At 53.9% G+C, this 115343-nt stretch carries 94 protein-coding genes and 2 pseudogenes (1 of these 96 cut by a window edge); 58 read left to right on the top strand and 38 right to left on the bottom strand.

Annotated elements, in window-relative coordinates; all coding sequences use genetic code 11:
- On the bottom strand, positions 1-136 hold the 5' end (the start) of the coding sequence (gene asnB / locus PLIM_RS13440) for an asparagine synthase (glutamine-hydrolyzing) (RefSeq protein WP_013110870.1). 1778 nt of this gene lie to the left of the window's left edge; only the first 136 of its 1914 coding nucleotides appear in the window; its start codon is at positions 134-136; the stop codon falls past the left edge of the window.
- 464 nt (positions 137-600) lie between these two features.
- On the opposite strand from asnB, the gene PLIM_RS13435 reads away from it, so the two are divergent.
- From PLIM_RS13435 to PLIM_RS13415, 5 genes are all read left to right on the top strand, one after another.
- A complete protein-coding gene (locus tag PLIM_RS13435; protein WP_013110869.1) occupies positions 601-1371 on the top strand; it encodes a glutamine amidotransferase in 771 nt (256 codons plus the stop codon).
- A gap of 64 nt (positions 1372-1435) precedes the next feature.
- Positions 1436-2647, top strand: a complete 1212-nt coding sequence (locus tag PLIM_RS13430) for a diphosphate--fructose-6-phosphate 1-phosphotransferase (protein WP_013110868.1) — start codon at positions 1436-1438, stop codon at positions 2645-2647.
- 107 nt (positions 2648-2754) lie between these two features.
- Complete coding sequence (locus tag PLIM_RS13425) at positions 2755-3777, top strand: SIS domain-containing protein (RefSeq protein ID WP_013110867.1); 1023 nt, start codon at positions 2755-2757, stop codon at positions 3775-3777.
- A 46-nt stretch (positions 3778-3823) separates the two neighbouring features.
- Positions 3824-4585: a lipoate--protein ligase family protein gene (locus PLIM_RS13420; protein ID WP_013110866.1), complete on the top strand. Its 762-nt coding sequence runs from the start codon at positions 3824-3826 to the stop codon at positions 4583-4585.
- A gap of 255 nt (positions 4586-4840) precedes the next feature.
- On the top strand, positions 4841-5602 hold the full coding sequence (locus PLIM_RS13415; RefSeq protein ID WP_013110865.1) for an LssY C-terminal domain-containing protein: 762 nt from the start codon (positions 4841-4843) through the stop codon (positions 5600-5602).
- Here the strand turns inward: PLIM_RS13415 and PLIM_RS24570 are convergent.
- The gene (locus PLIM_RS24570; protein WP_041401744.1) at positions 5569-5820 is read right to left on the bottom strand and encodes a hypothetical protein; all 252 of its coding nucleotides are present in this window, start codon (positions 5818-5820) and stop codon (positions 5569-5571) included. The two genes, PLIM_RS13415 and PLIM_RS24570, sit on opposite strands and share 34 nt — an antisense overlap.
- A gap of 2 nt (positions 5821-5822) precedes the next feature.
- Here PLIM_RS24570 and PLIM_RS13405 point away from each other — a divergent pair, with 2 nt between their 5' ends.
- Positions 5823-6713, top strand: a complete 891-nt coding sequence (locus PLIM_RS13405; protein ID WP_041403649.1) for a cation diffusion facilitator family transporter — start codon at positions 5823-5825, stop codon at positions 6711-6713.
- Positions 6714-7449: 736 nt separating this feature from the next.
- Here the strand turns inward: PLIM_RS13405 and PLIM_RS13400 are convergent.
- The 3 genes from PLIM_RS13400 to PLIM_RS13390 form a co-directional block, all read right to left on the bottom strand.
- A complete protein-coding gene (locus tag PLIM_RS13400; RefSeq protein ID WP_013110862.1) occupies positions 7450-8010 on the bottom strand; it encodes an REP-associated tyrosine transposase in 561 nt (186 codons plus the stop codon).
- Positions 8011-8303: 293 nt separating this feature from the next.
- Positions 8304-11456: an ATP-binding protein gene (locus PLIM_RS13395; protein WP_013110861.1), complete on the bottom strand. Its 3153-nt coding sequence runs from the start codon at positions 11454-11456 to the stop codon at positions 8304-8306.
- 60 nt (positions 11457-11516) lie between these two features.
- Positions 11517-12494, bottom strand: a complete 978-nt coding sequence (locus PLIM_RS13390; protein WP_013110860.1) for a hypothetical protein — start codon at positions 12492-12494, stop codon at positions 11517-11519.
- Between the two features lie 509 nt (positions 12495-13003).
- Between PLIM_RS13390 and PLIM_RS13385 the strand changes: the two genes are divergently transcribed.
- Positions 13004-14077, top strand: a complete 1074-nt coding sequence (locus PLIM_RS13385) for a prenyltransferase/squalene oxidase repeat-containing protein (RefSeq protein ID WP_230849310.1) — start codon at positions 13004-13006, stop codon at positions 14075-14077.
- A gap of 192 nt (positions 14078-14269) precedes the next feature.
- Here the strand turns inward: PLIM_RS13385 and eno are convergent, their stop codons facing one another.
- Positions 14270-15547 carry a phosphopyruvate hydratase gene (gene eno / locus PLIM_RS13380; RefSeq protein ID WP_013110858.1) on the bottom strand — a complete coding sequence of 426 codons (1278 nt, stop codon included), beginning with the start codon at positions 15545-15547 and terminating at the stop codon, positions 14270-14272.
- A gap of 168 nt (positions 15548-15715) precedes the next feature.
- Here eno and PLIM_RS13375 point away from each other — a divergent pair, with 168 nt between their 5' ends.
- Positions 15716-16363 carry a riboflavin synthase gene (locus PLIM_RS13375; RefSeq protein WP_230849309.1) on the top strand — a complete coding sequence of 216 codons (648 nt, stop codon included), beginning with the start codon at positions 15716-15718 and terminating at the stop codon, positions 16361-16363.
- Positions 16364-16409: 46 nt separating this feature from the next.
- Here the strand turns inward: PLIM_RS13375 and PLIM_RS13370 are convergent, their stop codons facing one another.
- The 10 genes from PLIM_RS13370 to PLIM_RS22945 all read right to left on the bottom strand — a co-directional run bounded on the left by PLIM_RS13370 (position 16410) and on the right by PLIM_RS22945 (position 26640).
- Positions 16410-17381: a hypothetical protein gene (locus PLIM_RS13370; RefSeq protein ID WP_013110856.1), complete on the bottom strand. Its 972-nt coding sequence runs from the start codon at positions 17379-17381 to the stop codon at positions 16410-16412.
- 68 nt (positions 17382-17449) lie between these two features.
- Positions 17450-18019 (bottom strand): RNA polymerase sigma factor, encoded by a 570-nt coding sequence (locus PLIM_RS13365; protein ID WP_041403648.1) that lies wholly within the window; start codon positions 18017-18019, stop codon positions 17450-17452.
- 96 nt (positions 18020-18115) lie between these two features.
- The gene (locus PLIM_RS13360; RefSeq protein ID WP_013110854.1) at positions 18116-18325 is read right to left on the bottom strand and encodes a hypothetical protein; all 210 of its coding nucleotides are present in this window, start codon (positions 18323-18325) and stop codon (positions 18116-18118) included.
- A 229-nt stretch (positions 18326-18554) separates the two neighbouring features.
- Complete coding sequence (locus PLIM_RS22950; protein ID WP_013110853.1) at positions 18555-19607, bottom strand: FHA domain-containing protein; 1053 nt, start codon at positions 19605-19607, stop codon at positions 18555-18557.
- 489 nt (positions 19608-20096) lie between these two features.
- Positions 20097-20828 carry a lipoate--protein ligase family protein gene (locus PLIM_RS13350; protein ID WP_052301579.1) on the bottom strand — a complete coding sequence of 244 codons (732 nt, stop codon included), beginning with the start codon at positions 20826-20828 and terminating at the stop codon, positions 20097-20099.
- A gap of 207 nt (positions 20829-21035) precedes the next feature.
- Positions 21036-22511: an aminomethyl-transferring glycine dehydrogenase subunit GcvPB gene (gene gcvPB / locus PLIM_RS13345; RefSeq protein WP_013110851.1), complete on the bottom strand. Its 1476-nt coding sequence runs from the start codon at positions 22509-22511 to the stop codon at positions 21036-21038.
- Between the two features lie 145 nt (positions 22512-22656).
- Positions 22657-24012: an aminomethyl-transferring glycine dehydrogenase subunit GcvPA gene (gene gcvPA, locus PLIM_RS13340; protein WP_013110850.1), complete on the bottom strand. Its 1356-nt coding sequence runs from the start codon at positions 24010-24012 to the stop codon at positions 22657-22659.
- Between the two features lie 208 nt (positions 24013-24220).
- Positions 24221-24607, bottom strand: coding sequence for a glycine cleavage system protein GcvH (gcvH, locus tag PLIM_RS13335; RefSeq protein WP_013110849.1), 387 nt, complete (start codon positions 24605-24607; stop codon positions 24221-24223).
- Between the two features lie 423 nt (positions 24608-25030).
- Entirely contained in the window at positions 25031-25489 is a 459-nt protein-coding gene (rpiB, locus tag PLIM_RS13330) for a ribose 5-phosphate isomerase B (RefSeq protein ID WP_041403645.1), read from the bottom strand.
- Entirely contained in the window at positions 25489-26640 is a 1152-nt protein-coding gene (locus tag PLIM_RS22945; protein WP_013110847.1) for an arsenate reductase/protein-tyrosine-phosphatase family protein, read from the bottom strand. Before PLIM_RS22945 ends, rpiB begins: the two co-directional genes overlap by 1 nt.
- 441 nt (positions 26641-27081) lie before the next feature.
- Here PLIM_RS22945 and PLIM_RS13320 point away from each other — a divergent pair, with 441 nt between their 5' ends.
- Entirely contained in the window at positions 27082-28161 is a 1080-nt protein-coding gene (locus PLIM_RS13320; protein WP_013110846.1) for an FAD-dependent oxidoreductase, read from the top strand.
- 16 nt (positions 28162-28177) lie between these two features.
- Here PLIM_RS13320 and PLIM_RS24760 read toward each other — a convergent pair.
- From PLIM_RS24760 to PLIM_RS13305, 3 genes and pseudogenes are all read right to left on the bottom strand, one after another.
- Positions 28178-28468: pseudogene (locus PLIM_RS24760) on the bottom strand (chemotaxis protein CheX); the annotation flags it as partial.
- A 379-nt stretch (positions 28469-28847) separates the two neighbouring features.
- The gene (locus tag PLIM_RS13310; protein ID WP_230849308.1) at positions 28848-29672 is read right to left on the bottom strand and encodes an alpha/beta hydrolase; all 825 of its coding nucleotides are present in this window, start codon (positions 29670-29672) and stop codon (positions 28848-28850) included.
- A gap of 596 nt (positions 29673-30268) precedes the next feature.
- Positions 30269-31246: an RluA family pseudouridine synthase gene (locus PLIM_RS13305; RefSeq protein ID WP_013110844.1), complete on the bottom strand. Its 978-nt coding sequence runs from the start codon at positions 31244-31246 to the stop codon at positions 30269-30271.
- A 319-nt stretch (positions 31247-31565) separates the two neighbouring features.
- Between PLIM_RS13305 and PLIM_RS13300 the strand changes: the two genes are divergently transcribed.
- The 6 genes from PLIM_RS13300 (at position 31566) to PLIM_RS13275 (ending at position 37588) form a co-directional block, all read left to right on the top strand.
- The gene (locus tag PLIM_RS13300) at positions 31566-32315 is read left to right on the top strand and encodes a Bax inhibitor-1/YccA family protein (RefSeq protein ID WP_013110843.1); all 750 of its coding nucleotides are present in this window, start codon (positions 31566-31568) and stop codon (positions 32313-32315) included.
- A 223-nt stretch (positions 32316-32538) separates the two neighbouring features.
- Positions 32539-33498 (top strand): methenyltetrahydromethanopterin cyclohydrolase, encoded by a 960-nt coding sequence (gene mch / locus PLIM_RS13295; protein WP_013110842.1) that lies wholly within the window; start codon positions 32539-32541, stop codon positions 33496-33498.
- The gene (locus tag PLIM_RS13290) at positions 33495-34469 is read left to right on the top strand and encodes an ATP-grasp domain-containing protein (protein ID WP_013110841.1); all 975 of its coding nucleotides are present in this window, start codon (positions 33495-33497) and stop codon (positions 34467-34469) included. Before mch ends, PLIM_RS13290 begins: the two co-directional genes overlap by 4 nt.
- A gap of 76 nt (positions 34470-34545) precedes the next feature.
- Positions 34546-35484, top strand: a complete 939-nt coding sequence (locus tag PLIM_RS13285; RefSeq protein ID WP_013110840.1) for an inositol monophosphatase family protein — start codon at positions 34546-34548, stop codon at positions 35482-35484.
- A 312-nt stretch (positions 35485-35796) separates the two neighbouring features.
- The gene (gene motA, locus PLIM_RS13280) at positions 35797-36660 is read left to right on the top strand and encodes a flagellar motor stator protein MotA (protein WP_013110839.1); all 864 of its coding nucleotides are present in this window, start codon (positions 35797-35799) and stop codon (positions 36658-36660) included.
- A gap of 37 nt (positions 36661-36697) precedes the next feature.
- Positions 36698-37588 carry an OmpA/MotB family protein gene (locus PLIM_RS13275; RefSeq protein WP_013110838.1) on the top strand — a complete coding sequence of 297 codons (891 nt, stop codon included), beginning with the start codon at positions 36698-36700 and terminating at the stop codon, positions 37586-37588.
- 188 nt (positions 37589-37776) lie between these two features.
- On the opposite strand, the gene PLIM_RS13270 is transcribed toward PLIM_RS13275, so the two are convergent.
- From PLIM_RS13270 to trmB, 5 genes are all read right to left on the bottom strand, one after another.
- Complete coding sequence (locus tag PLIM_RS13270) at positions 37777-38742, bottom strand: endonuclease/exonuclease/phosphatase family protein (RefSeq protein ID WP_013110837.1); 966 nt, start codon at positions 38740-38742, stop codon at positions 37777-37779.
- A gap of 289 nt (positions 38743-39031) precedes the next feature.
- Positions 39032-40705, bottom strand: a complete 1674-nt coding sequence (locus PLIM_RS22940; RefSeq protein WP_013110836.1) for a kelch repeat-containing protein — start codon at positions 40703-40705, stop codon at positions 39032-39034.
- A gap of 145 nt (positions 40706-40850) precedes the next feature.
- The gene (locus tag PLIM_RS24190) at positions 40851-41207 is read right to left on the bottom strand and encodes a hypothetical protein (protein ID WP_148227101.1); all 357 of its coding nucleotides are present in this window, start codon (positions 41205-41207) and stop codon (positions 40851-40853) included.
- Positions 41208-41460: 253 nt separating this feature from the next.
- A complete protein-coding gene (locus tag PLIM_RS13255) occupies positions 41461-42339 on the bottom strand; it encodes a DUF1559 domain-containing protein (protein WP_013110834.1) in 879 nt (292 codons plus the stop codon).
- 240 nt (positions 42340-42579) lie between these two features.
- The gene (trmB, locus tag PLIM_RS13250) at positions 42580-43497 is read right to left on the bottom strand and encodes a tRNA (guanine(46)-N(7))-methyltransferase TrmB (protein ID WP_013110832.1); all 918 of its coding nucleotides are present in this window, start codon (positions 43495-43497) and stop codon (positions 42580-42582) included.
- A gap of 213 nt (positions 43498-43710) precedes the next feature.
- Between trmB and PLIM_RS13245 the strand changes: the two genes are divergently transcribed.
- The 4 genes from PLIM_RS13245 to PLIM_RS13225 all read left to right on the top strand — a co-directional run bounded on the left by PLIM_RS13245 (position 43711) and on the right by PLIM_RS13225 (position 46989).
- The gene (locus PLIM_RS13245; protein WP_052301576.1) at positions 43711-44493 is read left to right on the top strand and encodes a GDSL-type esterase/lipase family protein; all 783 of its coding nucleotides are present in this window, start codon (positions 43711-43713) and stop codon (positions 44491-44493) included.
- 625 nt (positions 44494-45118) lie between these two features.
- The gene (locus PLIM_RS13235) at positions 45119-45685 is read left to right on the top strand and encodes a hypothetical protein (protein WP_013110828.1); all 567 of its coding nucleotides are present in this window, start codon (positions 45119-45121) and stop codon (positions 45683-45685) included.
- Positions 45686-45836: 151 nt separating this feature from the next.
- A complete protein-coding gene (locus PLIM_RS13230) occupies positions 45837-46547 on the top strand; it encodes a carbonic anhydrase (protein ID WP_013110827.1) in 711 nt (236 codons plus the stop codon).
- A gap of 10 nt (positions 46548-46557) precedes the next feature.
- On the top strand, positions 46558-46989 hold the full coding sequence (locus tag PLIM_RS13225; RefSeq protein WP_013110826.1) for a hypothetical protein: 432 nt from the start codon (positions 46558-46560) through the stop codon (positions 46987-46989).
- Between the two features lie 35 nt (positions 46990-47024).
- On the opposite strand, the gene PLIM_RS13220 is transcribed toward PLIM_RS13225, so the two are convergent.
- Positions 47025-51173: an oxoprolinase family protein gene (locus PLIM_RS13220; RefSeq protein WP_013110825.1), complete on the bottom strand. Its 4149-nt coding sequence runs from the start codon at positions 51171-51173 to the stop codon at positions 47025-47027.
- Between the two features lie 329 nt (positions 51174-51502).
- Here PLIM_RS13220 and rpmF point away from each other — a divergent pair, with 329 nt between their 5' ends.
- The 7 genes from rpmF (at position 51503) to PLIM_RS13190 (ending at position 57844) form a co-directional block, all read left to right on the top strand.
- Positions 51503-51691: a 50S ribosomal protein L32 gene (gene rpmF, locus PLIM_RS23705; RefSeq protein ID WP_013110824.1), complete on the top strand. Its 189-nt coding sequence runs from the start codon at positions 51503-51505 to the stop codon at positions 51689-51691.
- A gap of 62 nt (positions 51692-51753) precedes the next feature.
- Positions 51754-52776 carry a phosphate acyltransferase PlsX gene (gene plsX / locus PLIM_RS13215; RefSeq protein WP_013110823.1) on the top strand — a complete coding sequence of 341 codons (1023 nt, stop codon included), beginning with the start codon at positions 51754-51756 and terminating at the stop codon, positions 52774-52776.
- 262 nt (positions 52777-53038) lie between these two features.
- A complete protein-coding gene (gene fabD, locus PLIM_RS13210) occupies positions 53039-53953 on the top strand; it encodes an ACP S-malonyltransferase (protein ID WP_013110822.1) in 915 nt (304 codons plus the stop codon).
- A gap of 214 nt (positions 53954-54167) precedes the next feature.
- Positions 54168-54404: an acyl carrier protein gene (acpP, locus tag PLIM_RS13205; RefSeq protein ID WP_013110821.1), complete on the top strand. Its 237-nt coding sequence runs from the start codon at positions 54168-54170 to the stop codon at positions 54402-54404.
- 3 nt (positions 54405-54407) lie between these two features.
- On the top strand, positions 54408-55646 hold the full coding sequence (gene fabF / locus PLIM_RS13200; protein ID WP_013110820.1) for a beta-ketoacyl-ACP synthase II: 1239 nt from the start codon (positions 54408-54410) through the stop codon (positions 55644-55646).
- 271 nt (positions 55647-55917) lie between these two features.
- Complete coding sequence (locus tag PLIM_RS13195; RefSeq protein ID WP_230849307.1) at positions 55918-56331, top strand: hypothetical protein; 414 nt, start codon at positions 55918-55920, stop codon at positions 56329-56331.
- Between the two features lie 205 nt (positions 56332-56536).
- Entirely contained in the window at positions 56537-57844 is a 1308-nt protein-coding gene (locus PLIM_RS13190) for a beta-ketoacyl-[acyl-carrier-protein] synthase family protein (protein ID WP_013110818.1), read from the top strand.
- Positions 57845-58162: 318 nt separating this feature from the next.
- Here the strand turns inward: PLIM_RS13190 and PLIM_RS13185 are convergent, their stop codons facing one another.
- The gene (locus PLIM_RS13185; RefSeq protein WP_013110817.1) at positions 58163-59806 is read right to left on the bottom strand and encodes a tetratricopeptide repeat protein; all 1644 of its coding nucleotides are present in this window, start codon (positions 59804-59806) and stop codon (positions 58163-58165) included.
- Between PLIM_RS13185 and PLIM_RS13180 the strand changes: the two genes are divergently transcribed.
- The 12 genes from PLIM_RS13180 to PLIM_RS13130 all read left to right on the top strand — a co-directional run bounded on the left by PLIM_RS13180 (position 59805) and on the right by PLIM_RS13130 (position 77991).
- Positions 59805-60125 carry a hypothetical protein gene (locus PLIM_RS13180; RefSeq protein ID WP_041401735.1) on the top strand — a complete coding sequence of 107 codons (321 nt, stop codon included), beginning with the start codon at positions 59805-59807 and terminating at the stop codon, positions 60123-60125. The genes PLIM_RS13185 and PLIM_RS13180 overlap by 2 nt on opposite strands.
- 204 nt (positions 60126-60329) lie before the next feature.
- Positions 60330-60485, top strand: a complete 156-nt coding sequence (locus PLIM_RS24425) for a hypothetical protein (RefSeq protein WP_155523249.1) — start codon at positions 60330-60332, stop codon at positions 60483-60485.
- Between the two features lie 347 nt (positions 60486-60832).
- Positions 60833-62161, top strand: a complete 1329-nt coding sequence (gene nusA, locus PLIM_RS13175; protein WP_013110815.1) for a transcription termination factor NusA — start codon at positions 60833-60835, stop codon at positions 62159-62161.
- Positions 62162-62381: 220 nt separating this feature from the next.
- Positions 62382-65477 (top strand): translation initiation factor IF-2, encoded by a 3096-nt coding sequence (infB, locus tag PLIM_RS13170; RefSeq protein ID WP_013110814.1) that lies wholly within the window; start codon positions 62382-62384, stop codon positions 65475-65477.
- Between the two features lie 82 nt (positions 65478-65559).
- Positions 65560-66156: a 30S ribosome-binding factor RbfA gene (gene rbfA / locus PLIM_RS13165; protein WP_013110813.1), complete on the top strand. Its 597-nt coding sequence runs from the start codon at positions 65560-65562 to the stop codon at positions 66154-66156.
- Between the two features lie 232 nt (positions 66157-66388).
- The gene (locus PLIM_RS22935; RefSeq protein ID WP_013110812.1) at positions 66389-67525 is read left to right on the top strand and encodes a hypothetical protein; all 1137 of its coding nucleotides are present in this window, start codon (positions 66389-66391) and stop codon (positions 67523-67525) included.
- A gap of 347 nt (positions 67526-67872) precedes the next feature.
- Positions 67873-70287: a tetratricopeptide repeat protein gene (locus PLIM_RS13155; protein WP_013110811.1), complete on the top strand. Its 2415-nt coding sequence runs from the start codon at positions 67873-67875 to the stop codon at positions 70285-70287.
- Between the two features lie 159 nt (positions 70288-70446).
- Complete coding sequence (locus tag PLIM_RS13150) at positions 70447-71193, top strand: YebC/PmpR family DNA-binding transcriptional regulator (protein ID WP_013110810.1); 747 nt, start codon at positions 70447-70449, stop codon at positions 71191-71193.
- Between the two features lie 131 nt (positions 71194-71324).
- Positions 71325-72383, top strand: a complete 1059-nt coding sequence (gene recA / locus PLIM_RS13145; RefSeq protein ID WP_013110809.1) for a recombinase RecA — start codon at positions 71325-71327, stop codon at positions 72381-72383.
- A gap of 77 nt (positions 72384-72460) precedes the next feature.
- Positions 72461-74020: a trypsin-like peptidase domain-containing protein gene (locus PLIM_RS13140; RefSeq protein ID WP_013110808.1), complete on the top strand. Its 1560-nt coding sequence runs from the start codon at positions 72461-72463 to the stop codon at positions 74018-74020.
- Between the two features lie 157 nt (positions 74021-74177).
- Positions 74178-76790, top strand: coding sequence for an alanine--tRNA ligase (gene alaS, locus PLIM_RS13135; RefSeq protein WP_013110807.1), 2613 nt, complete (start codon positions 74178-74180; stop codon positions 76788-76790).
- Positions 76791-77025: 235 nt separating this feature from the next.
- A complete protein-coding gene (locus PLIM_RS13130) occupies positions 77026-77991 on the top strand; it encodes an alkaline phosphatase family protein (RefSeq protein WP_013110806.1) in 966 nt (321 codons plus the stop codon).
- A gap of 163 nt (positions 77992-78154) precedes the next feature.
- Here PLIM_RS13130 and PLIM_RS13125 read toward each other — a convergent pair whose 3' ends face one another.
- Both PLIM_RS13125 and PLIM_RS13115 read right to left on the bottom strand, forming a co-directional pair.
- On the bottom strand, positions 78155-79225 hold the full coding sequence (locus PLIM_RS13125) for a DUF1559 domain-containing protein (RefSeq protein ID WP_013110805.1): 1071 nt from the start codon (positions 79223-79225) through the stop codon (positions 78155-78157).
- A 637-nt stretch (positions 79226-79862) separates the two neighbouring features.
- On the bottom strand, positions 79863-80978 hold the full coding sequence (locus PLIM_RS13115) for a dihydrodipicolinate synthase family protein (protein WP_013110804.1): 1116 nt from the start codon (positions 80976-80978) through the stop codon (positions 79863-79865).
- 663 nt (positions 80979-81641) lie between these two features.
- Here PLIM_RS13115 and PLIM_RS13110 point away from each other — a divergent pair.
- Both PLIM_RS13110 and PLIM_RS13105 read left to right on the top strand, forming a co-directional pair.
- Positions 81642-82652, top strand: coding sequence for a DUF1559 domain-containing protein (locus PLIM_RS13110; protein WP_013110803.1), 1011 nt, complete (start codon positions 81642-81644; stop codon positions 82650-82652).
- A gap of 212 nt (positions 82653-82864) precedes the next feature.
- Positions 82865-83227 carry a carboxypeptidase-like regulatory domain-containing protein gene (locus tag PLIM_RS13105; RefSeq protein WP_148227100.1) on the top strand — a complete coding sequence of 121 codons (363 nt, stop codon included), beginning with the start codon at positions 82865-82867 and terminating at the stop codon, positions 83225-83227.
- A 45-nt stretch (positions 83228-83272) separates the two neighbouring features.
- Here PLIM_RS13105 and PLIM_RS13100 read toward each other — a convergent pair whose 3' ends face one another.
- Positions 83273-84082 carry a sensor histidine kinase gene (locus PLIM_RS13100; protein ID WP_196349449.1) on the bottom strand — a complete coding sequence of 270 codons (810 nt, stop codon included), beginning with the start codon at positions 84080-84082 and terminating at the stop codon, positions 83273-83275.
- A 330-nt stretch (positions 84083-84412) separates the two neighbouring features.
- Positions 84413-84991: a response regulator gene (locus PLIM_RS13095; protein ID WP_041403630.1), complete on the bottom strand. Its 579-nt coding sequence runs from the start codon at positions 84989-84991 to the stop codon at positions 84413-84415.
- A gap of 545 nt (positions 84992-85536) precedes the next feature.
- Here PLIM_RS13095 and PLIM_RS13090 point away from each other — a divergent pair.
- From PLIM_RS13090 to PLIM_RS13060, 7 genes are all read left to right on the top strand, one after another.
- The gene (locus tag PLIM_RS13090; RefSeq protein ID WP_013110799.1) at positions 85537-86280 is read left to right on the top strand and encodes a hypothetical protein; all 744 of its coding nucleotides are present in this window, start codon (positions 85537-85539) and stop codon (positions 86278-86280) included.
- Positions 86281-86486: 206 nt separating this feature from the next.
- On the top strand, positions 86487-87482 hold the full coding sequence (locus PLIM_RS13085; RefSeq protein ID WP_013110798.1) for a DUF1559 domain-containing protein: 996 nt from the start codon (positions 86487-86489) through the stop codon (positions 87480-87482).
- A gap of 118 nt (positions 87483-87600) precedes the next feature.
- On the top strand, positions 87601-88053 hold the full coding sequence (locus tag PLIM_RS13080) for a hypothetical protein (protein ID WP_148227099.1): 453 nt from the start codon (positions 87601-87603) through the stop codon (positions 88051-88053).
- 50 nt (positions 88054-88103) lie between these two features.
- Positions 88104-88826 (top strand): alpha/beta fold hydrolase, encoded by a 723-nt coding sequence (locus PLIM_RS13075; protein ID WP_013110796.1) that lies wholly within the window; start codon positions 88104-88106, stop codon positions 88824-88826.
- A gap of 107 nt (positions 88827-88933) precedes the next feature.
- Positions 88934-90037, top strand: a complete 1104-nt coding sequence (locus PLIM_RS13070) for a cis-3-hydroxy-L-proline dehydratase (protein WP_013110795.1) — start codon at positions 88934-88936, stop codon at positions 90035-90037.
- A gap of 118 nt (positions 90038-90155) precedes the next feature.
- Complete coding sequence (locus PLIM_RS13065) at positions 90156-93176, top strand: DPP IV N-terminal domain-containing protein (RefSeq protein WP_013110794.1); 3021 nt, start codon at positions 90156-90158, stop codon at positions 93174-93176.
- Positions 93177-93344: 168 nt separating this feature from the next.
- Complete coding sequence (locus PLIM_RS13060; protein WP_013110793.1) at positions 93345-94091, top strand: hypothetical protein; 747 nt, start codon at positions 93345-93347, stop codon at positions 94089-94091.
- A gap of 27 nt (positions 94092-94118) precedes the next feature.
- Here the strand turns inward: PLIM_RS13060 and mnmG are convergent, their stop codons facing one another.
- Together mnmG and PLIM_RS13050 are read right to left on the bottom strand one after the other, a co-directional pair.
- The gene (gene mnmG, locus PLIM_RS13055; RefSeq protein WP_041401727.1) at positions 94119-95960 is read right to left on the bottom strand and encodes a tRNA uridine-5-carboxymethylaminomethyl(34) synthesis enzyme MnmG; all 1842 of its coding nucleotides are present in this window, start codon (positions 95958-95960) and stop codon (positions 94119-94121) included.
- A gap of 72 nt (positions 95961-96032) precedes the next feature.
- Positions 96033-96548 carry a hypothetical protein gene (locus tag PLIM_RS13050; protein ID WP_013110791.1) on the bottom strand — a complete coding sequence of 172 codons (516 nt, stop codon included), beginning with the start codon at positions 96546-96548 and terminating at the stop codon, positions 96033-96035.
- 144 nt (positions 96549-96692) lie between these two features.
- Here PLIM_RS13050 and tpx point away from each other — a divergent pair, with 144 nt between their 5' ends.
- The 5 genes from tpx to PLIM_RS13025 all read left to right on the top strand — a co-directional run bounded on the left by tpx (position 96693) and on the right by PLIM_RS13025 (position 101396).
- Positions 96693-97196, top strand: coding sequence for a thiol peroxidase (gene tpx, locus PLIM_RS13045; RefSeq protein WP_013110790.1), 504 nt, complete (start codon positions 96693-96695; stop codon positions 97194-97196).
- A 193-nt stretch (positions 97197-97389) separates the two neighbouring features.
- Positions 97390-98325, top strand: a complete 936-nt coding sequence (locus PLIM_RS13040; protein ID WP_013110789.1) for a YihY/virulence factor BrkB family protein — start codon at positions 97390-97392, stop codon at positions 98323-98325.
- Between the two features lie 200 nt (positions 98326-98525).
- Positions 98526-99404, top strand: coding sequence for an alpha/beta hydrolase (locus PLIM_RS13035; RefSeq protein ID WP_013110788.1), 879 nt, complete (start codon positions 98526-98528; stop codon positions 99402-99404).
- A gap of 60 nt (positions 99405-99464) precedes the next feature.
- Positions 99465-100013, top strand: coding sequence for an REP-associated tyrosine transposase (locus PLIM_RS13030; RefSeq protein ID WP_041401725.1), 549 nt, complete (start codon positions 99465-99467; stop codon positions 100011-100013).
- 201 nt (positions 100014-100214) lie between these two features.
- A complete protein-coding gene (locus PLIM_RS13025; RefSeq protein ID WP_052301574.1) occupies positions 100215-101396 on the top strand; it encodes an ankyrin repeat domain-containing protein in 1182 nt (393 codons plus the stop codon).
- Between the two features lie 399 nt (positions 101397-101795).
- Here the strand turns inward: PLIM_RS13025 and PLIM_RS13015 are convergent, their stop codons facing one another.
- A complete protein-coding gene (locus PLIM_RS13015; protein WP_041401722.1) occupies positions 101796-102152 on the bottom strand; it encodes an addiction module protein in 357 nt (118 codons plus the stop codon).
- A 271-nt stretch (positions 102153-102423) separates the two neighbouring features.
- Here PLIM_RS13015 and PLIM_RS22930 point away from each other — a divergent pair, with 271 nt between their 5' ends.
- From PLIM_RS22930 to PLIM_RS13000, 3 genes and pseudogenes are all read left to right on the top strand, one after another.
- Positions 102424-103608, top strand: coding sequence for a prolyl oligopeptidase family serine peptidase (locus PLIM_RS22930; protein ID WP_013110783.1), 1185 nt, complete (start codon positions 102424-102426; stop codon positions 103606-103608).
- A gap of 81 nt (positions 103609-103689) precedes the next feature.
- Positions 103690-104235 (top strand): annotated as a pseudogene (locus tag PLIM_RS25030) (REP-associated tyrosine transposase).
- A gap of 370 nt (positions 104236-104605) precedes the next feature.
- Positions 104606-105334 (top strand): hypothetical protein, encoded by a 729-nt coding sequence (locus PLIM_RS13000; RefSeq protein ID WP_013110782.1) that lies wholly within the window; start codon positions 104606-104608, stop codon positions 105332-105334.
- 424 nt (positions 105335-105758) lie between these two features.
- Here PLIM_RS13000 and groL read toward each other — a convergent pair whose 3' ends face one another.
- The 3 genes from groL to PLIM_RS12985 all read right to left on the bottom strand — a co-directional run bounded on the left by groL (position 105759) and on the right by PLIM_RS12985 (position 109191).
- Complete coding sequence (gene groL, locus PLIM_RS12995; protein ID WP_013110781.1) at positions 105759-107378, bottom strand: chaperonin GroEL; 1620 nt, start codon at positions 107376-107378, stop codon at positions 105759-105761.
- A 158-nt stretch (positions 107379-107536) separates the two neighbouring features.
- On the bottom strand, positions 107537-107851 hold the full coding sequence (gene groES / locus PLIM_RS12990; RefSeq protein ID WP_013110780.1) for a co-chaperone GroES: 315 nt from the start codon (positions 107849-107851) through the stop codon (positions 107537-107539).
- 320 nt (positions 107852-108171) lie between these two features.
- Complete coding sequence (locus PLIM_RS12985) at positions 108172-109191, bottom strand: glycosyltransferase (RefSeq protein WP_013110779.1); 1020 nt, start codon at positions 109189-109191, stop codon at positions 108172-108174.
- 323 nt (positions 109192-109514) lie between these two features.
- On the opposite strand from PLIM_RS12985, the gene PLIM_RS12980 reads away from it, so the two are divergent.
- Positions 109515-110126, top strand: a complete 612-nt coding sequence (locus PLIM_RS12980; RefSeq protein WP_013110777.1) for a peroxiredoxin family protein — start codon at positions 109515-109517, stop codon at positions 110124-110126.
- 136 nt (positions 110127-110262) lie between these two features.
- On the opposite strand, the gene PLIM_RS12975 is transcribed toward PLIM_RS12980, so the two are convergent.
- Positions 110263-111543: an AAA family ATPase gene (locus PLIM_RS12975; protein WP_013110776.1), complete on the bottom strand. Its 1281-nt coding sequence runs from the start codon at positions 111541-111543 to the stop codon at positions 110263-110265.
- Between the two features lie 400 nt (positions 111544-111943).
- On the opposite strand from PLIM_RS12975, the gene PLIM_RS12970 reads away from it, so the two are divergent.
- On the top strand, positions 111944-113494 hold the full coding sequence (locus PLIM_RS12970) for an ABC transporter permease (RefSeq protein ID WP_013110775.1): 1551 nt from the start codon (positions 111944-111946) through the stop codon (positions 113492-113494).
- A 70-nt stretch (positions 113495-113564) separates the two neighbouring features.
- Positions 113565-114332, top strand: coding sequence for an ABC transporter ATP-binding protein (locus tag PLIM_RS12965; RefSeq protein WP_013110774.1), 768 nt, complete (start codon positions 113565-113567; stop codon positions 114330-114332).
- 96 nt (positions 114333-114428) lie between these two features.
- Here the strand turns inward: PLIM_RS12965 and PLIM_RS12960 are convergent, their stop codons facing one another.
- The gene (locus PLIM_RS12960) at positions 114429-114851 is read right to left on the bottom strand and encodes a hypothetical protein (protein ID WP_013110773.1); all 423 of its coding nucleotides are present in this window, start codon (positions 114849-114851) and stop codon (positions 114429-114431) included.
- Positions 114852-115343: the final 492 nt, after the last annotated feature.

Here is a 115343-nt window from a genome sequence, read left to right as displayed (position 1 = left end):
ATTGCGCATCGATCCAGCAACCGGCGTCATCCGGGCCGCGATGCTCGAGGCGGTTGGTCATCTGACGGAGAACATGCTCTGCCTCATGGAGCGGCATCGGGGCCTGAGGAGCGTAAAAACCAACGACACCACACATACCAACTCCGAACTCGAAGAAGATCCACCGGGAGAATCTCTGGATTCTGTCGTTACAGTTCTACTCCAGTTCTGCTGAACTTGAGTAGTTCAATGGTGCTGAGGTCTGGAATTTCCTGGGGGATCATGCTGATCGGTGGAAGAACTCCAGCGGAATTCATGGATTTGTCTTCGTGGAACATATCGGCCACTTGGAAAACTGGGGTCATTTTGACCGGAATCGAGAACTCAAGACAAATGACGAACCAAAGAGTCGGAAAAACGTCTTCCTGGGCGTGATCTCTGGAAGATTTATTGTGCGAAAAGTCATGTTGATAGACCCTGTGCGGTTGCTTGGTTGCGATGCGCGGCTCTGGTGAATTAGACTTCCGGGCTGTTTGAAAAGTGTGGTGGAAGTGCAGTTTTCTGTGGTCAAGTTTTCCACATGATCGATGCCGGCCCTGTTGAGATGAGGAGTAGTAGCCAGTGACCAGAGTCCTTTACTGCGGCGATACTTCGCTGGAGACGGCGGCTGGTTATCTGGCGGGCCTGATGACCTCGTGGCAATGGGAGTTTGACTATATCCCCAGTCATGTCGGGCTGGATGTTGGTGAACTGCTGGCAAAGCAAGATCTGGTCATTCTGAGTGATTATCCTGCGGAACGAATGACCGCACAGGCCATCGATCAACTGGTGACGATGGTCAAGGCGGGCTGCGGATTGGTGATGCTGGGTGGCTGGGAAAGCTACCATGGTCTGGGTGGGAACTGGGACCAGACCTTATTGGCTGAAGTCTTGCCGGTGGACATCAAATCTGCTGATGACCGGATCAATTTTGACCAGCCGACGTTGGCAATTCCAGCAGCGATCAACAGTGTATCTCATCCGATTCTGCAGAATCTTCCTTGGGAAGATCGTCCGCCGACCATTGGGGGCCTCAATCGCATCGCGGCTAAAGCTAAGGCTCAAACCTTGCTGATGGCCCGCGTCTGGCGGCCGACTTTCAGCTTGGAGCATGGGAAAACGACCTGGGAACACGCAGATCATCACCCACTTCTGGTGGTTGGAGAAGCGGGTACAGGGCGAGTGGCTGCATTTGCCAGTGACGTGGCACCTCACTGGGTGGGTGGACTGGTGGATTGGGGCGACGAGCGTGTGACGTCACAGGCTCCGGGAGCCGGAGCGATCGAAGTGGGAAATCTCTATTCGCAGTTTTTCCGGCAGATGCTGGAGTGGGTCGCCAAATCAACGCGATGATCGCATCGAATTGATGGGTCGGAATTCAGGGTCTTAACGAAGTTTCTGGAAGGTTTGGAACGAAATGCTCGCAGGCAATGCACTGATTGGACAATCGGGTGGGCCGACATCTGTGATTAATACATCGCTTCTGGGAGTGCTGGAGACAGCCCGGAAGAGCAAGCCCATTCAGCGTGTGTTTGGCATGCGATTTGGCATTGAAGGTGTCCTGGGTGACCACCTCGTTGATTTTTCCAATGAAGACGCGGCAGTCTTGAAGGGATTGCGAGGAACTCCAGGTTCGGCACTCGGTTCGAGCCGCCTGAAGCTGAAGGATGAGCATTTTCCGGCAGTGCTCAAGCAACTGAAAAAGTACAACATCCGCTATTACTTCATGATTGGTGGTAACGACACGATGGATACGATCCACCGTGTCGTGAAATATGCAGGGGAAAACGGCCATGAGATGATTGGCGTGGGTGTGCCTAAGACGGTCGACAATGATCTGTTTGGTACTGATCATACGCCTGGCTTTCCGAGTGCGGCCCGTTATGTGGCCATGAGTGTGCTGCAGGGTGGGCTTCTGGCGAAAGACATGCAGCGCGTCGATCAGTTTGTCGTGTTCCAGACGGTTGGACGCAGTGCGGGTTGGCTGCCAGCAGCGGCGGCATGTGCCCGAGGAAACGGTCTGACAGCACCGCACGTGATTCTCTTCCCGGAGCGCCCTTTTGTTCGCGATGCATTTTTGAGTGTGGTCAAGAAAGCTCAAGAGAAGCACGGGTTTGTTTCGATTGTCTGCGGTGAAGGGATCCGTGATGCCGACGGACAGCCGGTCAGTGCTTCACAGACTCGTGACAAGTTTAACAATGTCGAGTTTGGTGCGATGGGCGGAACCAGTGCGGCCATGATGCTCCATCGGATGATTTCGGATGAGTTCGGCTGGCGTGGTGAATTCCAGGTGACGGAATCGTTGCAGATGTGTGCGGCAGACCGTGGGCTGAAGCTTGATCTCGATGAAGCCTATGCGTGCGGTAAAGAGGCTGTTCGATTGGCTCTCGCGGGAACCAGCGGCGTGATGGTGACGATGCAGCGTGTCGGGAAGAAGACCGACGCGTACCAGATTGGTTTTGGTACGATTCCTTTGGGAGAAGTTGCCAATCATGAGCGTCCGATGCCGGACAACTTTATCTCCAAAGATGGCTTTGATGTGACGAAGGCCTTTTTGGACTATGCGAAGCCTTTGGTGGGCGAATTGCCGACTTACAGCGTGCTGGCAGCGAAGAAGGGGAAGGCGTAGGGTCCGCTGTGCGGACCATAATCATCGCCGTTTACCAATGACATTTTTTCAACTTTGGTGATATCTAACACGGTCCGCACAGCGGACCCTACTTTGACAGGTGTTTCATGTTTGCTGATCGTGAGCCGTATGCCGGGTTTGGACTTGTGGCCGATATGCTGGCTGTGCCCCAGGTGATTCGTGATTTTGATCCTCAAGTGGTGAGTGGGACTGCCCAGGAAGTGCGCTCGGCTGGTCGATTGCTGCTGACAGGCGAAGGATCGAGCCGACTCTTCCCGGGGAAAAATGCCATCATGTATTCCCGCCAGCAGGGTTGGCCATGTGTGCTGCATACAGAAGCTGGTCGGCAGTCGCAGGATTATGCCTTGAACGAATGGGCAGTCCTGGCGGCTTCGAATAGTGGCAAGACAGCAGAAGTCATCCGGCTGTTTACGCAGCTCAAAGGGGCCGGGCATCCCGCGCTCTACAGTTTGACGGCGATGGCTGCTTCGCCATTAGAAGCTCTTGCCAAACGCGGGCATGTCCTGAAGTGTGGTAAAGAAGGTGCAGTCGCAGCCACCAAGAGTGTGATTGAACAGGCTCTGGTGGTGCGGGCACTGGTCGAAGCTGTGGCGGGTGAGTCGAATCTCAAGAGCCAGTTGCCGACACTCGCCGATCAGGTACAGAAGGTGCTGACTCAGCCGATCGATCGCGAGATCATCGAGAAACTGGCCAAGGCCAGGACGATCTACTTCGCAGGACGGAATGATGGTGTCGCCGAAGAGCTGACACTCAAGACCAATGAAATCACGCGTAAGCCCAGCGATTTCCTGGAAGGGACGTATGCTGTCCATGGGATTGAAGAGATCATGCAGGCCGACGATGTAGTGGTGTGGATCAATCCATATGCTGAGTCGGAACAGAAGTTCATGGATGTGCTGGTGAAGGGCGTGGGCTTGACCGTCGTGACCATTTCGCCACGCGAGACGATGTTCCCGAACATTCAGATTCCGGATGGGGGAAGTCTGGCGGGGTTTGTCGAACTGTGTGCAGGCTGGAACCTGCTGGTGGAGATCGGCATGGCGCTGGGTGTGAATGTGGATAAGCCTCAAAGAGCCCGCAAAGTGGGCAACGAGTTCGTGGCGGGCTAAACTTGCTACGTGAGAAAGATGATTTCCCTCGTGAGAGACCAGCCACATGGCGGAGGATATTTGCACGCGACTGCTGGATCTCTGGCCGGCAGAAGTGGATCGGATTGATTATTCGTTGCCGACAGCTCCGGACAATCTGGCCTTTGACGAAGCACTGCTGCTGACAGTGAACGATGAGCCGGAAGCGGCCTGTATGCGGTTCTGGGAACTGCGCCGGTACGCCGTCATTCTGGGGCGTTCCAACTCGCGTGAGAAAGAGGTTAATGCCGAAGCCTGTGCTGCTGATGGGGTGGAGATCTTTCGGCGCTGCAGTGGAGGTGGGACTGTTGTGGCTGGCCCGGGCTGCCTGATGTTCACGGTCGTGGTGCCACTTACGGCAGAGATCTCCAAGCTGGGAGTACCGGCGACAACCTGTCAGTTATTGGGAAGAATCGTCAAGCAATTACGGCCCATGGTGGGTGATGTGCAGATCAAAGGGACGAGTGATCTGGTCATTGGTGAGCGGAAGTTTTCCGGGAACGCCCAGAAGTACAGTCGGCATGCGCTGTTGCACCATGGTTCGATTTTGTATGGATTTGATCTGCCAAGAATCAGTCGCTATCTGAACATGCCCTCTCGGCAGCCCGACTATCGAGTCGGTCGCAGCCATGATGAGTTTGTCATGAACTTGGCGGCGACGCGCGAACAGCTCACTGCTGCAATTGCCACTGCCTGGAATGCTCATGAAGATGAGCACTTTGTGCCCCCTTATGATCTGACGGCCCAGTTGGCGCGAGACAGATATCGCACTCCCGAGTGGAATGCCTGAGACAGTGCGACGAAGACGTTTCCAGGGGCCAGTTTGGGTCGTGAACGCGACTGAAGAATAACGAGACTTCGGTCGATGCGGGATTTGCGGCCCTGAAGATCGAAAAATTAAGTCACTGCACGGCTTTTTCCAGTCAATTGACTCCTAGAGTAGGACATGCTGTCCTCAATGTTGGGCAACGATGCGGCTCGTGTGATGAAATTGAGCTGTTCGATATGTCGTAGAGCGAGTTCCGGACGATTTGAAAGGTGGGCCATGGTCAGCCAGGAAGTGGGTCATCCTGTCGATTCTGAGAAACTCAGGCACCCCGCTGGTGGCCGACGGGAGTGGCTTTCGACGTTGCGCTACGGGCTGATTGTCGTGCTCGTGGGTTATCTGGCTGTGGCTTACGTCATTTTGCCCATGGGGTGGCGGCGGTATGAGAAGCGGCATCCGGCTTTGACGAATGCCCCCACGCTCACACACACCAAGCTCGGAATTCCCGGTGATCCGTTGAATGTGGGTTTTGTGGGGAGTGAAGAGCAGTTAATCAAAGCTTTTCATGCCATCGGCTGGACAGAAGCTGAGAAGATTGATCTGAAATCGAGCGTGGGGATTGCCGAGAGCACTGTGCTTGACCGTCCGGATGCTGTCGCTCCGGTGAGCAGTTTGTACCTGTTCGGCCGTAAGCAGGATCTCGCCTTTGAATTGCCCGTGGGAGAGAGTGCCCGCCAGCGGCATCATGTGCGATTGTGGCGCTGTGAAGAAAAAGACGATCAGGGCAGACTCTTTTGGATCGGGAGTGTGACATTCGATGAGCGGGTGGGATTGAGCCATACGACGGAAGAGATCACCCACCATATCAGTCCTGATGTCGATGGTGAGCGAGATGGGCTGTTGAATTCCATGCTCAAGGCCAAGCAGATTGAGGCGATTCAATATGTGGATGATTTTCAACCTCAAGCCCAGGGGAAGAATGGCGGTGGAGATCCCTGGAAGACCGATCAGCGATTGGGCTGGGGTACGTTGATCGATTGATAGGCCGTGGGGATGAGTGCGATGGGGTACCTGTTGCCGGGATGTTCGCCATGTGAGGGGATGGTTCGCGTTGTTGAATAAACCTGAAGTCCACAACCAGCCAAACTCTCCTGCTGACCATTGTGAATCGGCTGGTTGTGGACATGATCACGACCACGATCATGACCATGGTCACCGGCATGACCATCGGTCAGGTGCTGTGCAGCAGGGGCTGCCAACCGTGCCGGTTCGTTCGTGTGGTCATGGTCATGGTCATGGGCACGGGCATGGGCACGGGCATCTCCATGCTCATGGGGCCAGTATCAATCTGGGGATTGCGTTTGGGTTGAACCTGCTGTTTACGATCATCGAGTTTGCAGGGGGTTACTGGACGAACAGCATTGCGATTACGACAGATGCCGTGCATGACCTGGGTGATTGCCTGTCGCTGGGCCTCGCGTGGTGGCTGCAGATCATTTCACGGCAACCACGAAGTCTGCGGTTCACCTATGGGATGGGGCGATTGTCGCCTTTGGGGGCCTTTCTCACTGGCATCGTGCTGATCTTCGGGTTGATTTATGTGACGGGAGAATCGGTACAGCGATTGTGGGATCCACAACCTGTGGCAGGCGAGAAGGTGGTGCTGATCGCGATTTTAGGATTGGCATTTAATGGGTTTGCTGCCTGGCGACTGCATGGAGGGATGACACTCAATGAGCAGGTGGCGAGTTGGCACTTGTGGGAAGATACACTCGGTTGGGCCGCAGTGCTGGTGGGTGGTGCGATCATGTCGATCTGGCATGTTCCGCTCCTCGATCCACTGCTGGCCATTGGTCTGGCGGTCTTCGTGTTGTGGAATGTGAGCCGAAATCTGTGGCGAGTGGGCGAGTTGTTTTTGCAGGCACTCCCGGAAGGGATGGATGCGAAAGCGCTGGAGTTGATGGTGCAATCGATAGCAGGTGTCCAGAAGGTCGAAAATCTCCATGCGTGGACACTCGATGGTGAGCGGCATGTGCTGACGATGCGCGTGACCTGTTCGCCAGCGACCTTCGAAGAGGTCGAACAGGTCAAAGCCCGCATCCGAGAGAAGGTTGGCCAGATGGGATTTGAATCTGTGACGATCGAGACGTGATTGAACCTGTAGAAACGGGACAAGGCCGACTGGAGCTGTTGAGATTGACGGACGAATGCCGTCGGGTACTTTTCATACAGTTTGATATGGGAAACAGGAGTTCTGCCACAGGAACCTCGATCGCTGGGAGCCAGGACGATGCCCGCCGAGATCCAAGGAGATTGCGAGTCATGCGGCCATCGATGGGAGACCATCTCGCTGACTTATCGCATCGGTCCAATCGACTACCAAAAGGACAATCTCAGGTCGCTATGGTGCCCCCAGTGCATGCTTGAGCTTCATTGTGTGCAGTCAATCGACCGCAATGCCTGGGTACGATGGCTGCGGTCAAACGAGGAGTTTTTAACGCGGTCTCGTTTTGCAAGACATGTCTGTGAAGCAATCTCAGGCATGGTTTCTAATGGTCCGTGGTATGCGCCCGTTAAGGTTGAATTGCCCGAGATCCCATGCCCTCGTTGCCAAACATTGCTCGAATTGGAGATAGAAGGGCAAAAGACAGCAATATGCCCAGGTTGCAATCAAAGGTCGGGAAAGCTGGCAATCTGTGCCATGGTGTCGGTCGTCTATCCGGATGGCATCCCATAATTATGGCAATCACACCCGTCGCCGTTCTCCGAAGATCATGTGCTCAAAAGGGGCCGAATCCACCTGTCTCCTCCAAGCCAAGTACGGCCTGTGGTAAGTTAATGACGGGTGGCTGGGGTTGAGTCTTCGAACCCCCAGCTCTTGACAACAATCATTGACAAAGCCATTCCGGCGGGATTGCATCCACTCGAATGGGCGACGGCTTTCCTTCTGCATGCCAAGCCGCACTTGACCATTCCCAGTCCGCCGCCCGCTCGACAAGCCCACGACGTACCGGATTGAGGTGAATGTAATCGATCATTCGTAACAATGTTTTACTTTCCGTGATGTTCCGGTCATACCCGCCACCTGACTGCCAGAACAATCGCTCCGTTTTTGCGCCACGAGTTCGCGTGATCCTGGGAATCCACTCGACAGCATGATGTTCAAGCCATCGAATCGCATGACGGGCAACCGGTTCCTTAACGGACTTTCGAAACTCTTCAATGCGATAGGCTTTCTGTCTTGGGCACACCACGACATGAGCGTGTTCCGGCATCAAGACATAGGCCCAGAGTGAATAATCATGCCGACAAAGTGCCTCGTGAAGCGATTCCGCCAGCCATCGACAGGCTCTTTCCGATTTGAGAAATGGAAAACCGAGATAGCATGAAAATGTCAGTTCGTGGGCATGGCCCGGCAGGTTGTAATTGCGCCGATGAGGAATTGACATCCTGGAGGGCTCACTCTCGGAGGGAGCAGAAATCGCAATCTGATTCGTATCAAATACTTTCGATGGTAGTTTTGATCGACGTGGCATATTCGATGACTTCAATGAAGCGCCGTTTTTCACTAGCAACAAGAGCCGGGGGGTTCGCGAGGACGCTCAACCCCAGCGACCCCCAAAACACTTCTATACGAGCAAAAAGTGCTGGGGGTTCGAAGACTCAACCCCAGCCACCCTTTAACACAGGCCTCCCCTTAACAAAATCTGTTGCCTCAATACAAACTGGTACCGTTTGCAGATTATTCGACGCTTCGGTTCGCGCGGGCCAGGGTCAAGATTTCCTGTTCGGAGAGCTGGCGGGTGTTCATGGCGCTGCGGTCGCCTTTGAACTGGGTCGTCAGGCCATCGGAGGCCAGGGCGAATTCGCCCTGACCTTGCTGCGCAACGCGATCCAGAAGTTGCGGCGTGTCGCTGAACATGGATTTCACTTTGTTGATCGACACATTGTCGTTGAGCCGACCGATGGCCCAGGTGGCACAGTTGCTGCGGCAAGTGGAATCGAGATCACCCGGGGTTTGTGTGGCCAGGAAGACGCCCAGTCCGCCGGAGCGAGCCCGCTTGAGCAGGTTCAACAGCGGCTCCTTGGTGGAGGGTTTGCTGGTTGCGGGGACGTAGATATCGGCCTCGTCGAGGAGGATCACCGCCTGTAATGTCGCTGAGGGTGTGGCACTGACGTGGCGCCCCAGAGTCATGAGGAACCGCGACATCCAGAACTGGATGGCCGACATATCGACCAGCGACTTGAGGCTGATGATCGACAAGGGTGTACGGCCATCGGCAGTGGGGGAGAGCATCCGGGGGATGTTGAGCGGTGTTCCCTCTGTGGAGAGGAGCAACCTGCGGGTGATTCGCAGGTCGCTGAGTGCCCTGGCGAGTTTCAGATAGACCGTGGGTTGTGTCCAGCGGTGATGTTTGACCAGTTCCTGATCCTTCTTGCCGATCACCTCTTCCAGCCACTCCAACGTGACTTCGCCCTGTGTGGTATCAAGGATCACCTGCAGTGCAGTCAACAGGATCGGCTGGTACTCCCTGAATTGGTTTTCTGAGCAGCCGAGCATTTTCAACAGGCTGGCTGTCGTTGCTTCCAGAGCGGCTTCACGCTCATTGTCCGGCATCTGCCCCACGCCTTCGGGAATCAGCGGCAACAGGAGGTTATGGCCGGTGGGGTCGCCGGGGGTGTAGACGCGGATGTCGAGTTGCTTCTTGAGGATAGTGGCCCGTTTGAGGAGGGCGGGTTCGTTGGGCGTGCCCCAATCGTCCGAAGCATAGGTGGCGAGATCACCCTTGCGATCAATGAGGATTGCCGGGATGCCGGCGAGCAATAGTTGCTCGATGACATTGAGGGCGAGCGTTGTCTTGCCACTCCCGGCACCACCAACGAATGCCGCATGCCTTTTGAAGATTTCAGAGTTGAGCACGACCGGAGTTTGTCGCAAACCTTGGGTAAAACCCAGGGGTATTTCGAACGGCGTTTTGGTTGCCGGTGGGACTGGCGACTTCGCAGCGGGTGGGATTGGCGGCTCCGGTGGAAGAGGCTTGATTTTCGGAGGTGTGGGAGTCAGCGGAATCTGGTCGAGGTTGAGGAGATCGACCAAAGGCTTCACGTCGTTCAATGGGCGGCTGGAAGTGCGCCATTCCAGATACTGGCCCTGGATGGAATGCTGCTCGTGGAAGGCGCGAAGAGTGGTGAGGAATCGCCAGTGGCTGTCTTCCCAGATGATCCGCTTGAACTTGTCCTTGGGGAGCGAGAGGAGCAGTTCGCCGATCTTGGTTCCCTTTTTGACAGCCGGGAAAGCGGTATTCCGCAAGAGGGCCGCCGATTGGTCGCCCGCCAGTTTGACGATGGACTCGATTCGCTTCTGCAGCTTTCCGCCCTGGGGGTTTTCATCGCAGAACGCAGCCAGAAGTTTGGAAGAGCGGGTGACGCCGCCGATGGTGGCCCCAATGAGCAACGAATCGTCGTGGAGATCGGTCGACCATTCGGCGGCGGGTTGTCGTTCGAGAGTGCATTGTTCGATGGCCCAGTGCAGCAAGCGTAGTTGCTGCTCAGCATCTTCCGGGATAACGGGCGTGTGGCGTGCGCGGAAGTCATTCCATTCCTGTGGCCAGGCGATCGCCGGTGGTGGTGGAGGAGGTGGCGTCTCGACAGGCTCTCCTGTCGCTAGTCGATCCCGGAACGCGCGGCAGGCGAAGAGAATGTCGCGGGCGGTGAGTCCTTCGAGGCCGTCGATGAATTCTTCCGTGAAGGGGGCGATGGTTTCGGGGTTCTCCAGACCTGCTTGTTCGTAGACTGATTTCAGGCGGGTCTCGATGATCTGCTTCGCCTCGTGGCGGGTGCGGCTGGCGATGAGCTGGATCGAGCGGGGATCGGTGGCGACCCTCGCGAGAACCGGCGCGGGAAGTCGCGGCTCCATGAGGTGGTAGAGGTCGGCGAGACAGCCCACGACACAGAGCGCGCCGGGAATCCCGCCCACGAGCGAGGAGATCGCCTGCATGGCGTGGCGGAAGCGGTGTTCCAGTCGGGCGGGGTCTTCGTCGAAATTGGCCATCTCCTCGAGTTGATCGACGAGGATGACGAGCGTCTTGTTGGTGAGCTGGCGCATGATCTTGCCGAGGGCGGCAATCATGTGGGTGGGTGCATCGTCGGCTGTCCAACGTGGCATCTCCGGAAGGATCTTCTCGTCGAACGAGGAGAACGGCTCGCAGCGGAGGTACTTGAGCACCCGCGTGTGGACTTTGGGATGGCGGGGAATCAGCGAGAGCAGGGCGCGAATCACACCCGCATCCAACGTGCGATTGCCCGGGCGGGACTGGAGGGCGTCGGCCAGTTCATTGGTCAGCTGGGCCAGTTCATCGTGGGTCAAATCGTCTTCGCGAAGACGCTGTATTTCTTTGGGGAGGAACAGTTCCACTTGTTGACCAACGGCGTCGGCGAGCCGCATCAATCCGGTCTCGTCGCCATCGGGTTCGAAGTAAATCTCGTCGAGCGAATCGATGAGATTAGAAAGGACATACTGTGGATAGTTCTGGGTGCCCGTCGTCATCTGCAAATAGCCGCAGAACCCATCGTTGCTGTAGTGAACGTGGTTTCTGAAAAACCGGAGCAGGTGCGTTTTGCCGCTTCCCGCCTCGCCCAGCACCAGTTGGATCAGGCCGTAAGGGGCACCTCCTTCGGCCTTTAGGCGGCGAAGGAGGTTGTCAAACTGCAGGCGGGCAGTCTCGTGGATGTCGAAGACATCGAAGTTGTCGTGCCGCCAGATTTGATCCTTCTGGCAGACGGCGTGGAGGACTTCCTCGCCCCGGGGGGAGAGGAGCGCCTGGAGGTAAGGATCCACTACAGGTAGGGGGCTGGCAGCTTGAGGGGGGAGTTGTGTTTCGGTGTCGGCGGGCATGTCGTAAGGCCTTGAGGTAAGAATGTTGGCTAATAGACAAATAGGAAACGTAGAGGGTGCTTAAGGGGTGGCTGGTGGTTTGATTTCCCTCACAAGGAGGTGATATGTGGCTGGGCCATCCTCGATGCGGGATTCTTCGACGGCCCTCGGATCGAGGCGGTCGGTGAGGTCGGCCCGGACGAGTCGCACTTGCTGGCTCTTGTGGAGGGCGAGCAGCGCCGGGCGGAATTCGTCGAGCGTGCCCCGTCGATCTGGGGGGAGGTGTTGCCACAGGTCGCGGATGAAAACCCGGTGCGTGCCGAGCGGGCCGGCGGGAATCTGCGGGAGGGCGGCGTGGATGTCGGCCAGAGTGAAGTTGGGCGATGCGTGCGGAACGTGGCCTGAGGGAGTGGTGGCGGCTTGCCGGATCTTCTGGCGGATCAGTGATTGGGCGAAATCTTTGCCGGAGTCTCCCAGCAACTGTTGGGAGAGCAGCTTGGCGAGGGGGGCGGTCGTCAGCGTGCGGTCGGTGTTCAGGGAGACTTTGGCGAGGACATTGGCTGGCGTGAACTTCTTCCGTGAGTCGATGCCCAGCTCCTTCCAGGCAAGGGCCACGAGGAGTTGGCTGAGTGATGTGATCGGCCCTGCGAGTTGATGGCTCTGCTTGAGGAACTCGATGAGGAGATGATCCGCGTGTTTGGCTTTCGGGCCGGGCGGGGCGAAGCCGCAGAGCCGGGGCGTGATGTACTTGTCGAGGAGTTGTTTCCAGCGGAGGTTCTTGGGAAGTGCTTCCTCGCGGGTGAAGCCGCAGAACTCGAGGGCAGCGGCCATTCCCTCGGGGGTAAGGATGAGTTTGATCGCTTCCACATGACCGGCCGCACGCGTGGCGGCGAGGGCTTCGTCGAACAGGGCGCGCCATTCACCGGCGGAGTACTGCTGGGTGAAGAGAGGAGCGAGACTCTTGGCGAGCGTGGCTGGTGTGGGGGCCTTGGCCTGCGGGATTAGCAGACGGGCAATGATCAGTTGGGAAGTGAGAACAACTGGCGAAGTCGTGGACATTGGCTGACCCGCAAAGATGTCGATTTGGCCACTGGCACCTGAGTGTATGAGCTTACACTCCGAGGGGAGCGAGCGGAAAACTTCTTTTGGGAGAAGGAGCGAAAATTTTCCGCGTGGTCCAAGCGAGCAGCGAAGTTTGCCCAACCTTCCCGAATGTTGGGGAATCGTGGTTCTGCAGAATTTCGTCGGGTGGGTCAGAGTTCAACCAAAATGATATCACGGTTGGCGTGACGCGCGACGGTTCTGTGTTTGGTGCGACAAGGTGTCGGTTCGGGTGATGCAAGACGCTGGCAGATTCGGTTTTGCCGATGTTCAAAAGCGACTCTCTGCGACCTTGTGGCAAACTTTTCTCTCTGGAACATCTCTTGCAGCCAGTAGAATCGGTATTCGCAAAGATTGTGGTGAGATGGCCGGGTTAGGGAAGGAGTTCGAGCATGCGGGGAATCTGTTGGGCAGCGCTGATGGCGGGTTGTTTCGTTTTACCGGTGTCGTTCGAGGCGAGTGACATTGTGCATCCTGTTTCGTCGACTTGTGAAGGGGCGGAGGAGGGGCTCGCCGCAAACGTTGATCAGTCACGGGCCAAGGCGATCGAATTCCTGAAAACTTCGCAGATGAAGGATGGGAGTTGGACGACGCCGCGTACCTCGGGGATTACGGCTCTCGTGGTTTATGCGTTGATTGATGCGGGTGTGCCGGTGACTGATCCTGTGGTGGCTAAGGGATTACAGCGGATCGCAGGTTATGCCCAGCCAACGGGAGAAATTGCCGCCCCTGGCAGCCCGCATGCGAGTTATGAAACTTCGGTTTCCGTGATGGCGTTAGTTGCTGGTAATGCCGAGGGACAGTTCACGGAGATCATCAAAAAGGCGGAGCAGTATTTGCGTGGCGCTCAATATAGTGAGGCGAACAATACCGACAAAGCCGACATCGCCTACGGCGGTGCGGGCTACAAAGCGGGCGGTGGTAAGCCCGATCTGTCCAACACGGTCTTTTTTCTGGATGCTCTCAAGGCGACAGGCGCGACTGAACAAGACCCGGCCGTCCAGAAGGCCCTGGTTTTTCTGTCGCGATGTCAGAACCTGGAATCTGAGCATAATACGACTCCGCAAGCTGCCAAGATTAATGACGGAGGTTTCTATTACAACCCCAATGGCCCCGGTGTTTCGCCTGCGGGACAATCCGATGAAGGGGGCTTGCGGTCGTATGGAAGCATGACTTATGCCGGATTTAAGAGCATGCTCTATGCAGGCTTAAAGGCGGATGATCCGAGAGTTAAAGCGGCCCTCGACTGGATCAGTAAAAACTATACGCTGGAAGAGAATCCGGGGCTGGGCGCGGGTGGTCTTTACTACTATTACTATCTGTTTGCCAAGGCGATGGAAGCAAATGGTGTCAATGAGTTTACTGATGCCAAGGGAGCAAAACATAACTGGAGGAATGAGCTGGCTCTTCAGTTGATTGCACTCCAGAAAGCCAATGGAAACTGGCTGAATGATCGTTCGAGCCGATGGATGGAAGGCGACCCGAATCTGGCGACAGCTTATGCGCTGGTGGCACTCAATCGATGTGTGGGAAGAAAATGAGTGCCGCGGTCACGAACAATGTGGACGGTTGTCAGTAGGTCGAAATGAAACGCAAACTCTCGGAGTCTGAGGCAGACTCCGGGAGTTGTTGGTTTTTGGGCGGTGTTGTTCAAAGAATAACAACTTCTGGTTCAGGCAAGGAGCACTGCTGGCCAGCCAGCAGTAGCACCCTGAAAAACTCACGAGCGTCAATTACGCCTTGAGCGTGCCGCCGTAGCGGGCGTCTTTGCCGAGGAGTTCCTCGATGCGGAGGAGTTGGTTGTACTTGGCGATGCGGTCGGTGCGGCTGGCGGAGCCGGTCTTGATCTGGCCGGTTCCGAGAGCCACGGCCAGGTCGGCGATCGTCGTGTCTTCCGTCTCGCCTGAGCGATGGCTCATGATGGCGGTGTAGCCGTTGCGGTAAGCGAGCTGGACAGCGTCGATGGTTTCAGTCAGCGAGCCGATCTGGTTGACCTTCACGAGGATGCTGTTGCCCACACCCTTGTCGATGCCTTCCTGAAGGCGCTTGACGTTGGTAACGAACAGGTCGTCGCCCACGAGTTGAACCTTCTTGCCGATGGCGTCGGTCAACTTCTTCCAGGTGTCCCAGTCGTCTTCTGAGCAGCCGTCTTCAATGGAGACGATCGGGTACTTCTCGCTCCAGCTTTGCCAGATACCGACGAGTTCGTCGCCGTTGACCTTCTTGCCGTCGATATCGTAGAGGCCGGTCTTGGTGTCGTAGAACTCGGTCGAGGCACAGTCGAGGGCAAGCTTGATCTGCTTGCCGGGCTCGTAGCCAGCCTTTTCGATGGCTTCGAGGATCACCTTGAGGGCGTCCTCGTTGGTCTTGAGGTCGGGAGCAAAGCCCCCTTCGTCACCGACAGCAGTGCTCATGTGCTGGTCGTGCAGCACCTTCTTGAGGCTGTGGAAGACTTCGGCACCAGCGCGGAGGCCTTCGGAGAACGAGGTGAAGCCAGTGGGGACGATCATGAATTCCTGGAGGTCGATGCCGTTGTTGGCGTGGGCCCCGCCATTGATGATGTTCATCAGAGGGACTGGCAGAGTGTTCGCGCCGACACCACCCAGGTAACGGTAGAGGGGCAGGAAGCTGGCGCGGGCGGCAGCATGAGCAGCGGCCAGTGAGCAGGCGAGGATGGCGTTGGCACCCAGGCGCGACTTGTTGGGTGTGCCATCGAGCTCGATCATGGTGTGATCGATGGCGGCCTGGTCAGTGACGTTGAGGTCAATGAGGGCGTCGGCAATGGTTTCGTTAACGTTCTCGACGGCCTTGCGGACTCCCTTGCCGAGGTAACGCTTCTTGTCGGAGGTGTCGCGAAGTTCGCAGGCTTCGTGGGCACCGGTGCTGGCACCGCTGGGAACGGCGGCGCGGCCGATGGTGCCGTCTTCGAGTTCGATATCGACTTCGACGGTGGGGTTGCCGCGGCTATCGAGGATTTCGCGGGCATGAACGCTGGTGATTGCAAGTGACATGGCCAGGAGCTTTCGTAAAGAGGAACAAACCTCAGCAGTGAAACCGTTTGAAGGACACTTTGTGGTGAATGGTACAAGGAGAGCCGTGCAATTCTCCTCTGGAGGTCTACACTTGTAGCGTCCAGAACTCGATTCTGCCAACAAACAGCAGGTGTGAAGGGGTTTTGGATGCAGGATACACGTTCGGGAGAAGTTGGCATGTTTACGGGATTGGTCGAAGGGATGGGGCAGATTGAGGCTGTAGTCTCGGAACCTGGGGGAGTCAGGATCGTCGTTTCTCCGCCAGTGCAGATGCTCTTGCCCGAAGATCCTGCCGTGCTGGGCGAAAGCGTGGCGATTAATGGCTGCTGCCTGACTGTGGTGGAGCTTCAGAACCAGGGAGAACCGGCTGAGAAATGGAGTTTTCAGGCGGGGAGTGAGACACTGTCGAAAACAAACCTCGGAACGTTGGCCAGCGGTGCGAGTGTGAATCTGGAGCGGGCCATGAAAGCGAATGCCCGTTTTGGAGGCCATATTGTGCAGGGTCATGTTGATGGGACTGCCAGGATCTTGTCGATCGATCACGAGGCGGACTGGGTCTTTATGGCATTCGCGTTAGCTCCGGAACTGGCACGGCAACTGGTGCCTAAGGGGAGTGTGACAGTCGATGGTGTGAGTTTGACTGTCGTCGAGGCCAAACGGGATGGTTTCAGCGTCGCCTTGATTCCCCATACGTTGAAAGAAACGACGTTAGGCCAGCGTCAAGTGGGCGATACGGTGAATATCGAGACAGACATTCTGGGGAAGTACGTCGAGCGGCTGATGGCCGGACGGTAAAGACATGCTCGGTCAGTTCGAGTGAAATGCACTTGCTGGCGCAGAACTAACTCAGGCTGGAGGCTGGATTTCCATAAGGAGAGAGTTTGTTGCTGGAAGGCAGTGGAGAAAACTCGTAGGTGGATGAGGGGACGTTGTATGCCCCGGGGATATCCACAGGCTCCGCTTCTGACTGCCGGAAGGGGGAGCAGAGGACAGCAAAGGCATCAGCCAGGTGTTGGCTGAGTGGAGCGACAGTGACTGCGACCTGCTGCCATTGCTCGACGGGTGGAGCAGGGACAGGGACATAAAGCCCGCCGACAGTTTCCAGAAATGGACCCTGATGCTTTTGCTGAAGTTTGGAGTTCCAGGCCTCGACCGGTTCTCGCAGCTTCGCCAGAGGGAGCGCCGGCTGGCTCAATGACAGGTAGGTGGTCAACTCCGGCCGGCTGGTTGAACCTGCTGCAGGTATCGAATCCGAGGGTTGCATCGCTGCTGTGTGGAATTCTGAAGTCCCAGCCTTCGTTTGAGAAGCAGGTGAGAATCTGACTGTCTGGTCAGGAGATGAACCGCCTGAGAACTGGCTGGCTGAGAACTGGCTGGCCGATAATGTCGCAGCGGTGATCCATAGTGGTGCGGAAGTTGCCGCCGGACGATGGGTATCGAAGGTTGAAACAACGATTTCAATGGAGCTAGGTGCACGAAATGCGAGCACTCCCAGCACAAGGCAGGCTGCAATGGTGGTGATGGCCCAGCGAGTGATGTAGCGGCCTTGTTGAATATGCCGGGTTGCTGTGCTGTTGGTTGGGGATTTGCGACTGACTCGACTCTGGAGAGGCGCAGCGGAGGACTTTTTCGAGGTTGAATTTTTCCAGGTTGAGATGGCTGCGCTGAGCTGTGTTTCGTCATGCCAGTGAGTCAGGCAATCCGGACAATTGAGCAAATGTTTCCGGGCGGGTTCGCTCAACAAGGAATGATCAAGTTCGGTGTTGGCAGAATTCAGGCTGTCCAGTTCTGTATGAAATTGATGGCAATCCACGATTCACCCATGATCAAAAATGGAATCCCTAAAAATGGAATCCCTAGAGGTTTCACATTGCCTGAAGCTCATTTTGAGGATTCGGAAATGAGTTGTCGCTCTTTGAGAATTGTTGCGAGAGCCTTGCGACCGCGATGGAGCCAGGTCTTGACGGTTCCTTCAGGAACATTCAGGAGTTGAGAGATTTCATCGACAGATCGCTCTTCTTTGTAAAACAATTCAAAGACCTGTCGATATTCGGGCTTAAGGCTCTCCATAGCCACTTGAATTTGAAGTGCGGTCTCTGCCTGGATGGCCGATTGCGTCTGAGTTGCCGGGACACTGAGGTGCTGTGCCGAATGCTCTTCGAGGGAAGATCCCTGCGGACGAGATTTCAAGCTCAGTCTGGATTTGCAGCGGTTGACGACAATCGCTAACAGCCAGGGTTTCAGCGGACGTGCGGGATTCCAGTTACCCAGATGCCTGATGGCCCGCGTGAGTGATTCCTGGGTGACATCTTCCGCATCCTGATGATGTCCCAGCATGCGGATTGCAATGGAATAGACGAGTCGCTCAAATTTGCGCACGAAGAGAACTGTCGCGTCAGGTTCACCCTCGAGGCAACGATCGACAAGCTGGATTTCCGACGTTTCAGTCATTCCATGCATCCCTGTTTGAAAATACCCGCTTGTCTGGGGTGTGGTTTCAAAATGCTGAAACCTGCCGACGACCCGCATCCATGGGTCGGAAAATCGCTAACGATTGACAGCTTCGCGAACCAGTTGCCGAGCGACTTTGTAGGCGTGCCTGACGGCAAAGGCACGCACTTCGATCTGCTCTTCCGTGTAGTATTTCCCGGAGTCGCTTTGCGGGAGCCCGGCCAGGGATAAGGTGAGAGGCATCAGGTCGAGAAATTCCCGGTAACGTCTCTGCTGTTCAGCAGCATTGGTATCCGCAGTGCTCATAAAAAGATTCCAGCAAGCCGAAGAGTGGAGCCAGGCGATATCCTGTTCAATGAATGCTCAGACACAATTGTTCTGGGCATTTTGCAGGGCGAGGTCAAGATCTGAGTCTCAGTTTGAATCAGAATTTCACTCATTCCTTCCAAGAGCCGGGATGAATGCTGAAAAGACTTTAGGTTGAGAATCTTGGGGATGATCTCTTGGGGATGATCAAAGAGCGAGAGCCCAGAAATCAGCGACCACCACGTCGATTCAAGTACTGCTTGATGATATCGCCCGCTTTATCTGAAGGTTTTTCCGTTTTAGAAGGTGAAGGGCCACCAGCAGCAGGAGGTGGTGCGACTTCGACAGCGCCGGTCTCTTCAGGATTGGGGAGCCTGATCGGTGGCGGGACGACACCGGCTGAAGGCCCCTGTGCCTGAGGTGTTTCCACCGGTTGAGGGGCATAGCCGGGCATGGGCGCCGTTTGTGGATATGCGGGAGATTGTCCTGGATAAACTGGCCCCCCCGGATAGGCCTGCTGAGGGTAGCCCGGCATGGGATAGCCGGCGGGATACATTCCCTGTGGGTAGCCAGCCGGTGGATAGCTGGCGGCAGGATAGCCTGCATTTGGGTAACCCATGCCAGGATTGGTCATGCCGGGGTATTGAGGATTCTGGTACTGGGGCATGCCAGCCGGGTATGGCTGGGGGGGATAACCTTGCGGAGGTGCTCCGACGTTGGCGTAGCCCGGAGGAGGTGCAGGGGCTAAAGGCGGAGGAGGACTCCCCACAATGGCTGTATCGCCAGTGGCGACAGGAGTGACCTCTGGAGTGTAAGCCACCATTTCATAGCTGGTGTCTTGAGCTGCTGTATCCACAGGCAAGGCCATCGAGAAGTTGGCCAGTTCCAAAGTCGCACGGGCAGCATTTTCCTCATGGACAGCAGTGCCTAATGCTGCGGTGCCTTGGCGAGCTTCCGCTGCGGATTGTGTCTCGATACTGGCTTCCGTTTTGAGGAGCAGTTGCAGTTCCAGTTTGCCAATGGTGACCTGATCACCTTCGTTGAGAATCACTTCTCCGCGAATGTTCTCACCATTGACCTGTGTGCCGTTAGTACTGCCTAAGTCTCTCAGGCGGACGGCATAATCGTCGATGGTGAAGACACAGTGGTGCCGACTGACAAGATCACTATTGGGCCTCAAGTGGCAATCCTGTTCACGGCCAACGAGAAACTTTCTCGCTGCCAGGGGAATGACTTTTCCCTGATGCTTACCAACGAGGATTTTTAACTCTGCTTTGAGCATGAGTTGGCTGCTCCCAGGATCTTACCGGATGAAATCTGCCGGGCAGGAATCTTTTGAATCATTCAAAAGACGGTTACCCCGATGATGGATTCTCTGAGACGATGAACAATGGCTGACGACAAGGGGAGAATGAAGACGAAATATTTAGATACGTTTTGCGATATGCAGTCGAGACGTAACAAATGAAAAACAATTACCGTTAGCAATTCCTTGATTGTTTCACGCTACCAGTCAACGGCGAGAGCGTCAATCAATGAAGTTTCTGAATTCGAACTGAATTAGAATTCTTTCTCGATGTGTTCAAAGGTCAATGGTTTGTCGTTGTTTTTTTGAACATGAGCTTGTGTTTTTGGCTATTCAAAATCTGGTGGTCATGAAGTTGGAGATATTACCACAGTGGATGTCTTCTTGATGGAGAAAGAGTTTGGCGTGCCATCGCTTTTCTAAGTGAGAATTCCAGTGTGAGTGGTTGCTGTGGCTCGTGCGGGATCAGGCGGATGTCTCGGCTTCATTCAGGAGAGAACTCAGTTCGGCGGGCCAGTCGTTGTGAATGTGAACCTGCTGGCTGATGTGGCTGGCGATTTTTGTGGCGAGTACCAAACGGTGAGACTCGTTGAATTGTGTCCCACAGATATCGCTGACGCCGTGGATTTCGGGAGTCACTGGCGAGCTGCTGAGAATCAGGCTGCCATGTTGTAAGAGTGAGCCTTTTCGCCTGCGCTGGGCACTTCCCAGGATTTTCTGATGCCCGATGACGAGGTCGTTTTCGTCCGTGCGGAGAAAGCAGAGATCAGGTTCCATTGGCAAGTGAGTGGTGACCCCACGGAACTGTGCGGGAATGCCGATGGAGTTCAGGACATCAACAATGGGTTGATGAATTGTGGCATAGAGTTCGTGCGGCTTTTCGACGAGTTGTGGCCAATGGGGGACTGTCAGGCTGTAAGTCCATTCGCGGTCATGGAGAATGGCACCACCACCTGAAAGCCTTCGAACCACTGGCAGAGATTGCCAGCGGGGAGTGGCAACAATGGCTTCGAGTTTCTGAAAGTAGCCGATGGAGAGCGTGGGTTCATTCCAGGCGTAGAATCGAAGAATACCAGCCTGCTCTGGCCATTGGCTCGTCGCTGCGCCGCTCAAGAGTAAGGCATCCCGGCGCATATTCTCGAACCCCGAAAGTGGCTGTGGTTCGAGAATGATATGGCAGTGTTCGAGTTGGCGCATGGGGGACATTGTCATTGATAGGGTGACCCCAGGCTGGGGACTGAGCGGGGCGAATTTCTGAGTCTCTTTGCCTGGTATCCGTTCGACCTGCCCACTGGAATAAAAGAAGCCCGGCAGATGTCGTCGTCGCTTGGGATCAAATGACAGGGGTTGACATGAGCAGGGCTCAGGTGAAATTTTTAGTTCAGAGATCAAAACTTATTTGGATCACACTCCAACTTTCGGACTCCAGGAGAGGACTGGCTGCCGGGCCGCCTGGACGTCGTTGGGGCGGCTGACTGGCAGCGAATGTGGAGCATCGTGCAGGAACTCGGCGGATTCCTCGGTGATCTTGCGAATAGTTTCGGCGAAGGCATCGAGTGTGGCTTTGGATTCCGTCTCAGTCGGTTCCATCATCAGAGCTTCAGGCACGACGAGCGGGAAATAGACGGTCGGTGCATGGAAGCCAAAATCGAGCAGGCGTTTGGCGATATCCATGGCCGAAATGTGCTTTTCTTTGGAGAGTTTGGAGGCGGAAGCGACGAACTCGTGAAGGCAGTATTCGCCATGAGCGGCAGGAAGAATGTCCTTCAGGATGGCTTTGAGGTAGTTGGCATTGAGAATGGCGTGTTCGGCAGCTTTGCGAACACCTTCTGGGCCTAAAGTTCTTAAGTAGCAGTAGCCTCGAATAAGGATGCCGACATTTCCGAAGAAGGTACGGACTTTACCAATGGTCTTCTCGGGCGTGACGAGTTGATAGACAGTCTGGCCGTTTTCGGCAGTCGATTTTTCGATGATTGGTGCCGGGAGGTAAGGCTTCAGGAAATCGCGGACAGCAATCGGGCCTGACCCTGGTCCACCGGCTCCGTGTGGGCCTGTGAATGTTTTGTGGACATTGTAATGCATCATGTCGCCGCCGAAGTCACCGGGGCGGGTGATGCCCATGATGGCATTCATGTTGGCACCATCGATGTAAACGAGACCGCCCACATCGTGAATGATCTTGGCCACTTCAGCGATCTGTTTTTCGAAAAGGCCGAGCGTATTCGGATTGGTCACCATGAGACAGGCTGTCGAGCTGTCGGCATGCTTTCGCAGTTCTTCGACATCCATGAGGCCATTGGCAGTGGCTGGCAACTGGACACAGTCAAAACCTGCAATGGCAGCACTGGCTGGATTCGTTCCGTGGGCACTGGCGGGAAATAGCACCTTGCGGCGGTTTTCACCTTTGTCACGGAAGTAGGCGGCAGCCACCATCAAGGCCGTGAGTTCACCTTGAGCACCAGCGGCGGGCTGGAGGGAAACAGCAGGCAGCCCCGCGATTTCACCCAGCATGTTCTGCATTTCGTACAGAATCGCGAGCAGGCCCTGCATACGGTCTGCATGCTGATAAGGGTGAACGTCTACAATGCCGCCGAGTTTGGAAAGACGCTCATGACGCTTGGGGTTGTATTTCATCGTGCAACTCCCCAGCGGGTAGAAGTGCGTATCCACCGACATATTCAAGGTAGAAAGATTGACATAGTGACGAACAATATCGGGCTCGGCGACTTCCGGGAGTGGAAGTGGTTTTTGGGCGAGAAACTTTGCGGGAATGAGTTCCTCAACCGCTCGGTTGGGAACATCGCACTGAGGTAGTCGAGCCGCTCTGCGGCCTGGGCTCGAGAGATCAAAAATCAATTGAGTTGCGAGGGTGTTACGCATCCAAAAACCTTTTGGCGGAATTTTTTTTCGCTGTGCTTTTCGTTGCAAAATTGTTCGGTAGAAGAGCCTGCTGATGTGAAAATTACACGGCAAAACAGGCGGGTTGGATCAATGGCAGGCGGGAGCCTGCCCTACTTCTGCTGCCCTACTTGAGGAGGTTGACCAGATGATCGATCTGAGCTTTTGTTCTTTGTTCCGTGACGGCAACCAGCAAGAGATTTTCGGTATCGGGCATACCGGGAATCGGTGCAAACTGGCTGAGTGCGGGGCCGATATCCACACCCGCTTTAGCAACTTTTTCAATCAGCGTCGGTGCACTTTGGGGAGCCTGAATGACAAACTCTTTGAACTTGGGTGTTTCGCTGAAGAGAATTGTGTAGCCGGGGATAGCGGCAATTTGCCTGGCTGCGTAATGAGCTTTTTGCAGGCACAATTCGGCAGTCTCTTTGAAACCCTGAGGACCCATCTGGGCCATAAACATCGTTGCCCGGAGGGCCATTAATCCCTGATTGGTGCAGATGTTACTGGTCGCTTTATCGCGGCGAATGTGCTGTTCACGAGCTTGCAGGCTGAGAACAAAGCAACGCCCCCCGGTGCGATCAATCGTTTCCCCAATCAATCGGCCTGGCATGCGGCGGATGAAGTCGTTGCGGCAGGCAAGAATTCCGAGATAAGGGCCTCCGAATTGTAAGGGAATCCCGAGTGACTGGCCTTCGGCAACAACGATATCTGCACCCAGTTCGCCGGGTCTGGCGAGCAGGCCCAGACTGATTGGATCCGTCGAGACAACCATCAATGACTCTTTGGCATGAGTCAAGTCAGCAATGGCAGCGAGATCTTCGATGTTTCCCAGAAAGTTCGGATTTTGAACGATAACAGCTGCCGTGTTCTCGTCGATCGCTCCGGCGAGCTTTGTCAAATCGACCGTGCCATCGGATCCGACGGGAATGTGAATCACTTCGGTGGAAGTGTGCCCGACGTAGGTCCGCAGAACCTGTGTATATTCGGGGTGCAACGCACCAGCGATGACCACCCGTCCTGTGCGGCCCGTCGTACGCATCGCCATGAGAGTGGCTTCGCTGACAGATCCTCCACCTTCGTACAAAGAGGCGTTCGAGACCTGCATGCCTGTGAGCTGGCAGATCATGGTCTGATATTCGAAGAACGCCTGCAGAGTTCCTTGGGAAGCCTCTGCCTGGTAAGGAGTGTAGGCAGTGTAATACTCGCCGCGACCAGTGATTTCGTCGACCACACTGGGAATGTAGTGATCGTAAGCACCACCACCCTGGAAGCACATGCGAGAGGTTGCGCCGCTGGATTGTGAAGCGAGCTGGCGGAGATGCTGCTCGAGTTCCATTTCACTGAGAGCAGGCGGGAGATCGAGCAGTTTGTCGAGCTGCAGCGGTTTTGGAATCTGCTGCAAAAGTTGATCAATCGAATCAACACCAATCCGAGAAAGCATCGCCTGCTCTTCGGTAGCCGTAGCGAACAAATAGCTCACGAGTGGGAATCCTACCCTGGTAAAAATGACCGCCTCTCAGTAGAGCGAGAGAGCGAACTTAAAAATGCTTGAAAATTCGACAGATTTTACTGGTTTCATCACGAGGTCGAAGAATTATAGGCACTCGTGAGAATAGTCCATCGATGACAGTAATTTGACAGATCTTCGCAGTGTGCGGATCAGCCGGGAAGATCCTCGCCTTGCCGACTTAGTGAGCTTCGGACTCGCAGTGTTTTTCGTAGGAAGCTCGATCTAGGAGTTGTTCCAGACCTGACAGATCTGAGACTTTCATCTTGATCAGCCAGCCGTTGCCGAAGGGATCACTGGAGAGTGGCTCGGTATTATCGCCGAGACTGGGGTTGGTTTCTGTGACGACACCGGCGAGTGGGGCATAGACATCGCTGACGGCTTTGACGCTCTCAACCTCGCCACAGGACTCACCGACTTTGAGAGCTTTGCCGGGCTTGGGCAGATCGATGTAAACCAGGTCGCTCAAGAGCTGAACGGCGAAATCGGTAATTCCGACAGTTGCAACATCACCTTCAATCGCGACCCATTCATGAGTCTTTGCATACTTAAGTGCCGCCAAATCCATGAACGTCGCATCCTTCCGGAAAGTTTTTGTCAAAGAAATCAAATGATCTTAGTCGTCAGGTTTTGGAATTGCCCACGAGAAATACTGCTCGTGTGGTCAATCGTGTCGATCTCTGCTGTTGAAGCGGCAGTCACATCAAGATGTGTTTGAGCGTGATCAGGGTTATCGATGTCCTGGTCAGACACAGCTTCATGGATGCCATGGTCGCTCTTCATTGGGTAAAGCTGAGATGTCGGCGTTGTTCTCGATGTTGTGAAAAGAGATCAACACATCTGCCGGTTACTCAATGCGACCATCGGTGATTCATTTGCAGATCGACAAGACATGTCAACAAGATATCGCGACGATCGGGCGAGTCAAAGCGACTTCCCGGAAGAAAGTGATTATCGTCAGTGCTCATGACTTTTTGCGAAGGCATGCGAGTCAGGAGTTCGATGAAAATTCTTCGGACTCGTAATGAGAGATTTTGTCGACACGCCGGGCATGCCTGGCACCTTCGAATTCAGTGGTGAGCCAGATTTCGACCATTCTCATGGCAAATGGCTCGCCGAGAAGATCGCCCGAGAGACACATGACGTTAGCGTTATTGTGTCGGCGACTGAGTTCGGCAGTGACGTCATCGTGGCAAGTAGCGGCTCGAACACCACGGAATTTATTGGCGACGATGCACATGCCCATGCCTGTGCCACAGATGAGGATGCCACGATCGACCTCTGCACGAGAGACGGCTTTTGCCACGCGGGCACCGTAGTCGGGGTAATCGACGCTCTCGTGATCCTGCGGTCCAAAATCGAGAGCCTGATGTCCGAGATCGGACACCAGTGCGAGGATTTTGGATTTGATTTGCACGCCGCGATGATCGCTGGCAACGGCTATCTTCATCATGACGGGTGGGATCTTAACGACAAGAGGTCCTGAATAATCTGTTGCAAATGCGTTTCAATGACTTGCTTGCAGGAACGATAGACATCACGTCCCCCACCAATCGGGTCGGCAATGTCTTTCCCGGCGGGAGACAAAGTTCGCACGCGTGAAGCCAGATCCGGCCTTTCGGCAAGAATGGCGTCGCGATGTCCACGTGTCATGGTATAGATCATATCGACCTGCTGCAGCAATCGCTCGGTCAGAGGCTGACTTTCGTGATTACGAAGGTCAAGACCTTCATCGGCAAGCAGTGCAATGGCTTCGGGGTTGGCAGGTGCACCGATGGCTGCCGCTAAACCTGCCGAGAGAATGACGTAACCGTGATCGACAAGTTCTTCTTCGGGGCAGCTCAGTTTTTCCGCAAGGAGTTTGCGGAAAAGGACTTCGGCCATGGGGCTGCGGCAGGTGTTGCCTGTGCAGGCGAATAGGATGACTTCGCTGGCAAGTCGACCCATCGTGCGGTCGGAGACAACCCCTGGGAATGCGATGTTCCAATCGTTATTGCCGATCTGGACGACGGTACCCGGTTCGCCGTAGCGGGAAGGGCCGTCATCGACAATGAGTGCGAGGTTGTTGCCAAACCTCTGGTCGGCATCCCGGGCATGCCTGAGCGGTGGCCGGCCGGGCTGAGCTTCCGAAAGTGCGATCAGGGGGCCGGGCAACAAATTCAGAATATCGGCCGGGAGTGTGTGTGCCGGGACACGGAAAGAGACCGTGTTTTCTGGGGCCGTGAGGAGATGACGGCTGGTTTCAGGGAGCTGTTCGAAGAACCATCCGCAGTGAGATTTTGGGAATCGCAACGTCACAGGGCCTGGCCAGCAACGTCGGATGAGTTTGCGGCCGTATCGCGACTGCTCGACCAGATAATCGAGTGCTTCGTCAGCCGCTTTAAGCAGGAGTTCGAACTGGGGTGGTTGATGATTGACTGCGAGTTCAGTGGCTAGAGCCTTCAGCCGCTGGACACCAACTTCAGAAAGTGCACTGGCAGCAACGGTATAGGTGGTTTCGGTGGGGAGACCAACCAATTCACCTTGCGCCAAAGACTGGCACACCCGGTGAATGACATCTCGCGGATCATCAGAACGGCGGATCTCAACGATGTCAGTCATCGAATTATGATCCGTTCCGATCTCTCGTCTGAAGTGATGAACGCCGCGATTGCCTGCTGAAAGTGAAGTTAAGTCTAGGAAGCCGGGCCCAACGGTTCAAGAGCTTCGACAAAAACGTCTTGTGGTTTGGGTGCGTGGCCTGGAGAAGGGCCAGGTATGGCTGTGCGACAAACACATCACAGTGGTCGGTTTTGATGAGTCAGTTAGCGCGAGATTCGAATTGAGCTTTCAGGCGAAATGAGTCGGGAGAATCCGTTTTATCGTCAAAATGAACCGAATGAGAGAATGTTTCATATTTTACCCAGGCTTCTCATAGCCCTTATTTGTTCGTTGTGCCGATGGAAACGAGGGCTATTTGTGGACGGACGAATTGAGGGAAATTGACCGGGTGTTGGTTTGGGGAACTGTGGTTCGTCAGGCGTGTCGTGAAAGGATCCAGCCATGTACGATTGCACCATTGCTGGTGGAACGGCTCTCGCGGTCGAAGTGGCCACGACGGCGGCACGGCTGGGATTACGAACTGCTTTGATTGAACCTGCGTCGGCATGGGAAATCTCCAGCGAGTCTGTCGGGGCACAGTGGTCACCCGAATTCCTGGAAATGATCACTCAAAATGAGTTTGCCGCAGCAACGAGTTCACAGACTTTGGCTCGTCGATTGCTTCCTTTTGGCCGACGAGAGCAGGAACGCCAGCAGACGCTCTTGAGGGAGGCCCGGGTTGATTGTTTCCCCGGTGCGGCGAAGGTCGTGGGGGCCGATGGCGCCTCGATTGCAGTGATGCCCATGAGTGCTGCAAATCCATCGGTGAAGCAGCCGGTTGTTGACGGGCCACTCCTGATGACACATCTGCTGATTGTGGCGACGGGATCTATGGTGGCTCCTGTCCGCCATGGTGTTTCGCCTCAAGTTCCGCATGAATCGTTGAATAGCAAAAGTTCGCTGCCATTTTCACTGGGAGAATTGTTTTTGGCGAGGTCGACTCCAAAGTCGATGGTGGTGCTGGGGAGTAATCGCTGGGCCCAGGCGGTGGCGAAGATCTACAGCAGGTTGGGGAGTGATGTTCTGCTGTTGGGGCGGCGTTTGCCCGAAAGGCAGAAATCGACTGAATGGCAAGAGTTTCGCGCCGGGATTCGCGGATTGAGGCCACGCGGTGATTATTGCGAAGTGGAGATCTGCAGCGGGGAACGTGTGTTGGTGCAGACCGTCGTTTCCTGCCAGACAGAAGTCGGTGTGACGGCGGACCTTGATCTGGGCAAAGTTGGTATTGAATCGGATGAGTGCGGGAAGCTCTGGTGCGATGCCATGGGGCGAACCTGGCACCCGCAGATTCTGGCGATGGGTTCCGTGGTGGGTTTCCCGGAAGAACTCCAGCAGCCTCGAAATATCAGACAGCTTCTGGAAGAGGTGTATCTGCTGAAGGAGTCGCGAACTGGAAATTCCAGCTCACATCCAGCAGGCATAAGCCGAATGAAGTCTCCAAAGTGGCTGTCTGCCTCAAAGGCCAGTTTGCCGACAAATTGACCAACTCCTCGGCAGTGAGCTGTCGGGGTGTGCCAATGAGAAAGCCCAACTGTGGCAGGTTCCCTTTGCCGGAACCTGCCACCATATTGGCTACCTCACCGACGATATCCCGCAACAAACCCAGATCGCCTTCGGCACCGAAGCCCGTGAGCCGCTCGACAAACTGGTCAGCGACAGATTCTGCAACACTCAAGATGACTCGCCCAGGTGCTGTCCCCGTGAGGTCGATGGCAATTGTGATGGATTCCAGTGGTGGTGCTGAATCTGGAGGACAAATGGATTGAATTTGACAAGTGGCTTGAAGCATGCAGAGAAAAACTTCGGTGGCGGCATCGCAAAAAGGGATGATCCAGGCAGCTGGCGATGCATAGAGCTCTGTCACGACAAATCCTGAAACGTGGTGAAATTGCAAAAGTGCCCAGTGAGTTCTGACATCTGACCAGGACGCAGATCGAAAGGCATGGTTTGTGGGTCGCGTCAATAAGTTGTTCGCGAATGTCACCAGTATTTGCTGACGAGCCTTGAATCATTTGGAACGCGAAATGTATAGGGCTTCGGTTCCAATAAAGATCAGGAAGTTCGCGAAGGTCACTTAAGAAGTTGATTCAAGGGCTCTCAGAAATCAACGAAATGTCTGATTTCTTACTGTATTGATGGGGTCATTCAACTTTTTGATGTGCAGGGTCTCATTTTTTGATCCAGCCGAGGTCTACCAGAAATTTGTCAGCTTCAGTGAGAGTCTTGTCATAGTTTTCACCTCGATTGAAGAAGCCATGTTCTGCACCTTCGTAGCCTACTAACTTGCAGGGTCTGCCGGCTTTTTTCATCTCAGCTTCGAATGCGACGACCGAAGCGTAGGGAACTGTGCTGTCTTTCGTGCCATGGAGAATCAAGGTTGGTGGAGTCTGCGGACCGACGTGATGAGCCGGTGAGATGGCTGTGGCCTCGACGCCGAATCGTTCAGTGCTGAGTTTTGCTCTGGCTCCTGGGGGTTGCCAACCAGCGATGGGTGCGAGAGTGCAGGCAGGATTGAAGAGAATCATGGCGTTGGGACGTTCATCACTGCCAAAACCACTGATGGTGCCGGTTGAGGCTGCAAGGTGGCCTCCGGCAGAGCCTCCTGAAGCAGCAATCTTGTCAGGATCAACGCCTAATCGCTTGGCGTTTTCTCGAACCCAGGCGATAGCAGCCTTGGCGTCCTTTACGCATTCAACAACTTGCACATTGTGTCTGGATTTGACCCTGTAGTCGGCCACAATCGCAATCATGCCTCGTTTAGCAAAGTGCCGTGCCTGATTTTCAAATTGTGCTGGTGATCCGGAATTCCAGCCACCGCCGAAGAAAAACACAATGGCGGGCTTAGTAGTTTTAGGATCAGACTCCCCGAAGATCCAGAGCTTCAATTCTGTCGAACCTGTTTTTCGGTAGGTCTCGACTCGAGCCTCTTTGAATTCGGGTGGGTAGGAGAACTGTGCGGATAAAGATAACGGTGCAATTAAAGGGATCAGCAAGAAGCCTAAAATTCGAGTGAGTTTTAGTGATTGGTTAATTATTAGCCTTGATGGCTTTCGTTGATCGTCGTGAATCATGACGAGTCTTTCGGGTGGGTGCTATTTGTGGAAAATGTTGAGTGAACTTTAAATGCGATTGAGTGGGAATGTTTTGTCTTGGGCCGATTTATTGAGAGCGAAATGCATTCATGAACAGGGAATTGACCTGCTGGCCATCGAAGTATCTGGCACGACGATCAGATTCATTGATGACTGAAATTTAAATCTCAGAAAGTAAATGTTCAGAGACTTTTCGAAGTTCCGCAAAAATTTCATACTTGATTTGGCTGATCTTTTCCTAGCCGAGGACTTTGGAAATTGAAAGTCTGAACTTGAAGTTTACTCGCGTGAGATCCTGATGATCTTTGCAGGTTGAGCGATGACTTGGCAGATATTCTTGCTGGCGCAAACGGAATTGCAGGCGTTTGCCGCATTTGTTGCTGATGCTCATTAAGAGCAGCTTCCGAGTGATCGAAACTCAGTCGGCCGTCGGGCGTTGTTCAATGATTTTTTGAACTTCTATCCGACAGAGTGGAGTTCTTTGCTGAACCGCTTTTTCAAGTTTGGCCAAGGCGGGCGAGTTCGATGGCTTGGCGCAGATCGTCGGGCAAGGGAGCTTGAAAGTCTTGCCACTCGTTGGTGAGCGGGTGGGCGAAGGAAAGGCATGCGGCGTGTAAGGCTTGTCGATTGATGAGAAGAGAGACCTGCACGCGTTCACTTTCTGGCCAGACGAGTGGCCGGATTTCCCCTCCTTTGAGGTAGAACTCGTCTCCCACAATGGGGAACCCGATGGTTGCCAGATGAATACGAATCTGATGCATACGGCCTGTGCGGGGTTTGGCCTCGACAAGAGTGTGTTGCGGAAACCGTTCCACTACTCGAAGAGAGGTTTTCGAGGCCTGGGCTTCGAGAGCATCGGCCCGGCAAGACATGAGCGCACTGGAGCAACCTGGTGCCCTGCCAATCGGAAGGTCGATGACCAGTTGATCGTCTGTGAGGACACCTTCGACGAGTGCGAGATAACTTTTGGAAATTCGGCCCAGCTGGAACTGGATCGAGAGTAAGCGGTGGGAAAGATGTTCTTTGCAAATGGCCATGGCACCGCTGGTATCGCGGTCCAGCCTGTGGACAATCCCGGGTCGCTCAAGGCCGGGATGAGTCGATTGTTTGTCGAGATAATGCTGGACAGCGTTAATCAGCGTACCATCAGGGATTTCGCCAGTCGGGTGAGCAATGAGACCTGCAGGCTTGTTGATGACGAGCAGGGAGTCGTCTTCAAACAGGATTTCGAGCGGAGTTGGTTCGGGGGGGACGAACAGGTCGGGTGGCTCTGTAAGTTGAATGGTCACCTGTTGGCCGGGATGCACACGTTGAGTGGTGGCAGCGACTTGCCCATCGATCGTAACCAGGCCAGCGGCAACCATGCGGAGAATCCGCCAGCTCGTGTAGCTGCGAAAGTGTTTGACCAAAAAACTGTCGACACGGACTCCTGCCAGATATTTTTCGACAGTGACCGTTTTTGACAGAATGGCCATCGGTTCAGAGTTCTTGTCGGGGGGGCTTGATTGTCGAAAAATGCCGGGGTGAAGCGACATCGAGGGCGTCAGACATGAACGCTGATATCTTGTAACAGATTTCTGTATTAGAGGTTATGGTTGATGGCGGATTCCTGGAAAGAGCTGGCGATCTGCTTTGTTATCAGTGTTTAGGGATGGATCATTCAGCCAAAGAATTTCAAAAAACTGAGTCATTGATCATCTATTCGAGGGCCGAGAACGTATTAGTATCTGGTAGATTTCATCAGTCTGCTACGGTTTCCGACAGCAAATTCAATTTTTCGAAGGTCAGTACACGATGCGTACCGGGAATCCAGTTCTGAACGAGAGTGCTTTTGATCGCTGGGCTCATGAGGGTGGCCTGTCGTCGTCCTCTGTGATGACTGTTTCTGGAGCCGTCAACAAGTCGATGGTTCTGATTGGTTTGACAGCCAGCCTGGGATTACTGTCCTTCAGCTATCTGCAGAACAATCCACAGCTGTTAATGCCATCTTTGATCGGCAGTGCAATTGGCGGGCTGATTGCCAGCTTGTGTGTCTGTTTCTGGCTCCGCAGTGCACCTGTGGCAGCACCCATTTATGCACTCCTGGAAGGTGTGTTTCTGGGGGGGATCACCACAATTTTTGAGGCCCGCTTCCCGGGAATTGGCGTACAGGCGATCGCCGCCACCGTGGGTGTGGCTGCCGCGATGCTGCTGGCCTACAAGGTGGGCTTGATTCGTGCCACAGCCACATTCCGCGCCGGCATAATTGCCGCCACCGGAGGAATTGGTCTGGTCTATCTGCTGGCGTTCGTTTTAAGCCTGTTCAATATTCAGGCGATGTCATTCGTATATGACGCTTCGCTCCTGGGGATTGGGTTCACAGCCTTTTGCGTCATCATTGCGGCCTTGAATCTGATTCTGGACTTTGACTTTATTGCGACGGCAGCCTCTCAAAACTTGCCTAAGAATTATGAGTGGCTCGCTGCCCATGGGCTGAATGTGACTCTGGTGTGGCTGTATCTGGAAATGTTGCGTCTGCTCAGCAAGTTGCAAAGTCGAGACTAGAAACGACTTATGTTCTTTCTCCTGTGGTGGATGTGCCCTGCATTCCCCACACGGTAGAAAAATGAAACGAAACATGACTCGCGAGAATCGGCAGGTGGCTGGTTCTCGCGAGTTGTCTTTCAATCGTTTACAATTCGGCCATCTTCGTGTTGACTCACTCATTTGCTGGGTAAGCACCAGTGATTGTTTGATCGATTATTGACTTCGAAAAAAGCCACGCCGCATGAATCTTGAACTCAACGAACTGTCTCTCTCGATTATTGAAGAAGTCGTTGAGTCGCCGGATCATTTCCGGATTATTGCCCATGAATCGGCTGGAACAGGTTTGCTGCTCGATTTTGGAGTTGAGGCGGAAGGTTCACTTGAAGCAGGTCAGGTGCTTTCGACCGTCTGCATGGCGGGCCTGGCGACAGTCAATCTGCAGCCGCAGCTTTTAGGCAAGTGGCAGTGGCCCCATGTGGTCGTGGAGACCGATTACCCGGTGGCAGCCTGCCTTTATAGCCAGTATGCAGGGTGGCAGCTTTCGAGTGGCAAGTTTCATGCGATGGGGAGCGGCCCCATGCGAGCGGCGGCTGGTGTCGAACCATTGTTCGATAAGCTGTGGTACAAGGAAGAAGCCGACCATGTGGTAGGGATTCTGGAAACAGCCATGCTCCCACCCGAATCGATATTTGAGGAAATCTCAGCGAAAACGGGGGTTGAGCCGGCTGATATCACACTGTTGATTGCACCGACGTCATCCGTTGCGGGGAACTATCAAGTGGCGGCCCGTTCTGTCGAAACGGCGATGCACAAACTGCTGGAGTTGGGATTTGACGTGCATCGAATTCGCAGTGGCTTTGGTTCAGCACCTTTGCCACCTGTTGCCGCGAATGATTTGCAGGGCATCGGTCGAACCAACGATGCGATTCTCTACGGCTCGACGGTCACTCTGCTGATGACCGGAGATGACGCATCGATTGCCGAGATTCTGCCCCAGGTTCCATCGAAATCTTCGTCGGTCTTTGGAAAAACTTTCCTGGAGATCTTCGAAGCTGCCGGACGCGACTTCTACAAAATTGACAAGCTGTTGTTCAGCCCCGCCCAGGTGATTGTGCAGAACGTCGATACCGGTCGAGTGCATGTGGCGGGCGAGCCTCATGTGCCTCTGGTGCTTAAGTCGTTTGGTCTGGTTGCGGAATGACAGCCATCTTGAAGATGGGTGTGCTGTCACAGCCCGGGAACTGGTCGCTGGAGCAGTTGGAACTGGCCGCGAGAGAGCGTGGCCATATGGTCGTTCCGCTGGAGTTTTCTGAACTGGCAGCAAGCTGCGGATCAGGAACTCGATCAGCAGATCGTCCTATTGAGATCACAGGGCAGACATTTCTGACCCCATCAAAAGAGGCAACACCTCATTTTGAACTGGACGGATTGGATGCGTTGATTGTCAGGTCTATGCCCGGCGGTTCGCTGGAGCAGGTGGTAACGCGGATGAATCTGCTGGCGTTGGCCGAGCAGAAAGGTCTGCCGATCATCAATTCACCCAGGTCGCTGGAATGTGCGATTGATAAGTTTCTCACCACGGCTCGCCTCGCTCATGCCGGGCTGCCGGTGCCGGCCACATTTGTTTGCGAGACAGCACAGGAAGCATTGCAAGCCTTTGAGAAGCTCGGGCGAAATGTGGTGCTCAAGCCACTGTTTGGGTCTGAAGGGCGAGGGATTTTTCGTATCGAAGAGCCGGAATTGCTCTGGAGAGTGGCACAAACTCTGGTGCGAACGGGAGCCGTGCTTTACCTGCAAGAGTATATTGATCATGGTGGTCGCGACCTGCGAGTGCTGGTGCTCAATGGTGCGCCTCTAGGGGCGATTGAACGCAAGTCTCAAGAAGATTTCCGCACGAATCTCTCGCTGGGAGGCCAATCGATGCGTACAGAACTCGATGATGAAACAGCCAGCCTGGCGGTCGCTGCTGCAAAAACTGTAGGGACTGTGTTCGCAGGTGTCGATCTGGTACGACGTCCGGATGGTCAATGGCTGCTGCTGGAAGTGAATGGAGTTCCCGGCTGGAAGGGATTTCAAGCTGCAACAGGAATTCCCGTCGCAACACGCTTGATCGAGTATGTCGAGCAGCTCGTGGAGGCTTCACAGGTTGGGCGATCTGAACCGGGCCGCTGAATCGTTTCTTGTGTGTCATTGGTGAACTGACTGAAGACAACTTTCCCATCGATATTGCTCAATAAGGCGACGCTCCATGCAGTCTGAGTTTCTGATCAATGCGCTGAGTGTCCACCTTCCACCCATTTTGCGCTGGGCAGGTGCGATTGGGCGACGGTTACGAAGTCACAACATTTCTGTCGCCACAAAAACGACGGGAAGTGCGCTGACTGATGCACTCACTCTGGCCGATTTAACGATCCAGGAGTTGCTGGTGGCGGCTCTTCGTGATGTGGATCCGATCTTCCGGCATTGTCGAATTGAGGCAGAAGAATCAACAGGCGATCTGCATGCCTTCGCTCAGCAATCGGAGTTTGTGCTGGCACTGGATCCCATTGATGGAACGAAGCAGTATCGAGACCATACGGGGAATGGATATGCCGTGATGCTGCATCTGCGGACAGCCAGCGAAATGCTTTATTCGCTGGTGTACATCCCGGAAAAAGGTGTGCAGGGCTGGTGGGTCGAGGTAACGCCGGAACGCGTGGTGAGTGGGCCGGATGACTGGTCACGCCCCGCGACTGATGTCGTGCGAAGTCTTGTGGTTGCCGAGGCTGATCGGCCGACGACTTCGAAGAAGATCTACGTGATTGGCTTTCAGCATCGGGATGTGATCGCGGCCAGCGAGATTACGAGGTGCGGCTACGAAGGAGTCGCACCTGATGAGATGCCGGGAAGTATCTATGAACTGATGGCTTCCGGGGAATTTGCAGGCTCGTTGATTCATTCGCCGAATGTCTACGACTTTCCGGTTTCGATGCAGATTGCGCGGTACTTTGGTGGGAATGCCTGCTGGACAGATACCGGCGAGCCGGTCCATTTTCGTGAGACGTGGCTGGATGAAAAAGCCGATATGATTCGTTTACCACGGGTCGTGGCCTGCGCGAATGACCCACAGATTCTGGCAGGGCTGATCAATCTCGCGAAGTCGTGGCACCCTGTGCGTTACCGGCCCGGTGATTCACTGGTGGAGTAATCACCCAAGGGCAGCATCTCGGATCTCTCTTCCCTGCATCTGGAAGATCGTGCGCTGGCTCTGTGCCCAGCATAATCCGCAGAATCGCTGCACGTGTTAAACAGTGAATTGATACTACAACAGGGCATTTCACTGCCAACTCGAATTTGCGGGGCGAGTTCCTGCATTTCCTGCCACTGATCAGGCTTCGGCCTTCCGATCAAAGAGGCGGTGAGTTCTCTCGACGGGTTCGCCCATTGAGCCATCCGACAGCCGTCGTTCTCTTTGCCATATCGTTCCCGAAGGTGCCCTCAGCGAGCGGAATATCGCGGCATGTTTGTGATTATTGGATTCATCGTTGTAACTGGCTGCGTGCTGGGCGGCTACACATGGGCTGGTGGCCATGTGGAAGCTTTGATCCACCCCTCCGAAGTGCTCACCATTGGTGGTGCTTCGCTCGGGGCCATGCTGGTCATGGGCAGCCCCAAAATCCTCAAAGATCTGATCAAGTCGATCATCGGGGCACTTAAGGGGAGCCCGTTTAATAAGAAAGCGTACGGTGATCTTTTCAAGCTGTCTTATGATCTCCTCAAGACGGCTCGAAAAGATGGCTTACTCGCACTAGAGCCTCACCTGAACGATCCTCACGAAAGCAAGATTTTTTCGAAGTATCCCCGGCTCCAGAAGGATCATCATTTTACGACCTTTCTGTGTGATGGACTGTCTTCAGTCGTGGAGGCCAGCATGAGCCAGGAACAGCTCCACGACCTGCTCCAGAAGCAGATTGCTGTGATGGAAGAAGAGCATCATCAGGCCGTTGGAATTCTCGCCAAGAGTGCCGACGCGATGCCCGGCTTCGGGATTGTGGCTGCCGTGCTTGGAATTGTGATCACCATGGGTGCCATTGATGGCCCTGTGGAGGAAATTGGTCACAAAGTGGGTGCGGCTCTCGTCGGTACCTTCCTCGGGATTCTCGCCTCGTATGGCTTTATGGCTCCACTGGCAGCACGCATGGATCTTCTCGGGAAATCTGAGATGGATTTCTATCGCACAACAGCGGCGATCATCGAAGCCGCCATTGGTGGTGCTGCACCTAAGCAGATTATCGAACAGGCCCGTCGAGTCGTCTGCAGTGAAGCCCGCCCCGAGCGTGTCGAACTGGAAAAAATGCTCAAAGAAGCCGATGCAGCAGCGTGATTCCAGTCATTTGAGTCAGTTTTCAGGAGATTGAACGATGGCTGGTGGTGGCGGAGGAGCATGGAAAGTTGCCTATGCCGACTTCGTCACCGCGATGATGGCGTTCTTTCTCGTCATGTGGCTGGTGGGCCAGAGCAAAGAAGTGAAAACGGCTGTGGCGCACTACTTTCAACCGCCACCCGGTGCTGCTGCCGCCGAACTGGATCCCGATGTGGAGCCATCGCTCTTTCCGCCGCGTGCAGAACTGAAGATTTTCCACGACATCGAAAAGACGCGAAACGTGGGGACAATGGTTCTCTTTGCCGAAAAAGCCTACGCACTCGATGAATCGGCCATTAATCAGCTTGAAGCATTGCTTCCGGATCTGCTGGGGAAACCCAATAAGATTGAAATTCGGGGCCACGCATCTCGCCGCGAACGTGCCGACACTCAAACGAAAGAAGATCCCTGGCAATTGTCGTGGATGCGCAGTCAGGCTGTTAAAGATTTTCTGGTGAGTAAAGGTGTTGAACTTGGTCGCTTGCGGCTCAGCCAGGATGGTGCCGAAGAACCCTATAGTGCGAAGAAGCTCGATGCTGAACATCAGGCCCAGAATGCTCGTGTCGAAGTCTTTTTGATTGGTGAGCTCGCTCGCAAATATCGAGAAAGCCCAGACGAGCCGGGCGGTTTCTTTGGCAAGGCTGATCCGTCACAGGTTCCACCTGGACAAAGCCTGCACGCGAAGCCCAAGACTGATAGTCACGCACCCGAGAAAGCCGCGGGTCACGGTTCATCGGGGCATGGCTCTTCAGGCCACGGTTCATCGAGCGGCCATGGAGCGAAAAAGGAAGCTTCTGGGCACGGTTCTTCCAGTCATGGTTCCAGCAGCCATGGGGCGAAGACGGAGACCAAGAAAGCGGAGCCTAAGAAGTCGTCGGGTCACCATTGATCTCAAGCAATCAATGAATGCTGCATCCTGCGTGCCATGCCTCGCGGCTTTGAGCGAGCATGTCTGATGCCCATTCCCGAAATCGATGGCCTGTTGAGGGGTAGTCGAGCATGCTTGCCCAGAGCTGCAAGCATGGCACACTGCTGCAAGCATGGCACATAGAGCGCTCTTATTTCATGCATAGCGTATCACTTGCCCGTCAGTTCAACAGCACTCACCACAGAGCGATGATCTGAAGGGTAGGGGATGACGACCACATCTGCCGCCTCTTTCGATTCGCCCAGGACTTGCGAACTGAGGACTTTGCCACCTCCCTGACGCATCAGCACAAAATCAATGCGATCGTGGCGATCTTTGGGATCGGTGATCTTCGTGAGCGGTGTCCACGTGATTCCGGGTGCAGTGACCGGATCGGGATGGGCTTCGCGGTAGGTGTCAATGAAGCCTGTCTCTGCCATCATGCTGGTCGATGGCCATTTCACAGCGATCGGGCAGCGGCCAGCCTTTTGAGCTGCTGCTGTCCAATCCCAATGCGATGGCTCATTGAAATCGCCAGTCACAAAAACTGTAGCGTCAGCGGGAACTGTGGCTTTGATATCCGCAATCAGACGCTCGACCTGCTCACCGCGGGCCTTTTTCGCGAAGTCGATCGCTTCCTGCTCGGTCTTGATAAACGGGTAATCACCATAAGGAATATTCAACAACTGATAGGGCTGGTACGGAATATACATGAGGTGGGCATTGAACAAATACAGCTTCGTACCACTGGGATGTTCAATTTCGACACCCCATTTTCCCGGTGAGGCTTTGCCAATGGGATAGCGGCTCAAAATCGCTGTGCCTCCACCCTGATCGAAGTAATTCCAACCGAGGATCTGGGCAATCTCCTTGGCTCGATCAGGCCGAGGTTGTCCGCCGGTCGCATAGCCACGCGTCTCCTGCAATCCCACCAGATCGGCCCGGGCTTCACGAATCACCTTGGCGGTCTGTTCCAGCGGTTGCTTCCCGGCATCACCTCCATGCCACAAGTTGTAGCTCATCACACGCACCACGGGTGATTCAGCCTGAGTCACCGTAGAGGAGAGGAGTAGCCAACTGAAACCTGCGATGAATAAAGACTGCTTCAGTAATCTCGAAATCGACTGCCCATTCATGAAAGCATTCCTCAGAAAACATCTCAGGCCAGAGATTCAGCCTGCCATCAACCCATAGCGTTAGAAGACAACAGTGCCTTGAGTCAATCCAACAGGCTCAATGTCCTACCAAAGTTCTTCCTGGGGGAACACCAGTTTTGATCACAATTTTCAGGCACTGGCAGGAAATTCATTAAAGTTGCATGTGCTCTCAATCAATAGGATTTACCGGCTATCCGTTCAAACAAAAAACCGTTCGACAACCGTGGTTGTCGAACGGAATCAAAGGTGAATCGATTACAAATTCAACCTACTTGATGTCAAAGACTTCCGTGGTTTTCGCTTTGCCGGCTTCCATGCTGGCTCCACCCACAAACACCAGTTGATGCTGGTTGATGGGGAGCATGCGATGGAAGAAACGGGGTTTCTCCAACTGGTAGACCTGATCCCACTGGGAACCATCGGCGGAGAGCTTATAGACTTTGCCCGACATCACACTCACGAAGAGATGCTGATTGATGGCGAATGAAGAGTTGCCAAAGCCTTCCATTCCTTCGCCAGGTAGAGCAGGTCCTGAACTCCATGAATTTGTCGCAGGATCGTAGATGGCAACTTCTGTCGTCGGGCCACCCTGATTTTTCATCCCACCGATCACATAAAGCTTCCCCTGATGCTCGGCGAGGGAAAGTGCTCTGCGCAAGAACGGTGGATTTGCAATCGGCTGCCAGACAGGAGGATTTGCCGAAACGTCACACTTCCAGGCTGTTTCGTGCCACTGTGCTTCCTTGCCACCCCCATTGAGATTCCAGCCACCGACGACATAGATCGTTTTACCGATCACAGCAGCATCCAGCGAAGAGCGTGGCTCAGGAAGTGCCGGCAATTCGATCCACTGCTTAATGGCCGCATCCCAGCGGGCAAAATCGCTGGTGCTTTTGAGAACTTCCTTCTCTTCCTTGCCGTTATCAGCAATAAAACCGCCCATGCGGTAAAGGTCATTTCCCACGGCGACCATCGCCAGACCAGTTCGCTCTGGTCCTTCTCCGACCACTTTCCATTCGGAAGGCTGCTTGACGTTCAGCGCCAGCAGTTCACGCGATTGATCTTCTTTCGCGTAATGATGGGCACCCCCTGCATGGCCTCCGTAGACATAGACCACATCGCCCACGACAGCTCCACCAAAGCTGGTGATGCCGCGAGGAAGTTCAGGTAAGGCCTTTGATACGGCGGGTTGAGTCACTTCAGCGGGCGGCTTGATCAAGAGTGAAGTTGTGCTGTAGATCCGAATGGACTTGTATTCTTTATCCCCCAGCTTGCCTGGTTCTTCCAGCACTTTTTTGACGCGAATGGAATAGAGTCCGTTGGCCAGTGTTCCCAGGGCGAGTTCTCCCTGAGCATTGGAAACACCTTCTTTGCTGGCCGAAAGATCGCCACCATCGACAGTCACTTCAATCCCTTCGGCTGGCTGGCCTTGCCAGAAGGTACGCAGCAGGAAGCCGTCGCCTGAGCGTTCGGCGACAACTTCCAATGGCAATACCGCCGCATCGCCAATGACCTTGCCACCTTTGCGGTTGGCAATCGTTTGTGAGCGACCGCAGTATCTCAAGAGGTAGGGTTCGGCTCCACCTTTCGACATGACGCCGTAATCGAGAAAGACTCCGGCGTTGGTCGATTTGGGTGAGAAGGTGGCTTCCAGAGAATTTTCCCCTTTTTCAAACTTGAGGGGACTCACCTTGACGGCATCATCGTGGAGGTTCGCTTCCCAGAGCTTGGCCCCGAGGATTTTTTCCAGGAGTGCCGGATTATCAGGGGCAGCTTCTTCGGAGAAGTAAACATGCACCTTGCCATCGGCTGACTGGTTGGCATCCACAACCCACAGAAAATGGGCTTGAGCAATCAGCGGAACCGCGAGGTTCATTGCTAAGGTGGCGATTACGATTCCCCCACTGCGAAGGCCAGCGAAGAGGTAACTACGAGTCAACATGGATATGCACTCCCTTTTGGAGGTGGAAACAGTAAACATCAATTGATTGTGGACTCGTCGAGGGGTTATGCCCACAATTCATGTAACGAACAAAGATCGCGTTGTTCCAATCGCAGTGGGTCAACTTAGCCTGTAGTTATTGCAACTAATTTGCAATAGTGATTTTAGCCGGTTCGCCCTTTGAGCCAAGTTCAAGCTTCAGTCGGTTGCTGCCTGTGAGCGAGACATTGAAAAACAGCTTTGAATTACGGCGAAAAGCGGCAGGGATCTTCACTTGATCGAGTGAGAATGGTTTGCCTTGAGCTGCTTTTGATCGTTCTATGGCCTCGGCTTCGTCCACTTGATTTGGCAGGATCATGATCTGGTTTCTACCGGGAAAAGGTCCATTGGTATGTGGTAACGAAAACCTGCCGCCGATGATATTCGCCGTGGCTGTTTGGGGGGCCTGCGTATCAACAGAGACAAACGCGATGCTGGCGCCATCAAGTGGTTGCCCATCCATCAACACTTCGCCTGAAATCTCGCACCGCAACGGATCGGGCGTGGCACTGGCGCTCTGCTGACAACCCAGATGACTGACCAGACTCAAAAAGAGAAATGTCAGAAACCCACCATGAATCCAAAGCTTTAGGCTGGCGGCAATTCTGCTCTTTGGAAGTGGAATCGTCGTGGCTGCTTCCTCGTTTGAAGTTTCGTGCCGCGTGGTACCTAAGGCATAAGCATTAAGAACCCAAAGCGGCTCGCGTTGAGCAGGATTAGAACTCACTAAGCACCTCGCCTCCTGCTCTTGTGGCCAGGCCGTCGAGAAGTGATTTATCGATATTGTAGCTGATGAATCGGACAGAACCGTCTCCCAGCGCGAAGTGGAGGCCGCCGGTATGGTCGCTACGCCACATGCCGGTGGTTGTGCCCGTACCGACAACAACACCGATGGGGTAGGCCGTTGTGCCGGTTGTCATGCTGGCATAACCCAAGCCCCAACGATGATTGCCCCAGCGGGGTTGTCCTGATTTGGCGGGGCAACTGGATGCTGAGGATGTCCACAAATATTCGGCAAGCCGGAAGTTGAATTCTCCAATAAGAAGAGTGTTGGAAAGGCCATCGGTGATGTCGCGAAAGGGGATGCCTCCGACTGTGACATTCACATCGTCATGGGCGAATGTTCCGTTGGAACCGGAGCCACGCAGCAGGGAACCTGCGCTGACGCCATAACTGGTGGGGGCACCGACTTCACCGGGACAGCCAGGATCGGGAACTTCTCGCGGCAGAACCATCGTGGGACAGAGGAACGCGGGGATCCTCTGGTTGATCACCGCCACATTCACTGGATCGGTGTAATAGCGACTGAAGTCGTACTTGTTGTAGGCGTTCGCCTGATCGATGTATGGCAGTGTGGCTGTGAAGGCACTCTTCAACTGATTATCGAACCCCGGTGGCAACCGGTTAGCGACATCGTGATAGTTGTGCATCGCCAGTGCGATCTGCTTCAAATTATTGCGGCACTGCGTTCTCCGGGCGGCTTCCCGGGCCTGTTGGACGGCTGGGAGGAGCAGAGCGATGAGAATGGCGATGATCGCAATCACCACCAGAAGTTCGATCAACGTAAATCCGCGTCGCGGCAGCAAATGTCGCATAGAAATCTCCAAGCCCAAGGCCTTTGAAATGAAAGGCTCACTTCCCCATGAAGTGATGACCTCACAGGCTGGCTGGGAGAATCTCCTGGCTGGCAGAAATCTGAGACTGAGTCTCAATGTCAGTATTATTCATACTGGCAGACTTTTCGCAACTGTCGCTTTGAAAAATCTGCGATCTCCTGGATAAAAGAGTCGCAACTGTTGACCAAACTTGTGGTTACAAAAATAGATTTTTCGCGGCTAAAGCGACTGTTCCTCGCGATCCAGCGCCAACAGCCGACGATCTGCATTGAAAGTCGGGACGGGGAGGGCACTCGCTTTCTCAAAAGCAGAGGCGCGATCCAGCCCTTCTTTCCGTGTGGCGACACCTCGAAACACCGGTAACCCGCGTTTTGTCGCCAGAATCTCGCGGCGTGTTCTGCCGCGCGGTGCATCAGGCCATGGACCGGGGATCGCCCTCAACTCAAAGAATGCAGGAACTACCTGTTCCATGTACTGCCAGTAAGCCGGATGATCTGTCTGCAGGATCAACTCGCCTCCTGGCACTAACGCCTGATGGGCCATGGCGAGAAACTCAGGCGTCACCAGTCGCTTGGCAATCAGGTGCTCTTCGTAATAGGGCTGTGGGTGATAGATGCAGATCTTCGATACAGAACCTGGGGGCACGAACTGTGCGAGCAGTTCCTTCCCACCAATCACGGCAAATCGAAGATGCCCCAATCCTCTTTGGTTGGCACGCCTTGTCGCATAGCGAATGACGACGGGCAGGATATCAACACCCAGGTAACAGAATTGAGGCTCGACAATCGCGTGCCACAGCGTACTGCGTCCGTTGCCGCAACCGAGATCGAGCACCACACCCTGCTTCTGTTCCAGCGTCAGTCCAAACACTTCATGCCAGTTCAATAGACCGGAAGATGGAAGGGTTTTGATGGCTGTTTTGACCCACTGGTCAGGGGGAAGAATCTCACCGGGGATGGGAATGCCGAACTCTCGCTCAATCCGCCGACTTTTTTCGGGCTTTTCTCTTCGGGGCTTTCCTTCAGTGAATGCAGGCTGCTGATGGGCGAGATCCTGCACAGGCTCGGCTCGATTTTCCGAAAGCTCTGGTGGGCTTAGAGATGGCGGATTCTGTGCTGTTTCGTCGGATCCTGTCATCTCGGCCACGTCCTGATGAAGCTTTCGCACTGTTTTGTAAGGGCATGAGGGGTTAAATTCCCCCCTGCGTCCTTGAGTTTACCTCCGGGCAGGCTCATTCTGCGATGGACACCAGAAGATTGTTCTCCCGCCAGATCGACAGGAACTCATCCCATGAAAGATCTTCTTTACACACTATGCCACAATCGCCAGTCAGCATCTGGATGTCATTGGATGTCTGGTCGAACCTGCTGGTTGATGCTTTTGGGAGCCAGTGCCGTTTTGTGGCATGCCGTGGCGTACCTTCAAGTGGACGTGATGGCTGCTCCACCAACGGTCATCGACAACCCGGCCACAACCACTGCGGCACCGCCACAGACCGCCGCGGTTCCACAGGCAGAGCGATGGAACAAGGAACTCGCTGCTTTCGACAAGGAGAACACGATGCATCCTCAGCGCACGGGCGGCCTTGTTTTCTGCGGCAGCTCTACCATTCGTTTATGGAAACTCAAAGATTCATTCCCTGAATACACTCCGATCAATCGCGGGTTTGGAGGCTCCCGATATGACGATCTTGTCCGGCATGCCGAACGCATTCTGAAGCCACTCCAACCGGCTGTGCTGGTGATCTATTCGGGCGATAATGACATTGCCGCCAAGCAGTCCAGTGGAGAAGTCGTGCAGAACTTCGAGAAGTTTCATACCTGGGTTCGTACCGCATTACCCGAGACGAAAATCATCGTCTTGGGCATCAAACCCAGTGTTAAACGCTGGGAAATGATTGAATCCATTCGCGAAACCAATAGTCAACTGGCGAAAATCTGCGGCAAAGACCCCCAGGCCACCTTTATCGATACCGAAACGGTCATGCTGGGGGCGGATGGTAAACCCAACCCTGAACTGTTTGTAGCCGATGGGCTGCATATGAGCGAAGAGGGCTATCGCCGCTGGTCGCAATTGCTGAAACCTTATCTCGCGGTCATTCATCCTCCCCAATCAAGTGCGATTACCGAGTGATTCGTCTCGGGGATAAGACCTGACCATGACACACAACTTGTCGTCATCGCGCGGCCCAAACAAAGGTGATGACGGGTGGCCCGGCCAACTTGTGGCCGGGTTGTCGTGCATCGCCACGACAACAAGAAGCCGCGCCATGCGCGTGTCCTTCCACCATTTTTGACATTGGTCTTGGGTGGCACGACCCTGAAGGCTTTGCGCAAGGGCGTGGTCTTCATCGGGGTTTCTAGCGTCGAAAGTCTTCATCCGCCCCAGCAACAGAGTGTTGCCAGCACGAATGCAGCCGAGGCGTATTTTTCTGACTTTTGATCATGTTCGCTATGGCCGATGAGAATCGAACAACCTGGGGGCAAACGAGGACGTTTGACCCCAGCCACCGAGTCTTCAGTCATCCAGTCTCCAGCCAACCCACAAATCAACATGCCAGAATTCCCCCAATCGATGAAATCCCTGTGAAGATCGCATCGAGCCAATTGCGGCGTCATCTGCGAAATGTAGAGTGTGGCCGGGCCAATCTGCGAATGGCCCAGGCTCGCTGCGGTTGGTTGTCTCGCATTGGAGTGCGAGTCAACGAAATGGAGTATGGGCCAGATGGTGCGATTTCTCGCTTCTTGGGACTTCAAATATGACCTGTTTTCAACTCTCTCTGCCATTGGACTTCAGCATTGATTCTCGCAAGTTGTTGAGAGGGGCTTTGCTGGCTGTGGGTATCATGAGTCTCTGGGGTTGTGATCAGATCAATCCGCCCGCGCCGGAAGTGAAGCCAGTCATTGGCTTCAAGCGAGATGACGATGAGCCGGCACCACCACCTCAGGTGACACCACCACCCGCAGTGGTCGAAGCGCCAGCTGAAATGAAGGAACCCGAACCACCTCCGGCCCCTAAAGTCTTCACAGCTCGACTCTCCGCCTGGCGTATAGTTCCGACTCAGGAAAAGGGGGTGAATGGTCTGCTCTTCACGATCGAGTTCGAAGCGTTGGAGCATCTCAGTGAAGTCGTACTTGCGGAGGGCTCCATATTTGACAATCGCAATCAGGAAATTCGCCTGTTGCCGATTCGCGATGGAAATTTTTTCCGAATCACTAAATTTGTTCCAAAGGCCTCTGCTGCTGGAGCACCTTACTCCGCCGTTCTGTGGTGGAAAGGTGTTGATAATGGACCCTGGAAAGAAGCCGTTCGCGCCCGACTGTAAATGAGATGAGTCTCCAGATTGTTCAACAGGAAAGTATCCGGCAGAAAAAGTTGCTGAACCTGACAATTTCAAAAGCAATCAGATAGATTTACGAAATTGAATTCGTGAGTATTTTGGTGTGATTTGAAGCCTGTCAGGACCTTATCTGCCCATGAGAACCCTCTTCGCCGGTTTACATCAGTTTCATAAAGAGGTTTACGAGAAGCAGCGGAATCTGTTCGAGAAACTGAGTTCTGGCCAGAAGCCTGTGGCTCTGTTTATTGGCTGCTCCGATTCGCGTGTCGTCCCTGACCTGATCATGATGACGAATCCCGGAGAGCTGTTCATTCTCCGTAACGCCGGGAATATTGTCCCGCCGTTTGGAGCATCGACCGGAGGAGAAGCAGCCACCATCGAGTTTGCTGTTTCAGCCTTGAACGTCAGTGATATTATCGTTTGCGGGCATTCTCAATGTGGGGCCATTAAAGCGCTACTGAACCCCGCTTCGACTGAAAAGCTCCCCATGGTACGCCAATGGCTCCTGCATGCTGAAACCACGCGAAGGATCATGGAAGAAAACTATCCCGCTTTATCACCAGCCGATCGTTATGAAGTCGCCATTCAGGAGCATGTCCTCGTTCAGCTGGAAAATCTGCAGACGCATCCGGCTGTCGCTGTTAAACTCCAGCGAAATCAGATCGCGTTGCATGGCTGGATTTATCAATTGGAAACTGGCCAGGTGCATGCCTTTTCACCGAATACAGGTGTTTTTGAACCTCTAATGGGTGATAAATCGATGGACTCTGCGGCTTTGGCACAGCCAGTCACTTCGAACGTGCTCAACAGCGCCACTGGAAGCACTCCACAAAATCCTCCTGCCTGAAGGTGGCATAATGAATTCCGCTCCTCAGACGGCAGAAATTTCTGTCACAGAGACTAATCGACTGACGCCGGAAAAACTGCAGATCCGTTGGAAGGGGTTCGCACCGACAGTGGTCATCGTCAGTGGAATCGCGTTGGGTGGGCTGTATGCACTCGGTACTCGCGGCGGGACGCAAGGTCTGTGGATGATGCTGATTCTGGGTGTCACTCTGGGACTGACGATGACAGCCGCCGGGATGAGCTGGGCCGGTACCATAGCGCTGGCGGAAAATGCGAAAAAAGGTCTGCTGTTTGTGCTGTTTCCCCCTTACACACTCTGGCGTGTCATCGTTCGCTACGACATTTTCTGGCAATCGATGCTGGTCTTTGTGCTGGGGCTGATCATTTCCTTTGGCTGTGTCTGGATCGCTTCCGAAGGCTTAAAGTCACAGTTTGCCAGCTAATTCGGCAGGCACTCTTATTACTTCATGCCAGTGACTCATGTCGAGATATCGGGAGATCCCCAGCCGCCACCGCCGGGCGTGTGGATGGTGAGCAGATCACCTGTTTCAACCTGCAGGGTTGCTTTGCCCCCCAGATCGATGGTTTCGCCAGTTTGCTGGCGTGTGAGAAGATTCTGACCCGGTTGTCCCGGCTCTCCACCGGCAGCACCGTAAGGACGGAAACCCTCTCGTCTTTCCGAAAGAATGGAGACAGAAAGAGGTTCCAGAAACTCGAGCTGGCGGGTGACACCATGGCCACCTCGATACTGGCCTGCACCGCCAGAACCCTGGCGAATGGAGAAGTTTTTCACTCTGAGCGGATATCTTTGTTCGAGGATTTCAGGGTCTGTCAGACGTGTATTTGTCATGTGCGAGTGAATGGCATCTGCGCCGGGCCCTCGCGAAGTCGCCCCTGTTCCACCACAAATCGTCTCGTAGTAGCCAAAGCGATCATTGCCAAACGTGAGGTTGTTCATCGTTCCCTGGCTGGCGGCTGCGACGCCAAAAGCACCCAGAAGGACATCGACGAGCCTTTGAGACGTTTCGACATTTCCCCCCACCACAGCTGCCGCGAGCTTTGGATCGTGGTGAGCAGGAGGGTTGAGCAGACATTCGGGCAGCACAATCTCCACAGGTTCAAGCACCCCGCTGTTGAGTGGAAAGTGCGTGTGGGCTTGATCGGGATGATACCACTCGACAAGAGACCGAAGTGTGTACATCACACTGGCTGTGACAATAGCGCGGTTGGCATTGAGATTGCTTTTGAGAACAGGTCCCGTTCCTGTGAAATCGAGTTGGCAGGCAGGTGAGTTTGCCTTTTGATTCGATGAAGAATCCGATTTGAAAATGCGGCAGGTCAACTGGATCGGTGAGCCATCGTCGAGATGATCGATGAACGGGTACTCGCCGGGAGGGAGTTTCCCCAGCATTTGGCGGATCATGGTGGAGGCAATCTGCTGTAGCTGGTTCAGGCATAGCTCAAAGTGAGAGATGGATTGCTCCTGCACGAAGTCGGCAACCAGTTGAGCCCCACGGGTGTTCGCCGCAATTTGTGCCTGCAGATCGGCGAGATTTTGTTCCGGCATGCGGGATGGATAGGGGGGAGCCTTCCAGCGTGCCATCAGGCCCGCTTCATCGAGCACGCCGCCATGCACAATACGCAGATTGCTGAGCAAAACGCCTTCTTCGGCAAGACATTTCGAGAAAGGAGGCATGCTTCCCGGCACGATCCCGCCAATCTCGGCATGATGCGCCCGATTGGCGACAAACCCCGCCAGATAAGGTTTGTTGTTCGCAGTGAGTGAAGAAATGAAGACCGGACTGATCACCGTGAGATCGGGCAGATGCGAGCCACCGGCAAAAGGATCGTTGGTGAGAAAGACATCGCCAGGTTCCATGTTCGGATGAGCCTTGAGTATGGCTTTGACCGATTCGCTCATGGCTCCCAGATGGACAGGGACATGTGGGGCATTGACGACCAGTTCACCGAGCCTTGTAAAGATCGCACAACTGTAATCCAGCCGCTCTTTGACGTTGGTTGAAATCGCTGTCTGCTGGAGTTTGATCCCCATTTCGTCGGCAATGGAAGCCAGACGTTGATGAAAGACCTCAATTTCGACAGGTGAAATTTCGGGAGTTTTTTCGTTGAGCGTGGCTGCGGAAGAGTTTTCCAACTGCGGTTGTGATGGGCGGCTTGAGCCGGTCTGGGCTGCTTTCTCTGGTTTTAAAATGAGTAGTTCACCGCCGGGAAGTCGCCGGGCTTCATAACCGATATCGACAAAAGTGGTGGTGGTCGTGTCGGTGATCAGAGCCGGGCCGGCAATCACGTCATCCGATGTCAGTTGTTCCCGAGGGAAACAATCCGCCTGTTGCCAGTTGCCCGCAACCCATAGACGCTGTGCTCCCCAGCGTTGTGTCATGGGAGACTTCGACTTGTTGAATGCGGTATGAGAAACTTCATGAGCTTTCAGCACATCAGTATGGAATGAAATGCGTTCCCGGGTTGCCGAAAGTTCACCGCGCAGCGCCACCAGTTCGAGTTGAGCGGCAGGGCGGTCATATCCGTATCGAGACCGATGCAACCGGCGGAACTGGTTTGCCAGATCGCTCATCGACAGATTTGTCAGATCGTCCGGCAAGCGAATCTCCAAGACGGACTCGGCACCTGCATAACGGAGTGCGACATCCAGCCGCAAAGGTTTGAGTACCAGGCTCGGCAGATGTTCCTGCTCAATCTGTTGATGGAGATCTGCCTCCAGTTCACCAGCCAGTCTCAGGAGGTTATTCAACGTTTCTTCTGTGGCCTGACCACCACTGCTGGTCTCTTGCAATCGCTGGTAAATGGGGCGTTCGCCTCGGCGAGTCACGTTGGCCTGGCTGAGCCCATAGGCACACAAAAGCGCAGCCAGCGGATGAATGAGCACGCGTTGGATATTCAGCAATCGGGCAATACCGCAGGCGTGTTGTGGAGCGGCTCCACCAAAGGCCACCAGCAGATAATCTTCGGGTATTTGTCCTTTTTCGATGGAGATTTTCCGAATGGCACGGGCCATTGTGGCGTTGGCAATTTCGAGAAAGCCAGCCGCCAATTCCTCAATCGAGGCGATCGCCTTCATCCCTGCCTGCTCAAAATTAATGACGCTTTGCAGTTTCAAAAGCGTTTCGTGAAGTCGTTGCCTGGTCGCCTCTCGATCGAGTGGAAATGGAAACCGGGAAGTATCAATCCGTCCCAGCCACAGATTGCAATCGGTAATGGTTAATGGGCCGCCTTGTCCATAACAGGCCGGGCCCGGTGAAGCACCGGCACTTTGTGGCCCGACGACAAGTTGGCGACCGACAAGATCGCATACACTTCCGCCACCTGCTGCCACAGTTTCGATGGCCAGTCGATCACCAATCAGTTTGACTCCCGCTTTCACCCCTTCAAACTCTCGCAGAAATTCTCCCGCATAAATCGCCACATCCGTGCTGGTGCCGCCCATATCAATGCCAATGGCTTTGGAAAATCCAGCGTCTTCGGCGGCTCTGGCAAAGCCCACAACTCCTCCCGCCGGGCCACTGAGCACGCTGTCACTTCCACGGAAATTGTGGGCACTGACCAGTGTGCCGGCACTGGTCATGAGCCGCACCTGCCGGGATTGGGGAGAAGATGTTTGGTCTAGACCTCTTGAAAGACTGTTGAGATACGAACGGAGGACAGGAGTCAGATAAGCATTGAGAACCGTCGTCTCAGTGCGTGGAACAAGTTTGGGGAAAGGGGCTGTCTGATGCGACGTGCAGACTTCGATGAAGCCAGCTTCTTTTGCCAGAAGAGCAACCAGTTGTTCATGTTGGGGGTACTTCCAGGCATGCAGGAATGAGATCGCAATCGACTGTATCCCCTGCTGGAGCAATTGTTGGAGCTGCTCGCGAATCTGCTGAGCATCCGGCTGGACGAGAATCTCGCCCGCGGCGGAGATGCGTTCATCGATTTCAACCACCTGGCAGAAGAGCTGAGCCGGCTTTTCAATCTGCAAGGCGAAGAGATGAGGCCGTTCCTGTGATCCAATCTTCGGGAGATCGCCCAATCCGCGGGTGGTGAGGAGTGCCGTCTTTGACCCGTTCCGAGTCAGCAGTGCATTGGTGCCCCGAGTTGTTCCTAAAGATAGGTCAATCTCTGGCAATGGTTGCGAGAGGGGCAGGCGAAGAATCTGGCGAATCCCACAAAAGGCTGCTTCTTCGTGCGAGGTCAGTTCATAGAGTGTGCCTTCGCCGGGGATGACAGCCGAAACTGATGAATCCTGGGGCTGAATCGTGAATCTGGCAAAAAATGTCGCGTGGCTTTCACTCAAAGGTTCAGGAAATCGAATCTGTTCATGGCGAACAATTTTTGAACGGACTTGTTCCTCGGAGTGATTTCCCCAGAGGCACTCGTAGCCTGTAAAAAAATCAGCGGGAAACTGCCCCAGAGAAGCATCATCCCACTGGAAAAGTTCTGGATGGCCACGCTGGCAAACCCCTTTGATTCTGCCGGAGCTCAGTGTTTTGAGGAGTGCAGGGTGACCTTCTGGCGAAAGCGCGAGAAGATCGGAAAAAGTTCCGCCCACATCGATCCAGAATCTCCATTTCCGGTTGGTCTGGTGAACGGCGGTTATTCCCTGCTGCATCTTGCGAAGCCTTGCTCTGAGCGATGGGGATTTAATTCGTCTTGAATTTAAGCGTATCTGAGAATTGAATGTCGAATACGCACACGACAAAAAGAGGTTGGATAACGTGAAGAAAGTGGTGATCCTGAGATTTTGGAGATCACAAAGAGGTTTGTCCGGATACTGGAAACTGGCCGTTGCTTGACAGTTGTTTCCAGAAAGGAATACCATCCCTATTCGAGAAAACCAGATCGACGACAGTATCCGGGCGGTCAAAGAGCCTGTGCTGGATCGATTTGTGCTTGTTAAATCATTGTTCTGTAAATGTTTACGTCGATCGGAAGTGAGCCATGGCAGTTCCCAAAAGGCGGCAGTCAAAAGGGCGTTCCCGCCGCCGCCGCAGCCACGATTTTCTGACTCCGCTGCAACTGGCGAGCTGCCCACAGTGTTCGACACCGGTGCCAACTCACGTTGTGTGCCCAACTTGCGGCTATTACCAGGGGCGTACTCTCGTTGCTGACGAGAAGGATGCGGACTAATCGACTTGAGTCTCGCTGGTCGTTCATGAACCAGTCTGGAAACATCCAGTAAGGATCAACCTGTGGCGAGAGTCGCATTGGACGCGATGGGCGGGGACGTGTTTCCCGGGCCCAACCTCGAAGGGGCGGTTAAAGCTGTTGAGGCTCTTCCCGGCATTGAAATTGTGCTGGTGGGTGACGCACCCCTGTTGAGTCAAGAGATCGCATCGCATCCTGAGTTTGGTCGCCGTCTGACAGTTCAGGCGGCTGATGGCTATGTCGGCATGGACGAAAAGCCGACCGATGCCCTGCGAAGAAAGCCCAATTGCTCTCTCGCGGTCTGCTGGCAATTGATGGCATCGAAATCTGTTGATGCTGTGGTGAGTGCCGGGCATACGGGAGCAGTTGTTGCCGCCGGATTGCGAACCCGGCTGTTTCTGAGAAATGTGCGACGACCTGGAATTGCCGTGGTTTTGCCCACGATGCGTGGTCGGTGTGTACTGATGGATGTGGGGGCCAATCCTGCAGCCCGTCCCGAGCACCTTCTTCAATACGGCGTGATGGGGGCTGTTTACGCTCGCAATCTGCTGGGTGTGGAAAAACCTTCCATCGGGCTGATGAATATCGGCAGCGAAGATGGCAAAGGGAATGACCTGGTGCGTGAAGCCCAGGAGCTATATGCGAAAAGCAAGGCCATTCAAAGCTATAATTACGTGGGGAATGTCGAAGGTCGCGATCTGTATGAAGGTCGCACTGACGTCGTGATTTGCGAAGGTTTTGTTGGCAATGTGATCCTCAAGTCGAGTGAAGGCATTGTGGATATGCTCTTCAAGACCGTGGGGAAAGCTGTGGTTTCTGCTCTGGATGTCGAGCGAAACAAGGCCATTGAAGCTCTGAAAGCTCTCGAGCGTAAGTACGTCTATCACGAGTCAGGCGGCGCACCACTGTTGGGCGTGGATGGCAATTGCATCATCTGCCATGGTTCCAGCAATGGGCATTCGATCTTCAATGCCCTCAAGCTGGCCGATGAACTGCAGAATCGCGGCATCAACAGCCAGATTTGCAGCGAACTGGAAGTCGATCTCCAACTGGTCGGTTCTGCCTGAGTTTGCCCTGCGACAGATCACTGAGGCAGATTTTTCTCACAGAAAATTGCGTGCTTCGTTTGCAGCCTCTCTGTGTCTCTCGCACTCGGTTCTGAGCAGAGGATTCAGTCCTTTCCGACCCGTCCAATCATGTTGACGTTCCATACGGTCTTGGGAAATCTTCCTGTAACTTGCGAAGCTCGCGAGAAGTTGAGAATCTGCTGACATTCAGAGGTTTTTCCATTCCAGAGATCATGGAATTCGATAGAAGGCAGGTTCACCGTTGGCTAAGGTTGCATTTCTTTTTCCGGGACAGGGGGCTCAACATCTGGGGATGGGTGTCGGCCTGAGTGCGAAGTATCCCGCAGCGCGAGCTTTGTTTGACCAGGCCCGAGAAATACTGGGTTTCGATCTGCTGGAGGTCTGCGAGAAAGGGCCGCAAGAACAACTGGATAGCACGGTGATCAGCCAGCCGGCATTGTTTGTCGCAAGTCTGGCGGCATTGGAATCGCTGAAAATTGAGCAGCCCGCCTTAGTGGAATCGTGTGTGGCCAGTGCCGGCCTGAGCCTGGGCGAATATACCGCTCTGGTTTTCGCTGAAGCCATGACGTTTGAAGAAGGTTTGAAGGTGGTCGCTGTGCGTGGTCGCGCGATGCAGGCTGCCGCCGATGCGACGCCTTCGGGAATGGTCAGCGCGCTGCTTCTGGAGCCAGCCCAGGTCGAGCAGGTGGTGTCTGAATCTCAGGATGCAGGGAAGATCTGGATTGCCAATTATCTGTGTCCGGGTAACACAGTTCTCTCGGGAGAGAAAGCGGCCTGTTCCAAAGCGGCAGAAAGAATTGAAGCGGCCGGAGGCCGGCCGATTCCACTAGCTGTTGCCGGTGCGTTTCATACACCACTGATGGCCTCGGCCTGTGAGGAATTGGCTCAGGCGATTGGTGCGGTGAATTTGAAATCCCCCCGACTTCCCGTGATCTCGAATGTGGATGCCACAGCCCATTTTGAGCCGGAAGAACTGAAATCGTTGTTGATCAAACAGGTCACTGAACCTGTGCAGTGGGAGTCCTCTGTCAGAAAGTTACTGGCGGAAGGTGTGGAAACATTTTATGAAATTGGCCCAGGCAAAGTTTTGAAGGGACTACTCAAGCGAATTGATCGCAAAGCGAACTGCGAAACTGTGAACGATAGTGTATCCTGAGTTGTGAAAATTGTGCCTTTTGCGAGGTGGAGTCAACATTGCCCGGTCGAGGCGTGCAGATTCGGAATACGAATCTGACAAAACGGGTGATTGTTGTGGTTTACACGATGTAGAAAAGCCGTTAGTCTCTCGCCTCCAAGCGGGTGAAGTCTTCTTCACAACGTGATGGGAGCCTAAAGGCGATCTACGAATCAAGCGGCTTGAGGAGATTGGCGTGTCGTCGTCGGTAGAAGATAAAGTCATCGCAATTGTCAGCGAGCAACTCAGCATCGCCAAGGAAGACGTGAAGCTGGAGAGTTCGTTTATCGACGACCTGAAGGCTGACTCTTTGGACGTCGTAGAGCTCGTTATGGAATTTGAAGACGAATTTGGTATTCAGATTCCTGACGAAGATTACGAAAAAATCAAAACAGTTGGTGATGCAGTTAAGTACATTTCAGAAAAGCAATGACGGATGGCTAGACGAGTCGTCGTGACAGGGATGTCGGTCGTCACTGCCTTGGGCTGCGATCTCAGTGAATTCTGGGATAATATCTGCAGCGGCAAGAGCGGTGTGTCTCGGCTGGAACGCTTTGATCCATCGGAATTCAAAGTCAACTTTGGTGGGGAAATTAAAGATTTCCACCCCGAAGAACACTTTGATCCCAAGGAAATGAAGCGTTTGGATCGCTTTTGTCAGTTTGCCATGGCGGCAGCAGACAAGGCGATCAAGCAGTCGGGGATCGACTTTAAATCCTATACAGATCCATACCGCTGTGGCGTAATTGTCGGCAGCGGTATTGGGGGGCTGAACGAAATCGAAGAGCAGCATGCAAGGCTGTTCGATCGAGGTCCGTCCCGAGTATCCCCGTTTATGATCCCCAAGCTGATGGTGAATGCCGCCAGTGGGAATCTTTCAGTCTATTATGGATTGAAAGGCCCGAGCAGTGCAGTTGCCACCGCTTGTGCATCGGCTTCGAACGCCATTGGTGATGCCTTCCGTGTCATCCAGTCGGATATGGCTGATGTCATGATTGCGGGTGGCAGTGAAGCCGCCATTACACCTATGGGATTGTCGGGTTTTGCCCGTATGGGGGCACTTTCGACACGTCTGGATTCCCCGGAGTGTGCCAGCCGACCATTCGATCGTGATCGTGATGGTTTTGTGCTTTCTGAGGGTGCCGGTGTGGTGTTGCTCGAAGAATATGAGCATGCCAAAGCCCGTGGTGCCGAAATCCTGGCCGAAGTGCTGGGCTATGGGATGTCGTCTGACGGCAACCACATGACAGCCCCCGATCCTGAGGGAGCTGGTGCTGCCCGTGCGATGGCAAATTCGCTTCGCGATGCGAAGTTGAATCCATCTCAAATCCAGTACATCAACGCTCATGGAACCAGTACGCCCCTGGGCGATAAAGCCGAATCCAACGCCATTATGACAGTTTTTGGCGAAGAGTCGAAAACCGTCTGTGTCTCCAGTACGAAGAGCCAGTTAGGTCATCTTCTGGGTGCCAGTGGTGGGGTCGAGTTTGTGGTTGGAGTGATGACCTGTCTGCAGGGAATTATTCCACCCACGATTAATCTCGATAACCAGGATCCTGACTGCAAGCTCGATTATGTGCCGAACGTGGCTCGTGAGCGTGAAGTCAAGTGCATGCTTTCCAACAGCTTTGGTTTCGGTGGCCACAACGCCTGTCTTGTTGTGGGTCGCATCTGATTCCTGCAGGACTGCTGTAACGATTGCCAACTCGATCTTGCGCAAGCTGTGCTGACAGCGACTGCGCATCGCATTTGCATTCGATAGAGCGATTGATTTGTCATGCCAGCAGGGGAGCACGAAAGGTTCAGGGATGAACTTTCCAGTAAAAACTGGTGCTTTGGCCAGTGGTTGCAGTAACACTCGGGATGATTCGCGAGATGCGTGCTCCAAGTGGCTATGCTGTTTCTTGTTATGTGCTGTGTCGATCTCTCAGGCTGGTTGCACGCACATGAATGGAACTCGTCACGGTGCACTCGCTGGGGGCACATTTGGCGCAGTCGCCGGGACATTAGTCGGTGCCGCCACTGGTAACCCAAAAACCGGACTTGTGGCAGGTACTGTCATTGGTACAGCATTGGGTGCGTCAGTTGGTCATGCGGACGATGTGGCTGTCAGCCGGGCCGTCAGTCTGGAGACATCGGCACAGGAAGCAGCATTTGTGCATGTGCATGGCCGTGCCATGACGGAACATGATGTACTGCAGATGATTCACGCCGGTATCACTGATGAATTGATCATCAGTACGCTGGCCGATCGAAGGGGCCATTTTCAACTTTCACCGGCAGGAATTATCGAACTGCGAAACCGGGGTGTCTCCGATCGAGTGATTCAGGCCATGCAGCGCTATAATTTATGGCGGTAATCCCTTAGAATCAGTCGAGACAGCCAGTTGCCCGGATAGGGTTGCAAAAACATTGGGAATCGACTCTCTTTGCTCTTTGTAACGCGAACAAGCAGGTGAGAACTGTTGAGTTTTCACACCTCTGGCGTTCGATATTCGTCTGGTGATGTGAGTTTGATAGCAGCTCTTGGCCCAGGCATTGACAGTTGGAGATAAGACGCACGCCATGTCCTTAAAGAGCAAGAGCGCACAAGATATTGTCATTACTGGCGTGGGAATTGTGAGTCCCGTCGGAATTGGTCTGTCGGCCTTAACAGACAATTTGCGTGCCGGGGCCACCGGAATCTCGAAGTCGAAATTCTTCCCGGGATTCGCCAGTCCTGATGCCGTGACTGCTGAGATCGGTGATTTCAACGAAGAAACTGCCAAAAAAATCTATCTGAAGGAAGTCCGGCGAAGCATCAAGCTGATGTGCCGAGATATTCAGCTCGGTGTGGCCAGCGCTCTGATGGCTCTGGAAGATTCCAAATTAAATCTCGAAACCATCGATCATACGCGGATGGGTGTGGAGTTCGGTGCCAACCTGATGCTCAGCGAACCGGCTGTGCTGGGTGGCCCGGCCGTCGCGATGAGTGAAATCACCGGTGATGCGAGTTTCAAAGGCTGGGGAGAAGCGGGCTACAGTAAAATGGAGCCACTATGGCTGCTCCGCTATTTGCCGAACATGCCAGCCTGTCATATCAGTATTGCTTCCGATGCTCGCGGCCCCAGCAACTCGCTGACACTCGATGAAGCTTCAGGAAATGTGGTGATCGGTGAGGCCGTCCGCATTCTTCAGCGCGGTGCGGCAGATATCATGATCACAGGTGCCACAGGCTCGTATTCACATCCAGTGCGTGCGCTGCACCTGGCACTCGTCAAAACGTTGTTGGCCTCCTCACCGGCTGAGCCAGCCAGAAGATCGCGACCATTCGAAAAAGACCGAAATGGTTTTGTGGTCGGGGAAGGGGCTGGAACATTGATTCTGGAAACGAGAGCCCATGCGGAGGCGCGTGGTGCCACCATCTACGGGCGAATCCTTTCGACAGGAGCTGCCACATGTGTGAATCCTGATGGCGAACCCCGTTACCAGGATGCGGTGAAGGGTGCTCTCAAGGCCGCCTTGAGAAGTGCGGAAATCGAACCGACCGATATTGGCCATTACAACGCTCATGCGGCTGGTCTGCCAGAAGCTGATGCCGCGGAAGCTCGCGCGATTAACGAAGTCTTTGGCAGCTACCGCGTGCCCGTCACCGCTCCCAAGAGTTATGTCGGCAACTCTTCCGCAGGCTCGGGACTGGTAGAATTAATGACCTCGTTAGCTGGTGTGAAAGCAGGGTTTATCCCGCGCACTTTGAACTACGAGACTCCCGATCCCGCCTGCGATGTTTCGATTGTGACAGAGCCTGGCGTGAGTCCTGCGCTGAAGACCTTTGTGTCCATGAACGTGACTCGCAAAGGTCAGGCAGCGGCCGTGATTATCGAAGTGGAATAGCTTCGAAATCGAACTGAACGCTACTTCCAATCGAGTGTCCACATGATCTGATATTGTGTTGGCGAGAGTTGGATCTCGAACGGCACGCCGCACTTTTCATTGCTTAAACAAAGCATCGCATGGAGTTTGTCCATGCGATGCTTTTTTATTCAAGAAGATCAAGACTCTACGGATTCCAGTATTCAACTGCGCTCTTTGTTATGGGGTGGCTGGGGTTGAGCGTCTTCGCGAACCCCCAGTCCGTGCCAAAAATCGCTGGGGGTTCGAAGACTCAACCCCAGCCACCCGCCGCGCAGTTGTTTATTCGAATATATAATACTACTGAGCGAACTTGCCCAGAGCGAAGCCAGCACCTCGATAGGCAGAAAGATATCTGGCCTTGGTTGCCAGGGCCTGCTCAAAGAACTGGTTGGCACCCGCTGTATTACCTGCGCGCAATCGCTGCTGACCAATAAAGTAATAGGCCTCGCAGAACTGGGCATTTCTCAGGTTCAGGTCGTTCGGCTCAGCCGCATTGAAGAGTTCCTGCTCGCTGATCTTACCTGCCAGGAAGAGCACCAGTTGATCCATCCAGTCTCGCTTGTCGACAGGTTTCGAGAGACTGTCTGAGAAAGTGGCTGCTGCAGCACCTTCCTGTCCTGCGTAGGCCATGGAAAGGTATCGCCAGGGATTCAGATAGCGAAGGTTGGGATCTTCCAGTACGGCATTATTAAACGAAGCCAGTGCGGCTGGGTAATCCTTGCTGAAGAACTTGGTGAAGCCGATGTCTGCCATTGCAATTGGATTTTTAGGATCCAGTCGCAATGTCTCGTTATAGTCAGCCAGTGCTTCGTTGAGTTTGCCCTGCTGCAATTTTGCGGCCCCTCGCAAGCTATAGATCCCGGGCTGCTGAGGGTTGAGTCTGAGCGATTCTGTAAAATCAGCGATGGCTGCTGCCGGGTTTTCACCATCGTTCAGATAGGTAAAACCACGGTTCGTATAAGCGACATAAAAGCGAGGGTCGAGTTGGATTGCCCGTGAGAAATCGGCAATGGCCTCTTTAGGCTTTCGCTGCTGCTGGTAATACATGCCACGGTTGTTAAATACGAGCGGGTTGTTAGGGAAGACGCGTGTTGTATTCGAGAAGGCGGCTTCCGCCTCTGCAATTTTTCCAGCCGTTGCATAAGCACTGGCCAGAGCGACATGTGCGCCCAGATGTTGTGGGCTGGATTGAATGGCCGCCAGATAAGAAGCAATCGCCTGCTCGGTATTCTTGAGGTAAACCTGAGCGCCGGCTTTCTGATATTGCAGATTCGCCCGCTCTTCGGGGCGTAAATTGGGCCGGGCCAGAATACTGTCGGCAAACTTGATAACGACTTCGGCATGCTCCCGTTTTTCTTCCAAGCCCGCTAATGCTGTCATGCCGTAGAGATAAGGGAGGTAATAATTGATCTTATCTGTGCCGCCGACTTTGAGTGCTGAGCGGGCGTCTTCGATGCCACTGCGAATGAGTTCAAGATCCTGCTGCTGGATGCCGAGTTCCACGCGGGCCGAACCTCTCAGGTAAATCGCAATATCGTTGTTCGGATTACGGGCGAGCATGGCTTCTGCCAGTTGGAGAGCCTTGGGGAAATCACCGCGCTGATAGGCCGCCTCGGTTTCAGCCTGCATCGGATCTGCTGGAGCAGTCATCACATTGGCACCCGGTGTTCCAGGAGGAGTGGGTGGATTTGTCGAAGAACCTGGTGGCCTTGTCGATGGGCGAAACAATTGGGCTTGTGCCATCGAACGGGAGTTTGGGTTTTCAATTCCCAGTAAGGCATCTGTCACGCCGGCATCAGCCAGGCAGGCGAATGCCAGTACAACAACCCGGGGAGACCAGCCGGCCAGCCAGCGGCGGCCTGCCAACCGTATGGCGGGAACCGAATGTTTCAAAGAGTGGATGGAAACGAACTGGCCCGACTCTTGCTGAAATGTGGTCATGGATTTATTGGCTCCTGCGGAAGGTTCTGGTTGCGGCCCGTCAGGCGGCTTTGCTCAAACACTTTTGATCGTTGCCATTTATGACGAAATCCGTCAATGGGAGACAATAGCAGGAACGGGTAAATCGGCCCCTGCGTGTTCAGTATTTTCAGGCAATATAGAAATTGGAGGCAAAGAGATGGGCGTTAAACTTTTTGCAGAATTTCCATTTCTCCCAGATTGGTTCATTCCGCTGCTCTTGGGGAGTCAGTCTCTCGCTGTGGAGAATCCATTTTTATTCTCCGCGAATTCAAACTTCACAAGTTCTGGTTCATGGTAGAGCCGGTCGAGGTATGTCGGGTCGTGGCGTGGCTCTGAACAGTTAAATCATTTGTTGCCCACAGTTGCTGCGGCTTGACACTCTCTGTCGGCACTTGTACTTTGGCAATAGTAAGGATGTTCTGTGTTTATCAGGCTGTTCTTTCGTGCAGTGGTAACATTGTGTGGAGGGCCTGCTGACATTCTGCGGAGGCGATCATGGCTGGTGTTGGTGTACAACGATGGTGAGTTTCGGCTTTCCATCGCTGGCGTTCGCCGTGCTGCCAGTCTCTTTCTTTTAGCTCACGCCAAGCGCGGGCTGCGGAAAGAGCGGCACGCGATTATTGAACCCAATGCAGCGGGTGCTGCCGCAGAAAAGTAGGGCATTCCCTGCTTTTTTTGTTTTAGGGGACTTTGATCCCGGGAACAACTTTGTTTTCGGGGGCATGAATAAGGCGTTGCATTCAGTGGGGTGAGCGAACGGCTTTTGCTGGTGATGCCATCAGGTTTGTCTGCAGGTGCTGTTGAGGCAACTGGTGAATCGGGATGACGGTGCCTGCAAAAATAGCGACTCCAGGTTTTTCGACAATTTCACGTCGATTGCCCGGTTTTGCTGAGCAGTTCGTGAAGGGTTCGTCAGGTCTGGCGGTTTGCCATCATCGTGATGTCGAGCCATTAGTTCTGTGATCTAATCTGCTGTTTGTCAGCGAGTTCATCAAGAGGGTTGTCATGAACGGCAATGAAGTGCTGCGGATCGTGGATTCGATCCATCGCGATAAGAGCATCGACAAGGAAATTGTCTTCGAAGGGGTGGAGCAAGCCATTCTTTCGGCTGCGCGGAAGCACTTTGGTGAAGAAGAAGTCATCGAGGTTCATATTGATCGCACCAGCGGTCAACCAATGGTGAAAACCAATGGTCGCGAAATTGACCGCGATGAACTGGGTGATATTCTCGGTCGCATCTCGGCTCAAACTGCCAAGCAGGTTATGATCCAGAAGATTCGCGAAGCCGAGCGTGACACGTTGTTCGATGAATACGCCCAGTTGCGAGGGCAGATTGTCTCCGGGACAGTGACTCGCAATGAGGGAAGTGCCATTACGGTCAACATTGGCAAGGCGGAAGCGATTCTGCCTCGCAGTGAAATGATCCCGGGTGAATCGCATCGTCCGAATGAGCGAATTCGTGCCGTGGTGCTGGAAGTCAAGAAGATGGGGCCTCGCGTTCGCGTGGTGCTGTCCCGAGCACATCCCGATTTTGTTCGCCGTTTGCTTGAACTGGAAATTCCCGAGGTCAACGAGAGGATTATCGAGATCCGGTCTCTGGCTCGGGAAGCTGGATATCGAACAAAAGTGGCGGTCTCCTGTGCCGACAGCAATATCGACCCGGTTGGTGCCTGCGTGGGTGTGCGCGGTGCCCGCATTCGCAATGTGGGCGAAGAGCTGGGTGGCGAGCGGATTGAAGTTGTTCGCTGGAACGATTCCCTCCAGGTGCTGGTCCCGAATGCGATGCAGCCCTCGGAAGTGGAAGATGTGATTCTTTGCCCGATGCTGGGCCGTGTGCTGGTGCTGGTGCGGGATGATCAGCTTTCTCTGGCGATTGGCAAACGCGGTCAGAATGTGCGTCTGGCTTCGAAGCTGGTGGGCTGGGACATCGACGTGATGACTCGCGAAGAGCTGGATCAGCAGCTTGATCAGGCTGTGGTGGCCTACTCGCAGATCCCGGGAGTTTCCGAGGAGCTGGCGGAAGGGCTGGTATCGCAAGGTTTTCTGAGTTTTGAAGACCTGTCTGTCATCGAGCCCGACGAGCTGATGGAGATGGGCTCGTTAACTCAAGAGCAGGCCGATGTGATTGTTGAGTATGCCGAACGCGAAAGCGAGCGGATCGAGAAGGAGCAGGATCTTCGTCGGGCGACCGAGAAGGCCGAACGGCAATCTCAGGAGCGCGAGCAGCGCCGGGCCGATGAGGCCCGCGCCTCGAATCCCGCTGTCGAAAGCAAACTGCCGCCCGCTGCGGACAATGAAGCATCTGTTGAGGAGGCGGCCGGCAATAAATCGTAAACGATCAAAAGCTGGTGTTTGCCAGTTGAGCCGTGATGTGCATGGGATAATGGATGTGAGGCGGTTGGGTCGCGATTTGACTTCGGAGCGTACTCAGGAATTCCTGATTCGAGCCGGAACTCTGAATTAAGCCGACATAGTGAGAAATGATTCTGCCGGGCAGAATTGACAGACTCCTGTTTGAGAGTCTGACTCTTGTTTTGAACAGAGGAACGAGCGTTTGAAGATTCGAATTTTCGCTCTTGCCAAAGAGCTCGATATGGACAGCAGGCTGTTGATCGAGCACTGCGCTAAGGCTGGCATTGTGGTCAAGAACTCTGCCCTGGCCAGTATCTCGCCAGAGGAACGCGATCGCGTTCTGGCAATTATCCGCAATGGTGGTTCAACCACCGTGATGACTGCTCCGGGAGGTGAAGCTCCTGTGACGCCCCAGCGCGAAGAACATGTTCGCGAGCTGGCGGGAGCGGTTCGCAAACTGCGGGACATGATTTCCAAAACTCCCGCGACTAAACCGGCAGCTTCAGGAAAGCCCCAACCTGTTCACGAAGCTCCCCGGGAGCTGGATGGAGAGTCTTCGCAGGAAGTTCAAGAGATCGAGGCTCAGGAAGCCTCGTTTGAACAGACTGAGGAGACTGTCGTCGGTTCGCATGAAATGGATGTCTCGACCGAAGATGAAGTAGCCTCTGAAGCAGCGATTCTCCCTGCCGATGTGGCTGGTGAAACTGATTCCGATGTCGAATCAAGTTCTGCGGCTGTCGAGCCGGTCACTCCGCCAGCACCTGTGCGTGAACACCAGATGACCTCGCGTGGGTCTGTCAGTGCAAAAGGGAATGCTGGAACTGATGCTCCCCAGGGAGCCGGTTCCAAACCATTACAGCGTTCAGCACCCGGTGGTGGCGAGGGTGGAACATCTCAGCCATCACAGGATACAGGCAATCGCGTTTCGGGTGTGCCGGAGCGTCCTTCGATGCCTTCGCGCATGGCCGGTGGGCCGATGCGAGCAGTTGGCAGTCGCCCCATGCGTGATATGGGGATGAGCAGTCGAGGGACTCCTTCGCGAGGTGAGCAGGCAACCACTCAAGGGCCGCCAGCTCCCGGTGGTGGAGCAGCGCCCCCTGTGAATCGAGGCGGGAACGAGCCTTCCAACCGTCCCCGTATGAATGTGCCGGGTGTCGCGAATCTGGCGCCATTCAGTGGCGGCCCGGTCGCTCGCAAAGAAGACGTCAAAGCCCAGGTGCCCGATATCCGCATTGATATCAAAGGTAAGCTGGTTACGCATTCTCCTCTGGGAGATCGAGTCGCTGGCAGCGGTGGTCGCCGCGGCAGTGACGAAAAGAACAAAGCCGATCTTGCAGACATCATGGAAGGCCGTGCCGGCGGCAAAAAGGCAGACAAAAATGCCTTGGGCGCCGGTATGGAAGAAGTCCGCGAAGCCCGCCGGGTCAAGCGGACGAAAGATGTTCGTACGTCTGAGGAAGAAGAAGTTGCTGAACGTAAGGCCGTTCGCAAGCTCATTCGTCGGCCCGGTCAAAAGCAAACCACACAGCTCAAAACAACCGCCGAAATCGAGCCACCACTCACTGTGCGTTCTCTTTCGGAAGCGATTGGCCGGCCTGCCAAGCAGATCCTTGGGATTCTCTTCAAACGTGGCGAAATGTTGACCATCAACAGTCTGCTGCATGAAGAGACAGCGCTCGAACTCTCTCTGGAACTGGGCGTCGATCTCAAAATCGTCAAACCCAAGGATGTCGAAGACGAGCTGCAGGAATACATCGATCTCCCGGACGATCCCTCAGTTCTGGAAAATCGACCGCCAATCATCACGATTCTCGGGCACGTCGATCATGGCAAGACGACTCTGGTCGACAAGCTGCGCTCGGCCAACGTGGCTGCTTCAGAACATGGGGGCATTACCCAGCATATTGCTGCCTATCAGGTGACGAAGAATGGTCAGAAACTGACATTCGTCGATACCCCAGGCCATGCAGCGTTTGGTGAAATGCGTGCTCGCGGTGCCAACGTAACTGATATCGTTGTGCTGGTGGTTGCTGCGAATGACGGTGTCATGCCTCAGACTGTGGAATGTATTGCTCATGCCAAAGCCGCCGGTGTGCCACTGGTTGTCGCACTGAATAAGGTCGATCTGCCTGATCGAAATGAGCAGCGTGTCCTTCAGGAACTGGCTGCCCAGAACGTGCTGGCGGCCGAATGGGGTGGAGACACTGAAGTCGTACGCACCTCCGGTTTATCTGGCGAAGGTCTGGATGAACTGCTGGAAACATTATTGCTGACCGCAGAACTCAATGAGTTCAAGGCGAATTCGCAGCGTCCCGCCACCGGGGCCTGCCTCGAAGCCTTCCGTGATGAAGGTCGTGGTCCGCTCGCATGGCTCATTGTGCAGAAGGGAACACTCCGCCGCGGAGACGTCGTTCTCTGTGGGCAGGCTTACGGCAAAGTACGATCTATTTTCAACGAACATCAGCAGGAGCTCGATGAAGCTCCGCCATCGACACCTGTCATGCTGGCAGGTCTCGATATCGTGCCTGCTCCTGGTGATAAGTTTGTGGTGCTCGACGATCTGGATCTGGCTCGTGAGATTGCCGAGCGGCGACGGATGGCTGGCCGACAGGTCTCGCTCTCTTCGCGCGGTGGTAAACGAACTCTGGAAGATATTCTCAACGCTGCCCGCGAGGGTGAAGTTCAGGATCTGGGTGTGATCGTTAAGGCCGACACTCCTGGTTCTCTGGAAGCTCTGCGAAGTGAAATCGGGAAGTTTGAACATCCCGAAGTTCGCGTCCGCATCCTGCACGAAGGTGTTGGTGGCGTCAACGAAAGTGATGTCTATCTCGCCAGTGCTTCGTCGGCGATCATTATTGCCTTCCATGTGATTCCTGAAGACCGGGCGGCTGCTCTGGCACTGCAGGAGAACGTGGAAATCCGCCGTTACAACATTATTTACGAAGTGATTGATGAAATTAAGCAGACTCTGGAAGGGATGCTTAAGCCGGCCAAGAAGGAAGTCACGCTGGGCCGGGCGATTGTCCTGCAAACGTTCAATATCAGTCGTTTTGGTACCATTGCGGGCTGCCGTGTATTGAATGGTACGATCGAACGCACCAACCGCATCCATGTGATTCGAGATCAGAAGGTGCTGAACTCTTACGCCATTGCTTCGCTCAGGCGTGAAAAAGACGACAGCCGTGAGGTTCGCGAAGGGATGGAATGTGGTATCCGGCTGGAAGGATTTAATGACGTGAAGGAAGGGGATCTGCTGGAAGCCTATAAGATCGAAGAAGTCAAACGGACATTCGATTAAGGGTGGAAATGCTGGATCCCGGGCTGTCGTAGTTCTGGTGAGGATATAGGTAAAGGCGCTATCGCCATAAGGCACTACAGCCATGATGTCTCGACGACTTGCAAAGGCTTCTCAGGCTGTGCTGGAAACAGTCAGCCTGACCATCATGCGGCATATCCGTGATCCACGCGTCAAGAACGTTACCGTTCTTTCGGCAGAGGTGGCTCCGGATATGCGAACCGCTCGTGTGCATGTTTCGGTGATGGGGACTCCCAAAGAGCAGTCTTTGTGCATGCATGGTTTGCAATCAGCCTGCGGATTTTTTCAGGCCAAGATCGCAGACCGACTGGAGACTCGCTACACCCCGGTGCTCACATTTGTGCTCGATCAGGGCGTCAAACTGAGTATTGAAACGTCGAAAGCCTTGCGAGAAGTTCTTCCCACTGATGAGGCTGACAGCGATGAGGCTGATCAGGAGGGGGAAGATTCTCTGGATGACGATCTTTATGATGATGAATTTGAGGACGATGAAGCAGAAGTCGCTGGCGAATTGAACGAGGAGACATCCTCGTCGAGTGCCGTGGATCCAACGGTGACCAGTGAAGACTCGGGTCGAGTTGCTGATGGTGCGGCGGGCGATGATGCTGTGAATGGCGATGCTGGCGATACAGATGTCTCTGGTGAATCAAAATCGGTATAAAGTCAGCGAACCACGAACAAACTCTCTGTATGAGAATTGAAGATAAAACTGCAATGGCTGATGGTGAGTGGCTGCTCATGATCTGAGAATTGAAATTCAGTGGAATTCCTCCGGAATGATGGGACGTTCCTCTTGTATGATGTTGCCATCATTCCCGACGAACATGATCGTCGTGACGGAAGTCGATAGAACAGTGGTATTTCCCGGAACCTGACTGCGGAAGAAACACACGATGGCCTCTGCCGTACGAACAAAAACCGCCGACAAGCAGGCACTTCTGAAGAAGCTTCATCCGGTTGTCAAAAAGCTTCATAAACTGCCATCGTCTCCCGAGTTTCCGGTTCTGGAAACGATGCTTTTTGCGGTCTGCCTGGAAGATTCGCCGATTGAAGAATCGCAGGCTGCTTATGAGCAATTGAGAGCCGCTTTTACAGACTTGAACGAAGCCCGTGTCAGTTCTGTGACCGAATTACAGGAGGCTCTGGGGTCTCTCCATAACAGCGAGTGGAAGGCTTATCGTTACAAAGGTGTGCTGCAGCATGTCTTCGATAAGAATTACACTTTCGAGTTCGAAGGGCTCAAAAAGCGGACACTCGAACTGGCCCAGAAGCAACTTGTGAAAATCAAGTCGGCCACACCTTTTGTCCGAACCTACACACTGCATGCGGTTCTTGGTGCGCATGTCATCCCTCTGGATGAAAGCTCGATTCATACGCTGGTCTGGCTGGGACTGGCGATGCCCGGACAAAGTGCTGACGAAATCAGTGAGTCGCTCAAGACCACGGTCAAAAAAGCAGAAGTGGATAGTTTCTGTGGGATGATTCGTGCTCTGGCGACAGATTCCAATCTGCGAAGTGCCTTCAATAAAGAGGCTTATCCGCATCCACCAGAAGGTTTCGATGCCGGGACGGCGATGGAACGACTGGCCGAACTCATGAAGCTCGGGCCTGCCGCTTACTGGGAAAAGTTAAAGAAGCAGACCGAGCCTAAAGCCAAAGGTGGTTCAAAGCCTCCCAAGTCTGAAGAGAAGGCCACGGAAGTGGCGCCTGAAACTTCCAGCAAGACCAAAAAGCCAAAAGTTGATAAGCCTTCCGACGATAAGCCCGTCGCCAAAAAGGTATCTAAGCCCCCGAAGGAAAGCACTGAAAAGGGAGCGACTTCAAAGGCTGTGAGCTCAACTGCCAAAAAGACTGAGAAGACAGAAAAAGCCGAAAAGACACCCAGCACTAAGGCGGCTTCAAAAGCGGCGCCTGACAAGAAATCTACCAAAGCTTCGTCTTCAGCCAAACCCGCCAAGGGGGAAGGCAAATCCGCTGCAGCCAAGAGCAAATCAGCCGCTGCGAAAAAAACCGGCAGGGCGAAGTCGTAACGGATAAAGCCCGGGAGATGTCACTCCGTAACCTGTCGACACCTGCTCCCATTGAAGGTTGTTTTCTTGCACTGGCTCTGGTGGTCAAAAATTCCCGAAGGATGGTCAGTGCGAAGTCGTGCATTGGTTTCTGACGAAGAGACGCTCTCCTCGCGGCTTCTCTTGCGAACCAGCTTTCGAAAATGTGATCCATCGAACCTTGGCCAAAGCAGACTTTCGTCAAACTTCGGTTTGCTGCCTGAGGACATTCAGGGCTACAATCGGAAGGTGTCAAAATGTTGAATCGTCGCTGGACGTGAACACCACGTCTTCAGCAGATGCCCAGGGAAAATCTTGAGGGGCAGGGAATGGAACACGTCAGAAAATGGAGTCTGGGACTGACCGCATTTCGTCTGCGACGGGATGGAGGTTTCCACCTCTTCAAGTTCGGCCTGATGATTCCCTGTTGCGTAGCCTTATCTGTTGTGTCTGGGAACGGACTGGCCGACACTTTCTTGAAGCGTGCCGCAGCGCAAGAGGTTGCGACACCGCCTCCGGTCTCTGAAGAGGCAACCAAGAAAACAGCAGCTTCTGAGGAAACTCAGCCTGCTGGATCTCCCAAGGTAACCGCAGGGCCTGTCATTCAATTGCAAACGTTGGATGAACCGGCTGTTCCTCTCACTCCTAAAACTCCGCGCACTGCTGCTGAAGAAAAACAGGCAGAGGCTTTAGCGTGGTTCATGTCGGGCTCGTTGTTCGAATCTCGACTGGAGTGGAAGCGGGCCTACACGGCTTACCAGCGGGCTGCGGAACTCAATCCAGGCTCTGCCGAGACATATCGCAAGCTGATGCAGATTGCATTGATTCAGGAACAACCGGCACAGGCGATGTCCTGGGCCATGAAAGTTGTCGATCTTGATCCTGCCGACTTTGAAGTTCTCCATACTCTCGCTGCCGGAATGGCTGCCCAGCAGAAAGGGGCCGAGGCGATCAAGTTTCTGGAACAGGCAGCGAATTCTCCCACACTCGATCCCCTGTCGAACTGGGCGATCCGGTTACAGCGCGACCTGGCGATCCTGTATCTGGCGACGGGTGATATTCCCAAGGCAGCCGATAAGTACGAACTGCTGTTGAAAGTGTTTAAGAAACCGGATGAGTTCAAACTTGATCCGAGATTCCGCAACGAACTGATGAATGATCCCCGGACCGGTGCTGAGCGTGTTGCACAGGTTCTCCTGGATGCAGAACGGGTGGCACCTGCACGAGAAGCGCTGGAACTGGCTGTCAAAACCGGTAAGGCCAGCCGGGGAAATGTCAATTTCTATCAGGCCAAGCTGCTGCTTCTGGAAGGTAAGCCGGCGGAGGCTCTGGTTGAACTTCAGAAGTACATCGATGCTCAAAGACAATCCAAAGGCCGCGAAGCTTACGAATTGTTGTCGCAGATTCTCTCCCGCAGTGGTCTTGAGGGAGAGTTGATTGATCGCTTGACTGCGATTGCCGAGAAAGACCAGCGGAATTCGACACTGCAGTTCTTTCTGGCCGAGAAACTGACGGATCGCGGTGATTACGAAAAAGCCGAAAAGATCTACGAAGCCTCACTAAAGGGTTCGCGAGATTTAAAAGGATATCTGGGGCTTTCGCGTTTGTATCGTAAGCAGAAAGTGGCAGATAAACTGTTGGATACGTTAGGTCGCGGCTTGTCTCAGGCTCCACCGGATGGTGTGGATGAGATTGAAGCCGAGTTCGAGTCGGTGGCAAAGGATCGGGAACTGGTCGGTCTGGTGATTGATGCAGGCCGTCGGCAGGCCTCTGCCGAGCCTCGTGAATTGACTTTTGAAGAGGCCTACCTGGTTGCCAAGCTGGCCTCTCAAGGTGAGCAAATCGATGCTGCAATCGAATTCTTTCGTAAAGCCAAGGAGATTGCTCCTGATCGTGGAGGGATTGTGCTTTCCGATCTGGCGGAGATGCTTCTGAAAGCCGACCGCTATGCCGATGCTGCTCAAGTTCTGGAAGAAGCCTTGGAAGAGCCTGCGATGGCTGATCGAAAGCCCAATCTGCTTTTCCAGTTGTCTCAAGCCCGGGAGATGAATGGGAATACTGAAGGAGCACTGGAAGCGATTGATCAGGCGATTCGTCTGATCCCCCAGGCGGCTGTCCTGCAGTTCCAGAAAGGTTGGATTTACTATCACAGTCGCAATTTCGAAAAGGCAATCGCCCAGTTTGAAACTGTGCTCCGGGATTTTCCCGGCGAGACACGAATTGTGAGGCAGTGCCAATTCAGCCTGTCGAACATCTATGTCATGCAGGGTGATATTCCACGAGGGGAAGCGATCCTCGAAAAAGTGCTGGAGGAAGATCCAGAGGATATTTCGGTCAACAATGATCTGGGCTACCTCTATGCCGACCAGGGAAAAAACCTGGAAAAAGCCGAGAAAATGATCCGCAAGGCGGTGGCAGCAGAACCTGAAAATGCTGCGTATCTCGACAGCCTCGGCTGGGTGCTGTTTAAGCTCGGAAAGTATGAAGAGGCGCTTTCTCCACTGGAAAAAGCCGCTGAGATGCGGACGGGTGGAGATGGGACAATCTATGAGCATCTCGGGGACGTTTACAACAAACTGGGTCGAGCCGCCGACGCTCAGAAGGCCTGGGCAAAAGCGATGGAAAAATCCAGAGCCGAACGTCTCCCTGATGAGAAATTGCTCAAGCGACTGGAAGAAAAGTTAGGGACGGCTGCCAAACCCAAAGAAGGGGGCAAGCCACAGGCCATAGAGCCCACGTCCTGATATTTTGTATGTGATCAGCTGGCCTCCCTTAATCAAGCCCTTGTATATGGGCCAAAAACGGGTCATTCTGCGAGGTTCGCTATCAGCTGAAGAGATGAAATCTGTCGCTTCGTCGTTAGTTTTTGAACTGAATCTGCTTGTTGAGAAGAGATAGACAGTATGGCTGGCCATTCCCATTGGGCGAATATCGCTCACAAGAAGGGACGATACGATCAAAAGCGAGGGAAGCTCTTTGGCAAGCTTTCCAAGGCTATTATTGTGGCTGCACAGCGGGGGGGGGATCCGGCTGCGAATCTCGCGCTGCGCTATGCAATTGATCGCGCCAAAAAGTCGAGTATGCCTGCGGATACGATCGAACGGGCGATCAAAAAAGGGACAGGCGAGCTTCAGGCCGACAATTACGAGCAGGTACTCTATGAAGGTTATGGCCCCGGTGGTGTGGCTGTCCTCTGTGACATTCTGACAGAGAACCGGAATCGTACAGCAGGTGAAGTCCGCCGGATTTTTGATATCCATGGCGGGAATCTTGGCAGCACAGGTTGTGTGGCCTGGATGTTTGATCGCCGAGGGCTCTATGCGGTGAAGGCAGGCGTGACCGATGAAGACACGCTGATGGAGATTGCGCTCGATGCCGGGGCACTGGATGTCACCGCCGACGCTGGTGGTTTTTCTGTGATTTGTCCCCCGGAGACGTTTACTCCTGTGGGGGAAGCCCTGGAGAAAGCCGGAATACCGATGGAATCTGCAGAAATCACCATGCTGCCGCAGAACACGGTCGAGCTTGATCTGGAGATGGGGCGAGCCGTCCTGGCTTTAATTGATGCTCTCGAAGACAACGATGACATTCAGAATGTGATGTCGAATTTCAGCGTGTCGGAAGAAGTGTTGGCAGAGCTTTCGAAGTGATCAAACGAAATCCATTTCATGCAGGCTGTTGACTGTTCATTTGGTTTCTTGTATTTTTGTACATTCACGATGAATGTGGCTGCGTACGGATTGTGATTGACCGGAAAAGATTTCAAAAAGGATGACTCAGGATGTCGCCGAAGGCCAAGCCAGACAAGAAATCTGCTGCAGAAGTTGAACGCGAGCATGTGAAGTTGCTCGATAACACACTGGGGCAGATCGAAAAGGCCTTTGGTCGCGGCTCGATCATGAAGTTGACCGATGCCGGCATGGATGTTGACGGGATTGGTTCCGGGGCGTTGTCGCTGGATTTGGCACTGGGTGGTAAAGGCTTTCCACGGGGCCGGATCGTTGAGATCTTCGGGCCCGAATCAAGCGGTAAAACCACGCTGGCCCTGCATTGCATTGCGAATTCACAGCGTGAGGGAGGGATTGCGGCCTTTATCGATGCTGAACATGCACTGGATCCTGCCTGGGCGAAAAAGCTGGGAGTGAATCTGGAAGAGTTACTGGTCAGCCAGCCTTCGACGGGAGAAGAAGCTCTGCAGATTGCCGAGATGCTGATCAAATCGAACGCTGTTGACGTCGTGGTGATTGACTCGGTCGCGGCGCTGGTTCCTAAAGCGGAACTGGAGGGCGAGATTGGCGATTCGCATGTGGGGCTGCAGGCCCGCATGATGAGCCAGGCCATGCGTAAGCTGACCGGGGTGATCTCCAAAGCTAAAACCGTAGTGATCTTTATCAATCAGATTCGTGAGAAGATCGGCGTGATGTTCGGCAGCCCGGAAACAACTCCTGGCGGGCGGGCTCTCAAGTTCTATTGCTCCGTCCGGGCTGATGTCCGGAGGCTGGCAACTTTGAAAGAGGGGGATGTCACGACCGGGATGCGCATGAAGGTCAAGATTGTCAAAAACAAAGTCGCACCCCCATTCCGTGTGGCTGAGTTTGACATGCTGAGTTCACAGGGAATCAGCTTTTCTGGCGATCTTCTTGATCTGGGGGTCGCTGCGCGGCTCGTTGAGCGAAGTGGTAGCTGGTTTACTTATGGCGAAGTCAAGCTCGGTCAGGGCCGGGATAAAGCCCGGATCTATCTGGAAGAGCATCCGGAGTTGATGGCCGAGATCAAGGCCAAGGTGCTGGAACTGCATGCCGCTGGTCAACACATTTCCACCTCTTCCAAGGGAGAGTGACTCCAAGTGAGAATCACCTGGAAGTGACTGGGATCCAGGGTGTTGGTTAGGGCTGGAGTTCTGCGGGAAATATTGTGATGTGGTCATGTGAGTCCACGCCGCCCGTCTTCAAAGCTGTTTACGCAGCAAGAGCATCGTTGCGCGGATTGCTGGTCGTGGTTCTCGCGTGTGGTGCTTGCTGCTCGACGACACTTCTGGCACAGGCTCCAGCTCTCCCTGTGGTCGCATTCGAAAAGACGGTTCAAGATCTGGTTGAGCGGAATCAAGGGGCGATTGTCAGCATTGCCCGGGTGCGTCCATCGGCGACGGAAATGATCATTGGCCCGGATCAGCGGGTAACCCGGCTGGATCCGCTCGACCCTGATTTTGTTCCCAATGAGTTTGCGAGCGGGATTCTGATTCGCGGGGCGAATCCTCAGGAACCTGTGGTGCTCACCTGTTATCACGCTGTGCGAAATGGACAGCGGTATGGGCAGCCTGTGAAAGGGGATCAATCGCGGCTGTTCGTCACATTTGCGGGACGTAAGGGTTGCTGGGCGACAGTTTTCGCAGCCGATCCTCGAAGTGACCTGGCTGTTCTTGCGCTTGATAGCGGTGCTTTGAGATCAGGTGATTTAAATCTCACACCGTTGGAATTAGGCCGAGCGGATGAGATGACCAAAGGGCAGTTTGTGCTGCTGTTGGGGAATCCGTATGCGATTGCACGCGATGGTTCAGCCAGTGTCACGATGGGCATGATTTCCAATATGACCCGTCGTCCGCCTCCAGATCCGCTGGTGGCTCGGGATGATTCCCGCAAAGCGAAGCCCACCATTCATTATTTTGGCACCCTTTGGCAGGTCGACGCACGACTTTCTTTGGGGATGAGTGGGGCAGCCGCTATCAACCTCAATGGGGAACTCGTGGGTATTGGAAGTTCGCTGGCCGCCTTGGATGGTTATGAGAAGTCGAGTGGTTTTGTTATTCCGTTTGATGCAGGCGTCCGGCGGATTGTGGAGTCGCTGATTCGCGGCGAGGAAGTGGAGTACGGATTTCTAGGCGTGAGCCTCAATCGAGCCCCAGTGGTCATACCCCGGATCATCGAAGGGTACCCGCGTGTGTTGTACGGTACTCAGGTAGAGATGGCTTACCCTTATTCACCGGCATGGAACGGTCGGATTGAGCCCGGGGATATCGTGCTGGAAATTGGAGGGGTGCATATCCTTCAAGGGGATGACCTCATGCGGGAAGTGGGTTTGAAGGCACCGGGAACAGTCGTTCCATTCAAGGTTTTACGTGGTCAGCAGGAATTGCAGCTTTCTATAAAACTCGGGAAGTGGCCCGTCGACTGGGAAGATCAGATTGTGGCGTCGGGGGCCAGGCGAGCTGCTTTGAGGGGATTAACAGTCGATTACTCGACGGGGCGATGGAAACTTTTGCCACAGCCCATTCGCTTTCTCCCGGGCGTGCTGGTGACGGAAATCGTGGCAGAGAGTGCCGGTAGTCGGGCGGGGCTCCATGTCGGGGACTTTATTGCGGAGGTCAATGGGCAACCCGTTGGGACTCCGGCAGAATTCACAACTTTGGTAACTGCGGCGACCGGCAAGCTCAAACTCACGCTGGCAGATGGTCGGCAAGTGACAGTGGAAGCCGAATAAGTGCCAAATTTGTGGAAATCGGCAAGCGTTGCGCGACAATTCGCGATGCTGAGGATGCACCGGTTTTGCCGATTGTGATAAGTTGTCAGGGAAAGGCATGAACTTGCATGCCCGGACGTTTCCTCAATCGCCTTGCAGGCACGGCAGCCGATCGAACATGAAGACAGATGAACTCCGCGAAAAGTATCTTGATTTCTTCGTCGGGAAGGGTTGTCTCCGTCGCCCTTCGGATGTGTTGGTTCCAAAAGATGATCCAACCGTTCTTTTCACACCTGCGGGGATGAATCAGTTCAAGAATCAGTTTCTTGGAATCGGGCCTCTCGATTTCACCAAGGCCACAACCTGCCAGAAGTGCCTGCGCACGGGTGATATCAGCAATGTCGGGGTGACGTCGTATCACCACACCTTCTTTGAAATGCTGGGGAATTTTTCGTTTGGAGATTACTTCAAGCGAGAAGCCATCCACTGGGCGTGGGAATTCCTGACGGACAAGAAGTGGCTGGGCCTGGAACCCTCGCGACTGACTGTCACCGCTTATCTGGACGACGATGAGGCGGTCGGTATCTGGCAGAACGAAATTGGCCTCGACTCGAAGCAGATTACCCGCGAAGACGAATATGAAAACTTCTGGCCTGCCGGTTCACCCACCAATGGCCCGGATGGTGTCTGCGGCCCTTGCAGTGAAATTTACTACACGCCACCCAGCGGCAAGAAAGTCGAAATCTGGAATCTCGTCTTCACGCAGTTCAATCGCGTGGGGGATCCTCCGAACAATTTGAGGCCATTACCTAAAAAGAATATCGACACCGGGATGGGCCTGGAGCGGACTGCAGCGGTCATGCAGGGCTTCGAGAGCAACTACGAGATCGATATTCTCCGGCCATTGTGTGACCGCGGCGGTGAGATCCTGGGGGTCAAGTATGACTTTGCCAGCCCTGTGGGCCGACCACTTCGCCGCATTGCCGATCATGTCCGTGCCTGTACGTTCGCCATCCATGAGGGCTGTGTCCCTGGCCCGGAGAAAGAAAACTACATCATTCGACTGCTTCTGCGGCGGGCTTCGATGGAAGGCTTCCTGTTAGGAAAACGAGAGCCATTCCTTTCGCAACTGGTGCCCATGATTGCTGAAGTCATGCGGAAGCCTTATCCCGAACTGCACCAGACGATTGAAGCCGTCTCGCATGTGATCGAGTCAGAAGAAAAGCAGTTTCTTGGTGTGGTGGAGCGTGGCCTGACCAAGTTCCGCAAGCTGGTCGATCAGGCCAGAAGTGCGAATCGAACTTCACTTTCTGGTGACGAAGCGTTTGATCTGCATCAGACTGACGGCTTCCTGATTGAGCTGACTGAGACGTTAGCCGCTCAAGAGGGTGTATCAGTCGATATGGCCCGCTTCAAAGAGTGCCGGGAAGAGGCCAAAAAGGCGAGCGGACGCGGAGCGTTTGCAGATTCTGTGATGTCGGAAGGGCCGATTGATGCCCTCAAAAAGAGTGGCGGGACAGAGTTCCTGGGCTATGAGGCCATCGAATCCAAGGCCACAATTCGCGGCATTATTGCAGATAAGAAACTGGCCGAAAGCTATTCCAGCCCACTGGTCACCATTGGGATCGTTCTCGACAAGACACCGTTCTATGGTGAATCGGGTGGTCAGGTCGGTGATACCGGTACTATTCGCACTGCCAGCGGTGAATTCACCGTTTACGATACTCAGAAGGATGGCGAACTCTTTGTCCACATTGGGCAACTCAAAGCGGGTTCGCTGAAGGTGGGAGAAGAAGTCACCGCCGGTGTCGATGCCCACCGTCGAGCCGCTATCCGCCGTGCTCACTCGGCCACACACATTCTGCATCATGCTTTGCGAACGACTTTGGGGGAAAACGCGACTCAGCGTGGTTCGAAGGTCGAAGGGGATCAGCTGCGTTTCGACTTTGCTCATCCGCGCAGCCTGACGAATGAAGAATTGATCTCGATTGAAGATCAGATCAACCAGTTGATTGCGGAAGGGGCTCCAATCAACACGCGCGTGATGCCCATTAATGAGGCCAAAAAACTGGGAGCGATGGCCCTCTTTGGTGAGAAGTATCCCGATTTTGTCCGCGTGGTTGAAATGGGAGATTTCAGTCGCGAATTCTGCGGCGGTACACATCTTTCGAACACCGGGCAGGTTGGTATCTGCCGCGTGGTGAAGGATGAACTGGTTGCTGCCGGTGTGCGCCGCATCAGTTGCGTCACAGGCCCTAAGGCGATTGCCCGTATGCGGGAATCCGAAAATCTCCTGCGGGAAGTGGGAATGCTGGTGAAAGCCACGACTGCTGAAGAGTTGCCACGCAAGGTCGCAGCGCTGCAGGATGAACTGCGCGTGGCGAAGAAGGAACTCTCTCAGTACGCCTCGCAATCACTCGCTGGTATGGCTGCCAAACTGGTGAATGATGCGCCGATGGTGGGCGACATCAAGGTGATTGTCCACCGTGCTGATGAGCTGGCCCGCGAGCAGCTCAAAGAACTGGTCGATCAGATTCGTGCTCAAGCGGGATCGGCAGCGGTTCTTGTGGGACAGGCGGTCGATGGTAAGGTTTCGTTGATTGCCGGCGCAACCAAAGACCTGGCCCAGCGGTTCAGTGCCAGCGATGCCGTCAAGGCGGCTGCCAAACTGGTTGGCGGCGGTGGAGGTGGTCGAGCCGAACTGGCCGAGGCCGGTGGCAAGATCCCGGAAAAACTCGATGAAGCTTTGCAGGAAGGTCTGGCATTCCTGAAGAATAAACTCGGCGGTTAGTGCTCCCCTTTGCTTAATTCATTGCAGGATTTCCAAGGGCTACCAGAGAACTTTCTGGTAGCCCTTCGCATTGGTATCAATGAAAGATCACTTCGGGCAAATGTCTATCTCATTTGATCAATGGCACCGAGGCAGTGCCTGGGTAAGCTGATTGACGAAACATCGAGACCATTTCGGTTTCGGGAGATCGTGTCAGCTAAATCAGGTGCCGTTGGTTCTTTGGGAGAAGAGATGCATGTCAAAGAGAAGTCGAAAGTTTTTCGCAGGTTGGGGCGGCGTGTTGCTGGCGGTGATCTGTTTGGCTGTGTTGGCAAGCGATACTTCGGGTGCTGAAGCCAAACCCGTTCGCAAAGTCTTGATGATCGGGATCGATGGCTGCCGACCGGATGCGATCGAGGCGGCCCATACGCCCCATCTGGATCGTTTGGTCAAGCAGGGATTGTACTGCGAAAACACCGATATTCTGGCCAGTCGCGAAACCAAAGGAGATACCGTCAGTGGGCCGGGTTGGTCGAATCTATTGACGGGTGTCTGGCCTGATAAACATGGAGTGGTCGATAACTCCTTTAAGGGATCGAGTTATATGGAGTACCCTCACTTTTTTGCCCGAGTGAAAGAGGCCCGGCCTGAGTTGAAAACAGCGTCGTTCAGCAGTTGGCCACCGATTGCTGAAAAGATTCTGTCCCACTCCGATGAGACGATCAACGCGAAGGCTCAACATGCCCAGGATTATTTGGTCGCTGATGACGAACTCTCGACTGCAGCTGCGAAGTGTATTCGTGCAGGAAAATCAGATGTCGTCGTTTGCTACTTTGGCCAAGTCGATGAAACAGGGCATGGAAATGGGTTTCATCCCACTGTGAAGAAGTACGTCGAGTCGATTGAGCGCGTCGATGGATATATCGGTCGATTGTTAGCAGCGATTGACGAAAGGCAAAAGACATCTCAAGAAGCCTGGTTGATTCTTGTCTGTACGGATCATGGTGGCTCGGGGACGAATCATGGTGGTGGCCGGGAAAAGCCTGAGATTCGCCACGTTTTCATCATTGCCAGTGGGACAGAGGTGAAGGCCGGAAAAACGAGTGAACCGACCTATCAGGTGGATATTGTCGCTACCGCTCTGGACTACCTGGGGATTGTCCCTCAGGCGAGCTGGAAGCTGGATGGCCAATCTGTTCTTGATCTGAAGCGATCCGAATAGTCGTCAGCAAATGAAGCCAGGTGGTGTCCTTCGAGGGGGAAACCACCTGGCCAAGCCCGGACATCATGGTCATGCCGGGAATATCGATCTTGCTGGAACTGATCACATTAGAAAATCAGACTTGCCAAAGCAGGCATGTTTTTCGTTGATCAGACCATGGGTTTTAGAACTCGCCCACTTGTTCGCCATCCGCACGGCTGAGCAGGCGGCGGACGGTCTGGACGTCAATGTTCTCGGAGATGAATTTCACGCTGCCATCGCCGAGCAGGGCATGGACACCACCGGTGTGGAGGCTGAATGGCTCATCGTTGGGCCCGCAGTTGTTGGAACTCCAGGGACATGCTGTTCCACCACCATTGGGCGTTTTGTTGTTGTTGATGACGGCAATTGGAGCTGTTGCGCTGTAAGCCGGCGATGTGCTGGCTGGATCGCGAAGTGGGGAACCGGAGACACCACTCCCTGAATCTGGATCAGCCCAGCGATTGGGGCATGTGTTCGAAGTTCCGGGCATGGCGGCTGCGACGACGCCTTGCTGTGTCAGCGGAGTACCTGCGACGGGGCCGAAAAGAGCACCGGCGGTGTAAGAGCCTGTGACGACAGTCGTTTTGCCCGAATCTTCGATGATGGCAATGGTGTTGGTCAAACCATCGGTTGTGTCACTTAGCCGGTTGAAGAATCCCAGAACGGAGTCACGATCCCAGGTCGTGTTGAGCTTAGCGCGTTCGCCTGTCGTACCGTTGAGGTCGGTGTAGGCGACAGGCATGTAATCTGTCTGGCCGAAGTTCTGTGGATCGACCGGTGTGTTGGCATTTGAAGGGCACAGGAAGGCATTGATCTTGGCCTGTGCAGCCAGAGCATTGCCCGTCGATGTGCCGGCAACAAAGCCATTCGAGTAGTGGAAATTGAAGTTGAACTGGTTGTAGAGCGGTGCCTGATCGATGTATGGCAGAATCTGCACAAAGGTCGATGTGGGTGTGAACGTTCGGTAGTACGTTCCACCACGGCGATCGGTGAATTCACCAGCACTTGGAAAACGACTGAAGGTGGATTCGTAGTTGTGGAGTGCCAGCCCCATCTGCTTGAGGTTGTTACGGCACTGTGTCCGCCGGGCTGCTTCACGGGCCTGTTGAACGGCTGGTAACAGCAGTGCAATCAGGATCGCGATAATGGCGATCACGACGAGAAGTTCAATCAAAGTAAAGCCGCGACGTTGAGCCGCATTCAAACGAAGCATTTCAGAATCCTGACCTGCGAAAGTGTGGGCCAATCGTTTGCAGGCGAACATCACTGCAACATCACGGACTGGCGAGCGTCAGGCGAAATCTTCCTTGTGAATATGAATAAAAAGTTAAGGAAATGTGTGAAAATGGAGAGTGCTGTTTATATTTGTTAAGATGCATTAGCTAACGATGTTGTAAATCTATTCTGATGAATGGTTTATGAATTGTTAATAATGTTGTTCTTAATATTGTTGCTCTTGGTTCTTCATCGGGAATCTAACGGAAAGTTAATTTTACTTTTTGAGAAACAGGACACTCGCGAATTTTTGTCGTGTCTTCGTATGTCGAAACGATCTCATACCAATGAGAATGCCATGGGCACTCTTCCGCTGAAAAGAGGACCCATGGCACAGGTGAATGGCAGGATTTTCTTGGAAGAGAACTCGAACAAATCCCCGGTGAGGTGAGTTCTCTGAGACTTCCAGAGGGCATGCATAAGAGTCAGTCGAGCTGCTGATGTCTGATTGATCCAGCAAGCATGTGACGTTCTCAAATCATGAGAGATTCTCCGTTGCGGGCAGGTGTTCCAACCTGACTGAAGCAGTCAAACTGGCCAGATTCCGAGATCTATATTTCTGACGGAAAAAGTTTCTAGCGTGGTCGTCCGAGTTCAGTCAGAACCGTTTGGACGATCTGTGTGAGTTGATCTTCCGTCAGTGGTGTTGGAACCGGTGGAGTGTCTGCCTTGCCGGATGGTGATGATGTGAGCGGAGTACTGCCGAAGGTGAGTGCTGCCGGCGCCATTTTGGGGTCGCAACCGGAGTGAGGAGCATTGGTCAGGCCGTGCCGGGCGAGCAGGCACTGCAGAGTGTCGGCCAGTTTCGACAGTTCGGTCTGTTGCTCGGCAGTGAGAGGTTGACGACCAGCGCCAGTTTCGAAGCCTCTCAAGCGTACGCCGAGTCGAAAGCCATCGGGGAATTCGGCGGCACCGATCATGGCGTCGAACAAAGTGATCAACTCGAATTGGATTTCACGGGCCTGGTGATACTGACCCAGTTCACAGAGATCGAACAGCTTGCGGGTGATCTCTGGAACAACGCCTGAGCTGGCATTGGTACCACCATCGCAACCCATGAGCAGCATGGGAACAAGAGACGCATCCCAGCCCGTGAGAAAACTGAAATCGGGGCGATGTGGCCGGATCGCTTGAATCATGCGGGCCATGTGTGGCAAGTCGCCGGAAGAATCCTTGATGCCCACAATTTTGGGACAGTCGAAAGCCAGGCGTTCGACGGTCGGTACGTCAATCGGGCTGGCAAACAAAGGAATGTTATAGAGAGTCACATCGATGGGCGTGTTGTCGGCAATCTCTTTGAAATACGCGTAAACCGCCCGCGGACTCAGCTTGTAATAGAAGGGGGAAACAATGGCGACAGCCGTTGCACCCATGTCGTAGTACGTTTCACAGGCACGGATCGTTTCCCGCGTATTGGCTTCAGCTGCACCGGCTAATACGGGGACACGGCCGCGCACCTGATCCAGAATGATCCGCATAATTTCGCGGCGTTCATCGGCGGTAAACCTGAGGAATTCTCCCGTCGAACCGTTGGGGTAGAGTCCATGAACACCATGGGCAATCAGCCAATCCACATAGCGGCGAAGTTCTGATTCATGGATCCGCCCCTGATTATCCAGCGGCACAATGTTTGGGGTCAGAATTCCACGGAGCTTCTGGCTGGAGGACTTGGGGTTCGTACTCAATTGCATCGATTCCTGGATATTGAGCCGTGAATTCAGGTCTGCGACATGAGAAGTCTTATCGACCGCCAATCATATCGTTGTCGACAAAAGCAATCACATGGACATATTTTTATTCGCTTGCGTATTGTCACGCAAATGATCAGTATGACTAAAGCTTTTCAGTTCTGCGCTCGAACTGCAAAGCTTTCAGAGTTTGATTCGAAGTGACATGACGTCAGGCATCACAGATTGTCGGCCAGTCAGGGGCTTGCTCCGAATGGCAAGATGACTTGGCACTTTGAGTTTTGGAAAACTTTGGCAGGCGAATCGCCTGGATCCGCAGACTCAACGCATCAAACATGATGCAGTCACCAGTGCGTTGGATTCATGATGTGCAACTGATCTACCGATGCTCAAAGTGTTTGTTTTTTGCTTTCATCTCATATGTCAATTCGTATGGCGTTCGCCACAAGTCGCGCCGAGTGATGAGTTCGCTTCAGTATTGCGATTGATCAATCAAAAATTGGGTCAGCTCAGTTATTGATTTCGATCACAGAAGATTTCACATCTGCAAACCGTCAGCAATCAGTTCGCTTCCAGGTTGTAATCCATTTTCATATCTCATGACTGTCCCGGGCTTTCTGCCCAGTTTTCTCGATGTTCTTTCGAGCTTTTCTCAGGAGTTTATTCATGTCAGAAAGACGAACTTCAAATCGCTCTGCCGGGTTCACGCTGATTGAACTGCTGGTGGTGATTGCCATTATCGCGATTCTGATTGCGCTGCTGCTCCCCGCTGTTCAGCAGGCGCGGGAAGCGGCTCGGCGGACTCAGTGCAGAAACAACCTCAAGCAACTGGGGATCGCGATGCACAACTATCACGATACTTACAACACGCTACCACCAGCGTACGTGCAGGCCACAGTCGCCGATAACAAAGGGCATTGGGCCTGGTCTGCATTTCTGCTCCCTTACATCGATCAGACACCTCTGTTCAACACGCTCAACGTGAATGGACAACTTCCCAGTGCCGCCATTCAGGCAAACCTGGGTGCCATGCAGAATCAGCTGGCGGCTTTTGATTGCCCTTCGGATAACGGGCCGAGAGTGCATGATCCAGCTCTCGATCCCGGTTATGCCATTGAAGATGCCACCACCACGACCAATCGAGGTCTGGCACTGAGCAATTATGTGGCCTCGAACAGTACATCGGCACCAAGGCAGGCAGGTCGTGCTGGGACGGATGGTACGCAAGGGGCCACGGGAGCTTTTTTCCGCAATAGCCGAACAAACTTCTCGAATATCACGGATGGAAGCAGCAATACGATTCTTGTGGGCGAGCGGGCCTGGCTTTCCGGTGCACAGCGGATGAGTGCGGGAACGCTCTATGCTGTTCGCGACGCCAATGCGGGGGGGCCTGCTGCACAGGATGTAAATCCCGGCTGGAATCAGGGGATCATGACAATCGTAGGGACCTCGAAATGGGGCATTAATCCCGTTCTCACAGGGCCCAATACTGAAACATCCGCCAGCTATAGCAGCCAGCATACGGGCGGAGCACACTTCCTCATGGGAGATGGAGCCGTCAAGTTCCTCTCTCAAAACATCTTCAATATCGGTGAAACCGTTGCACCTGCCCCCATCAACAGCACCTTCGAAGCCCTGGTCGGGATTGCCGATGGATTTGTGATTGGCGACTATTAGTGGTGTCCACTTTTGTGGATTTTCTGAGCAGTGGATGATTCAAGCCCACTCGGGCCTTGGACAACTGGGTCAACAATCGAGGTGTTGAGACGACTATGTGGGTATTCGCATTACGGAGTTGGGTCGGACAGATCAGTCCGGCCCGGTTCCCAACAGTGGTGTTCTCTGTTGTGGCCATCCTGAGTTCAATGTCCTGTGGCTGTGGCAGCAGCGTGAGTGATCTGCCTCCTCTCGGCAAGGTTTCCGGAGTGGTGACGCTCGATGGCAAACCGCTGGCCAATGCGCGAGTTCAGTTTCAGCCGCCAGACAGTCGAGCCTCGGAAGGGATGACCGACGAGAACGGGGCCTACACTCTGAGATTCGATCTTACAAACTATGGCGCTAAAGTGGGGCCGCATGTGGTTTCCGTTACCACGCGTACGGATGGCTATGCCAAACCTCCTCAAAATGGTCAAGAGGGTGAGTGGGTCAAAGGACAGCCCGAATCTGTCCCAGCCAAGTACCTGAAACCCGGGGCACTCACTGCGGAGGTAAAAGCGGGGAGCAACACGATCAACTTTGAACTCAAGAACTGATCGGGTGCGATGATCGAGGTCATTGCCAGGTGGTTGACGGAATGATCATGGTTCCATCGGTTCTTCGACGGGTATCGTAATGGTGATGCTCGTCGGGCCTTCTGGCTGAGAGTCGATGGCAATCGTTCCGTGATGCTGACGGACGATCTGCCATACTTTGCACAGGCCAAACCCAATTCCACGACCCGCTTGCCGACCCGAGTAGAAAGGATCGAAAGCGTGCTGCTGATCCAGCGCTGAGAAGCCGCGCCCGGTATCAGCGACGATCAGTTGGAGTTGTGGTAAGCCATCTGTTATTCGGGAAAGATAGACTCGGATCACGCCACCATTTTCTTTCATCGCCTGGCGGGCATTTCGCAGGAGTTCTGCCACGACAATGGAGAGTTGGTGTCGATCGATAAACGCCAGGAACTTTCCAGTTTCGCTGTGCCCTTCAGGAGTGGTTTCCAGAAGCTCACTGGTGAATTCGAGTTCGCAGCCAGCAATCTGAATCTCCGGTTTTTGTTTAAGGCAGACAGTTTCAACAAGTTGCTTCACATCGACAAGAGCGCGCTGTGGTGCAGGGGGCCGTGCAAAGAGCATCAGGTCGCCAATCATGTCCCGAATACGCAGTGTCTGCGACATGATCGTTTCGAGATGTTTGCGACGATCCGGGTGCGATTCACCAGGGAGCAGCAGTTGCACTCGCCCGAGGATCGTTGCCAGAGGGTTGTTGATCTCGTGACCGGCACCGGCGGCAAACTCGGCCAAGGCCTCGAGGCGTGATGCATCCGGCGACCAGGAGTTCTCAGAGAGAGAGGCATTGCTGCTGGTTGCGGTATCGATGGGAAGAGTTGGCTGATCCTCGTCATTCATGGCCGAGGCCTTCTCTGGAACCGCATGTTCAACAGTATTCTCGGGGTGTTTTCCAGTGAGTGCCCAAGGCGTTTCAAACAGGACGCATGCAATAAATCTAGTAGGGTGCATGGAGTCTGCGGAATGCACCAGCATTGAGACTTTCCCCAGCACTGGAGAAACAATACGAGTGCAAAGGCTTACACCCAGCGACAAGCCCTGTCAGTCAACTCGATGACTGCTAGTACGTTCGATAAATCAAACCAGAATGAGTTGGGGCATTCCGTCGGAACTTCATGCACCCTACCCAAAAGGTTTTGCTTTGAGGTTGATAACCCCAAAGTTCCTCGTTTAGTTGTCAGAGGGCTCGACATCGAGCAGGCGGCACATCCGATCGACCAACGTTTCGACTTCGAAAGGCTTCTGCAGGAACTCGTTGGCACCGGATTTCTTCAGATCGTCAATCTTGTCGGCTTCCACCATCCCGCTGATGCAGATGATGCGCACATCATCGAGAGCTGGATCATTGCGCACCCGCTGACAGACTTCCTTGCCATTGATATCCGGAAGCATCACGTCGAGCACGATGATATCCGGGCGGTACTCTTTGACCATCATCCCAGCATCAAAGCCATTGTTGGCGACTCGCACTTCAAACCTGCCATCGGCTTCGAGGGCATCGCGAATCAGTTCGACGAGTTCGACATCGTCATCCACCACGAGAGCCTTGCGGCGGCCACTTTCTAGGGCATCCGTCGGAATGCCATTCTCTTTCATGAAGCGATAGAGAATATCGCGGGGGATCCGCCGGAATCGTGATCCCGGAACTCGAAAACCTTTGAGCTGACCCGAATCGAAACAGCGGATAATGGTCTGCTGGCTGACCTTGCAGATCTTGGCCGCCTCGCCTGTGGTGAAAACCGTTTTCATGACAAACGTCCATCCTTTGAAGCGGCTCCGCACACCCTGTCGATGAGCGGAACACTGGACTGTGACCTCTTCGCTCTCCGTAGTCGAAGAGGTGGCAATTCCCTGCCGAATGCCGCCAAGTCCGCGAATTGCGTCATCAGCGGCAAACCCCAAACCTGCCGAAAACCCCGAGGTGTGCAACAATGGTAACATTGCAGCAAGTTTTCGGGTTCTCACGAGTGTGATTAATTTACCGATCCTGCCGACTTGGCCGATTGTAGCCATTCTCTGCCATTGGTCAATGTTTGTTGGCTTGGGAAGTTTGCCTTGGTCAAGAGGTTTGCGGAATTCGCATTGTTTCAGCAGTTTTGGCCATCTTCACAATCTTCGGCTAGATTTCTTTGGCGTGAGCCTGAGCACTCAAAACGGGAGAACGATTTTAATCTTCCATAGAAGATTCCTCGTATGGCCGACAGGGTTTTAGAGTGCTCAGATTCTCTGGCATTTAGCAGGCAAAGCCAGTTTCCAGGCAAAACCAGTTTCACTTTCGAGGAAGTTGAGGGGGCATGGCTGCGGGAACCGGAGTGACACAGAAGAAACGTAAAAAAGTCACGCTCGATGTCTGGGTCGACGAGCAACTTCAGGAAGCGATGCTCTGGGCCGGAGGAGGGCTTGTCCTTGGCCTGTTCGTCGCCAGTTTCCTCACACTCTTCTATTGGAACATGATCTGGCCGATTCTGGTCATGCGATTCCAGTGGGCCATTGCTCCGGGCTGGTTTGCCGAAGTGGCGACAGGGATTTTTCTCCTGTTGGGGGTGATCTATTACTTGGTAAGTTGGAGTTCTCTTCAGAATTTGGGGACGACTCAGGCCTTCCAGTTTGGACAGTGGACGGGTTTGTCATTCTTGTCGATGGGTGTTCCGAGGGTGACTTTTGGCCATTCGTTCGACCTGCTTTCAACGGCCAAAATCTTTCTGATGTTCCTGCTCATCGGGCCAGCGTCGTGGCATCTGGTCTTCTTCGCCATTCAGCGCATGCTGCTCATTCGAAGGGCGAACCGTGAGCGATTGACCGCTGCTCTCCGAAAGCTGCTCGAGAGCGAACGCAGGATCTCTGTCTCTGCGGCACTGGGCGTTCATGCTCCCCAGGAGATGCGCATAGCGCTCGCTGAATTGAGCTTGTTTCACGGCATCAACTTTATCGAAGCCCCTCCAGCCGGTCTGGTGATGTCAGATTCTCTGAAAGATGAAATCATCGCCAGTTGCAAATCCGGCGACAAGAAATCTGTGGAAAGAAAGTCCACAACATAATTCCTGCTGATGACTTACCGTGAACTGATCTCTGCCTGAACTGCTCTGGGGAAATCCTGAGATGAGCAGGCGAACTTCCTTGGTGAAGCAAGATTTTAAAGATCGCTGATTGACTCATAAACATTCTCTTGTGTACGCTATGTAAAGTTTTCCTATCCCAGTTCCTGTCTTGTTAAAAACTTCTTCTCTTCTGACTGGAGGCACGCATGTCGCGTCGTGGTTTCACATTGATTGAATTGCTGGTGGTGATTGCGATCATCGCCATTCTGATTGCCCTGTTGCTGCCGGCAGTCCAGCAGGCACGCGAAGCGGCACGCCGCACACAGTGCCGGAACAATCTCAAGCAGATTGGCCTGGCGATTCACAACTACCACGACACCTACAGCACTTTCCCGATTGGCTGTCGTCGTGATGCAAACGGTGGCTGGGGGATGACGTGGTGGGTGGGTTTACTGCCAGGGCTTGATCAGGGGCCGCTGTTCAATTCGTTGGATATGAATGCCAGCAGTTCCGGTTTTGGTGGAGGCGGAAATAGTACACGCATCCAGAATGCCACTATTGCTGCTCAGCTTTGTCCCTCGAGTGCCATGGCACAACCGACTGACTGGCAAAAACGAGCGACGTACATTGGTATTGCCGGTGCGACCAGCACTGCCGCATTTACAGAAAGCCGTCTGAATACAACAGCGGCAGATTGTTGCAGCGATCGCGGAGCTTCTGGGAACGGATCCCTCAGTTCTGGTGGAATGATGCTCGTTAATGATGTGACGCGAATGAGAGATGCCAGCGATGGAACATCCAACATCATTATGGTCGGGGAATCCGGAGGATCTTTAGTCACTGCAACTTATCAAGCTGCGATACAAGCACAGCACGCACACACAATTACGGGCAATCGTGTGTTTCTAGGCGGTTCAGGCCCCCATTCCTGGACGATGGGAACAAGTGGTGGTGGGCAACGCCCAGGTCAGCGTACGTTCAATCTCACGACTGTCCGTTATGCGCCGAATACACAAAACTATGATCAGCCTGGCATCAATGTAAACTTCGGCCCGAACAACCCGCTTACATCGGCACATACGGGTGGTGTCCACTGTCTATTCGGCGATGGTCACGTGGGCTTCATCAGCGACAACATCAATCTCGACACGCTCCGGCATGCCTGCATTCGAGATGATGGCCAGACCATTGGTGAACTCTAAGAGTCTCTCGAACGTCTCACTCAGCAGCCGCTTGACTCACCTCGTCAGGCGGCTGTTTTTCTCTCCCCGCTGTCTGAATGCCGGCTCGCTTGTCGCTGGTCAATACCTGGAACTTGAAATGAACAGAACTCTGTTTTCTCACTGCACCGGATTCTGCCTCAGTCTGTCGATGCTCGTCGCGGCATTAGGCTGCGGATCATCCGTTCCCCAGATTGGCGGTGTTTCGGGCACGACGTCTGCCGCTGGCAAGGCTCTTCCCGAAGGAACCATTCTGACATTTTCGGCTGTCGATCGTGATGATGCCTTCGTAACGCGCGTGAAAGCCGATGGGACTTACGCCTACACACCACCCGGCGGTGCGAAAGTCATCCCCGGCAAGTACAAAGTGGTTGTGGCACCTCCCGGCCAACGGATCATTGAAAAGGATGGCGTCTCGATGGTCGATCCGACTGATAAAGCCACTTACCCTGAGATTACTGCGAAGTATAAAAGCAAAGAATCCACACCGCTGGAAGTTGAAGTCGGAGCATCGGCCACGAAGTTTAATATTGAGCTTGAAGCTGCTAAATAAACCTTTGTTGTTGAAGAGAGGTCGATGATGGCTGGCAGGAGGAGTCGTGAATGAAACTGCTCCTCATGCCTGGCATGGATGGTACAGGTGAACTCTTTACGCCGTTGCTGAGTCATTTGCACAACGATATCGAAGCCGTCGTCTTCAGATATCCGTTCGATCCCCGGATGGGTTATCCGGAACTGCTGACTTTCGTGAAACAACAACTCCCCGAAGATGAGCCTTACGTCGTTCTGGGGGAGTCCTTTTCCGGGCCATTGGCCATCCAGTTGGCTGCCACCAGTCCTGCGGGGCTTTGTGGCGTCATTCTGTGTGCCAGCTTTTTGACCTCACCTGTGCGATGGGTTCCCCGGTGGGCTGCATCGAGGGTTTCTTCATGGTGGTTTTCCCATCCATTCCGAACACCACTGGCAATAATGTTTCTGGCAAATGGAGCAGAGGCCGACTCGCGGCATTGGATTCGAACCGTTTTGGATCAGGTTCCAGCAGACATTCTGGCTGCCAGGTTACGAGCAGTCCTGCGGGTTGATGTGCGGCCTGAACTGCAGAATGTTTCCGTGCCGATTCATTACCTTCAGGCGACACAGGATCGACTGGTCCCTGCATCCTGTTTATCGATCATTCAGAAGTTAATGCCGAAGGTGACGTTCAGCCAAATTGCAGGGCCGCACCTGTTGCTGCAGACTCAGCCGGCAGAAGCGGCCCGGCTCATTTGTGCAAAAAGTCTTTCCTGGCAAGGGACTCCGACAAATCTGCAAACTCATGCCGATTGATTCTTGTGCAGAAGGCCTGCCAATCCGTATGGTGTCCGTCAATGAAATGTTGTGTTCAATAACACAAATTCTCCCGGCCATGACGGCACCACCACGGAACATTCCTCATGATCATCACCCGGATTTTTGCCCATCGTGTTGAGCTTCCTTTGTGTGAAGGGAGCTATCACTGGTCGGGTGGCAAGTCGGTTTCGGTTTTTGACAGCACACTCGTGGGAGTGGAGACCGATACCGGCCATGTCGGCTATGGCGAAGTCTGTCCGCTGGGGCCGTTCTATCTGCCGGCGTATGCGGACGGTGTCAGGGCAGGGCTTAAGGAACTAGGGCCGCACCTGTTGGGTTGGGACCCCCGGGAGATTTCCCAGCTCAATGAACGCATGGATGCCGCCCTTAAAGGGCATGCTTATGTGAAATCCGGGATTGATATTGCCTGCTGGGATTTATTGGGGAAGTGCACTGGTTTGCCAGTTTGCACACTTCTTGGTGGGCGCTATGGCGAAAAAATCCGGCTCTATCGAGCGATCTCTCAGGAAGCTCCGGAAGTCATGGCCCGCAAGGTCGCGGCCTACAAGACCGATGGCTACACCCGCTTTCAACTCAAGGTGGGCGGGAACCCGGATACCGATATTGAACGGATTCGCGCAGTTCGAGCTATGCTCGATAGCGATGATCGTCTGGTGGCTGATGCGAATACTGGCTGGTCACAGCATGAGGCGATTCGCGTCGTGCGGGCCGTACGTGATCTGGATGTTTATATCGAACAGCCTTGTCTGACTTATGAAGAATGCCTCGCTGTCCGCAGGGCGACGGATCATCCCTTTATTCTCGATGAGAATATCGACTCTTTGAGTATGTTCATGCGGGCGAAGGCCGATCTGGCGATGGATGCGGTCAATCTGAAAATCAGTAAGCTGGGTGGGCTGACAAGAACACGACAGATTCGCGATTTATGTGTTTCGCTGGGAATTGCCATGACGCTGGAAGACAGTTGGGGTGGCGATATCACCACGGCTGCCATTGCACATCTGGCTCATAGCACACCCGAGCACTATCGCTTTACAAGTACCGATTTTAACAGCTATGTCACGGTCAGTAATGCCGACGGTGCACCGATGCGTGTGGATGGTTACATGCAGGCGAGTGAAGCGCCTGGTCTGGGGATCGCACCAAAGTTTGATGTCTGGGGGCCACGCCTGGTCGATGTGTTTTAATTCAATCCATGTCGCAATCGTGTGAATCGGTTTGTACTCCTTGCCCATGATTCACTCCCTGCCGATGGCCTGGGCGTGATACCTTTCCTATAGAATATCCTACCTTCAGGTGCATGATATGAATTATCGCTCTCTCTATTTATCAGCAGTGGTTGCGAGTGCTGTCGTTCTTTCCATGCAGTTCTCTCCTGGCCATCGGGTCTCTGCTGCCGACAATCCGGCTGAGAAACTCACCCTCGATCGAATTTTTAACTCGAAAGATTTCGACGAACAACGTGTGGGGAGCTTCCAATGGAGCCGGCTCTCGAACAGCTATTTTTCATTCGAGAAAGAGAATCCTCAGGCGAAGTTTGTCAGCCTGATGCGGATTAACATCCAGACGGGGGCGAAAGAAGTTGTCATTGCAGGGAACCTGCTCATTCCACCAGGAAGCGAACAGCCACTGGCCGTGCAGCGTTTTCAGTTCACCCAGGACGAATCAAAACTGCTGATCTATACCAACAGCCAGAAAGTCTGGCGGCAGAATACTCGTGGCGACTACTGGCTGTTTGATCTCAAACAGCAGAAGTTGACCAAGCTGGGCGGGACAACTCCCCCCGCGCAGATGATGTTTGCCAAGATCTCTCCCGATCAAACGAAAGTCGCTTTCGTCTATGCTCATAACCTCTATGTTCAATCACTGACGGACTGGACGGTGACTCCTTTAACCACGGATGGTTCGGAGACGTTGATCAATGGGACTTCCGATTGGGTGAACGAAGAGGAACTCGCGATTCGAGATGGCTGGCGCTGGAGTCCGGATAGCCAGTCGATTGCCTTTTATCAGTTTGATACGACCGGTGTGCCACGCTTCACCATGATTGATCATGGCCAGCAGAACTATCCCAAGGTGATCACATTCCCTTACCCGAAAGTGGGTGAAAAGAATTCATCGACGCGTGTTGGTGTGGTCAACATCTCTGGTGGCAAGCCCACCTGGATTGAACTCCCCGGTGATCCTCGCGAGCACTACATCCCGCAGGTCGAATGGACACCGGCGGGTGGCCAACTCCTGATTCAACAGATGAATCGTCCGCAGAACCGCAATATCGTCTTCCTGGTCGATGTGACTTCCGGAAAACTTCGTACGGTGATGACAGAAGTCGAAGAGACCTGGATTGAGAACGACAATCCCGTCAAATGGCTGGCAGGCGGCAAGGAATTCCTCTGGATCAGTGAGCGTTCGGGCTGGAGGCACGTCTACCGTGCGAATCTGGAAAGTGGCGAACTTCAGGTCATCACTAGGGGATCCTTCGATGTGATTGATGTCGAAGCCATCGATGAGACCAAAGGGATTCTCTACTTCGCTGCTTCGCCGGAGAATCCGACTCAGCGCTATCTGTATCAGGTGCCCCTTCGAGGTGGCGAAATTCAGCGGGTGACTCCCGCCGGGCAATCCGGCTGGCATACCTATCAGATCGCACCCTCCTTTGAAGTTGCGATCCATACTTTCTCGAATCTGACGACCCCTCCGCTAACTGAAGTTGTTCGACTTCCCAGCCATGAGGTCGTTCGTACGCTCGCTGATAATCAGGTGCTTAAAGACAAGCTGGCACAGTGGAAGTTCCCGCAGCCGGAACTCTTCCGGGTTGATATTGGAAATGGCATTGAACTCGATGGCTGGCGGTTTGCACCGGCACACACAAAAGGTGAAAAGCAGCATCCTCTATTCCTGCATGTCTATGGAGAGCCGCATGGGCAGGTGGTGCGTGATGTCTGGATGGGGAAACGCGGCTTCTGGTACAGCATGCTGGCCCAGGAGGGCTATATCGTCGCGGCTGTTGATAATCGCGGCACCATGTCTCCCCGCGGGCGTGACTTCCGCAAATGCGTTTATAAGCAGATCGGGCTTCTCGCCTCACAAGAGCAGGCACTGGCTGTCAAAGCCCTGTTGGCGAAGTGGCCCTTTGCAGATCCTGCCCGCGTAGGGATCTGGGGCTGGAGTGGTGGTGGCAGTATGAGCCTCAATGCACTCTTCCGCTATCCCGAGATTTACAAGATGGCGATTGCTGTCGCGCCAATGCCTAATCAGAAGCTCTACGATACGATCTATCAGGAGCGCTATATGGGGTTATTAGGCGATAACCAGGAGGGATACAAGCAGGGCTCGCCGACGACGTTTGCGAAACAACTGCAAGGTGATCTGCTGCTGATTCATGGGACGGGCGACGACAATTGCCATTATCAGGCAACCGAGCAGTTGATGAACGAATTGATTGCGCATGGAAAGCAGTTTTCAGTCATGCCCTATCCCAGCCGGTCGCATAGTATCAGTGAAGGGCGGGGAACGAACTTTCATCTCTATCAGCTCATGACGAATTATATCCATGAGAAGCTCCCTCTAAAGAGTTCCCCGGCAAGTGAAAAAGCACCTGTTCCAGTAGCGGTTGCAGACAAGACCCAGTCAGGCATTTCGCAAGCTTCGAAGGAACCTGTGGAGAAAGAAAAATCCGGGGTTGAAGCCTACGATGAGGCTTTCATTCAAGGCTGGACAGTTCGCATTCATCGGCAACTCAAGGTCGAGAATTCCGAGAAGCTGAAGAAGGCACTGGAACTTCTGGAGGCACAACTCAAAGAAGTCGTGCAGGTGGTACCGCCTATGGCAGTACAGGAGCTGAAGAAAGTCACAATATGGTTGTCGCCAGAATATAAGGGGATTCCTCCCAAGGCTGTGTATCACCCCAGTCGTCAATGGCTGGTGGCGAACAATCGACTTCCCGAAATGGCCCGCGCGGTTGAATTCACCAACGTGCTCATTTTTGAAGAGGAGTCTCGTCGCATGCCCAATATCACCCTGCATGAACTGGCACATGCTTACCATGACCGCGTGCTGACGGGGGGCTATGCAAATGCTGAAATCATTCGTGCCTATGAGGCTGCCAAAGAATCAGGAAAGTATGAGCAGGTCGAACAGAGATTTGGTAATGGTCGTTCAGTAAAGACCAGAGCTTATGCGATGACCAGTCCGATGGAATACTTCTCCGAGTCGAGCGAAGCCTACTTCTCAACGAATGATTTCTTCCCATTCAACCGCGAAGAACTTGTTCAGCATGATCCCAGTTTAGTGCCTGTGCTGAAGGAGCTTTGGGGTGAAAGGTAGGTAATCCCAGAATGAACCTCAAATCTCAATCGCAGCGACTAAATCTTGACGCTTTATAGACCTGTGAGTCACAAATTCAGCGAGAACTGGATTTCTTGTCCCGGAAACATTTAACTCTTCGTATGCCGAACGTGAAGGAGAAGTCTACTCGATCAGTAGGGAAGAGTGATGTTTGGTTGGTTCAAACCCTGGTGTCCGGTTGATCCTCATGCAAAAGCATGGGTCGAACAACGTCTCATCTGGTTGACCCGTCAATTTGGGAAGGATGTGTTTACCCGTCGTGCCGTGATTCTTCCCACGGATGACTTTTTCCCAGAGATGAATCTTCAGTCGCCAGATGGAGTCAAGCGTCTTTTTCATCAAGTATGCAGCTACATGGATGTCGATTCTGAGCGAGTCATCCTCAAAACATTTAAGATTGAGAATCCTCTTTGGCTGGTCAACCAGCAAGGGAAGTATCTCCCTCCAGGAGCTGCTGGTTTATATGAGCAGAAAACTGGTAAAGCGAAAATACATATCGAGATCAGCGATCTGACTCAGGCTGTGGATTTGATTGGCACCATGGCTCACGAACTATCTCACTTGCGACTGATGGGTGAATACCGTGTACAAGGTGATGAGTACGACAACGAGCTTCTGACAGATCTCAATGCTCTGTTTCATGGATTTGGGCTATTTCTGGCAAATAGTCCCAGAAATTGGGAGAGTCGGAACTCCAGATGGCCTGGGACGAGTCACATTCGTCCTGAATATATGACACCTCCCATGTATGGCTATGCCCTGGCGCATCTGGCATGGTTGCGGCATGAGACGAAGCCAGAGTGGGTGAGCTATCTTCGCGGTGATTCGAAGACCAACTTTCGTTATGCGCACCACTACTTGCTGAAGACAGGTGATTCCTCTATGAAACCCTGATTTGATCGATGGGCTTTACCTCTTCACTCAGGCACTTGTCAGTCGATCACGTTCTTTAATATGCAGCAGCACGATGGAGAGATCAGCCGGGGTGATGCCGCTGATGCGGCCGGCCTGCCCAAGATCGGCGGGTTGGATGCGGGAGAGTTTTTCCTTGGCTTCTTTGCGAAGATGTTGAATCGCGTGGTAATCGAAGGCTGTCGGAATGCGGACATTGCTCAGCTTGGAGGCTTTTTCAATGTCGCTATCCTGTCTGCGGATATAGCCTGCATACTTGGTTTCGATTTCCAGTTGCTCAGCCGCTCGCGTAGAAATCGCCTGTGCAGCCACGACGGGTGAAAGTTCTTTTAACGTCTGCCATGTCGTTTCGGGTCGGCGAAGGATTTCTTCGAGTGTGGCTCCTTCGAATCGCTCTTTGCACAGTAGCTGACGGCCTGCCTGCAGGTCTTGCGTGTACTGTTCAAACGCCGTCCACCGCTCCTGATCCACTAGCCCCACATCACGTCCTTTGGCAGTCAGCCGGAGGTCGGCGTTATCATGGCGCAAAACGAGGCGAAACTCGGCCCGTGAGGTAAACATCCGGTAGGGTTCATCAACGCCTTTGGTGACAAGATCGTCAGTGAGCACGCCCAGATAGGCTTCGCTGCGATCCAGGATCAATGGTTCCCGGCTTTGCAGCGCCAGCGCGGCATTGATCCCTGCCAGCAGGCCCTGACCAGCCGCTTCTTCATAGCCAGTGGTCCCATTGATCTGCCCGGCGAAGTAGAGCCCCTTCACAGACTTGGTTTCCAGTGACGGCAAAAGTTGTGTCGGCGGTGCGTAGTCATATTCGACTGCGTAGCCATAGCGCATGATTTCGGCTTTTTCGAGGCCTTTGACGCTATGAATCATCTGATCCTGAACATCGCGAGGCAGGCTTGTCGAGATGCCATTGCAGTAGATTTCGCGGGTGTTGTAACCCTCGGGCTCCAGAAAAATGTGGTGCGAAGACTTATCGGCAAAGCGGACGACTTTGTCTTCAATTGATGGGCAATAGCGCGGTCCGCGCGAGTTGATCTGCCCCGAATACATCGGCGCGCGGTGCAGGTTGGCCCTGATGACCTCGTGGACCGATTCGTTGGTTTCGGTCAGCCAGCAACTGAGCTGCTGCTGGTGGAGTTTGGTCGTCATGAATGAGAAAGGCTGGGGGGCGTCGTCGCCGGGCTGTTCCTGCATGACGCTGTAGTCAATCGTGCGGCCATTAAGCCGGGCGGGTGTGCCGGTTTTGAAGCGTTCGAGCTGAAAGCCGAGTTCGCGAAGTGAATCGGAAAGTGTTCCCGTTGTGCCATCACCGGCCCGTCCGCCGGGAGTTTTAGCTTCCCCGGTATGCATAATGGCTTGCAGGAATGTCCCTGTGGTGAGAACGACGGCACGAGCCCTGTAAATGGCACCTCCGCGCACCAGCACGCCTGTCAGCTGTGGTCGGTTACCGGGAACATGCTCCACAAGGAGCCGTTCTGTGGTCTCTTGTCGAAGCGTGAGATGGGGTTGTTCTTCAATTCGCCGCTTCATGTCGAACTGATAGAGCTTTTTGTCGGCCTGGGCTCGCGGCGAGTGCATCGCGGGCCCTTTGCTGCGATTGAGCATGCGGAACTGCAGGCCGTTGGCGTCGATGACTTTGCCCATTTCGCCGCCGAGGGCGTCGATTTCACGAACAATCTGACCTTTGGCAACACCGCCAATTGCGGGATTGCAGCTCATCTGGCCGACGGTATCGCAATTCATGGTGAGGAGGGCGGTTCGCGCACCGAGCCGAGCCGCTGCCAGTGCTGCTTCGCACCCTGCATGACCGGCGCCAATCACGAGCACATCAAAATCGTAGGTCGACATTCGCTTGCCAATATCCGCAACAAGTACCAATCAAAATCTCATTGCCAATTGTGACAAGTCTGTCGGCTTCTGTCACATTTCCGGCAGATTGTAATACTTCGAATCTTTCGAAAGTGTGGCGGTGGCGCGGTTTCCACGAAGGCCCCAATCAACAGTCACTACATACACTCGCGATGCTTCTCCAGGTACATCAAGGCGCACGATCGCTTGTTTCTCTTGGAAAATCTTCTTGGATCGCACCAGAAATGGGAAAATCATGCGTCCATCGACCGAAACAGATCCTTGCAAAAGTGTCGATTGCCCTGGCGGTTGTAGCGTTTTCCATTCTGGGAATGAATGTTTCGTGTCGATGGCCTCCTGCACGATTTCCTCAGGCGAGTTGGTGTGAATCAGTCGGCAGCGGGCGGATTCATTCCAGGGGAAATCTTCGGCAGTGAGTAACCGCAGGTGAGAAGTGCCACAGCCCTTGTAAGAGGTCGGGAAGATCCAGTAACTGACACCGTTTTGCCGGATATCGAGCAGCATGACGCCAATGGTCAGTAATCCCAGTGTCGTCAAAAAGGTGATCGCCGAGTTAGAGAGACGCATGGGCTGGCCTTTCTGCGGTCACTATGGATTCGCACTGAACAGACCTGTTCCTTTGAAACTGCTGACCGACCTGCGATACTTCCTGTTGAGAGCCGGATCAATGGATTCGCTGAACAAACTCATCTTTCAGGGGGAGATGGCATTATGAAGCGTGCTGGGGCAACAACACTCAAGGGAAATCCTGTCGATCTGAAGGGCCGTGCGATTGTTGTGGGAGATGTCGCACCCACATTTTCACTGCAGGCCAACGATCTCAGTGAAGTCACACTGAGTGGCAAGACCACCATTATTGCCACGGTCCCTTCGCTCGATACTTCAGTTTGCGCTCTCGAAACCAAGAAGTTCAACGACGAAGTCAAGAATCTGCCGAATGTCGATGTCTTCGTCGTCAGTATGGATCTCCCCTTTGGCAACAAGCGCTGGTGTGCTTCGGAAGGGGTCGAGAACATCAAGACGCTCTCCGCTCATCGCTGCACCGATTTTGGTGTCGATTACGGCGTGCTGATCAGCGGCGGCCCACTCGATCGTTGCCTCGCCCGCGCTGTTTTTGTGGTGGGTGCCGATGGCAAGGTGAAGTACGTCGAATACTGCAAGGAAATCGCCGATCATCCCAACTACGAAGCTGTGCTCGCAGCTGCGAAGTCGTAACGCTCTGTGTGGGATGGAATCACGGGTGAACCCATGGGTGCCGGTTAGTAAAGATCGTCACCCATTTTTGTTCGCCTCTCAGTGATGTTCCCGCGGCGTTGATCTCGCCTGATACCTGATACCTGATACCTGAAGCCTCGTCCCGGTTCCACTGTTTCATTCCTCTGTCATATTCCAGCGGTGGAATGTTTTTATGCCCATGGTGAAGCGATTGAGTTTTCGAGCAGTGGTCCACGTTTTTGTGGATGCCGGCCGTGAATGGCTGGCTCATAAGTGTCCGAGGCTGGGGGCTTCGCTCGCGTTTTATGCCATTTTGTCACTGGCTCCATTGGCTGTGATTTCTGTCGGGCTGTTGAGCATGATTGTCGGTGGGGAAGTCGCTCGTGGCGAAGTGACCGACCAGATGCGTGAAGTTGTCGGTGAGGAAGCGGCCCAGATCGTCAGTTCAGTTGTGGCCAATACCCGCAAATCAACCAACGGATTTATCGCGACCACGATTGGCATCATTACTCTCGTGGTGGGAGCGATGGCGGTCTTCGTCGAATTGCAGGATGCCCTCAATACAATCTGGGAAGTCCCGCCTCATCGTACGACAGGCTGGTGGCGGTTCATTAAAGATCGATTCCTGTCGTTTTTCATGATTTTCGGCATCGGGCTGCTGGTACTGACTTCGATTGTGCTGAGCCTCATTGTGACCTCGTTAGGTAAAGTCGCGACCGATATCGTGCCAGCCACACAATCGCTGCTGCAGTTTTCCGATCCTTCGATCAACTTTGTGGTTTTTGTGCTCCTCTTTGCTGGTGTTTTTCGCTGGCTCCCGGATGTCTCGCTCACCTGGCGGGATACGGCTCTCGGTGCCGTCGTGACCGCGATTCTTTTCCTTCTGGGCAAGATCGCGATCTCGTTTTATCTCCACCAGAGCGGTGTGGGGAATGCTTATGGGGCCGCCGGTTCGATCGTTGTCTTCCTCGTGTGGATGTACTACTCGATGCAGGTGCTGCTCTTTGGGGCCGAACTGACGAGATCGTTCTCGCTCAACCTGGGAAGTGGTGCCGTGGTGGGCGGTGAACGCATTCCCCGCCGTGGCAGCGAGACCGAATCGATGCCCGCTGTGTCGTCTCCTTCCTGAAGTTTTTCCCTCCGGTCGGCGAGTGCTGCCACTGATTCTTCAGCGAGGGAGAATCCTTCAAGCCTCATTGAGCATGTAGCCGAAACTGGAATTGATAGGGCGGGATTCTGGCCACGATCTGGCGGGATAATCCGGCAGATTCTGCTGGTCTTCATTGCTCAATACGGTGGAACGACAGACGAAGGGAGGAACACGCCGACATGCGCTGGGTCTTCTTCCTGCTGATACTGGTTCAAGTCGTTCAGGCCCAGGGATGTCGTCTGCTGGGGCCTCTCTCGCCGCTCCGGCCTGTCGAACAGGTGCTGGTCTACCCCAACTTTTCTTCCCTCATTGCAGGGGGCGAGCAAAAGCCCGGCGAAGTCTTGCCGCCGGGCGAGCAGGTCACCATCGAAACCCCCGATCGTCAAAAGCTGGATGGTCGCTACTTCGCCCATCCCGCTCCTCAGGCCGTTGTGCTTTATTGTCATGGGAATGCAGGGACTGTCGATCAGTGGAGTGTGCTGGCTGCCCGGCTGAGTCGTCAGCATCGATTAACAATTCTGGTCTTTGACTATCGCGGATATGGCCGCAGTACGGGGATTCCTCATGAGCGGGGAATTCTCATCGATGCGACCGCTGCCCGTGACTGGCTGGCCAAACAGAATCAGATCGCACCTGAAGAAGTTGTGCTGATGGGCCGGTCGCTGGGCGGAGCGGTTGCGGTTGATCTCGCAGCGAATGGTGGAGCCCGCGGATTGATTTTGGAAAGTACCTTCCCATCGCTCCCGGATGTCGCCCGGCAACACGCCGCCTGGCTCTTGCCCGAATGGAATATGACCCAGCGGCTGAACTCGGCTGAAAAGCTGAAGCAATACCAGGGCCCTTTATTGCAAAGCCATGGCAATGAAGATCAGCTCATTCCCCTGGCACTGGGAGAGAAGCTCTTTGAAGCAGCCCCCGGGCCCAAGCAGTTCGTCGTCGTACACGGGGCCAGCCATGTGGATGACCACATTCACCTGTGTGCCGCCGAGCGAGAACTCTTCTTCCGCAGCCTGCCCGTCCCGCAGCCCAAAAACATCATCGACGGCCGCCTGCCGTAGCCTTGCGTAGGGTGGGTTAAGGCTCTGCGCAACCCGCCAACCCTAATGATCAGAATTACCATGAGCGATTATCGCCGGAACTACCACGGCCGAACGTTCTTCTTCACGGTCGTAACAGAACGCCGCCGTCCGATTTTGACGACCGATACCGCCCGTCACCATTTGCGTCAGGCGATACGCACTGTTCGCAGAAAGCATCCCTTTGAGATTGTTGCGTTCGTGCAGTTGCCCGACCACCTGCACACTGTCTGGACATTGCCCCGCAATGATGTTGACTATTCCCGCCGCTGGAGGTTGATCAAAATGTATTTCACCAAGGCGTGGCTTCAAGAAGGGAATGCCGATGTCACGCCCAGCACCAGCCGCCAGTCGAGAGGTGAGCAGGCGATCTGGCAACGACGCTTTTACGAACACACTTGTCGCGACGAGGAGGATTCGAAACGCTGCATCGATTACATCCACGCCAATCCGCTGAAGCACGGCTTGGTGAACCGCGTTGCCGATTGGCCTTGGAGCTCATTTCATCGGTTCGTGCAAGCTGGTGAATATACCCTGGAGTGGGGCCGCACGAGTCGATGGGACGACGACGAATTCAGTGATTTTGAGTGATGCCGGGGATGTGTTCATCACAATTGCGGGATGTGTGAGATGATGGTGGGTTGCGCAAAGCCTTAACCCACCCTACAAGGCTACATGGCTCTTCTTCCGCCGCCTGCCCGTCCTGCAGCCCAAAAACATGATCGACGGCCGCCTGCCGTAGTGATCTATAGTGTTTAATTCATGGGCAAATTGCCCTACAATGAATTGACTATGGATGACAACTCACTGACCAACTTGCTGAAGACCATCTATTACGGAACCATCACAGAGTTTCGTCAAAAACTGACACCAGAGACCTCTGTTAACACCGCTGATAGTGACGGTAATACACTCCTGATGCATGCCGTACGGAGTGAGGATGCAGAGAAGGTCCAGCACTTGCTGGAACGTGGAGCAGATTTCACTGGCATCAATCGCTTCAGCCAGACGGCTCTCGACGTGGCTGTGGAACAGAATTTCTTACCCGGCATCGACCTCCTCTTAAAAGCCGAAGCGACTCAGAATGCCCTCCCGCAGTCTTCGCTGAAAATGCATTCCGAACAAACGCCTCCTGGAAGATTGCCAGTCATCTCCAATGCCTGGAGCATCGAAGCGGTCAGGCGACTAGTCGATGCGGGACATGACCTGAATCAGGCGGATGAAGAATTCAAGCGCGAATATCTCGGCTTAAGACCTGATGCCACATTCGAGTTAAAACTCACGCCGGAAGAGTTTCAAGCACAAATGGCGCCGCGTGATGGCTTGACCAACCCTGAGTTGATGGAAGTCCCCTTCTGGCGGGAGATGGTGCGTACGGGAGAGAATGCCTATATGGGGTATCGACATTACGCGGGCGAAGCCGAACCAGACTATTCGCGAAAAGTCTGGACCTACGATCGTCACGGTGCCCCGATTGTTTCACTCCCTGACGGCCGCTTTGTCCGTATCGCAGGTGAACACGAAGACTATTACGACTCCGACTTTTATATTTTCAATGACATCACGGTCTTTGATGGCAAAGGGGGATTCCAGATCTGGGGATATCCCCGCGAAACTTTCCCGCCGACAGATTTCGCTTCTGCCACACTGGTTGACAATCACATCTATATCATTGGCTGTATAGGTTACCGGGAGCAGCGAAACGGATCGGTCACACCAGTCTACCGCCTGACACTGGATTCCTGGGAAATCGAACGTGTGGAAACAACAGGCGAGAATCCTGGCTGGATCTGGGAACACACTGCAAAACTCAACGCCTCTCAGGATGCAATCCTGATTCAAGGCGGTCAATACATCGAAGTCACCCCTCACGGTGGATACGAATACAACCTCAATCCACACCGCCACCAACTCGACCTGAAAACAAGATGTTGGACAAAACTCAATCAACAGGATTCTGCCAATCTCGTGTAGAAAAGAATTAGCAAATGAAATCGCTACTCTTTTTCGGCAGATATTTTAGTTTTCTTAATCTCCAGGGCAAACCTGCTGTCTCGATCGAAGACAAATCAATCTTCCATTCGGCGCTGGGAGTACCGTGTGCGGCGAATTGTATGAATGATCGCATAGAAGTCGAGAGAGTCTGTCGTGGCTTCAAAGATGATGAGATAAGGGAATCGGTCGAGGCGGTAATGTGTTCGTCCGAATTGATCCTCGCAAAACGAGTGGGATCTGACTGGATATTGTTGATTCCCCGGCGGACTTCGCTCAAGAATTCAGTTGCCAGTCCATCGCGTTGGGCATCGTACCAATCATACGCGAGCTGCAGGTCGGAATCGAAGAGCGGGTGATAGCGAGTCTGTCTGCTCGACATCAGCGGCCTTCCCACCGCTTCCAGAAATCATCGTCAGAGATCGCCTGCACTGTGCCGGTTCGCATCTCATGTTGGCGGCGGGAGATTTCCTGCTGGTCCTGCTCAGAGAGTTCGAACTCTTCGGCCAAACCTAATTCGCTGGAAAGGAACTGGAACAACTCTTCCTTCTCCGCGCGGGTCAGGAGTTTGATCGATTCGAGGTCGATGGCCATATTGTCCTCGCGGGTTGCCGCTGCGCTGCTGTTCTGGATGGGAATTACAACATTGAGTGTGCCACAGTAAGTCGGCGGACTCAATGCCGTTTTGCGCGAAGCGAGTTGTTGAGGTGGTGGCTCTGAGATGGCTGGAGAAATCACGGCTCGCGAGTGAAGACACGCCGCTTGGACGGTTGCGCGGCCTGCCTGTCGCCAGGAAACGTGTATGCCTCGGAAAGAAGCGGCTGAGAGTCTCACAACGGATGCCCTTGAGTTCTGGAAAACTCCATTTGGCACTGCCACCCCAAAAGAAATCATTAAATGAGCTGATCCACGCTCAACCTCTTTTCAGGATACCACGGCCAGATTACTGTAAGTATGCGCATGTGTCTTTGGCTGAAGGGTTCGATCCATGAATCTCCGAAGGGGTGTTATGTCTGGCCGTTTTGTCATTTTCTCGTTGGCGTTCCTGTGCATCGTTCACGGATGTTCTTCTCAGGCAGGCAAAAATCCTGCCGGTGCTGATGGATCGGCTTCTGAACAGAAACTGCAGGTCACAGAGCCTCAAGAGCTGGCGAGTGCGGCTCCACTGGCGACGCAGGATTCACCGGCCACCAGTGATCCACTCCCCACCAGTGATCCTCAGCCACAGTCTCAATCAGCCCGCCCGGAGTCATCGGCCGCCAGCGAGGCAGTCGTCATGACTCCTGCACAGCCTCCCGCTGTCAACCCGCAGGCGGCTGCCGGCTCACCCGCCGCTGTGACAGCTTCTCCGGAAGCTGCGACGAACAAATTCAACGAAGCGAGGAAGAAACTCCAGACAAAGATCGTCTCGGAAATTCCTCGCTCTGGGCCGCCGGAAGTTCCGCCCAAGTCCTCACAATTTCAATTGATTCGCTACACCAGCCCCGTGGGCAATCTGGCGGCGTATGTCACCAGGGATCCCCGAGATGGAAAGCGGCATCCGGCAATCATCTGGATTACAGGTGGAGACTCTAACGAGATTGGCGATGTCTGGTCGCCCGCCGATCGTGACTTCGATCAATCGGCAAGTGCCTTTCGCAAAGCGGGGATCGTCATGATGTTCCCCTCGCTTCGCGGCGGCAACAACAACCCCGGCGTGCGGGAAGGCTTCCTGGGCGAAGTGGATGACATCCTGGCGGCGACCGATCACCTGGCGAAACTGCCCTATGTCGACCCGCAGCAGATCTATCTCGGCGGACACAGCACTGGTGGCACCCTCGTCATGCTGGTGGGGGCAGCCAGTGATCGCTATCGAGCGATTTTCGTCCTGGGGCCGGTCGCGTTTGCCAATCAATACGATGGAGAATATGTCTATGGCGACACCTCCAACCGGACGGAAGTTGTTGTCCGCTCTCCATCATTCTGGCTCGATTCGATCCAGTCTCCCATGTATGTGATTGAAGGTGATACCGGCGGAAACTGGAATACGATCCGCTCGATGCAAAAGAAGAACAAAAATCCGCAAATCCACTTCCTGAAGATCCCCCGTAAAACACATTTCAGCGTCATCGGACCGGTTGCCGAGAAGCTGGCCCCGCAAATCATCGCCGGCCAGGTCACCCTGACCGAAGAAGACGCCGAAGCCATCAAGTAGCGAATGCCTATTCGGAACCGAGAGTTGTAGGGTGTGGTTAAGGCTCTGCGCAACCCACCAACCCCAAAGACCTGAATTCCCATGAGCGATTATCGCAGGAATTACGACGGCAGGACATTCTTCTTCACAGTTGTCACAGAACGCCGTCGTCCGATCTTGACCACAGACGCCGGCAGGGACCATTTGCGTCAGGCGATTCGCATGGTTCGCAGGAAATATCCCTTTGAGATCGTTGCGATCGTGCTGCTTCCGGATCACCTGCACACCGTATGGACATTACCTCGCGACGATGTTGACTATTCACGCCGCTGGAGGCTGATCAAAATGAATTTTACCAAAGCGTAGCTGAACGGTGGGGGCTCTGATGTTGCCGCCAACGCAAGTCGCCAGTCCAAAGGAGAGCGGGCGATCTGGCAACGTCGTTTTTACGAACATACTTGCCGCGACGAGGAGGATTTGAAACGTTGCGTCGATTACATCCATGCGAACCCTCTGAAGCACGGCTTGGTGAACCGTGTCGCCGATTGGCCCTGGAGTTCATTTCATCGGTTCGTGCGGGCGGTTTATCCCTTGGAGTGGGGCCGCACCTGTGAATGGAGTGGTGACGAATTCAGTGATTTGGAATGAGGGCGGGAGATGTGTCCACCATGCTTGGGAGATGTCTGCGAAGCTGGTGGGTTGCGCAAAGCCTTAACCCACCCTACGTAGCTTGTGCCCCGTATTTCGTGCCATGCTTGCGGTTCTGGGCAAGCATGCTTTGGGTCTTTATAAGGATCAATACTAAACGAGAATCCGGCATGCTCATCCAGAGCTATGAGCATGGCACGAAGAGTTCTGACCCCTGAACATGCCACCCAGCCCGGTGGAAATTAGAATTTCAACCGGGGCCACCCTGCGGTCACAACTCAGACGCTAGGCGACCGGTCGACTGCTCTGAACCACCAGCCGATGTTTTGTGTCTATAATGTACGGTCCAGAATATGTCGAAAGGGATGAGATGAGAAGTGATGACGGTCCAGATCCTCGCAAGAAAAAGCCGAAGCTCTGTATGTTTTGCTGTGGGGACAAGACGCAGGGCAAAATGAGCAAGGAACACTGGGTTCCCAAGTGTCTTTGGCCTGATCAAAAGCCGGTCGGCATGAAAACCTTGCCAGCACACGTCTCCTGCAATCAGTCTTTCGCAGACGACAATGATTACTTCCGCACAATTGTGAGCATGTACGAGGGAAGTGAGAAGCATTCTGAAGCGATGAAGGTGATCGGCGGCCCGCTAAAGAAACTAATGACGGAACGTAGGGGCCAATTCGACCGATATACCCAGAATGACTTCAAGGTTCGGTCACGATACACGGATGGCGGAATTTACCTCGGGGAGCAGTTGGCCTTTCCTATAGACGATTCTCGCATGTACCGCGTACTGGCCAACATCGTCCGGGGACTCTTCTACACAGTTGTAGGCCGCCCGTTGGAGGTGGATCGACGCATTCTGATCAATTACACAAAGGGCGAGAATGACCTGGAGGTCCAAAAATGGGCAAACAGGATGTACGGCTGGGTCGGATTCGGTGATGACACGTTTCTATGCCGGTACACGTTCGTGGAAGGATTCACGGACATCGCTTGCCATCTTTGGTTCTACAAGAATCTGATGTTCGATGCGATGAGTTGTGGTCCCGAAGAAAACAAGGAACCTTGGGACAAGGTTGCGGGGCGGATTAGCTACTAGACGAGAGGCGATCAAAGTAGGCTTCAGGTCCGAAGAGTTTCAGATAAGCCTTGTTTTAGGCGATAGCTGCTTTGAGTTTCGTTTCGTGATATCTGAGAGAAATAAACTGACCGTATTTCCTGATGTAAGCCTTCCAATGTTCGGTCGCCCTCGGAAAGTACAAAACACCCTTCAGTTCTGATTTGGATTTGGGAGGGTTCTTGTATTTGTGGCGGTCCTAGATTCCGGAGGGCATCAGAGATTTGGGAAAATGTCGTGAAGGATGTAGCCAACCACACCACCGAAGAGGACACAAAGGATAATGGTCGGGATTGGCATCATGGGAAAGGTGATGTGTTGCGGAGGCGGTAAATAAAAAAAGAGAGGCTGCTGGTTTTCACCAGCAGCCTCTCTTTTTGGAGCCGAATCAGCTTTTCAGGGCTGTTTAGTACATGTCATGGTCGCCGTGGCCGCCGTGGGCTTTATCTTCGGCCTTGGGCTTCTCGGCGATCAGGCAGTCGCTGGTCAGCAGCAGGGTCGAGACGCTGGCTGCGTTCTGGAGAGCGGTGCGGGTCACCTTCACTGGGTCGATGATCCCGCTCTTGACGAGGTCTTCGTACTCGCCGGTGGCGGCGTTGTAGCCCATGTTCCCCTTGAGCTCGGAAACCTTCTCGCAGATCACCGCGCCGTCGACGCCGGCGTTGTTCGAGATCTGTGTGAGAGGTGCCCGGCAAGCCCGCAAGATGATGTTGAAACCGGCGGTTTCATCATGGTTCAGGCCAGTGGGCTTGAGGTCGAGCGAAGCGCGGAGCAGGGCGACCCCACCACCAGGAAGAATGCCTTCTTCAACAGCAGCGCGGGTGGCGTGCAGAGCGTCTTCAACGCGGGCCTTCTTTTCCTTCATTTCGCTTTCGGTGGCAGCACCGACATTCACGCGGGCCACGCCGCCGGAGAGCTTGGCAATACGCTCTTCGAGCTTTTCCTTGTCGTAGTCGCTGGTCGAACTGGCCAGTTCACGACGGATCTGCTCGATGCGGCTCTTGACGTCGGCAGCCTTGCCGGCCCCTTCGATGATGGTGGTGTTGTCCTTGTCGATGACGATCCGCTTGGCGCGGCCGAGATCGGAGAGTTGGACGTTTTCGAGCTGGATGCCGAGGTCTTCGAAGATCGCCTGGCCGCCGACCATGATCGCGAGATCCTGGAGCATGGCCTTGCGGCGGTCGCCGTAGCCGGGAGCCTTGACGGCGGAGATCTTGAAGGTGCCGCGGAGCTTGTTGATCACCAGTGTGGCGAGGGCTTCACCATCGACTTCTTCAGCGACGATGAGGAGTGGCTTGCCGCTGTTGACGACCTTCTCCAGCACAGGGACGAGATCCTTGATGCTGCTGATCTTCTTTTCGTGGATCAGGACATAAGCGTCTTCGAGGACGCATTCCATCGTCTGGGGATCGGTGACGAAGTAGGGGGAGAGGTAGCCGCGATCGAACTGCATCCCTTCGACGACTTCGAAATCGGTCTTGAGGCTCTTGCCTTCGTCGACAGTGATGACGCCGTCTTTGCCGACCTGTTCCATGGCGTTGGCGAGGATATCGCCGATTTCGGTATCGCCATTAGCAGCGACAGTCCCGACCTGGGCGATGGCCTTCTTGCTCTTGCACTCGACGGCGGCAGCCTTGAGCTTGCCGACGATCTGCTCGACGGCCTTATCCATGCCGCGCTTGAGGTCGATGGGGTTCACACCAGCGACGACAGCCTTGAGGCCTTCGACGTAGATGGCTTCGGCGAGAACAGTTGCGGTGGTCGTACCATCGCCAGCGTTATCGCTGGTCTTGGAAGCGACTTCGCGAACCATGCGGGCGCCCATGTCTTCGAACTTATCGGCCAGTTCGACTTCCTTGGCGACGGTTACGCCGTCCTTGGTGACAGTGGGGGAGCCGAAGCTCTTTTCGATGATCACGTTGCGGCCGCGTGGGCCGAGAGTAACGCGGACGGTCTTGGCGAGCTTGCTGACGCCGCGACGCATCGCTTCCTGGGCTTCCTGGTCAAATGCAAGAATCTTGGCCATTGAGAAACTCCTGATAGAGAGGGTGGGTCAAGGTGTTGAGCCGCCTTCTCGGATGAGATTTGTTGAGTCGTATCTATTTGAAGGAGGAGCACTGCTGGGCCAGCCAGCAGTGGCACCCGGATGCCATGGCATCCTGTATCGTCAGTTAAAAGCAGCCACTAGGCGATGATCGCGAGGACGTCGCTTTCGCGGAGGAGGAGGTAGGTTTCATCGCCGACTTTGAATTCGTCGCCGGCGTAGGAGCTGAAGATCACCTCATCACCCACTTTGACAGTGAGGGGGATGCGGTTGCCGTTGTTCTTGACATGCCCTTCGCCAACGGAGAGGACTTCGCCTCGCTGTGGCTTATCGGTGGCAGAATCAGGCAGCACAATGCCACCAGCGGTCTTCTTTTCGGCTTCGGCTCGTTTGAGCACCAGACGGTCGCCGAGAGGGGTCAGCTTGATGCCGTCTTTGGCAGCCTTTTTGGCCATCGTGAGAACTCCTCGCTGTCAAAATCAGTAGTTGGATACGTTCAGACTGTCAGTCTGGTGGGATACGCCACCGTGTGCAATGAGTGAGGAGCGAAAACCATGCCAGCAGTGTCGTATTGACGTAACACGCATATAGGAAATGAGTTGCTGCTGCAGGTTGGCGTTGGTTACCTGCCAGAAAAGGTGCTGCCAAGGCCAGCGACGACGCTTTAGCTGCCAAACTGGCAGTGAACGAGAGAAGGTGGGAGGCGAGAAGGGAAGAAGGGAGGAAGGCAGGAAGGCGAGAAGACAGGAAGGGGAGAAGGGATAAAGTCAGGAAGTCAGGAGGGGGTGGAGGATTGAGTGGTCGGGAAGACGGCGTTCAACCAGGCGGGGGCCCAGGTTGAGGCAGCGAATTGTTCACTCACCACGCGATACCCCGCGATGCCGACTTGGGCACGCAGTTTCGGGCTGGCGATCAATTGCTGGAAGGCCTCGCGCCATTCGCCAGCCGTGCGAGCGAGAAAACCCGTTTTGCCTGGTTCGATGAGATCGACATTCATCCCGACGGGACTGCAAATGGCAGGGATGCCCAGGGCCATATATTGCAGGGCTTTGCAGCCGCATTTGCCGCGAGTGAACTCCTGATCCGGGAGAGGCATGATCCCCATGTCAAAAGTCGTGGCAGCGGCAATTTCGGTTTCGGGTGACCAGCGAATGAATTCGTAAGGCACGTCCTGGAGAAGTTTCAGATCGCAGTTCGAGAGATCATCAGCAATGAGTTTCACCTGCACCTGACCTGGAAATTCGGCAATGACAGGGAATACCTCATTCAGGTAGCGGCATGTGGCCCGCGAACCTGTCCAGCCGATGGTTAATAGTGGATTCGGAATATTTACTAGTGATTCATATTTACTAGATAAAGATGGATAGCGATTTAACTCGATAGTCGTAGGTATGATTTCCAGCTTTGATGTATGCACGCGGGTTTCATCAGCCAGGAACTGGTTGCCACAGATGACGAGATTCGCCGAGCGACACATGGCGCGGAATCTCGACATGCGGCGGGAATCGGGGCTGCCATCGCTTTTGCGCATAATCGCATCATCGACATCGAAGACGAGATGTCTGGTATTCCGCTTGAGCCAGGCAAGTTCGAAAGGGTGGAGTAATCGCTGTTGGATGAAGACTGAATCAAACTTTGCCAGTTGTGAGTATTGGCGAAGGCGACCCCACAGATGAGGTGAGAATTCGATAATGGTTGCCGCATGGCCCACAGTTTCGAGGTAGGGGAGATACTGCAATGCGCGAAATCGAAAGGATGGTCGGTCCCGCCACTGGCCTAGAAGTGCGACATTCACTGGAAAGAATCCCTGTCATACGAGGCCTGCCCATGATTTCCCAGGTGTCGTTGTGGAGTCATCCATCGGGCCAGCTGGAAGGCTGCGAAGCAGTGTAGAGCGACTTGATTTTCTTGGAAAGTTGAATGTTTGGCAGAGTCTCGGATGTTCCATTGGGGCTGCTGGAAGATGATGGGAAGTTTTTTGATGAGCCGATGTTATCGGGAAAATCTGTCACTTGTTGCCGTGAATTGTATCTCAGAGTTTGTGAACTGCTGGAGAGCACTTGTCTGAGAGAGTGATCAGCGGGGGAGAGTCGATTCACTTTGAGAAGGGATAAGAAAATGCTGAAGACGGTTATCGCGAATTTTCGACAGCGTCTGCGATATGAGTGGCTCGTGCCCATGCTCCTGGTGGCGATGAGCGGTTTCTGGTTCTCGGTCGCGACGGCAGCACCTCCGAAGTCGGGAGAAGTCGCCCCTGATTTTGAACTGGCCAATGTTGATGGGGGGACGACAAAGCTATCGACGATTGCAGAGCGCGGGCCGGTTGTGCTGATTGTGCTGCGGGGATTTCCGGGCTATCAATGCCCGTTGTGCAATGTGCAGGTTAATGATTTTCTGAAGTCGCAGGAGAAGTTTCAGCAAGCAGGGGCACAGGTTGTGTTTGTCTATCCTGGTGCTGGAAGTGGACTTGCCCAGAAGGCGAAGCAGTTTCGCGGAGAGCGCGTGATTCCCGAGCACTATACGCTGCTGGTCGATCCCGATTATCAGTTTACGAAGCAGTACGGCTTACGCTGGAATGCCCCGAATGAAACAGCCTATCCAGCGACATTTGTGCTCAATAGCGACCGAAAGATTGCCTTCTCAAAAGTGAGTGACAGCCACGGCGGGCGAACATCGGCCAAGGATGTCCTCGAACAGTTGGCGAAGAGTCAGAATCAAAGCGCGAAGTAAATTGATAGATGAGAGGCAGCGTGTGCCGGGGTGCATTCCGACACACGCTGCGGGCGTGATTGAGACATTGATTGACGCGACCTATTGATAAAGTTGAGTTCAGCTCCGTCGAGATTTTCAGGTCGCGACAACAGGTTTATGTCGCTCCAAAACCAATCGGTTTTTTAGCGGTTTCTGTGCGACGGGATTGGAATTCGGCCAGGGCACGATTCCAGTCGATCTCCTCTTCATCGAAATGCTGCATGGCCAATAACGTTTTGAGTTCTTCCAGTTCGGCGAAACTCATCCCTTCGGTCTGGCTGACAGCGAGAGGGATATCAATCTGCCGACGGAGGATTTCCGACCAGTGGATTTCCATCAACTGGCGACGCAGTTCGACATTTGGTTTGGTGAACTCAATCATCAGGTCAATGCGGCCTGGGCGGCGCAGGGCATGATCGATCTCGTTCCACTGCAGATTACTGGCGAAGAGAAAGACCGTACCATACCGGCGGTCAATGCCATCGAGTTCATTGAGCAGCGTACAAATATCAGTCGAATTGTGGTTCTCCTCGCGCCGCCGGATGAGTTCGTCGAAATCATCGAAGAAGATGATCCCGGGGGAACCCAGCGAAAGAAGTTCTCCTACCTCACAGCGATGTTGCGCAGCGCGGAAATGAGCAATGGAAATCGATTTCCACGCTAATCTGCGTTTCTCAGCTTCATATTTGAGCCAGCGAGCTGCCATGGTTTTGCCATTTCCTGGTTCTCCGCGCAGGAGCATGCCGCGACGAATGGCGACACCAAGTGCTTTCATGGATGCCGCATTGCGTGTCAGGACGCCAATGGTGTTTTTCCAGAGTCGCTCGCGAAGCGAGTCCTGCATCAGTGGTGCGACAACTTGTGAGCGGGCCTTTTCCAGGCGTCTGAGTTTGTAGTAGAGCGCCAGGAATTGCCGCTCGGCGACCAGCCAGACATCTCTCGTGAATGACGGGCATTTTTGAGAGGTTTGCTGGATGAGATTGATCACGCGGCAATCCCCAGTGCGGAGCGTGATCTGGTATTCTCGCATGCCGAAAACCATGCCCTGACGATGCGATTCGGCATCGATGTATCGTACGGGGGGTTGAGTAGGAAGTCCGCGAGCGATCGGGCCACGGGAATTCTGGCCCAGGAGAAATTCACCCACCCAATCGAGAGTGAAGGGGATCACGGGTTCGCCAAAGGTTTTCTGGCCAAGTTCAAGGACTTTGGCCAGATCACGATTCGCCAGGCGATCAAGCTCAGCACGAGGCTTGCTCGCCGTGTGGAGAGTGGTCGATTCGGTCGCGAATTCATCGGTGGTGTCTGTGCGCAAGGAAACTGGCAGTTCCAGAGTTTCCTCGGCTGCGGCTTTTCGGATCATGGCTGGTCGAATGGTTGAGGTTGTGTTTTTCATTGCCGGTGTTGGACACATCGCACGGAGCGAGGTTCGCCTCGCTGATTGGGATCAGGTTGTTCGCGACAGGGATCTGGGCTAACAACTTTGATGAAGGTAATGTTGTGCCGTTTGCTGCTTTCCTACTTTGCTTATTCGTCCCATTTTATTGCTGGCTGAGGGGATGGGAGAAATAGCGGGATGTGGAAGTCTGGTGTTGGTCTTGGCAGTTTTTGCCGAAAGTCTTAGAGTCGGGATCGATGGGCTCCGAAAAGCGGTGGAACCGCTATATCGGAATTCCGGCTTCCTCGTGTTGATGTTGGGCTTTGAGATGCTGATCAGGGCATCGCTCAATCCTGAACTGACGGAGAATTTCGGAATTTACTAAGGCAGTTCGGCCAAAGGATTGGCGAGAAGCGACATGTATAAACTGCTCTTGTGTCAGAAGTATCTGCGAACCAGATACATTGCGCTGGCCAGTATCATCAGTGTGATGCTGGGTGTGGCGACCATGATTGTCGTCAACAGTGTGATGGCGGGTTTTTCCAGTGAGATGCGTGATCGGATTAAGGGGTTGCTCTCTGATGTGGTCATTGAAACCAATGGCTACGATGGCGAGAAAAATCCCGATGCGCATGCGGCACTCGTGAAAAAAGTCGTCGGTGAACATATTGCCGGCATGACGACGACTGTCGAAATCTACGGGATGATCAGCTTCGAATATGCCGGCCAGTGGATCACCAGGCCCGTGACGTTGATTGGAATTGATCCGCAAAGTAAAGCCGAAGTTGGCCCACTGGTCGATTACCTGCAAAGTTATCGACAGGAAAAAGAGGGCGATGAAGTTGTTCGTGAAGCGGAACGGCAGGCGAACGAGCCGCCGGGCTGGTCATTAACAAGCTCGGCACGAAACTACCGCCGGGATCGAGCCGCTCAGGAGGCTTTCTTTCGCGAGCAGAGACTGCACGATCAGCGTCAGCGAGGTGCTGCTGTTCCTGAAAATCGCAAGCCAGCTGTGGATGACAGTGTGGTCGATCCCTTTGCCATGGAAGCGCAGGCTAATGGTGCCGCAGTGCCACCGGCTCCTGTGGATCCGACAGAACCACTTCCCGGCAAGCTCTACATTGGAGCTGGACTCATCAGTTTTCCATTCGAAGATGCCGAGACAGGGAAAATTCGTACCCAGTGGATGGTACGCACAGGTGATGATGTCAAAATCAGTACGGTGACAGCCGGGACGCCACAGCCTGTCTATTTCAATGCGACTGTCGTCGATACGTTCAAGAGTGGAATGAGTGAATACGACTCTTCACTGGTTTTTTGCAATCTCGAGTACCTGCAGCAGGTTCGCGGGATGGTGCATCCCACAACGGGCGAAAGGGCGATTACTTCGATTCAGTTGAAGCTCAAGGATTTCCGATCTGCGGGTGAAGTGGTTGATAAGTTGCGGGCCGCGTTTCCGCCGGGGCTGTATACGATTCGTACCTGGGAACAGAAGCAGGGGCCTCTCTTGGCTGCTGTGGATGTCGAATCATCCATCCTGAATGTGCTCCTGTTTCTGATCATTACGGTCGCTGGCTTCGGGATTCTGGCCATCTTTTTCATGATTGTCGTGGAAAAGACACGCGACATCGGAGTGTTGAAAGCTCTGGGTGCCAGTTCAACGGGCGTGATGTCAATTTTTCTGCTCTATGGACTCTCTTTAGGAGTTGTGGGGAGTGGTGGCGGTGTGGCCTGCGGGCTGCTGTTTGTGAGGTATATCAACCAGATTGAACTGGTGATTACCTATATCACGGGCCGCAAAGTCTTCGATGAGCGGATTTATTACTTCCCTGAGATACCGACATACATTGATCCCTGGATGGTCGTTTCTGTCGCACTCGGTGCGATGGGGATTGCCGTGCTGGCCAGTATTCTGCCGGCCCGCAGAGCTGCCCGGTTGCAACCAGTTCAGGCACTGCGTTCTGAATAATTGATTGTGGTTTCCTGTGTTCAAACAAGCCAACAAAGTTTATTTCGACCTTAGTCGTGAGGGCGGCCTGATGTCCGATCCTGTTGTCGACGAATCTTGCGAGACAATCTTGCTCAGTTCAGCCATGCCACCTCATGCACAGCTTGTCGCCACGGGGATCGATAAGGCTTACCGCAAGGGAGATCATCAGGTTCCTGTACTTCGCGGAGTCGATATCTCGATTGATCGCGGAGAGTTTCTATCGATCGTGGGCCAATCGGGCTCAGGGAAAAGCACGCTACTGCATTTGATGGGGTTACTGGATGCCCCTGATCTGGGTGAAGTGCTGCTTGATGGACAGCGGATTGATGATCTGCCAGCCCGCACCCGTGATCAGATTCGTAATCGCGTCTTTGGCTTCGTGTTTCAGTTCTATCATCTGATGCCTGAACTGACGCTGGTGGAGAATGTGGTTCTGCCACTGATGATCCGCCATTCGATCTGGTCGTATTGGAAGAACCGTCGATCGCATATTGACCGGGCCAAACAATTGATCGACCGCGTGGGGTTATCGCATCGATTGACGCATAAGCCTTCGGAGCTTTCCGGTGGTGAAATGCAGCGGGCAGCCATTGCCCGGGCACTCGTTTCGCAACCTCAGATACTGCTTGCCGATGAGCCGACGGGCAACCTGGATGAAAAGACTGGTCGCGAAATTATGGATCTGCTCAAACGGCTCAATACCGAAGAGCAGCTTTCGATTGTGATGGTGACCCACGATGCCCAGTTAGCGCGAGAAGCGACCCGAACTGTGCGGCTGACTGCAGGTCGTGTAGAAGCACTGGCTGGAGCTGCCTGAAGCCTCGGGTCTTAACGACTGTCGAGATGTCTCGATACGAGTTGTGAGTCGAAGAGGTCTATCGAATCAACGAACTCAGTGACACAAATTTCACTGTCACGTATCGGATTTGGGATTAATTCGATAAGTCCCGGTTTTGGAGTCGTGATAGATCTGTGGGGTATTGTACAGGCACTGGTACAAAACATTCCTGAAGTTTTTACTGGAAGTTTTGTAGCCCGTTTCGATGATCTTGTCACTCAGGTCAGAGAGCGCATACCCTGGCGGATGGTTTGTCAGAATGGAGATCACTGTGTGTCTGAGCGAGACAGGATTCCGTCCGCGACCGCTGTTGTAAGCTGGTGAGCGACTCGGGGTGAAATCGGCCCCCCCTTGAAGCTCAGTAATCCGTCGCGAAATGACGTCGAGTTCTTTTTGGAGCTTATCTCGCTGACCGATCAGCGAGGTCAATTCCTGGCGACGTTTTGTCAGCATGCGTTCGAGTTCTGCTACGGTGAGCTCTGCGGATGGTTCAACCATAATATCAGCCAGACTTTCGTGAGTTCAGGTGCCTGCATACCTGACCGAATAACACACCAGTGACAGTCTCCATGCATGTCTCTGTCGCGATTGTTCGATCTGTCGTGTTGGCAGTTTTCGTAGTCCGTTTTTCAAGGGTTGAGTTGGAGTGCACTCACTCTGCCCAGGTTAAGACGGTTACATCGATGGTCGAGGAGATGACTCTCCCATCAGTAACGACGACTCACACGTTTTCGTATCTGCCTCAGTTTTTCGCAGCGGGTCAGGGGGATGGATAAAAAGATCAAAACAACCGGGCGTCTTTGAGAGCCTAGCCATAACTTAACAGATTTCAACCATACGACGTAAAAACCTGAGGTTTCAAATCCGTAAGTGTTGGTTGTTATCGGCTTTCTGTTCAGTAGGTGGGCTGTCTTTCAGAGAGAATTGTGCTTTGTTTGGGAGTAAGTTACGGAAATTTCGAGTCCATGAGGTGTAAACCTGAGTGATCGG

This window comes from Planctopirus limnophila DSM 3776, assembly GCF_000092105.1.
GTDB lineage: Bacteria > Planctomycetota > Planctomycetia > Planctomycetales > Planctomycetaceae > Planctopirus > Planctopirus limnophila.
This window is presented reverse-complemented; position numbering and strand designations above follow the sequence as displayed.

What these genes read in the sequence shown, in the direction of transcription:
- PLIM_RS13430 (WP_013110868.1), top strand. Translation starts at nt 1,436, where the DNA reads ATGCTCGCAGGCAATGCACTGATTGGACAATCGGGTGGGCCGACATCT.
- PLIM_RS13425 (WP_013110867.1), top strand. Translation starts at nt 2,755, where the DNA reads ATGTTTGCTGATCGTGAGCCGTATGCCGGGTTTGGACTTGTGGCCGAT.
- PLIM_RS13420 (WP_013110866.1), top strand. Translation starts at nt 3,824, where the DNA reads ATGGCGGAGGATATTTGCACGCGACTGCTGGATCTCTGGCCGGCAGAA.
- PLIM_RS13415 (WP_013110865.1), top strand. Translation starts at nt 4,841, where the DNA reads ATGGTCAGCCAGGAAGTGGGTCATCCTGTCGATTCTGAGAAACTCAGG.
- PLIM_RS13400 (WP_013110862.1), bottom strand. Translation starts at nt 8,010, where the DNA reads ATGTCAATTCCTCATCGGCGCAATTACAACCTGCCGGGCCATGCCCAC.
- PLIM_RS13395 (WP_013110861.1), bottom strand. Translation starts at nt 11,456, where the DNA reads ATGCCCGCCGACACCGAAACACAACTCCCCCCTCAAGCTGCCAGCCCC.
- PLIM_RS13390 (WP_013110860.1), bottom strand. Translation starts at nt 12,494, where the DNA reads ATGTCCACGACTTCGCCAGTTGTTCTCACTTCCCAACTGATCATTGCC.
- eno (WP_013110858.1), bottom strand. Translation starts at nt 15,547, where the DNA reads ATGTCACTTGCAATCACCAGCGTTCATGCCCGCGAAATCCTCGATAGC.
- PLIM_RS13375 (WP_230849309.1), top strand. Translation starts at nt 15,716, where the DNA reads ATGCAGGATACACGTTCGGGAGAAGTTGGCATGTTTACGGGATTGGTC.
- PLIM_RS13365 (WP_041403648.1), bottom strand. Translation starts at nt 18,019, where the DNA reads ATGACTGAAACGTCGGAAATCCAGCTTGTCGATCGTTGCCTCGAGGGT.
- PLIM_RS13360 (WP_013110854.1), bottom strand. Translation starts at nt 18,325, where the DNA reads ATGAGCACTGCGGATACCAATGCTGCTGAACAGCAGAGACGTTACCGG.
- PLIM_RS22950 (WP_013110853.1), bottom strand. Translation starts at nt 19,607, where the DNA reads ATGCTCAAAGCAGAGTTAAAAATCCTCGTTGGTAAGCATCAGGGAAAA.
- PLIM_RS13350 (WP_052301579.1), bottom strand. Translation starts at nt 20,828, where the DNA reads ATGCGCCAACTCGAACACTGCCATATCATTCTCGAACCACAGCCACTT.
- gcvPB (WP_013110851.1), bottom strand. Translation starts at nt 22,511, where the DNA reads ATGCGTAACACCCTCGCAACTCAATTGATTTTTGATCTCTCGAGCCCA.
- gcvH (WP_013110849.1), bottom strand. Translation starts at nt 24,607, where the DNA reads ATGGATTTGGCGGCACTTAAGTATGCAAAGACTCATGAATGGGTCGCG.
- rpiB (WP_041403645.1), bottom strand. Translation starts at nt 25,489, where the DNA reads ATGAAGATAGCCGTTGCCAGCGATCATCGCGGCGTGCAAATCAAATCC.
- PLIM_RS22945 (WP_013110847.1), bottom strand. Translation starts at nt 26,640, where the DNA reads ATGACTGACATCGTTGAGATCCGCCGTTCTGATGATCCGCGAGATGTC.
- PLIM_RS13320 (WP_013110846.1), top strand. Translation starts at nt 27,082, where the DNA reads ATGTACGATTGCACCATTGCTGGTGGAACGGCTCTCGCGGTCGAAGTG.
- PLIM_RS13305 (WP_013110844.1), bottom strand. Translation starts at nt 31,246, where the DNA reads ATGGCCATTCTGTCAAAAACGGTCACTGTCGAAAAATATCTGGCAGGA.
- PLIM_RS13300 (WP_013110843.1), top strand. Translation starts at nt 31,566, where the DNA reads ATGCGTACCGGGAATCCAGTTCTGAACGAGAGTGCTTTTGATCGCTGG.
- mch (WP_013110842.1), top strand. Translation starts at nt 32,539, where the DNA reads ATGAATCTTGAACTCAACGAACTGTCTCTCTCGATTATTGAAGAAGTC.
- PLIM_RS13290 (WP_013110841.1), top strand. Translation starts at nt 33,495, where the DNA reads ATGACAGCCATCTTGAAGATGGGTGTGCTGTCACAGCCCGGGAACTGG.
- PLIM_RS13285 (WP_013110840.1), top strand. Translation starts at nt 34,546, where the DNA reads ATGCAGTCTGAGTTTCTGATCAATGCGCTGAGTGTCCACCTTCCACCC.
- motA (WP_013110839.1), top strand. Translation starts at nt 35,797, where the DNA reads ATGTTTGTGATTATTGGATTCATCGTTGTAACTGGCTGCGTGCTGGGC.
- PLIM_RS13275 (WP_013110838.1), top strand. Translation starts at nt 36,698, where the DNA reads ATGGCTGGTGGTGGCGGAGGAGCATGGAAAGTTGCCTATGCCGACTTC.
- PLIM_RS13270 (WP_013110837.1), bottom strand. Translation starts at nt 38,742, where the DNA reads ATGAATGGGCAGTCGATTTCGAGATTACTGAAGCAGTCTTTATTCATC.
- PLIM_RS22940 (WP_013110836.1), bottom strand. Translation starts at nt 40,705, where the DNA reads ATGTTGACTCGTAGTTACCTCTTCGCTGGCCTTCGCAGTGGGGGAATC.
- PLIM_RS24190 (WP_148227101.1), bottom strand. Translation starts at nt 41,207, where the DNA reads ATGGATGGGCAACCACTTGATGGCGCCAGCATCGCGTTTGTCTCTGTT.
- PLIM_RS13255 (WP_013110834.1), bottom strand. Translation starts at nt 42,339, where the DNA reads ATGCGACATTTGCTGCCGCGACGCGGATTTACGTTGATCGAACTTCTG.
- trmB (WP_013110832.1), bottom strand. Translation starts at nt 43,497, where the DNA reads ATGACAGGATCCGACGAAACAGCACAGAATCCGCCATCTCTAAGCCCA.
- PLIM_RS13245 (WP_052301576.1), top strand. Translation starts at nt 43,711, where the DNA reads ATGTCTGGTCGAACCTGCTGGTTGATGCTTTTGGGAGCCAGTGCCGTT.
- PLIM_RS13235 (WP_013110828.1), top strand. Translation starts at nt 45,119, where the DNA reads ATGACCTGTTTTCAACTCTCTCTGCCATTGGACTTCAGCATTGATTCT.
- PLIM_RS13230 (WP_013110827.1), top strand. Translation starts at nt 45,837, where the DNA reads ATGAGAACCCTCTTCGCCGGTTTACATCAGTTTCATAAAGAGGTTTAC.
- PLIM_RS13225 (WP_013110826.1), top strand. Translation starts at nt 46,558, where the DNA reads ATGAATTCCGCTCCTCAGACGGCAGAAATTTCTGTCACAGAGACTAAT.
- PLIM_RS13220 (WP_013110825.1), bottom strand. Translation starts at nt 51,173, where the DNA reads ATGCAGCAGGGAATAACCGCCGTTCACCAGACCAACCGGAAATGGAGA.
- rpmF (WP_013110824.1), top strand. Translation starts at nt 51,503, where the DNA reads ATGGCAGTTCCCAAAAGGCGGCAGTCAAAAGGGCGTTCCCGCCGCCGC.
- fabF (WP_013110820.1), top strand. Translation starts at nt 54,408, where the DNA reads ATGGCTAGACGAGTCGTCGTGACAGGGATGTCGGTCGTCACTGCCTTG.
- PLIM_RS13195 (WP_230849307.1), top strand. Translation starts at nt 55,918, where the DNA reads ATGAATGGAACTCGTCACGGTGCACTCGCTGGGGGCACATTTGGCGCA.
- PLIM_RS13190 (WP_013110818.1), top strand. Translation starts at nt 56,537, where the DNA reads ATGTCCTTAAAGAGCAAGAGCGCACAAGATATTGTCATTACTGGCGTG.
- PLIM_RS13180 (WP_041401735.1), top strand. Translation starts at nt 59,805, where the DNA reads ATGGATTTATTGGCTCCTGCGGAAGGTTCTGGTTGCGGCCCGTCAGGC.
- PLIM_RS13185 (WP_013110817.1), bottom strand. Translation starts at nt 59,806, where the DNA reads ATGACCACATTTCAGCAAGAGTCGGGCCAGTTCGTTTCCATCCACTCT.
- nusA (WP_013110815.1), top strand. Translation starts at nt 60,833, where the DNA reads ATGAACGGCAATGAAGTGCTGCGGATCGTGGATTCGATCCATCGCGAT.
- rbfA (WP_013110813.1), top strand. Translation starts at nt 65,560, where the DNA reads ATGATGTCTCGACGACTTGCAAAGGCTTCTCAGGCTGTGCTGGAAACA.
- PLIM_RS22935 (WP_013110812.1), top strand. Translation starts at nt 66,389, where the DNA reads ATGGCCTCTGCCGTACGAACAAAAACCGCCGACAAGCAGGCACTTCTG.
- PLIM_RS13155 (WP_013110811.1), top strand. Translation starts at nt 67,873, where the DNA reads ATGGAACACGTCAGAAAATGGAGTCTGGGACTGACCGCATTTCGTCTG.
- PLIM_RS13150 (WP_013110810.1), top strand. Translation starts at nt 70,447, where the DNA reads ATGGCTGGCCATTCCCATTGGGCGAATATCGCTCACAAGAAGGGACGA.
- recA (WP_013110809.1), top strand. Translation starts at nt 71,325, where the DNA reads ATGTCGCCGAAGGCCAAGCCAGACAAGAAATCTGCTGCAGAAGTTGAA.
- PLIM_RS13140 (WP_013110808.1), top strand. Translation starts at nt 72,461, where the DNA reads ATGTGGTCATGTGAGTCCACGCCGCCCGTCTTCAAAGCTGTTTACGCA.
- alaS (WP_013110807.1), top strand. Translation starts at nt 74,178, where the DNA reads ATGAAGACAGATGAACTCCGCGAAAAGTATCTTGATTTCTTCGTCGGG.
- PLIM_RS13130 (WP_013110806.1), top strand. Translation starts at nt 77,026, where the DNA reads ATGTCAAAGAGAAGTCGAAAGTTTTTCGCAGGTTGGGGCGGCGTGTTG.
- PLIM_RS13125 (WP_013110805.1), bottom strand. Translation starts at nt 79,225, where the DNA reads ATGCTTCGTTTGAATGCGGCTCAACGTCGCGGCTTTACTTTGATTGAA.
- PLIM_RS13115 (WP_013110804.1), bottom strand. Translation starts at nt 80,978, where the DNA reads ATGCAATTGAGTACGAACCCCAAGTCCTCCAGCCAGAAGCTCCGTGGA.
- PLIM_RS13110 (WP_013110803.1), top strand. Translation starts at nt 81,642, where the DNA reads ATGTCAGAAAGACGAACTTCAAATCGCTCTGCCGGGTTCACGCTGATT.
- PLIM_RS13100 (WP_196349449.1), bottom strand. Translation starts at nt 84,082, where the DNA reads ATGAATGACGAGGATCAGCCAACTCTTCCCATCGATACCGCAACCAGC.
- PLIM_RS13095 (WP_041403630.1), bottom strand. Translation starts at nt 84,991, where the DNA reads ATGAAAACGGTTTTCACCACAGGCGAGGCGGCCAAGATCTGCAAGGTC.
- PLIM_RS13090 (WP_013110799.1), top strand. Translation starts at nt 85,537, where the DNA reads ATGGCTGCGGGAACCGGAGTGACACAGAAGAAACGTAAAAAAGTCACG.
- PLIM_RS13085 (WP_013110798.1), top strand. Translation starts at nt 86,487, where the DNA reads ATGTCGCGTCGTGGTTTCACATTGATTGAATTGCTGGTGGTGATTGCG.
- PLIM_RS13080 (WP_148227099.1), top strand. Translation starts at nt 87,601, where the DNA reads ATGAACAGAACTCTGTTTTCTCACTGCACCGGATTCTGCCTCAGTCTG.
- PLIM_RS13075 (WP_013110796.1), top strand. Translation starts at nt 88,104, where the DNA reads ATGAAACTGCTCCTCATGCCTGGCATGGATGGTACAGGTGAACTCTTT.
- PLIM_RS13070 (WP_013110795.1), top strand. Translation starts at nt 88,934, where the DNA reads ATGATCATCACCCGGATTTTTGCCCATCGTGTTGAGCTTCCTTTGTGT.
- PLIM_RS13065 (WP_013110794.1), top strand. Translation starts at nt 90,156, where the DNA reads ATGAATTATCGCTCTCTCTATTTATCAGCAGTGGTTGCGAGTGCTGTC.
- PLIM_RS13060 (WP_013110793.1), top strand. Translation starts at nt 93,345, where the DNA reads ATGTTTGGTTGGTTCAAACCCTGGTGTCCGGTTGATCCTCATGCAAAA.
- mnmG (WP_041401727.1), bottom strand. Translation starts at nt 95,960, where the DNA reads ATGTCGACCTACGATTTTGATGTGCTCGTGATTGGCGCCGGTCATGCA.
- PLIM_RS13050 (WP_013110791.1), bottom strand. Translation starts at nt 96,548, where the DNA reads ATGCGTCTCTCTAACTCGGCGATCACCTTTTTGACGACACTGGGATTA.
- tpx (WP_013110790.1), top strand. Translation starts at nt 96,693, where the DNA reads ATGAAGCGTGCTGGGGCAACAACACTCAAGGGAAATCCTGTCGATCTG.
- PLIM_RS13040 (WP_013110789.1), top strand. Translation starts at nt 97,390, where the DNA reads ATGCCCATGGTGAAGCGATTGAGTTTTCGAGCAGTGGTCCACGTTTTT.
- PLIM_RS13035 (WP_013110788.1), top strand. Translation starts at nt 98,526, where the DNA reads ATGCGCTGGGTCTTCTTCCTGCTGATACTGGTTCAAGTCGTTCAGGCC.
- PLIM_RS13030 (WP_041401725.1), top strand. Translation starts at nt 99,465, where the DNA reads ATGAGCGATTATCGCCGGAACTACCACGGCCGAACGTTCTTCTTCACG.
- PLIM_RS13025 (WP_052301574.1), top strand. Translation starts at nt 100,215, where the DNA reads ATGGATGACAACTCACTGACCAACTTGCTGAAGACCATCTATTACGGA.
- PLIM_RS22930 (WP_013110783.1), top strand. Translation starts at nt 102,424, where the DNA reads ATGTCTGGCCGTTTTGTCATTTTCTCGTTGGCGTTCCTGTGCATCGTT.
- PLIM_RS13000 (WP_013110782.1), top strand. Translation starts at nt 104,606, where the DNA reads ATGAGAAGTGATGACGGTCCAGATCCTCGCAAGAAAAAGCCGAAGCTC.
- groL (WP_013110781.1), bottom strand. Translation starts at nt 107,378, where the DNA reads ATGGCCAAGATTCTTGCATTTGACCAGGAAGCCCAGGAAGCGATGCGT.
- groES (WP_013110780.1), bottom strand. Translation starts at nt 107,851, where the DNA reads ATGGCCAAAAAGGCTGCCAAAGACGGCATCAAGCTGACCCCTCTCGGC.
- PLIM_RS12980 (WP_013110777.1), top strand. Translation starts at nt 109,515, where the DNA reads ATGCTGAAGACGGTTATCGCGAATTTTCGACAGCGTCTGCGATATGAG.
- PLIM_RS12975 (WP_013110776.1), bottom strand. Translation starts at nt 111,543, where the DNA reads ATGAAAAACACAACCTCAACCATTCGACCAGCCATGATCCGAAAAGCC.
- PLIM_RS12970 (WP_013110775.1), top strand. Translation starts at nt 111,944, where the DNA reads ATGTATAAACTGCTCTTGTGTCAGAAGTATCTGCGAACCAGATACATT.
- PLIM_RS12965 (WP_013110774.1), top strand. Translation starts at nt 113,565, where the DNA reads ATGTCCGATCCTGTTGTCGACGAATCTTGCGAGACAATCTTGCTCAGT.
- PLIM_RS12960 (WP_013110773.1), bottom strand. Translation starts at nt 114,851, where the DNA reads ATGGTTGAACCATCCGCAGAGCTCACCGTAGCAGAACTCGAACGCATG.